The organism is Nitrobacter winogradskyi Nb-255 (assembly GCF_000012725.1).
Classification (GTDB): Bacteria; Pseudomonadota; Alphaproteobacteria; order Rhizobiales; family Xanthobacteraceae; genus Nitrobacter; species Nitrobacter winogradskyi.
Window position 1 is genome coordinate 2,022,491 of sequence record NC_007406.1, and the last position, 115,343, is coordinate 2,137,833.

The 115,343-nt window shown below is 61.7% G+C and carries 104 protein-coding genes, 4 tRNA genes and 1 CRISPR repeat array (2 of these 109 running past the window's edge); of the genes, 25 read left to right on the forward strand and 83 right to left on the reverse strand.

Features of this window, described 5'->3' with window-relative positions; all coding sequences use genetic code 11:
• Both gltX and gltA read left to right on the forward strand, forming a co-directional pair.
• Nucleotides 1-64 carry the 3' portion of a glutamate--tRNA ligase gene (gene gltX, locus NWI_RS09620; RefSeq protein WP_041344971.1) on the forward strand. 1,361 nt of this gene lie to the left of the window's left edge, so 64 of the gene's 1,425 nt are visible here — the last part of the coding sequence; its start codon lies off the left edge, out of view; its stop codon occupies nt 62-64.
• A 142-nt stretch (nt 65-206) separates the two neighbouring features.
• On the forward strand, nt 207-1,508 hold the full coding sequence (gene gltA / locus NWI_RS09625; RefSeq protein WP_011315101.1) for a citrate synthase: 1,302 nt from the start codon (nt 207-209) through the stop codon (nt 1,506-1,508).
• A 23-nt stretch (nt 1,509-1,531) separates the two neighbouring features.
• Here gltA and lpxB read toward each other — a convergent pair whose 3' ends face one another.
• The 16 genes from lpxB to pyrF all read right to left on the reverse strand — a co-directional run bounded on the left by lpxB (nt 1,532) and on the right by pyrF (nt 21,844).
• Nucleotides 1,532-2,722 (reverse strand): lipid-A-disaccharide synthase, encoded by a 1,191-nt coding sequence (gene lpxB / locus NWI_RS09630; protein WP_011315102.1) that lies wholly within the window; start codon nt 2,720-2,722, stop codon nt 1,532-1,534.
• Complete coding sequence (locus NWI_RS09635; RefSeq protein WP_041344973.1) at nt 2,722-3,579, reverse strand: LpxI family protein; 858 nt, start codon at nt 3,577-3,579, stop codon at nt 2,722-2,724. Before NWI_RS09635 ends, lpxB begins: the two co-directional genes overlap by 1 nt.
• A gap of 19 nt (nt 3,580-3,598) precedes the next feature.
• Nucleotides 3,599-4,405: an acyl-ACP--UDP-N-acetylglucosamine O-acyltransferase gene (gene lpxA, locus NWI_RS09640; RefSeq protein ID WP_011315104.1), complete on the reverse strand. Its 807-nt coding sequence runs from the start codon at nt 4,403-4,405 to the stop codon at nt 3,599-3,601.
• On the reverse strand, nt 4,405-4,860 hold the full coding sequence (gene fabZ / locus NWI_RS09645) for a 3-hydroxyacyl-ACP dehydratase FabZ (protein ID WP_011315105.1): 456 nt from the start codon (nt 4,858-4,860) through the stop codon (nt 4,405-4,407). The genes lpxA and fabZ overlap by 1 nt, the downstream gene beginning before the upstream one ends.
• Before the next feature lie 19 nt (nt 4,861-4,879).
• Nucleotides 4,880-5,968 (reverse strand): UDP-3-O-(3-hydroxymyristoyl)glucosamine N-acyltransferase, encoded by a 1,089-nt coding sequence (gene lpxD, locus NWI_RS09650; RefSeq protein WP_011315106.1) that lies wholly within the window; start codon nt 5,966-5,968, stop codon nt 4,880-4,882.
• A 32-nt stretch (nt 5,969-6,000) separates the two neighbouring features.
• Complete coding sequence (gene bamA / locus NWI_RS09655; RefSeq protein WP_011315107.1) at nt 6,001-8,532, reverse strand: outer membrane protein assembly factor BamA; 2,532 nt, start codon at nt 8,530-8,532, stop codon at nt 6,001-6,003.
• Nucleotides 8,533-8,813: 281 nt separating this feature from the next.
• A complete protein-coding gene (locus tag NWI_RS09660; RefSeq protein ID WP_011315108.1) occupies nt 8,814-9,965 on the reverse strand; it encodes a M50 family metallopeptidase in 1,152 nt (383 codons plus the stop codon).
• A gap of 124 nt (nt 9,966-10,089) precedes the next feature.
• Entirely contained in the window at nt 10,090-11,313 is a 1,224-nt protein-coding gene (gene dxr / locus NWI_RS09665; protein ID WP_011315109.1) for a 1-deoxy-D-xylulose-5-phosphate reductoisomerase, read from the reverse strand.
• A 3-nt stretch (nt 11,314-11,316) separates the two neighbouring features.
• Nucleotides 11,317-12,159: a phosphatidate cytidylyltransferase gene (locus NWI_RS09670; protein ID WP_011315110.1), complete on the reverse strand. Its 843-nt coding sequence runs from the start codon at nt 12,157-12,159 to the stop codon at nt 11,317-11,319.
• A 158-nt stretch (nt 12,160-12,317) separates the two neighbouring features.
• On the reverse strand, nt 12,318-13,076 hold the full coding sequence (locus NWI_RS09675; protein WP_011315111.1) for an isoprenyl transferase: 759 nt from the start codon (nt 13,074-13,076) through the stop codon (nt 12,318-12,320).
• Nucleotides 13,077-13,094: 18 nt separating this feature from the next.
• Nucleotides 13,095-13,658 carry a ribosome recycling factor gene (gene frr, locus NWI_RS09680; protein WP_011315112.1) on the reverse strand — a complete coding sequence of 188 codons (564 nt, stop codon included), beginning with the start codon at nt 13,656-13,658 and terminating at the stop codon, nt 13,095-13,097.
• A 51-nt stretch (nt 13,659-13,709) separates the two neighbouring features.
• Nucleotides 13,710-14,426 (reverse strand): UMP kinase, encoded by a 717-nt coding sequence (gene pyrH, locus NWI_RS09685; RefSeq protein WP_011315113.1) that lies wholly within the window; start codon nt 14,424-14,426, stop codon nt 13,710-13,712.
• A 49-nt stretch (nt 14,427-14,475) separates the two neighbouring features.
• Complete coding sequence (gene tsf, locus NWI_RS09690; RefSeq protein WP_011315114.1) at nt 14,476-15,399, reverse strand: translation elongation factor Ts; 924 nt, start codon at nt 15,397-15,399, stop codon at nt 14,476-14,478.
• Nucleotides 15,400-15,524: 125 nt separating this feature from the next.
• Complete coding sequence (locus tag NWI_RS09695; protein ID WP_011315115.1) at nt 15,525-16,523, reverse strand: 30S ribosomal protein S2; 999 nt, start codon at nt 16,521-16,523, stop codon at nt 15,525-15,527.
• A gap of 191 nt (nt 16,524-16,714) precedes the next feature.
• Nucleotides 16,715-20,221: a DNA polymerase III subunit alpha gene (gene dnaE, locus NWI_RS09700; RefSeq protein ID WP_011315116.1), complete on the reverse strand. Its 3,507-nt coding sequence runs from the start codon at nt 20,219-20,221 to the stop codon at nt 16,715-16,717.
• A gap of 900 nt (nt 20,222-21,121) precedes the next feature.
• Nucleotides 21,122-21,844 (reverse strand): orotidine-5'-phosphate decarboxylase, encoded by a 723-nt coding sequence (pyrF, locus tag NWI_RS09705; protein ID WP_011315118.1) that lies wholly within the window; start codon nt 21,842-21,844, stop codon nt 21,122-21,124.
• 224 nt (nt 21,845-22,068) lie between these two features.
• Between pyrF and NWI_RS18595 the strand changes: the two genes are divergently transcribed.
• Complete coding sequence (locus tag NWI_RS18595; protein WP_049750576.1) at nt 22,069-22,311, forward strand: DUF3551 domain-containing protein; 243 nt, start codon at nt 22,069-22,071, stop codon at nt 22,309-22,311.
• A gap of 61 nt (nt 22,312-22,372) precedes the next feature.
• On the opposite strand, the gene NWI_RS09715 is transcribed toward NWI_RS18595, so the two are convergent.
• From NWI_RS09715 to NWI_RS09840, 26 genes are all read right to left on the reverse strand, one after another.
• Nucleotides 22,373-23,071 (reverse strand): ABC transporter ATP-binding protein, encoded by a 699-nt coding sequence (locus NWI_RS09715; protein ID WP_011315119.1) that lies wholly within the window; start codon nt 23,069-23,071, stop codon nt 22,373-22,375.
• Between the two features lie 8 nt (nt 23,072-23,079).
• A complete protein-coding gene (locus NWI_RS09720; RefSeq protein ID WP_011315120.1) occupies nt 23,080-24,360 on the reverse strand; it encodes a lipoprotein-releasing ABC transporter permease subunit in 1,281 nt (426 codons plus the stop codon).
• 72 nt (nt 24,361-24,432) lie between these two features.
• A complete protein-coding gene (gene proS / locus NWI_RS09725; RefSeq protein ID WP_011315121.1) occupies nt 24,433-25,752 on the reverse strand; it encodes a proline--tRNA ligase in 1,320 nt (439 codons plus the stop codon).
• 404 nt (nt 25,753-26,156) lie between these two features.
• A complete protein-coding gene (locus NWI_RS09730) occupies nt 26,157-26,687 on the reverse strand; it encodes a YcnI family copper-binding membrane protein (protein ID WP_011315122.1) in 531 nt (176 codons plus the stop codon).
• Nucleotides 26,684-27,220, reverse strand: a complete 537-nt coding sequence (locus NWI_RS09735) for a copper chaperone PCu(A)C (RefSeq protein WP_011315123.1) — start codon at nt 27,218-27,220, stop codon at nt 26,684-26,686. The genes NWI_RS09730 and NWI_RS09735 overlap by 4 nt, the downstream gene beginning before the upstream one ends.
• A 28-nt stretch (nt 27,221-27,248) precedes the next feature.
• A complete protein-coding gene (locus NWI_RS09740; protein WP_011315124.1) occupies nt 27,249-29,453 on the reverse strand; it encodes a TonB-dependent receptor domain-containing protein in 2,205 nt (734 codons plus the stop codon).
• 96 nt (nt 29,454-29,549) lie between these two features.
• Complete coding sequence (locus NWI_RS09745; protein ID WP_011315125.1) at nt 29,550-29,915, reverse strand: DUF2946 domain-containing protein; 366 nt, start codon at nt 29,913-29,915, stop codon at nt 29,550-29,552.
• Nucleotides 29,916-30,133: 218 nt separating this feature from the next.
• On the reverse strand, nt 30,134-30,409 hold the full coding sequence (locus tag NWI_RS09750; RefSeq protein WP_011315126.1) for a DUF1467 family protein: 276 nt from the start codon (nt 30,407-30,409) through the stop codon (nt 30,134-30,136).
• Nucleotides 30,409-30,813 (reverse strand): methylmalonyl-CoA epimerase, encoded by a 405-nt coding sequence (mce, locus tag NWI_RS09755; protein ID WP_011315127.1) that lies wholly within the window; start codon nt 30,811-30,813, stop codon nt 30,409-30,411. The genes NWI_RS09750 and mce overlap by 1 nt, the downstream gene beginning before the upstream one ends.
• A gap of 166 nt (nt 30,814-30,979) precedes the next feature.
• Entirely contained in the window at nt 30,980-32,650 is a 1,671-nt protein-coding gene (locus NWI_RS09760; protein ID WP_041345566.1) for a ribonuclease J, read from the reverse strand.
• Complete coding sequence (locus NWI_RS09765; RefSeq protein WP_011315129.1) at nt 32,650-33,462, reverse strand: biotin--[acetyl-CoA-carboxylase] ligase; 813 nt, start codon at nt 33,460-33,462, stop codon at nt 32,650-32,652. The genes NWI_RS09760 and NWI_RS09765 overlap by 1 nt, the downstream gene beginning before the upstream one ends.
• 13 nt (nt 33,463-33,475) lie before the next feature.
• Nucleotides 33,476-34,912, reverse strand: coding sequence for an NADH-quinone oxidoreductase subunit NuoN (nuoN, locus tag NWI_RS09770; RefSeq protein WP_011315130.1), 1,437 nt, complete (start codon nt 34,910-34,912; stop codon nt 33,476-33,478).
• Nucleotides 34,913-34,934: 22 nt separating this feature from the next.
• Complete coding sequence (locus NWI_RS09775) at nt 34,935-36,443, reverse strand: NADH-quinone oxidoreductase subunit M (RefSeq protein ID WP_011315131.1); 1,509 nt, start codon at nt 36,441-36,443, stop codon at nt 34,935-34,937.
• 2 nt (nt 36,444-36,445) lie between these two features.
• Nucleotides 36,446-38,512 carry an NADH-quinone oxidoreductase subunit L gene (gene nuoL, locus NWI_RS09780; RefSeq protein ID WP_011315132.1) on the reverse strand — a complete coding sequence of 689 codons (2,067 nt, stop codon included), beginning with the start codon at nt 38,510-38,512 and terminating at the stop codon, nt 36,446-36,448.
• An 83-nt stretch (nt 38,513-38,595) separates the two neighbouring features.
• Nucleotides 38,596-38,904 (reverse strand): NADH-quinone oxidoreductase subunit NuoK, encoded by a 309-nt coding sequence (nuoK, locus tag NWI_RS09785; RefSeq protein ID WP_011315133.1) that lies wholly within the window; start codon nt 38,902-38,904, stop codon nt 38,596-38,598.
• The gene (locus NWI_RS09790; protein WP_011315134.1) at nt 38,901-39,539 is read right to left on the reverse strand and encodes an NADH-quinone oxidoreductase subunit J; all 639 of its coding nucleotides are present in this window, start codon (nt 39,537-39,539) and stop codon (nt 38,901-38,903) included. The genes nuoK and NWI_RS09790 overlap by 4 nt, the downstream gene beginning before the upstream one ends.
• Nucleotides 39,540-39,548: 9 nt before the next feature.
• Nucleotides 39,549-40,037, reverse strand: a complete 489-nt coding sequence (gene nuoI, locus NWI_RS09795; RefSeq protein ID WP_011315135.1) for an NADH-quinone oxidoreductase subunit NuoI — start codon at nt 40,035-40,037, stop codon at nt 39,549-39,551.
• A 15-nt stretch (nt 40,038-40,052) separates the two neighbouring features.
• Nucleotides 40,053-41,123 carry an NADH-quinone oxidoreductase subunit NuoH gene (gene nuoH, locus NWI_RS09800; protein WP_011315136.1) on the reverse strand — a complete coding sequence of 357 codons (1,071 nt, stop codon included), beginning with the start codon at nt 41,121-41,123 and terminating at the stop codon, nt 40,053-40,055.
• Between the two features lie 5 nt (nt 41,124-41,128).
• The gene (gene nuoG, locus NWI_RS09805) at nt 41,129-43,204 is read right to left on the reverse strand and encodes an NADH-quinone oxidoreductase subunit NuoG (protein WP_011315137.1); all 2,076 of its coding nucleotides are present in this window, start codon (nt 43,202-43,204) and stop codon (nt 41,129-41,131) included.
• 4 nt (nt 43,205-43,208) lie between these two features.
• Nucleotides 43,209-44,534 carry an NADH-quinone oxidoreductase subunit NuoF gene (gene nuoF / locus NWI_RS09810; protein ID WP_011315138.1) on the reverse strand — a complete coding sequence of 442 codons (1,326 nt, stop codon included), beginning with the start codon at nt 44,532-44,534 and terminating at the stop codon, nt 43,209-43,211.
• On the reverse strand, nt 44,534-45,286 hold the full coding sequence (gene nuoE / locus NWI_RS09815) for an NADH-quinone oxidoreductase subunit NuoE (protein WP_011315139.1): 753 nt from the start codon (nt 45,284-45,286) through the stop codon (nt 44,534-44,536). The genes nuoF and nuoE overlap by 1 nt, the downstream gene beginning before the upstream one ends.
• Nucleotides 45,287-45,300: 14 nt before the next feature.
• On the reverse strand, nt 45,301-46,263 hold the full coding sequence (locus NWI_RS09820; protein WP_187148045.1) for an FkbM family methyltransferase: 963 nt from the start codon (nt 46,261-46,263) through the stop codon (nt 45,301-45,303).
• Nucleotides 46,263-47,471 carry an NADH-quinone oxidoreductase subunit D gene (locus NWI_RS09825; protein WP_011315141.1) on the reverse strand — a complete coding sequence of 403 codons (1,209 nt, stop codon included), beginning with the start codon at nt 47,469-47,471 and terminating at the stop codon, nt 46,263-46,265. Before NWI_RS09825 ends, NWI_RS09820 begins: the two co-directional genes overlap by 1 nt.
• Entirely contained in the window at nt 47,471-48,091 is a 621-nt protein-coding gene (locus NWI_RS09830) for an NADH-quinone oxidoreductase subunit C (protein WP_011315142.1), read from the reverse strand. Before NWI_RS09830 ends, NWI_RS09825 begins: the two co-directional genes overlap by 1 nt.
• An 11-nt stretch (nt 48,092-48,102) precedes the next feature.
• On the reverse strand, nt 48,103-48,705 hold the full coding sequence (locus NWI_RS09835; protein ID WP_041344976.1) for a NuoB/complex I 20 kDa subunit family protein: 603 nt from the start codon (nt 48,703-48,705) through the stop codon (nt 48,103-48,105).
• On the reverse strand, nt 48,696-49,061 hold the full coding sequence (locus NWI_RS09840; protein WP_011315144.1) for an NADH-quinone oxidoreductase subunit A: 366 nt from the start codon (nt 49,059-49,061) through the stop codon (nt 48,696-48,698). The genes NWI_RS09835 and NWI_RS09840 overlap by 10 nt, the downstream gene beginning before the upstream one ends.
• 318 nt (nt 49,062-49,379) lie before the next feature.
• Between NWI_RS09840 and NWI_RS09845 the strand changes: the two genes are divergently transcribed.
• Nucleotides 49,380-49,574: a hypothetical protein gene (locus NWI_RS09845; protein ID WP_041345568.1), complete on the forward strand. Its 195-nt coding sequence runs from the start codon at nt 49,380-49,382 to the stop codon at nt 49,572-49,574.
• Nucleotides 49,575-49,806: 232 nt separating this feature from the next.
• Entirely contained in the window at nt 49,807-50,049 is a 243-nt protein-coding gene (locus NWI_RS18600) for a GCG_CRPN prefix-to-repeats domain-containing protein (protein WP_430691790.1), read from the forward strand.
• 134 nt (nt 50,050-50,183) lie between these two features.
• Here NWI_RS18600 and NWI_RS09850 read toward each other — a convergent pair whose 3' ends face one another.
• The 3 genes from NWI_RS09850 to NWI_RS09860 form a co-directional block, all read right to left on the reverse strand.
• Nucleotides 50,184-50,381 carry a hypothetical protein gene (locus NWI_RS09850; RefSeq protein ID WP_011315146.1) on the reverse strand — a complete coding sequence of 66 codons (198 nt, stop codon included), beginning with the start codon at nt 50,379-50,381 and terminating at the stop codon, nt 50,184-50,186.
• On the reverse strand, nt 50,382-50,621 hold the full coding sequence (locus NWI_RS09855) for a DUF2798 domain-containing protein (RefSeq protein ID WP_011315147.1): 240 nt from the start codon (nt 50,619-50,621) through the stop codon (nt 50,382-50,384).
• A 224-nt stretch (nt 50,622-50,845) separates the two neighbouring features.
• Nucleotides 50,846-50,922: transfer RNA gene (locus NWI_RS09860), tRNA-Asp, on the reverse strand.
• Between the two features lie 218 nt (nt 50,923-51,140).
• Between NWI_RS09860 and NWI_RS09865 the strand changes: the two genes are divergently transcribed.
• Nucleotides 51,141-51,440: an HU family DNA-binding protein gene (locus NWI_RS09865; protein ID WP_011315148.1), complete on the forward strand. Its 300-nt coding sequence runs from the start codon at nt 51,141-51,143 to the stop codon at nt 51,438-51,440.
• Nucleotides 51,441-51,592: 152 nt separating this feature from the next.
• On the forward strand, nt 51,593-52,846 hold the full coding sequence (gene pepT, locus NWI_RS09870; RefSeq protein ID WP_011315149.1) for a peptidase T: 1,254 nt from the start codon (nt 51,593-51,595) through the stop codon (nt 52,844-52,846).
• 187 nt (nt 52,847-53,033) lie between these two features.
• Here the strand turns inward: pepT and NWI_RS09875 are convergent, their stop codons facing one another.
• Nucleotides 53,034-53,840, reverse strand: a complete 807-nt coding sequence (locus tag NWI_RS09875; protein ID WP_011315150.1) for an FkbM family methyltransferase — start codon at nt 53,838-53,840, stop codon at nt 53,034-53,036.
• Nucleotides 53,841-53,897: 57 nt separating this feature from the next.
• Between NWI_RS09875 and NWI_RS09880 the strand changes: the two genes are divergently transcribed.
• Nucleotides 53,898-54,209, forward strand: a complete 312-nt coding sequence (locus NWI_RS09880; RefSeq protein ID WP_011315151.1) for a hypothetical protein — start codon at nt 53,898-53,900, stop codon at nt 54,207-54,209.
• A 51-nt stretch (nt 54,210-54,260) separates the two neighbouring features.
• On the opposite strand, the gene NWI_RS09885 is transcribed toward NWI_RS09880, so the two are convergent.
• Nucleotides 54,261-55,118 (reverse strand): class I SAM-dependent methyltransferase, encoded by an 858-nt coding sequence (locus NWI_RS09885; protein WP_011315152.1) that lies wholly within the window; start codon nt 55,116-55,118, stop codon nt 54,261-54,263.
• 311 nt (nt 55,119-55,429) lie between these two features.
• Here NWI_RS09885 and NWI_RS09890 point away from each other — a divergent pair, with 311 nt between their 5' ends.
• Together NWI_RS09890 and NWI_RS09895 are read left to right on the forward strand one after the other, a co-directional pair.
• Entirely contained in the window at nt 55,430-55,648 is a 219-nt protein-coding gene (locus NWI_RS09890) for a hypothetical protein (protein WP_041344977.1), read from the forward strand.
• A gap of 127 nt (nt 55,649-55,775) precedes the next feature.
• Nucleotides 55,776-55,852, forward strand: a tRNA-Val gene (locus NWI_RS09895).
• A gap of 189 nt (nt 55,853-56,041) precedes the next feature.
• Here NWI_RS09895 and lon read toward each other — a convergent pair.
• The 5 genes from lon to NWI_RS09920 form a co-directional block, all read right to left on the reverse strand.
• Nucleotides 56,042-58,468, reverse strand: a complete 2,427-nt coding sequence (gene lon / locus NWI_RS09900; protein WP_011315153.1) for an endopeptidase La — start codon at nt 58,466-58,468, stop codon at nt 56,042-56,044.
• Nucleotides 58,469-58,775: 307 nt separating this feature from the next.
• A complete protein-coding gene (gene clpX / locus NWI_RS09905; RefSeq protein WP_011315154.1) occupies nt 58,776-60,050 on the reverse strand; it encodes an ATP-dependent Clp protease ATP-binding subunit ClpX in 1,275 nt (424 codons plus the stop codon).
• Nucleotides 60,051-60,475: 425 nt separating this feature from the next.
• Nucleotides 60,476-61,114, reverse strand: a complete 639-nt coding sequence (locus tag NWI_RS09910; protein WP_011315155.1) for an ATP-dependent Clp protease proteolytic subunit — start codon at nt 61,112-61,114, stop codon at nt 60,476-60,478.
• A 419-nt stretch (nt 61,115-61,533) separates the two neighbouring features.
• The gene (gene tig / locus NWI_RS09915) at nt 61,534-62,895 is read right to left on the reverse strand and encodes a trigger factor (protein WP_011315156.1); all 1,362 of its coding nucleotides are present in this window, start codon (nt 62,893-62,895) and stop codon (nt 61,534-61,536) included.
• Nucleotides 62,896-63,046: 151 nt separating this feature from the next.
• Nucleotides 63,047-63,131, reverse strand: a tRNA-Leu gene (locus tag NWI_RS09920).
• Nucleotides 63,132-63,392: 261 nt separating this feature from the next.
• Between NWI_RS09920 and NWI_RS09925 the strand changes: the two genes are divergently transcribed.
• Complete coding sequence (locus NWI_RS09925) at nt 63,393-64,733, forward strand: multicopper oxidase family protein (RefSeq protein ID WP_041344979.1); 1,341 nt, start codon at nt 63,393-63,395, stop codon at nt 64,731-64,733.
• Between the two features lie 17 nt (nt 64,734-64,750).
• On the opposite strand, the gene NWI_RS09930 is transcribed toward NWI_RS09925, so the two are convergent.
• Complete coding sequence (locus NWI_RS09930) at nt 64,751-66,250, reverse strand: bifunctional ADP-dependent NAD(P)H-hydrate dehydratase/NAD(P)H-hydrate epimerase (RefSeq protein WP_011315158.1); 1,500 nt, start codon at nt 66,248-66,250, stop codon at nt 64,751-64,753.
• A gap of 345 nt (nt 66,251-66,595) precedes the next feature.
• Between NWI_RS09930 and NWI_RS09935 the strand changes: the two genes are divergently transcribed.
• From NWI_RS09935 to NWI_RS09945, 3 genes are all read left to right on the forward strand, one after another.
• Nucleotides 66,596-66,934, forward strand: a complete 339-nt coding sequence (locus NWI_RS09935) for a P-II family nitrogen regulator (protein WP_011315159.1) — start codon at nt 66,596-66,598, stop codon at nt 66,932-66,934.
• A gap of 90 nt (nt 66,935-67,024) precedes the next feature.
• On the forward strand, nt 67,025-68,434 hold the full coding sequence (gene glnA, locus NWI_RS09940) for a type I glutamate--ammonia ligase (RefSeq protein WP_011315160.1): 1,410 nt from the start codon (nt 67,025-67,027) through the stop codon (nt 68,432-68,434).
• 151 nt (nt 68,435-68,585) lie between these two features.
• The gene (locus NWI_RS09945) at nt 68,586-69,725 is read left to right on the forward strand and encodes an AI-2E family transporter (protein ID WP_011315161.1); all 1,140 of its coding nucleotides are present in this window, start codon (nt 68,586-68,588) and stop codon (nt 69,723-69,725) included.
• On the opposite strand, the gene NWI_RS09950 is transcribed toward NWI_RS09945, so the two are convergent.
• The 3 genes from NWI_RS09950 to NWI_RS09960 all read right to left on the reverse strand — a co-directional run bounded on the left by NWI_RS09950 (nt 69,722) and on the right by NWI_RS09960 (nt 71,726).
• Nucleotides 69,722-70,024, reverse strand: a complete 303-nt coding sequence (locus NWI_RS09950) for an antibiotic biosynthesis monooxygenase family protein (RefSeq protein WP_011315162.1) — start codon at nt 70,022-70,024, stop codon at nt 69,722-69,724. The two genes, NWI_RS09945 and NWI_RS09950, sit on opposite strands and share 4 nt — an antisense overlap.
• Nucleotides 70,025-70,339: 315 nt before the next feature.
• The gene (ldtR, locus tag NWI_RS09955) at nt 70,340-70,855 is read right to left on the reverse strand and encodes a transcriptional regulator LdtR (protein ID WP_041344982.1); all 516 of its coding nucleotides are present in this window, start codon (nt 70,853-70,855) and stop codon (nt 70,340-70,342) included.
• A 406-nt stretch (nt 70,856-71,261) separates the two neighbouring features.
• A complete protein-coding gene (locus NWI_RS09960) occupies nt 71,262-71,726 on the reverse strand; it encodes a DUF6163 family protein (RefSeq protein ID WP_081431768.1) in 465 nt (154 codons plus the stop codon).
• Nucleotides 71,727-71,893: 167 nt separating this feature from the next.
• On the opposite strand from NWI_RS09960, the gene hemB reads away from it, so the two are divergent.
• The 3 genes from hemB to NWI_RS09975 all read left to right on the forward strand — a co-directional run bounded on the left by hemB (nt 71,894) and on the right by NWI_RS09975 (nt 74,493).
• On the forward strand, nt 71,894-72,952 hold the full coding sequence (gene hemB / locus NWI_RS09965) for a porphobilinogen synthase (RefSeq protein ID WP_011315165.1): 1,059 nt from the start codon (nt 71,894-71,896) through the stop codon (nt 72,950-72,952).
• A 146-nt stretch (nt 72,953-73,098) separates the two neighbouring features.
• Nucleotides 73,099-73,638: an RDD family protein gene (locus tag NWI_RS09970; protein ID WP_011315166.1), complete on the forward strand. Its 540-nt coding sequence runs from the start codon at nt 73,099-73,101 to the stop codon at nt 73,636-73,638.
• A gap of 81 nt (nt 73,639-73,719) precedes the next feature.
• Nucleotides 73,720-74,493 (forward strand): arginyltransferase, encoded by a 774-nt coding sequence (locus NWI_RS09975; RefSeq protein WP_011315167.1) that lies wholly within the window; start codon nt 73,720-73,722, stop codon nt 74,491-74,493.
• A 30-nt stretch (nt 74,494-74,523) separates the two neighbouring features.
• Here the strand turns inward: NWI_RS09975 and NWI_RS09980 are convergent, their stop codons facing one another.
• From NWI_RS09980 to rpoZ, 12 genes are all read right to left on the reverse strand, one after another.
• Nucleotides 74,524-75,912 carry an Nramp family divalent metal transporter gene (locus NWI_RS09980; protein WP_041344984.1) on the reverse strand — a complete coding sequence of 463 codons (1,389 nt, stop codon included), beginning with the start codon at nt 75,910-75,912 and terminating at the stop codon, nt 74,524-74,526.
• Between the two features lie 167 nt (nt 75,913-76,079).
• Complete coding sequence (gene arsC / locus NWI_RS09985) at nt 76,080-76,469, reverse strand: arsenate reductase (glutaredoxin) (RefSeq protein WP_041344986.1); 390 nt, start codon at nt 76,467-76,469, stop codon at nt 76,080-76,082.
• A gap of 125 nt (nt 76,470-76,594) precedes the next feature.
• Nucleotides 76,595-78,844 (reverse strand): DNA topoisomerase IV subunit A, encoded by a 2,250-nt coding sequence (gene parC, locus NWI_RS09990; RefSeq protein ID WP_011315170.1) that lies wholly within the window; start codon nt 78,842-78,844, stop codon nt 76,595-76,597.
• A 50-nt stretch (nt 78,845-78,894) separates the two neighbouring features.
• Nucleotides 78,895-79,683, reverse strand: coding sequence for a DNA repair protein RecO (recO, locus tag NWI_RS09995; RefSeq protein ID WP_011315171.1), 789 nt, complete (start codon nt 79,681-79,683; stop codon nt 78,895-78,897).
• A gap of 73 nt (nt 79,684-79,756) precedes the next feature.
• Nucleotides 79,757-80,128: a hypothetical protein gene (locus NWI_RS10000; RefSeq protein ID WP_011315172.1), complete on the reverse strand. Its 372-nt coding sequence runs from the start codon at nt 80,126-80,128 to the stop codon at nt 79,757-79,759.
• Between the two features lie 14 nt (nt 80,129-80,142).
• Nucleotides 80,143-81,054, reverse strand: a complete 912-nt coding sequence (era, locus tag NWI_RS10005) for a GTPase Era (RefSeq protein WP_011315173.1) — start codon at nt 81,052-81,054, stop codon at nt 80,143-80,145.
• Nucleotides 81,051-81,851, reverse strand: coding sequence for a ribonuclease III (gene rnc / locus NWI_RS10010; RefSeq protein WP_011315174.1), 801 nt, complete (start codon nt 81,849-81,851; stop codon nt 81,051-81,053). The genes era and rnc overlap by 4 nt, the downstream gene beginning before the upstream one ends.
• A complete protein-coding gene (lepB, locus tag NWI_RS10015) occupies nt 81,848-82,606 on the reverse strand; it encodes a signal peptidase I (protein WP_011315175.1) in 759 nt (252 codons plus the stop codon). The genes rnc and lepB overlap by 4 nt, the downstream gene beginning before the upstream one ends.
• Nucleotides 82,607-82,870: 264 nt before the next feature.
• Nucleotides 82,871-83,290 carry a holo-ACP synthase gene (gene acpS, locus NWI_RS10020; RefSeq protein ID WP_011315176.1) on the reverse strand — a complete coding sequence of 140 codons (420 nt, stop codon included), beginning with the start codon at nt 83,288-83,290 and terminating at the stop codon, nt 82,871-82,873.
• Nucleotides 83,287-84,057, reverse strand: a complete 771-nt coding sequence (locus NWI_RS10025) for a pyridoxine 5'-phosphate synthase (RefSeq protein ID WP_041345572.1) — start codon at nt 84,055-84,057, stop codon at nt 83,287-83,289. Before NWI_RS10025 ends, acpS begins: the two co-directional genes overlap by 4 nt.
• A 239-nt stretch (nt 84,058-84,296) precedes the next feature.
• Entirely contained in the window at nt 84,297-86,552 is a 2,256-nt protein-coding gene (locus NWI_RS10030; protein WP_041345573.1) for a RelA/SpoT family protein, read from the reverse strand.
• Nucleotides 86,553-87,021: 469 nt separating this feature from the next.
• Nucleotides 87,022-87,414, reverse strand: a complete 393-nt coding sequence (gene rpoZ / locus NWI_RS10035; protein ID WP_011315179.1) for a DNA-directed RNA polymerase subunit omega — start codon at nt 87,412-87,414, stop codon at nt 87,022-87,024.
• A 344-nt stretch (nt 87,415-87,758) separates the two neighbouring features.
• On the opposite strand from rpoZ, the gene NWI_RS10040 reads away from it, so the two are divergent.
• Together NWI_RS10040 and NWI_RS10045 are read left to right on the forward strand one after the other, a co-directional pair.
• Complete coding sequence (locus tag NWI_RS10040) at nt 87,759-88,376, forward strand: NYN domain-containing protein (RefSeq protein WP_011315180.1); 618 nt, start codon at nt 87,759-87,761, stop codon at nt 88,374-88,376.
• Complete coding sequence (locus tag NWI_RS10045; protein ID WP_011315181.1) at nt 88,354-89,031, forward strand: uracil-DNA glycosylase; 678 nt, start codon at nt 88,354-88,356, stop codon at nt 89,029-89,031. Before NWI_RS10040 ends, NWI_RS10045 begins: the two co-directional genes overlap by 23 nt.
• A gap of 92 nt (nt 89,032-89,123) precedes the next feature.
• Here the strand turns inward: NWI_RS10045 and NWI_RS18250 are convergent, their stop codons facing one another.
• The 4 genes from NWI_RS18250 to dapA form a co-directional block, all read right to left on the reverse strand.
• Nucleotides 89,124-89,285 (reverse strand): hypothetical protein, encoded by a 162-nt coding sequence (locus tag NWI_RS18250; protein ID WP_244374892.1) that lies wholly within the window; start codon nt 89,283-89,285, stop codon nt 89,124-89,126.
• Nucleotides 89,286-89,483: 198 nt separating this feature from the next.
• Nucleotides 89,484-89,957 carry an SsrA-binding protein SmpB gene (smpB, locus tag NWI_RS10055; protein ID WP_011315183.1) on the reverse strand — a complete coding sequence of 158 codons (474 nt, stop codon included), beginning with the start codon at nt 89,955-89,957 and terminating at the stop codon, nt 89,484-89,486.
• A gap of 64 nt (nt 89,958-90,021) precedes the next feature.
• Nucleotides 90,022-90,441, reverse strand: coding sequence for a large conductance mechanosensitive channel protein MscL (gene mscL / locus NWI_RS10060; protein WP_011315184.1), 420 nt, complete (start codon nt 90,439-90,441; stop codon nt 90,022-90,024).
• Between the two features lie 179 nt (nt 90,442-90,620).
• The gene (gene dapA, locus NWI_RS10065) at nt 90,621-91,511 is read right to left on the reverse strand and encodes a 4-hydroxy-tetrahydrodipicolinate synthase (protein WP_011315185.1); all 891 of its coding nucleotides are present in this window, start codon (nt 91,509-91,511) and stop codon (nt 90,621-90,623) included.
• Between the two features lie 360 nt (nt 91,512-91,871).
• On the opposite strand from dapA, the gene NWI_RS10070 reads away from it, so the two are divergent.
• Both NWI_RS10070 and NWI_RS10080 read left to right on the forward strand, forming a co-directional pair.
• Nucleotides 91,872-94,079, forward strand: coding sequence for a lytic transglycosylase domain-containing protein (locus NWI_RS10070; RefSeq protein ID WP_011315186.1), 2,208 nt, complete (start codon nt 91,872-91,874; stop codon nt 94,077-94,079).
• A gap of 374 nt (nt 94,080-94,453) precedes the next feature.
• A protein-coding gene (locus NWI_RS10080) for an IS3 family transposase (protein ID WP_148203761.1) occupies nt 94,454-95,805 on the forward strand; the annotation gives its coding sequence in 2 pieces (ribosomal slippage) (nt 94,454-94,790 and nt 94,790-95,805; 1,353 coding nt in all).
• A 536-nt stretch (nt 95,806-96,341) separates the two neighbouring features.
• On the opposite strand, the gene NWI_RS10085 is transcribed toward NWI_RS10080, so the two are convergent.
• Nucleotides 96,342-97,910 (reverse strand): porin, encoded by a 1,569-nt coding sequence (locus tag NWI_RS10085; protein WP_011315187.1) that lies wholly within the window; start codon nt 97,908-97,910, stop codon nt 96,342-96,344.
• 634 nt (nt 97,911-98,544) lie between these two features.
• Between NWI_RS10085 and NWI_RS10090 the strand changes: the two genes are divergently transcribed.
• Nucleotides 98,545-98,638 (forward strand) — tRNA-Ser (locus NWI_RS10090).
• A gap of 377 nt (nt 98,639-99,015) precedes the next feature.
• Nucleotides 99,016-100,170: a CRISPR direct-repeat array (repeat unit 32 nt; unit sequence GTTTCGACCCACGCCCCCGCGAAGGGGGCGAC).
• 223 nt (nt 100,171-100,393) lie between these two features.
• On the opposite strand, the gene NWI_RS16985 is transcribed toward NWI_RS10090, so the two are convergent.
• The 10 genes from NWI_RS16985 to NWI_RS10145 form a co-directional block, all read right to left on the reverse strand.
• Nucleotides 100,394-101,145 (reverse strand): IS5 family transposase gene (locus NWI_RS16985; RefSeq protein WP_430691784.1). Its coding sequence is split into 2 segments (ribosomal slippage): nt 100,394-100,815 and nt 100,815-101,145, totalling 753 coding nucleotides; the frame shifts between segments, so codons are not numbered across the junction.
• 108 nt (nt 101,146-101,253) lie between these two features.
• On the reverse strand, nt 101,254-101,544 hold the full coding sequence (gene cas2 / locus NWI_RS10105) for a CRISPR-associated endonuclease Cas2 (protein ID WP_011315188.1): 291 nt from the start codon (nt 101,542-101,544) through the stop codon (nt 101,254-101,256).
• 6 nt (nt 101,545-101,550) lie between these two features.
• Nucleotides 101,551-102,585 carry a type I-C CRISPR-associated endonuclease Cas1c gene (cas1c, locus tag NWI_RS10110; RefSeq protein WP_011315189.1) on the reverse strand — a complete coding sequence of 345 codons (1,035 nt, stop codon included), beginning with the start codon at nt 102,583-102,585 and terminating at the stop codon, nt 101,551-101,553.
• A complete protein-coding gene (cas4, locus tag NWI_RS10115; protein ID WP_011315190.1) occupies nt 102,582-103,232 on the reverse strand; it encodes a CRISPR-associated protein Cas4 in 651 nt (216 codons plus the stop codon). Before cas4 ends, cas1c begins: the two co-directional genes overlap by 4 nt.
• Before the next feature lie 4 nt (nt 103,233-103,236).
• Nucleotides 103,237-104,187 carry a type I-C CRISPR-associated protein Cas7/Csd2 gene (gene cas7c / locus NWI_RS10120; protein ID WP_011315191.1) on the reverse strand — a complete coding sequence of 317 codons (951 nt, stop codon included), beginning with the start codon at nt 104,185-104,187 and terminating at the stop codon, nt 103,237-103,239.
• Entirely contained in the window at nt 104,187-105,968 is a 1,782-nt protein-coding gene (gene cas8c / locus NWI_RS10125; protein ID WP_011315192.1) for a type I-C CRISPR-associated protein Cas8c/Csd1, read from the reverse strand. Before cas8c ends, cas7c begins: the two co-directional genes overlap by 1 nt.
• The gene (cas5c, locus tag NWI_RS10130) at nt 105,965-106,657 is read right to left on the reverse strand and encodes a type I-C CRISPR-associated protein Cas5c (protein WP_011315193.1); all 693 of its coding nucleotides are present in this window, start codon (nt 106,655-106,657) and stop codon (nt 105,965-105,967) included. The genes cas8c and cas5c overlap by 4 nt, the downstream gene beginning before the upstream one ends.
• Nucleotides 106,658-106,720: 63 nt before the next feature.
• On the reverse strand, nt 106,721-108,955 hold the full coding sequence (locus NWI_RS10135) for a CRISPR-associated helicase/endonuclease Cas3 (RefSeq protein WP_011315194.1): 2,235 nt from the start codon (nt 108,953-108,955) through the stop codon (nt 106,721-106,723).
• A gap of 90 nt (nt 108,956-109,045) precedes the next feature.
• Nucleotides 109,046-109,456, reverse strand: coding sequence for a hypothetical protein (locus tag NWI_RS10140; protein ID WP_011315195.1), 411 nt, complete (start codon nt 109,454-109,456; stop codon nt 109,046-109,048).
• 2 nt (nt 109,457-109,458) lie between these two features.
• Nucleotides 109,459-110,790: a recombinase family protein gene (locus NWI_RS10145; protein WP_011315196.1), complete on the reverse strand. Its 1,332-nt coding sequence runs from the start codon at nt 110,788-110,790 to the stop codon at nt 109,459-109,461.
• A 111-nt stretch (nt 110,791-110,901) separates the two neighbouring features.
• Here NWI_RS10145 and NWI_RS10155 point away from each other — a divergent pair.
• The 3 genes from NWI_RS10155 to NWI_RS10165 form a co-directional block, all read left to right on the forward strand.
• Nucleotides 110,902-112,253, forward strand: a protein-coding gene (locus NWI_RS10155) for an IS3 family transposase (protein WP_148203761.1) whose coding sequence is annotated in 2 segments (ribosomal slippage) — nt 110,902-111,238 and nt 111,238-112,253 — 1,353 coding nt in all. Because the reading frame shifts where the segments join, the coding sequence is not laid out codon by codon here.
• Between the two features lie 106 nt (nt 112,254-112,359).
• Nucleotides 112,360-112,647 (forward strand): DUF6127 family protein, encoded by a 288-nt coding sequence (locus NWI_RS10160; RefSeq protein ID WP_011315197.1) that lies wholly within the window; start codon nt 112,360-112,362, stop codon nt 112,645-112,647.
• Nucleotides 112,648-112,978: 331 nt separating this feature from the next.
• Nucleotides 112,979-115,343: the 5' portion of a phosphoketolase family protein gene (locus tag NWI_RS10165; RefSeq protein WP_011315198.1), read on the forward strand. Its footprint extends 23 nt past the window's final position; only the first 2,365 of its 2,388 coding nucleotides appear in the window; the start codon lies at nt 112,979-112,981; its stop codon lies beyond the right edge, outside the window.

Consider the following 115,343-nt stretch of genomic DNA (forward strand, 5'->3'; position numbering starts at 1 on the left):
CGTTCTTGCCGCGCTCGGAAAAGAGACGTGCCTGGCCCGGCTCGGCGATCAAGGCTCACGATAGCGACCGCCATCCAGATTTGGGCGATCTTGCGGTGCAAACACCAATACGATACCCCTTTGCGCGGCGCTTTTGAATGACCGGCTGGTTTCTCTCGTCGAGAGAGACCGGGTGATCCGCAACGATCTCATCGGGGGGCTTCACGATGAACGCAACGAGCACAAAAAACGCAACGTTGACGGTCGATGACAAGAGTTACGAGTTTCCCGTATTGAGCGGCACGGTCGGGCCTGATGTCGTCGACATCGGCAAGCTCTATGCGCAGACAGGCATGTTCACTTACGATCCTGCCTTCACATCCACCGCCAGTTGCCAATCCAAGATCACCTATATCGACGGCGACGAAGGCGTGCTCGAATATCGCGGCTACCCGATCGAGCAGCTCGCGGAGAAAGGCGACTTCATCGAGACCTGCTATCTGCTGCTCTACGGTGAACTGCCCACGAAGTCGCAGAAGCACGATTTCGAGGAGCGTGTCACGCACCACACCATGGTTCATGAGCAGATGACGCGGTTCTTCCAGAGCTTCCGCCGCGATGCCCATCCCATGGCGGTCATGGTGGCGGCGGTCGGCGCGCTCGCCGCCTTCTATCACGACTCAACCGACATCAACGATCCCAAGCAGCGCATGATCGCGTCGATGCGCATGGTCGCGAAAATGCCGACGCTGGCTGCGATGGCTTACAAGTATACGATCGGCCAGCCGTTCATATATCCGAAGAACTCCCTGAACTTTGCCGAGAACTTCCTTCATATGTGCTTCGCCGTGCCGTGCGAGGACTATGACATCAATCCGGTTCTGGCGGACGCGCTCGACAAGATCTTCATTCTGCACGCCGACCACGAACAGAACGCATCGACATCGACCGTGCGCATCGCCGGTTCCTCAGGCGCCAATCCTTTCGCGTGCATTGCGGCCGGCATCGCCTGCCTGTGGGGACCCGCGCACGGCGGCGCCAACGAGGCGGCGCTGAACATGCTTTACGAGATCGGGACGGTAGACAGAATTCCAGAATTCATCGACAAGGTGAAGGACAAGAACAGCGATGTCCGGCTGATGGGTTTCGGACATCGGGTCTACAAGAACTACGATCCGCGCGCGAAGATCATGCAGAACATGTGTCACGCGGTGCTCAACGAGACGGGCCACGGCAATGATCCGATGCTCAAGGTGGCGCTGGAACTGGAAAAGATCGCTCTGAACGACGAGTATTTCATCAATCGCAAGCTGTATCCCAACGTCGATTTCTATTCGGGCCTCACCCTGAAAGCGATGGGCTTTCCGACCTCGATGTTCACCGTGCTGTTCGCGGTCGCGCGCACTGTGGGCTGGATCAGCCAGTGGAGCGAGATGATCGAGGACCCGCAGCAGAAGATCGGCCGTCCCCGGCAGCTTTACACAGGCAAGACCCGGCGCGATTACGTCGACATGGCTCAGCGGGCGTAGTTTATTCTTGCGAAGCTGGTCGCCTACATTCGCGCCCGCGACTCTCGCATGGCTTCGATCACGATATCGGCTGCCAGCTCGCTCGGCGAGCGCTGCCCTGTGGCCATGATGGTATTGAGCCCGTCAAACGCTTTGAGCTGACGCCGCCGCATCGGTGAATCCGTCAGAATTTCCTGTAGCGCCGGCGCGAGCTTGCCGGGCACGCAGTCCTCCTGAAGGAATTCCGGAATCACATTCTCGCGGATCACGAGGTTGGCCAGAATGACCGATGAGACGCGAATAACGCGTCGCGCGATCCAGGCCTCCACGCTGCCCGCTTTGTATGCGGCAACCATCGGAACGCCCGCCAGGGCGAGTTCGAGCGTCACGGTGCCTGACTTGGCGAGCGCCGCGCGGGCCACGCGAAACGCGGCGCGCTTGTCATCCTCGCCGATCACAACCCTTGGCCGACGCGGCCACGTTGCGACCGCCGGCGTGATCTCATCGACAAGATGCGGCGTCGTGGGCAAGACCACCTCGATCTCTGGGATGCTCTGTTGCAACATCCCGATGGTCTCGCCGAAGACGGACAGGTGATGGCGAATTTCACTACGCCGGCTTCCGGGCAATACCAGAAGCGTCGGGGGGTCCGCATCGCGCCGCTGACGTTCCTGCGCGTCCGGCCGCAGCACTCCAATCTGCTCCAATAGCGGATGGCCGACATAGGTGCAGGGCGGGCCTCCAAGCCTGCGATAAGCTTCGGGTTCGAACGGCAGCAACGCCAGGACGTGATCGACATAGCTGCGCATGGCCCGCGCCCGGCCGGACCTCCACGCCCACACCGAGGGGGAGACGTAATCCACGATCGGCAAGCCGCGGCACCGGGCGCGCACCCGTCGCGCCACGCGGTGGGTGAAGTCCGGACTGTCGATGATGACGAGCACGTCCGGCGCGGCCGCGATAACGGCATCCGCCGTCCCGCGAATCCGCCGCACGATCATGGGAAGCTGCTTCACGACGGCTGTGAAACCCATGATCGATAGTTCCTCGATCGGGAACAACGACACAAGGCCTTCCCGCGCCATCGTCTGACCGCCGACGCCTTCGAACCGCACGGAGCAGCCAAGCCGCCGACGCAGAGCTTTCATCAGGCTGGAGCCCAGGCGATCTCCGGACTCCTCCGTTGCGATGAGGAATATTTTTCGGGATGGATTTGCGGATGCCTCGTCCGGCATTATTCAGGCAGCCCGACAACGAACAAGTTTGATGCGTCCGCCTCGCCAACCAGCGCCTGCGGTTCCGCGACGAGCGTATTGCCGGCGACAACGGCCAGCCCGGCCAGACCGGCGGCGGCCGCGTTCGCGATGGTCCGCGGACCCAGCGTCGGCAGATCGTAGCGCAAATCCTGCCCGTGCTTCGGCGCCTTCACGAGCACGCCACGCGGAGCCTTGGCGCGGATTCGCCCCGCGGCGCGCAACTGGGCGATGCGAGCCAGAAGCGCGTCCGTCCCTTCGATGCCTTCCACGCCGACCACATGAGCGTCAATCACGACCACGGCCTGCCCCACATCGAAGGGACTGAGGGCGCGCAGCACGTCCAGCCCCTTGGCGATGTCAGCGGCCGCGGATTGGTCCGGCGCTTTCCGGGTCAGGCATCCGGCCGGCATCAGCAGATCCGGCGCGATATCCTTGATCCCCACCATTCGAAAACCGTCGCGCTCAAGAATGCGACCGACCCCCGACAGCAGATGATCGTCGCCGCCGCGAAACGCCGCCAGGACCTGTCCCATGGCCCGAATGGTCCCCCAGTCCAGGCGTATCTCCGACAGCGCCGGGCGAACCAGCGTCCCGATGAAAACTAGATCGCGACAGTTTTCAGCGCGCAACAGCCGCATGACCTTCCCGATCTGGCCGACCGCGATCCAGTGATGCGGAAAGCGCGACACTCTTTCCGGGTCGCACACGCCCTTCAACGCAAAAAAGACGGGCTTGAGACCTCGCGCGGTCAGCGAATCGGCGACTGCGAACGGCAACACGCCGCCGCCGGCGATCAAGCCGATCGGCGAAGACATACCCGAAACACGATCAGTCATGACTGGCACGCCGGCTCCGCTATGCGGATTTGTTTGCGCCACCCTCAGGCAAGCAGAGAGGACGATGCTTATCAGCGCCAATGAACGTCAGGATCTCCGCGATGGCGGGATCGTCCGACGCACGTGACTGGACGCGCTGGAGACGGTCCGCAAAGAGACCCGGCCCGTAAAACAGTTCCTGATAGAACGTCCTGACCCTGGCGAGACGCTCACGGGTGAACTTGCGGCGTCTCATCCCGACGACGTTGAGGCCCTCAAGATGCCCATGCTGGCCATTGACGAAGCCGTACGGAATGACATCGCCGCGGATGCCCGTGAGGCCCCCGATCATCGCCTGCCTGCCGATCCGCGCGAACTGATGCACGGCGGAAAGGCCGCCGATATAGACGAAATCTCCGATCTTGCAGTGTCCGCCCAGCGTCGCCGAATTGGCGAAGACCACGTCATCGCCGACCTGGCAGTCGTGGCCGACATGGCTGTAGCTCATGAAGAATCCACGCGCGCCGATGCGCGTCACGCCGACATCCTTGGGCGAGCCGACGTTCATCGTCACGCTTTCACGGATGGTGCAGCCCTCGCCGATCTCCAGGCGCGTCGGCTCGTTGCCGTAACCCATATCCTGCGGCGCGCCACCCAGCGCGGCGAAAGGATAGATCGTGCAACCCGCGCCGATGGTCGTGTGTCCGGCGACGGATACGTGCGAGATGAGGCGGCAGTTCGGGCCGAGGACGACATGAGGACCGACCGTGCAGAACGGTCCGATCTCAACCGACTCGCCGATCACGGCGCCATCTTCAATCCGGGCAGTGGGATCGATTCTGCTCATCAGTCGGTCAGCATCGCGCCGACGTCGGCTTCGGCGACGATCGTGCCGTTCACCTTGGCATCGCCGTGGAACCACCACATCGTCTTGCGACGCCCGATGCTGCGCATGTGATACTCGACAATATCGCCGGGCATGACGGGCTTGCGGAACTTGCACTTGTCGATCGTCAGAAAATAGACCGCGCGCGGCTTCTCCGTGCCTTCCACCGACATGATGCCGATAACGCCCGCCGTCTGCGCCATCCCCTCGATCATAAGCACTCCCGGATAAACCGGCCGCTCCGGAAAGTGCCCCTGAAACGCGGGCTCATTGAACGTGACGTTCTTGACGCCGATCCCGCTATGGTCGGCCCGAATATTGAGGACGCGATCGATCAGCAGAAACGGATAACGATGAGGAAGGGTTTTGAGAATGGTGGCAATGTCCACGTGCTCGAACCTGACCGGCGACTCCATCACTCAGCACCTCGATCCTTCATTCGATAACCCGATCCTTCGGGGCGGCTTTGGGCGATCCGGCATCGGGAGCGCCGTCGCGCACGAGCCGTTCCACCGCGAGGAGCTCGCGAAACCACTGCCTGGTCGGCTTCGCGAAGTACCCGCCCCAGCGGCCGTTCGCAGGAATATCGTCCTTGACCCCGCTCATCGCCGTGACCTGCGCGCCATCGCCGATGTGGAGATGATTGTTGATCCCGACCTTGGCGCCCAGCGCGACGTTGTCACCGATCGTCAGGCTGCCCGCCAGGCCGATCTGCGCCGCCAGCAGACAGCGCCGGCCGATCGTCACGTTGTGTCCGATCTGAACCTGATTGTCGATCTTTGTGCCTTCTCCGATAACCGTGTCGCGCAGGCTGCCGCGATCGATGGTCGTGCCGGCGCCGATCTCGACATCGTTCTGGATCAGCACCCGCCCGGTCTGCGGGACCTTCACATGGCCTTCCGAGCCGAAGAAAATGAACCCGTAACCATCCTGCCCGATATGGCAGCCGGGGTGGATGAGGACGTTGTTTCCGATGAGAGTCGCTTGAATCGTCGTTCCGGCGCCGACGTTGCAGTCTCTGCCGATCCGGACGCCCGGCCCGATCACGGCGCCGGACCCGATAACCGAACCACGTCCGATCTGGACGTCAGGGCCGATCACCGCCAGCGGATCGATCACGACCTCGTCCTCGAGATAGGCCGATGGATGGATAACGGCGGACGCAGCGACGGCCGTATTGTCGAACCAGGACTGCGGCCGCAACGCATCGCCATGGAAATCCCGGGCGATGCTGACGAACGCGCGAAACGGAGCCTTTGAACGCAGGACCGCCACATGGGCCGGCACGTCGGCTTCGAAACGCGGGCTGACCAGACAGGCGCCCGCCTTCGTCGCCGCAAGTTGCCCGGCATATTTATGGTTGTCAAAGAACGCGAGATGCATGGGCCCGGCCTGATCGAGCGAGGCCAGGCCGATAATCCGAATGCCGCCCCGGGAGGCATCCACCAACTGCGCGCCCGTCGATGCGGCGATCTCCGCCAAAGTCGACGGCAGCGGGCGCTTAAAGAATGCCGGTTGCGTCATTCCATCCGTCGCAGTTGGCGCCGTGGTCACGTTCAGAACGTGGTTCCACCGCCAAACCTGAACTCCTGCACCCGGTCGAACCTGCCCTTCGTGATCGGCACCGCATAGTCGAAGCGAAGCGGTCCGAACGGCGACTGCCAGATCAGGCCGACGCCGACCGAGCTTCGGATCACATTGGTGTCGTCGTACTGAAGGCCGGCGCAGGTGCCCGGATTGGCGTTCGACGTACTTGGCGAACATCCCGGCGCATTGAATTCATTGGTCAGCGCGTACGACGTCGGCCCCTGATAACCCCAGAGCGAACCGGCATCCGCATAAACGGCGCCCTTCAAGCCCACTTCCTTGGGCATGAACCAGAACGGCATCTGCAACTCGACCGACGCCCCCCAGTACTTGGTGCCGCCCAGGGCATCCATCGTGCTCAGATAATTGACATCGCGCGGACCGATGCCGTACGGCGCGAAGCCGCGCACCAGATTCGGCCCCATCTGGAAGTTATCCAGCATGCGGATTCCGTTCTGTCCGGCATAGGCGCCGACATTGTTCAGGATACCGCCTTGCAGATGGATCAGGCCGACGATGTCGGAGACCAGCGGCTGATAATACTTCGCGTCGAGCGCCGTCTTCAGGTATTTGACGTCGCCGCCGATACCGGCGAAATCCTGCCTGAAGTCGATCAGCAGGCCAGCGGTGGGGTTCTTGTTGTTATCGAGGGTATTGTAGGTCAGGGTATAGCCGAGCATCGACGTCAGCGTCCGCCCGCGCTCCAGCTCCTGACGGATCGGCAGCGACGCCTCGCCATCGGAATAGCAGCCCATATTGACTCCATCCCATACGCCCATGGCATTCATGAACGCCGGTGAGGGATTGTACGGCAAGCCATTGGTGAGACTGTTGTTACAATTCCGCAGAGCGCTTGGCAGACCGATCTCCTGCTGGAAGATCGAATAACGCAGTTGCAACGTCAGATCCTCACGCAGGCCGAGACCGAGCCGCGGACTGAATCCGAGCGTCTTCATGTTGTAGGAAATCCACTGATTGGAGAGCTGTTCGCGCTGGTAAAGATCGAGCCCGAGCGCGACGCGGTAATCCAGCAGGAACGGCTCGACAAACGACAGCGAGTAACCCCTCGACCATTGCCCGTACTGAACCGAAGCCTTCGCATACAGACCACGGCCGAGCAGGTTGCGCTCGGAGACACTGACTTCCGCAAGTGCGCCCTGGGTGGTGGAGAAACCGCCGGACACCGAGAAATCGCCGGTCGACTTGTCTTCGACCTCGACGTCGAGAATCACGCGATCGCTGGATGAGCCGGGTTCGGTCGTGATCTTGACCGTCTTGAAGAAATCGAGGTTCTTCAGGCGGCGCTCCGCACGATCCACCAGCGACCGGTTGTAGGCATCGCCTTCCGAAAGGTCGAACTCGCGCCGGATCACATAGTCCCGCGTCCGTGTGTTACCTCTGATGTTGATGCGCTCGATATAGGTCCTCGGCCCCTCGTCGATCGCGAACACGATCGAGACGGTGTGCGCATCGAAGTTGCGATCACCGCGCGGACGCACGACAGCAAAAGCATATCCGCGACGCGACGCCTCGACCTGCATTTCCTCGACGGACTTCTCGAGCGCTTCAGCGTTGTAGAGCGACCCGACGTGGACATGCGAAAAGCTGCGCAGTGAGTTTCCATCGAACGTCGGAATCGACGACTCGATCGCCACAGATCCAACGCGGTACTGCTGACCTTCCTCGATCTTGAAGGTCACAAGAAATCCGTGGCGTCCCGGATCGTACTCGGTCAGAGCGGCAATGATCTGAACATCGGCATAGCCGTTCTTCAGGTAAAAGCGACGCAGCAAATCACGATCAGCCTCGACGCGGTCGGGATCATACACATCCCCTCCACCGAGAAAGCTGAGGAAATTCGATTCGTGGGTCTTGATGACGTCCTTCAGACGGTAGGACGAAAAGGCCTGGTTGCCGATAAACTCGATCGAAGCGACGCCGGTCTTGTCCCCCTCGACGATCGAAAAAATGAGATCGACGCGGTTGTTCGGCTGTTCGATGAACTCGGGGGTGACGCGCACGTCGTAGCGGCCGGATCGGCGATAGATCTCGACGATTCGCTGGACGTCGGACTGGACCATCGGCCGGGAAAACGTGCCGCGCGGCTTGGACTGGATCTCCGTCTTCAACTGATCGTCCTTGACCTTTTTGTTGCCCTCGAAGGCAACCCGGCCGATCACCGGATTCTCGATGACCGAGACCACCAGTCCACTTCCCGCCCGGTCGATTCTGACGTCCTGAAACAGGCCGGTCTCGATCAGCGCCTTCAAGGCGTCGTCAATGCTGGCCTGGTCAAGGCGCCCGCTGGCGTCCGGCTTGAAATAGGAGCGGATCGTCTCCAGCTCGACGCGGCGGTTCCCCTGAACGGAGATCGACGACAGCGTCTGCGCGGCGGCGGGGGACGATATCAGGGGAACGGTCACAGCAACGGCGGCCGGCACGGCAATGGCGATCAGGGCGGAGAGCAATATCCCCCTTAAAACCCGCATTCCAACATTCATGCGCAACGCGCCCTTATCAATTCTGACGCCGCCTGTTCCCCACAGACGGCAGATTCTCATTACGCGCTGCTTGTAGCCAATTTTCTCGCAGTCGCAAACGGCCTTTAGCAGTATAATTCTAATTTAATTCCAAGACGTTGCCCATTAGACACGCTCATCACGACGACTCTCGGTTCACGGTCCGGTGGAAATCGAATGTGATCGGTTCCAGGAAATTCCCGCCAGCCCGCGAGCCAAAGCCGCCAGCGATTCTTCCTGATTCCGGTCCGCAGGCATACGACTCACGATCGAGCCAGATGCAGAATATCGTTGTAGGTGGCGAAAACCATCAACATCAGCACCAGACCCAGCCCGATTCGGAACCCCACTTCCTGAGCACGCTCGGATATCGGACGGCCTCGCACAGCTTCCGCCGCATAGAACAAAAGGTGGCCACCATCCAGCAACGGAACCGGAAACAGGTTCAACAGTCCGATCGACACGGACAGAACGGCGGCAAGATGGATTAAGGCGGCAGGGCCGATCGTGGCCACCTGCCCGGAGATCTGGGCGATTCGAAGCGGCCCGCCGACCTGGTCGGCCGCCTCGCGCCCGGAGAAGATCCCGCCGATATAAGCCATCGTGCGATCGATAACGAACCAGGTTTCCTCGACTCCCATCCAGAGCGCCGTCACAGGGTTCACGTATTCCGTGGTGACGTCTCCTGGCGAGGTCGCGCGCGTAATCCCGAGAACGCCGATCCGGTGCGTGTTTCCGAACCGGTCCTTGATCTCCTTGAGTTCCGGCACGCCTTTCAGATCAACGATCGAATCGCCACGCTTCACGGCGAATGTCAGCGTCTCGCCGGCCTTGGTGCCGACGATCCGCTGCATGTCGGAAAAGCTGTCGATCCTGCCGCCGTTAATAGCGGTCACGATATCGCCAGCCTTGAAACCAGCCGCTTCGGCGGCGCTGCCGGCCTGCACCCCGTCAACCCGCGCCGTCGTGCTGGGCTTGCCGAGAAACATGAACAAGCTGGCGAAAATAACGATCGCAAGGATGAAGTTGGCGATGGGTCCAGCGGCAACGATCGCGGCGCGCCGGCCAACAGACTTATGATGAAAGCTGCTCCCACGCTCTTCCGCCGTCATGGAGGCAAGGGTTGAGCTCGATGGCGTGCTGGCCTCGGAGTCATCGCCAAAAAACTTGACGTATCCGCCGAGGGGAATGGCGGAGAGCTTCCAGCGCGTCCCGTGCCTGTCGTTGAAGCCCGCCAGTTCGGGGCCAAAGCCCACGGAGAACGTCAGCACCTTCACGCCCGCCCAGCGCGCGACGAGGAAGTGGCCAAGCTCGTGAAAGAAAACGACGATGGTGAGGACAAACAGGAACGGAAGGATATAGCCGATCAAGCCGGAGCTTAGCGTACTGAAACTGTTAAGAAAAAAATCGGCCATTCCGCTTCCTTGTGCAGGGCCGAAGGCCCTGTTCCCAACCACGCCTAAAGCATTCTCCGGCTAAGTGGAATCCGGATAGCGTGGAAACGCTCAAACTCAAATCAATAACTTGCGCGTATACGCGCTAGGATGCCTTTGCGGCAATTTGAGGCAAGAGCGATGCGGCCATATTTCGCGCGTTATGGTCAACGGCGATGGCGTCGTCAGCCGATGCCAGCGGCGCGAGATTTCCGGCCCGAACCCAGCCGTTCAGGGTAGCTTCGACCAGGCGGGCGATGGCGCCGAACCTGATCTTCTCGGCGATGAACGCCGCGACGGCAATCTCGTTCGCGGCATTATAGACCGTGGTTGCGCCCTGCCCCGTCCTCAGCGCATCGTAGGCGAGCCGCAAGGCGGGAAACCGCGCGAAATCCGGCGCCTCGAAGGTCAACTGTCCAATACTGACGAGATCGAGCTTCGCCGCCGGCCCCGCGATGCGTTCGGGCCAGCCGAGGCAATGCGCGATCGGCGTCCGCATGTCGGGGGCGCCAAGCTGGGCGACGACGGACCGATCGGAGAACTCGACCATGCCGTGGACGATGGATTGCGGATGCACCAGGACGTCGATCTCCTCGGGCTCAAGCGCAAACAGACAGGCGGCCTCGATAACCTCCAGCCCCTTGTTCATCATCGACGCCGAATCGATGGTGATCTTCCGTCCCATGCTCCAGTTGGGATGCTTCAGCGCCTGCGCCAGCGTCGCATTCTCGATGTCAGCCGCCGCCCAGGTACGAAACGGCCCCCCCGACGCGGTGATGATGACGCGGGTGAGTTCATCGCGATTTCCTGAACTCAGGGCCTGAAACAGGGCATTGTGTTCGGAGTCCGCCGGCAGGACGCAAGCTCCCGCCCTGGCGGCGCGCTGCATGAAAAAATCGCCCGCGCAGACCAGGCACTCCTTGTTCGCAAGCGCGATCGTCGCGCCGCGATCCACCGCCGCAAGCGCGGGCTTCAGTCCGGCGGCGCCGCTCACCGCGGCCATCAGCCAGTCGGCCGGCCGCGAAGCGGCCTCGATGATCGCGCTTTCGCCGACGCCATACTCGATGCCGGTGCCGGCAAGCGCATTTTTCAACTCATCAAAGTACGAAGTATCCGCGAGCGCCACAAATCGCGCGTCAAACTCGCGCGCCAGTTTAACGAGACCCTCAACATTGGAGTTCGCGGTCAGCGCCTCGACCCGGTAGCGGCCGCGCGCCCCGCGCAACAAATCCATCGTGCTGTCGCCGATCGATCCGGTCGCTCCCAGAACCGTCACGGTCCTGACGCCAGCCTCGACCGGCTTGTCGTTCTTCAACGGAACAGCACTCATATTTCACCAAACCATCAAAGCGTGGCCGATGCCATCGGCATCGCCACGGAGAAATCCGAAAAGCGCGGCGAAAACGATCGCCGCGACAAAGCCGTCGAGACGGTCGAGCAAGCCGCCGTGCCCTGGAATGATCTGACTGGAATCCTTGACCCCGAAACGCCTCTTGACCGCCGATTCAAACAGGTCGCCCGATTGCGACACGATGGACAGCAAAGCAGCGAGCAGCATTAATGGAGCCAATCTTCCGAGATCGAAAGCGGCAAAACCCGCGGCGACCGCGAGGCCGCCGGCAAAGCCGCCGACAGCACCTGCCCAGGTTTTCTTGGGACTGACGCGAGGCCACAATTTTGGTCCACCAATTCCACGACCCGCGAAGTATCCCCCGATATCGGCAGCCCACACCACGAACAGCACAAACATCAGCGCGACAAATCCATAGTCGCCATCGAGGCGGACCTGCGCCGATGCAAATGCGGCCGCCGCCGCATAACAGAATCCGGCCACCGACCAAAGGCGCAACCGGCGCGACACCGCAGCCACCGCCACGGCACCGGTCAGAAGCGCGGCCAACGAAAGCGCGCCGTATCCGAACGCCAGGCACAGGCCGGACACGACGAGCGCCGCAATCCCCGCGGCGACCGTCTGCTTTTCCTGCGCGGCGCCGACGATCGTCAGCCATTCGACGTACATGCCAATCCCAGCCAGCATGACGAGCGCGATCCATAACGGTCCGCCGGTCCAGGCGATCGCGATCGCGGCCGGCGCGAGAACCAGCGCCGCCATGATACGCGTCCTGAGATTTTGTGATCCGCTTGCGGCCGCCGGCGCGCGTTGATCCTGATCCAAGCTAATATCCCGAGTCCAAAGTTCGAACGTTCTTAGCTAAAGCGTTTTCGAGCGAAGTGGCATCCGGTTCGCTCGAAAACGCTGTGATTTTGGCCAATGATCTTGATCGGCGCGTTTCATCACGCGACCGGCAACCGCCTTCGTTCGAAAATTGACAGTCATGATCCGGCTTTCGCGGCCAGCCCGCCGAAGCGGCGTTCGCGTCTTGCATATTCGGCGATCGCTCCTTCGAGCGCCGTCCTGTCGAAATCCGGCCAGTGGATCGGGACGAACACAAACTCGCTGTAAGCCGCCTGCCACATCAGGAAATTCGACAGCCGCTGCTCCCCGCTCGTGCGAATGATCAGGTCAGGATCGGGAATGTCCGGGGCGTCGAGATATCGACCCAGCGTATCGGCGTCGATCGTGGCCGGATCGCGCTTACCCTCGGCGACTTCGCGCGCAAGCCGCCGGGCGGCTTTCGCGATTTCTTGTCGCGAACCATAGTTGAACGCAACGACAAGATTAAGCCGGTTGTTGTTCTTCGTCAGTTCCTCGGCCTCGGTCAACAGCGCAGAGATATCCGGCTCCAGCCCGTCGCGCTCGCCGATAACCCGCACGCGCACCCCGTCGCGATGCAGCGTCGCCAGATCATTGCGGACGAACCTCCGCAGCAAGCCGAAGAGATCGCTGATCTCGCTCGGAGGCCGCGACCAGTTCTCGGAACTGAAGGAAAAAATGGTCAGATAAAGGATGTTCAACTCGCCCGCGGCACGGACCACGCGCCTCAACGCCTCGACACCGCGGCGATGGCCTTCCGCGCGCGGCAGTCCTCGAGCGGCCGCCCATCGGCCGTTGCCATCCATGATGATCGCAACATGCAGCGGCGCATCGGCTTGGTCCGATCCCTCGATTGCAGGCGCAACGGCATTCGACATCAGGCCAGTCCAATCCGGCTAAACGGTGAGGATTTCCTTTTCCTTGCCCGCCAGCAACTGATCGATTTCGGAGATGACGCTGTCCGTAGCCTTCTGAACATCGTTCGCCAGGCGCTTCTCGTCGTCCTCGGAAATCTCGTGATTTTTTTCGAGCTTCTTCAGCGTATCCAGTCCATCACGGCGCACATGACGAACCGCCACCTTCGCCGCCTCCGCATATTTGTGTGCGACCTTTACCAATTCCTTGCGCCGCTCTTCGTTAAGTTCGGGAATGCGCAACCGCAATACCTGTCCCTCGGTGGCCGGGCTCAGTCCGAGATTCGAATCGACGATCGCCTTCTCCACCGCCTTGACCATCGACTTATCCCAAACCTGCACCGACAAAAGACGCGGCTCCGGAACGCTGATCGTCGCCACCTGATTCAGTGGCATGTGGCTGCCATAGGCATCGACCTGCACCGGGTCAAGCATCGACGAGGACGCCCGGCCGGTTCGCAATCCCCCCAGTTCATGCTTGAGGGACTGTGTCGCTCCCTGCATTCGTCGCTTCAAGTCGCCAATATCGAAACTTCCCGACACCATGCGCCCTCCATATGGAACTTGCCTGAACTACATCCGATCCGCCGCGACGGATCAACTTGCGACAATCGTCCCGCGGCCGGTCCCCTTCAGGATAGCGCCGATCGAACCCGGTTCGGCGATCGAGAACACAATGATAGGCAGCGCCGTCTCGCGGGCAAGCGCGAAAGCCGTCGCGTCCATGACCTTATAGCCGCCTTCGAGCGCCTGCGAATGACTTAACCGTTCGAACCTTTTCGCTGACGGATCCTTCTTCGGATCGGAACTATAAACGCCATCCACGTTCGTTGCCTTGAGAACGGCCTGCGCGCCGATCTCGGCGGCGCGAAGAACCGCCGTCGTGTCGGTCGTGAAGTAAGGATTACCGGTTCCGCCCGCGAGCAGGACAATGCGGTCCTCTGCGAGATACTTGTGCGCGGCACGGCGGGTGAAAAGCTCACAGACCTCAGGCATTACAAACGAAGAGAGGGCACGCGCCGATTGCCCGCGGCGTTCCAGGGCAGCCTCAAGGGCCAGGCAGTTCATGACGGTGGCAAGCATGCCCATCGTATCGCCGGTCGGACGCGAGACGCCGCGGGATGATACCTCGACACCGCGGAATATGTTTCCGCCGCCGACGACGACCGCGATTTCCACTCCCAGCGCGCGAGCCTCCGCCAGATCGCCGGCGATCCGATCGATCGTCGGCTGATCGATGCCAAAAGGCTGCGAACCCGCCAGATACTCTCCCGACAGCTTGACGACAACACGACGGTAGGCCGGCCGATCCATGATGCGTTCGCTCCGTCGCGAGTCAGATTGTCCCGCCTCAGATCCGGGGTTACCCTTGTCCGGCCGCCGCAGCGACCTCGGCCGCGAAATCGGACTCGGCCTTCTCAATTCCTTCTCCAAGAGCATAGCGCACGAAGCCCGCAATCCTCACGGGCGCGCCAACCCGGCCCTCGGCTTCCTTGAGCGCCTGGCCAACACTTCTCTTGTCGTCGAAAATGAACGGCTGTTCCAGCAGCGTCTGCTCCTTGAAAAAGGTCTTCAGGCCGGACTCGGTGATCTTCTCGATCATCGCCTCCGGCTTGCCCTGCTGCCGGAATTTGTCCGCGAGGACGTCCTTCTCGCGCTTGACGACCTCCGGGTCGACGCCCGAAGGATCGACCGCCACCGGATTAGCGGACGCAATATGCATGGCGACCTGACGGCCAAGCGCCGCGAGCTCGTCGGCATTGCCGGCAGACTCCAGCGCGACGATCACACCCAGCTTGCCCGCACCGTCGATCACGGCATTGTGGACATAGCCCGCGACGATTCCCTTGGGGACCTCCAGCGAATTCGCGCGACGCAACGTCATGTTCTCGCCGATGGTCGCGATCGCATCCGAGATCGTCGTCGCCACAGTGGCGTTGCCAACCTCGGCGGCCTTGATTACCTCGACGTCGGCGCCGACGCTGAGAGCGACCTGAGCCACCATCTTGACCAGTCCCTGAAACTGCTCGTTGCGCGCAACAAAGTCGGTTTCCGAATTGACTTCGACGACGACGCCCTTGTTGCCGCTGGTGACGACGCCGATCAGGCCCTCGGCCGCGACACGCCCCGCCTTCTTGGCGGCTTTGGAAAGTCCCTTCTTGCGCAGCCAGTCAATCGCGGCTTGCATGTCACCGTTGTTTTCGGTCAGCGCCTGCTTGCAATCCATCATGCCGACGCCGGTGATTTCGCGCAGCTCCTTGACCATCGCCGCGGTGATTGTCGCCATTGCTGTATGTCCTTTGCCTGCCGGGAGATGACGGTACGGATTCCCCGGCCGCCGTCACCTCTACCCAGGGATCAATCAGAAAATCGGGCATGACGCGGCCGGCTGCAACACCGCCGCGCCTCACGTTACTCGGCTTCGGCTGTCATCGCCTTGGCCTGAGCGACCCAGCCGTCGGCCCGGCTCGGAAGGCCAACCTCCTCGCCGATCCTGTGCGCGGTATCGTGATCGAGCTCGGCCAACTGCCAATAGTGGAAGATACCGAGATCGTTGAATTTCTTCTCGATCGCCCCGGAGACGCCGGTGAGCTTCTTGAGATCGTCGGCAACGCCTCGCGGACCGGCGAGACCCTGGAAGCCGGCAGGCTGCGCGGCGGCTGGAATCTCTTCCTGCACCGGCTGGACCGAAGCACCCACATCGATGCCGGATTCGCCCTGAGCCCGTGAAATGCCGTCGATCGCCGCGCGGGCAATGAGGTCGCAATACAGGCTGATGGCGCGGCCCGCATCGTCGTTACCGGGCACGATATAGGTGATGCCTTTCGGATCGCAGTTGGTGTCCACGATCGCCGCGACCGGAATGTTCAGCCGCTGGGCTTCCTGGATCGCGATGTCTTCCTTGTTGGTGTCGATCACGAACATCAGATCGGGAAGACCGCCCATGTCCTTGATGCCGCCGAGCGAACGATCAAGCTTGTCGCGCTCGCGTTGAAGCGTCAGCCGCTCCTTCTTGGTGTAGGCATTGGCGTCGCCGGAATTGAGCACCTCGTCGAGATGGCGCAACCGCTTGATCGAACCTGAAATCGTTTTCCAGTTGGTCAGCGTACCGCCCAGCCAGCGCGAATTGACGAAGTACTGCGCCGAGCGCTTCGCGGCATCGGCGACACCATCCTGCGCCTGCCGCTTGGTGCCGACGAACAGGATGCGGCCGCCCCTGGCGACGGTATCGCTGACGGCCTGCAACGCATGGTGCAGCAGCGGCACGGTCTGCGCGAGGTCGATGATGTGGATGTTGTTGCGGGCGCCGAAGATGTACTCCGCCATCTTCGGATTCCAGCGGTGCGATTGGTGGCCGAAATGAACGCCAGCCTCAAGCAGCTGACGCATGGTGAATTCAGGTATCGCCATGGTTCGATTCTCCGGTTGGTTCCTCCGGAAACGTGTGAGCAGGCGAACCGTCAAACCAAAAGGATTGCGGTCCGGCAGCCACCGGACGGCTTTTCAGGCCATGTTTCCGTGTGAGATGGCGGCCTGTATAGCGAGGGTACCCGCCATACGCAAGGCAATCCGATCCCGCCGGGCTGCCCCTCCCGGGCCGGTCAGATAGCCTGAACATCCACGACCCCCGTGACCGCCTTGATCGCGCCGGCAATCTGAGGCGAAACCCGAAAGCGGCCAGGAAGCTTTATTTCCACCTCGGTCTCAAGGTCCAGCATCATCACCAGCGAGACCTCGCCCTCGCCAGCCTGCCTCGATGCGGGAACTTTCGCGGCGCCAGCCGGATCCCCGTTGTCGTTCGCCTGAAGACGCTTTTCGATCGACTCGAGCGGCCTGGAATCGCGCAGGAAAATCCGCAGTCCCTTCTGCGTCTTGGCCGCCGCATCGTCGAGCGGTTCGGCACGGGACACCCGCGCCCGCACCTCCTCTCCCTGCAATTCCGCATCGAGTTGCAACAGCACCGCTGCCCCCGGTTCAAGGACCTCCCGAAACTGCGCGAGACCTTCCGAGAACAGCACCGCCTCGAAATGGCCGCTCGGATCGGACAGGCCGATGATGCCCATCTTGTTACCCGTCTTGGTTCGCCGCTCCATCCGCGAAACCACCGTCGCAGCCACCTTGCCGGCGGTCGCACCTGACTTCACCGCGCGGGAAAATTCGACCCACGACTGGACGCGGAGCCGCTTGAGCGCTGTCGCATAATCGTCGAGCGGATGTCCCGACAGGAAAAATCCGACCGCCTCATATTCGCGCCTCAGCCGATCGGCGGGCAGCCAGGGCTCCGCCCGAGGCAGCATGATGTCTGGCGCGTCCGCCAGACCGCCGAACATGTCATTCTGGCCGATCATCGTCGCCTCGTGGCTGCGCTGGCACGCAGCAAGGATCGCCTCGGCGCCGGCGAACACACGGGCGCGGTTCGGCTCGAGCGCCTCAAACGCTCCGGCGGCCGCGAGACTTTCGATGACGCGCTTGTTGATGGCGCGCGGCGGCACCCTGGCGGCGAAATCCGCCAGCGAAGTGAACATGCCGGCCTTGCGAGCTTCGACGATCTGCTCGACCGCGTGCGCGCCGACCCCTTTCAGCGCGGCCAGCGCATAACAGATGACGCCTTCCTTCACCTCGAAGGTCGCACCGGAGCGATTGATCGACGGCGCTTCGACCTTGATGCCCAGGCGCTGGGCCTCCGCGCGAAACTCCGAAAGCTTGTCGGTGTTGCTCATATCGAGCGTCATCGATGCCGCCAGAAACTCGACGGGAAAGTGCGCTTTCATGTACGCGGTCTGATAGGAGACCAGCGCATAGGCCGCGGCGTGGCTTTTGTTGAAACCGTAATCAGCGAACTTCGCCAGCAGCTCAAAGATCGTTTCCGCCTGGCCTCGGGGAACGCCGTTGTTGACGGAGCCCGCCACGAAGATCGCGCGCTGCTTCTCCATCTCCGAGCGAATCTTCTTACCCATCGCCCGCCGCAGCAGGTCGGCGTCTCCGAGCGAGTAGCCGGCCATGACCTGGGCGATCTGCATCACCTGTTCCTGATAGATGATAACGCCGAAGGTCTCCTTCAGGATCGGCTCGAGCATCGGATGAAGATATTCCGCTTCCTCCTCGCCATGCTTGCGCGCGCAATAGGTCGGAATATTCGCCATCGGCCCCGGTCGATACAGCGCGACCAGCGCGATGATGTCCTCGAATCGGTCCGGACGCATGTCCACCAGCGCCCGTCGCATGCCCTGGCTTTCAACCTGAAACACGCCGACCACGTCGCCCTGGGTCAGCATCTGGTAGCTGGCCGCGTCGTCAAGCGGCAGCGTGGCAAGATCGACGTCGATCCCCCGCTGCTTCAGCAACTTCACCGCGACGTCAAGAACGGTCAGCGTCTTCAGGCCGAGGAAGTCGAACTTCACGAGGCCCGCCGGCTCCACCCACTTCATGTTGAACTGGGTCACCGGCATGTCGGACTTCGGATCGCGATACAGCGGCACGAGTTCGCTCAAGGGCCGATCGCCGATCACGATGCCCGCCGCATGGGTCGAGGCGTGACGCGTCAGGCCTTCGAGGCGCTGGGCGATATCGAACGCGCGCGCCACCACCGGGTCCTCATCACGAAACGCCTGTAGTTTCGGCTCTCCCTCGATGGCCTGCTTCAGCGAGACCGGCGCCGCGGGATTTTGCGGCACCAGCTTGGTCAGCTTGTCCACCTGACCGTAAGGCATCTGCAGGACGCGGCCGACGTCGCGCAGCACGCCCCGCGCCTGCAACGTGCCAAAGGTGATGATCTGCGCGACCTGGTCGCGGCCGTAGCGCTTCTGCACGTAGTCGATGACCTCCCCGCGCCGCTCCTGGCAGAAGTCGATATCGAAGTCCGGCATCGATATCCGTTCGGGATTGAGGAAGCGCTCGAACAGCAGGCCGAAGCGGATCGGATCGAGATCGGTGATCGTGAGCGCATAGGCCACCAATGAGCCGGCGCCGGAGCCCCGCCCCGGCCCAACCGGAATTCCCTTGGACTTGGCGTGCTTGATGAAGTCCGCGACGATGAGGAAGTAGCCCGCGTAATTCATGCGCGTGATGACATCGAGTTCGAAGTCAAGGCGCGCGCTGTAGTCCTGCTCCGTCATTCCGGTCGAGACGCCATGCACCGCCAGCCGCTTCGCAAGTCCCTCCTGCGCCTGTCGCCGCAATTCGGCGGCTTCATCGTTTTTCCCGTCCGCCGCGGCGGCGTCCGAGGCCACCGTAAAGTGCGGAAGGATCGGCTTGCGCGTCCGCGGCCGGAACGCGCAACGTTCCGCGATTTCCATCGTGGACGACAACGCTTCCGGGATGTCAGCAAACAGGACAGCCATTTCCGCGCGGGTCTTGAAGCGGTGATCCGGCGTCAATTGCTCGCGATCGGTCTCCGCAACCAGGCGACCGCCGGCGATGCATAGCAAGGCGTCATGGGCTTCATAATCATCGGAGGTCGCAAAATACGGCTCGTTGGTCGCAACCAGCGGAAGGCCCTTCGCATAGGCGAGGTCGATCAATGCACCTTCGACCCGCCGCTCCTTGTCGAGCCCATGGCGCTGCAACTCCACGTAAAGCCGGTCGCCGAAAATCCCGGCGAGCCGGTCGCAGCGGGCCGTCGCAAGCGCGGGCTGATCGGCGTTGAACGCCTGCGCCACGGGACCCTCGGGCCCTCCGGTCAAGGCGATCAGACCTTCGTTTTCATCCCGTAGCCACTCCCAATTGACGTGAGGGCTGCAATGCTCCGGTGTTTCGAGGAAGGCGCGGGAGTTCAACCGCATCAAGTTACGATAGCCGGCTTCGCGCGTCGCCAGCAGGACGATTCGGGCAGGCGGTAGCGCGTTTCGGGCATTGGCATCCTGATCTGTGAAGTCCACCGCCAGTTCACAGCCGACGATCGGCTGGATGCCAAGGCCTGCGACTTTGTCGGAGAATTCCAGCGCTCCGAACATGTTGTCGGTGTCAGTGAGCGCCAGGGCCGGCTGGTGGTCCGCCCTGGCCAGTTCCGCCAGCTTCTGGATCTTGATCGAGCCCTTCAACAAGGAATAGGCCGAATGGACATGCAGGTGAACGAAACCTGCGGGAGCCGCGAGGGTCTTCTGGGTCATGGTTTAAGGCAATCATCAGCCAGCGTCGGCCAAGGCCGACTCACAAAAGAAGGGTGGGGACTTGCGCCGGGCGAGTCCACGCGAAATCCCCCCACCTACGCGGCTGTTCTCGTTTTCCCCAGCCGCCCGGGTCGCCCGTTTACGAAAGCTGGGGAATAAGCTGCGCCCAGACAGCGACCATTCCGACGAACAGCACGATCGACGCCAGCGCCGACGCCTCCTCGACAAACATTCTCAACATGGCTTCCGCTCCTTCGACTAAAACATAACGAGAATATTGTTCCCTATTTGTTCTTAAGTCAAGGCAAGATGGAGCTGGAAATAATCCCCTTGGTTAATCGCCCTACGAAAGGCCAGTTGGAAAGGCCGAAACGAGATGTTTTCGGGTTTTTCGCAAACACACGGCTGCGGCAGCCGGGACTCACAGGTTTTCTGGTGACCCCTCACCGCAAGAAATGCGACGCGACCTTTCCAAGCATAATCCAATCAGCTTGATCGAATCATGCTTCTAGCGGAGGACGAAGTCGCGTCGGGACATCGCCGGTTCGGCGATCACTTGCGCGGCCGCTTGATCAACTTGTACGACCACCAGGCCGTTGCGTGGTTCCAGCTTTTGATAGGCTGGTTGCAGACCTTACAATCCGCCTGACCCGTATCCTTGAACGGACTGGTATAGACGGTCACGCTGTAGACAGCGCCGCAACCAGGACAGGTATATTCACCGCCGTCGCGGGCTCGTACGCCAGGTTTCAGTTTTTGGGCCATAACGGCCCGATAGCGCCCCCCGGTCCATTCCGCAAGTTGTTTTGTTCGCTTGTCCGAAGGGATCAGGACCAACGGCTCACAAGCGGCGCGCTTGAAAAGAAATGACCCGGCAGAATCCCGCGCAGGCAGCTTGATTCAATCCGGGCGCAGCGCATCCGCCATTTCCCGGATGATCGCTTGCGCGGCAGCTTTTGGATTGTCCGCGGCGTAGATGGGCCTGCCCAACACCAGATAATCCGCTCCGGCGCGCATGGCCTCAAACGGCGTGGCCACCCTTTTCTGGTCATGCCGGGCGCCGCCGCTCGGGCGAATTCCGGGCGACACGATCATCAGTTTGTTGTTCGTGTGCTTGCGAAGCTCGGCGGCTTCCAACGCCGATGCGACGACGCCGTCGACCCCGACCTCGAGCGCCCGCCTGGCGCGTGCAACGACGAGGTCTTCCACGCTGCATTCGAATCCCATCTCCTTGATATCCTCGGCATCCATGCTCGTGAGCACGGTGACGCCAAGTATCTTCATGTCGGAATTCCCGCGACCGGCGACGGCGGCTTTCATGATGCTCGTGACGCCATGCACCGTCAGGAAGGCGATCTTCAATTCCGCCGCCTGGGCGACCGCGCGCTGAACGGTCTCTTCAATGTCGTAATACTTGTAGTCCAGGAATACCCGCTTGCCTTCGGCGATCAGCTCCCTGGCAAACTCGTTTCCGCCGACGAGCTGCAACCCCAAGCCGACCTTGTAGAAAGAGACTCCATCGCCCAGATCCCTGACAAGCTTTCTTGCATCCTCGATATTCCAGTAATCGAGGGCCACGATCAGCTTCTCGCGAGCAAGATCGGAATCATGTGAGCCTGTCATGCGGGCCTTCTCACCACTTGTCACGGAGGTCTTCACGGAATTGTAACTCTCGGCATGAACCTTCTAAAATTAGTATATTTTGCTACAGCAATATGCTCCGTTCAATGATATATTGAACACCAATATGCTACGCGTACCCGCCTTCCTTTACGGCTCTGTGATTTGTGATGCCGACAAACAAAGGCCGAGCGCGTAATCATTACTCGTTTATAAGGAGTGATTTGATGCGTACAACCCTCATCGCTCTCGCTCTAATCTCCTCCTGCGCCGCGGCCAACGCCTCGGACTGGGACCGGCGGCATCCGTTCTGCATGATGCTTTACACACCGGTCGTGCACAATGACTGCAGCTTTGCAACGCTGGAGCAGTGCGTCGCGCGAACAAAAGGCTTGCCCGCCCAATGCGCGAGAAACCCGTACTTCGCCGGCGCAAATGATCGAAAGCGGCTTCATCAGCACAATCTCTAACGTCAAGCGAAAGGCTTTCTAACGTCAAACGAAAGACTTGCGTCGTGGCGTCAGCTTCGTGTCAGTCGAGTTCGACGACGTGACCGTTCTCAAGTGATACTCGCCGATCCATCCGGTCTGCGAGCTCCATGTTATGCGTCGCGATCAGCATTGACACCCGCGTCGCCTTCACAAGCTGCATCAGCGCATTGAACACATGATCCGCCGTTTGGGGATCCAGGTTGCCGGTCGGTTCGTCGGCAAGCAGCACCCGCGGTGCATTGGCGACGGCTCGCGCGATCGCAACCCGCTGCTGCTCACCGCCGGACAGTTCGGCCGGACGATGTGTGACCCGATCCTCAAGGCCGAGATAGGCTAGAATTTCTTGTGCGCGCTTGACCGTCTCCGCGCGCTTAAGTCCACGGATCATCTGCGGCAGCATGACGTTTTCGAGCGCTGTGAATTCCGGAAGAAGGCGGTGCGACTGGTAGACGAACCCGATATCGGTGCGCCTTATCTGCGTGCGCTCCACATCCGAAAGACCGGACGTCGCGATTCCTCCGATGTAGACCTCTCCCGCATCGGGGCTTTCAAGCAGCCCGGCAATATGCAGCAGGGTTGACTTACCCGATCCCGAGGGAGCCACCAGTGCGACGGACTGCCCCGCCCACAAGGCAAGCTTGGTGCTGTCCAGAATCGTCAGCCGTGTTTCACCCTGCGTATACTCCCGCTTGATGTCGTGAAGATAGACAGTCGGCGTTTCCTTCTTCCCCTGCTCCATGTCCATGCTCACTCGTACCGCAAGGCTTCGACGGGATCGAGGCGGGCCGCGCGCCATGACGGATAAAGAGTAGCGAGGAACGACAGCGTCAGCGCCATGATCACGACGGCGCTTGTCTCCCGCGCATCGATCTCGGCGGGCAGCTTGGACAGGAAATAAAGCTCCGGCGAGAACAGTTCGGTGCTGGTGAGCCACGAGAGGAACGCCCGGATCGACTCGATATTGAGGCAGACCACGAGCCCCACGACAAAGCCGGTGAGCGTGCCGACAACGCCGATCGCGGCCCCCGTGATCAGGAAGATACGCATGATCGCCCCCTGCGAAGCTCCCATGGTCCGCAGGATGGCGATATCGCTCCCCTTGTCCTTGACCAGCATGATCAGCCCCGACACGATATTCAGCGCCGCGACGAGGACGATCAGCGTCAGGATCAGGAACATCACATTGCGTTCAACCTGGAGCGCATTGAAGAACGTGGAATTGCGCTGCCGCCAGTCAACCAGAAACACTGGCCGGCCGGCGGCCTCCGTCACCGATTTGCGGAAGTCATCGATCTTGTCAGGATTGTCCGTGTAGACCTCGATCGAGGTGACATCGTTGGCGCGATTGAAATAGGCCTGCGCCTCGGCCAGCGGCATGAATACGAAGGTGGAGTCGTATTCGGACATCCCGATCTCGAACACCGCCGCGATCTTGTACGGCTTGATGCGTGGAGTCGTGCCCATCGGAGTCACGGCCCCGCGCGGCGCGACCAGCGTCACGCTGTCGCCCGCGTGCAGCGAGAGTTGATCGGCCAGGCGCCGGCCGATGGCCACGCCCTGCCCCTCGTCGAAGCCGTCGAGCGTCCCCTGTTTGATGTTCCTGGCGATGGAGGTGAGATTGTTGAGGTCATCGGCCCTGATGCCCCGGACAAAAACACCAGCGGCATTATAGGGCGAAGAGCCGAGCGCCTGACCGTCGACGACAGGCGCGGCAAGCCGTATCCCCTTCACCTGGCTGACGCGTTCCGCGACCTCCTTCCAGTCGGTGAGCGGCGACTCCAGCGGCTGAACCAGGAGATGCCCGTTCAGGCCAAGGATCTTGCTGAGCAGTTCGGTACGAAACCCATTCATGACGGCCATCACGATGATCAGCGTGGCCACGCCGAGCATGATGCCGAGGAACGAGAATCCGGCAATGACGGAGATGAACCCTTCCTTCCGCCGTGCTCGCAGATAGCGTCCGGACAGCATCCACTCGAAGGCAGCGAAAGGCTTGGTCCGGAGCGGCTCGTTCATGGTCTCATCCATCGTTCGATAATCCCATGATTCGGACCAATTGTGGCCGGAATGGCATTGAGAAACGCGCGCGGTGGATAATCGCTACGCCATCAGCCGCGCAACAGCATCCTCCAGCGCGACATTCTCACGTGATCCGTCGCCGCGCCGCTTGATCTCGACCTTGCCTTCGGCGAGTCCTTTCGGGCCCACCATTACCTGCCAGGGACTCCCGATCAAGTCGGCGGTTGCGAACTTCGCGCCGGCCCGCTGGTCGGTGTCATCGTAAAGCACATCGACGCCCCTGGCGGACAGTTCGCGGTAAATCCGCTCACATGCCTCATCGGTATCACTGGCGCCTTGTTTCAGATTCAGGATCGCGACCGTGAATGGCGCCACCGCCTCCGGCCATTTGATGCCCGCCTCATCATGGCACGCCTCGATGATCGCGCCGACCAGTCGAGAGACCCCTACGCCGTAGGAGCCGCCGTGGATCGGCTGCTCGACGCCGTCGGTGCCGGTCACCAGCGCCTTCATCGACTCGGAATACTTGGTGCCGAAATAAAAGATCTGGCCGACCTCGATGCCGCGCGTATGAACGCGCCTTTCTTCCGGAACCTCGCGCTCATAGCGCGGCCCGTCATGCACGTCCTCCGTCGCGGCATAGGCTGTAGTCCATTGCCTGACGATCGGCGTCAGATCGCCGTCGTAATCCACTTCCGTGCCGGGTATGGGAAGATCAAGAACATCCTTGTCGATATAGACGCCCGACTCGCCCGTCTCGGCGAGGACGATGAATTCATGGCTGAGATCGCCGCCGATCGGGCCGGTTTCCGCCCGCATCGGAATCGCCTTTAAGCCCATGCGCGCGAACGTGCGCAGGTAGGCGACGAACATCCTGTTGTAGGAGCGCCGAGCGCCGGCTTCATCGATATCGAAGGAATAAGCATCCTTCATGAGGAATTCGCGACCGCGCATGACGCCGAAACGGGGGCGCTGCTCGTCGCGGAACTTCCACTGGATATGATAGAGGTTGAGCGGCAGGCTCTTGTAGGAGCGGATATAGCCGCGGAAGATTTCAGTGATCATCTCCTCGTTGGTCGGCCCATACAGCAGTTCGCGCTTGTGGCGATCCTGAATCCGCAACATCTCCGGCCCATAGGCATCGTAACGCCCGCTCTCGCGCCAGAGGTCCGCGAGTTGCAGCGTCGGCATCAGCAGTTCGATGGCGCCGGCGCGGTTCTGCTCCTCGCGCACGATGGCCTCGATCTTCTTCAGCACCCGAAGACCCAGTGGAAGCCAGGCATAGATGCCGGCCGCCTCCTGACGTATCATGCCCGCCCGCAGCATCAGCCGGTGCGAGACGATCTCGGCCTCCTTCGGAGTCTCTTTCAGAATCGGCAAGAAAAACCGCGACAGTCGCATGAGCAGGCCTGGAATCGCTTGGGGATCGGATGCCGGCAGTGAAACCGGATCGGCCGGCAAAATACAAGGTCCGCGGGACGACAAGCCACGCGAAAACAGCCGAATTTCACGCGCCTGAAACATTTCAGGCACGTGAAGCGCGGTAGCACCTATAGCATTTTCGAGCGAAGCCTCGAGCCTGACCCGAGAATGAAATCCGGTTCGCTCGAAAACGCTTTGGAGCATGATCCGATCAAGTTGAATCGGACCATGCTCTAGAAATGATTATCTGGTCGCATTTTCTTGCGGCGAACCGGTATCCACTTCGCCGGAAAATGCTCTGACCGCCCAAGTTTAACTATCGACCTGAATCTCCGCCCCGGCGTCAAACCGGGCAGAATCGGGAGCGATATATCGGCGGAGTCTCAGGGTTTGGCCTTCAGCCGGACCACCGGCGCAGGCGCGCGCGGTTTGTCAGCCTGCCCCGCTTGCGGGATTTCGGTCCAGCGTTGACTCCCCTGCTCGCACTCCTGTTCGGCGGGGAAATAAAGGCTCTGTCCCGCCTTGTCCGGAAGTCGAACCACCAGGCCGAACGTATCATAGAGGTTGTCCGGCAACGGACCACCTCGCCAGATAACCTCCTCCACGACATCCGTGACGGTTTTTCCGTGCGGCCCCTGCACCGGCGCCTCGAGTTTCCTGCTCTTGATATCGACATTCCAGCCCGGCTTCATCTGCGGCTTCACCGACAGGATGCCTTCCGGCAGCCTGATCCGCAGCACCGTGGTCGCGCTGCCATTGCAGCCGTGCGGCACGGTGAAGGTGAGACGCGCGTAGCTGTCCGCGGGCGCATCCGCGGGCTGGACCGTGACATGCGCCAGCGCCGCCTCCCATGAGGCCACCACGGCAGCCGCCGCGATGGCCGAACCGATCCACGATCCCGAGACGCGCATCATTTCCGGCTTCCATCATGTGAGTGATCCGGCGGGTTCTTCATCGCTCCGCCTGACGCGCCGGGCGCTCGCGTACCCATGCCTTCCACATCGAGCGTGACCGCGACGTCACCGGCCTTTTCGAACTTAAGCGTGATCGGCACCTTCTCGCCCTTTTTGAAGGGATGCTTGAGATCGAGTAGCATCAGGTGATAGCCGCCCGGCTCCAGCTTGACCGTCTTGCCCGGCTCGACGGCGAGACCACCCTCGACCTGATTCATTTTCATAACGCCGTTGTTCATGCTCATTTCATGAACCTCGAGCCTACCGGCGGCATCGGTCGATCCGCCGACAAGCTTATCAGCGACCCCGCCTTTATTCTCGATGGTGACGTATCCGACAGCGACCTTGGCGCCGCCCGCCGTGGCGCGGGTCCAGGGCAGGGAAACGACCAGATCGCCCGCGCTGACGGATTCGGCGTGAACCGGCGTCACCAGACCAAGCGTCGCAACGGCCACCGCGCCGATCATGCCGCGGGATGTCAACCATGATTTCATGACATGCTCCTTTTGGTTCTGTCTGCCCTCACCATCGCACCTTGAATCCAGCATAGACCGCACGTCCGAATCCGGGTTCAAACAATGGTGAATTGGCGTTGGCGCGGTCAAGGATCGAGGCGGAAGCGATGTAAGCCTTGTTGCCGATATTGCGAGCCTCAATGTAGCCGGAATATCTGCCGCCGTCGTCAAAACCGGCCTTCATTCCATAGATCGCGTAGGCGTCCGTGCTCAGCGTATTGGCGCTGTCCGCATAATAGCCCTGCGGCACCCACTCGATATTCGGGCCGGCATAGAACCCGTTGGGATGCTTGTAGAGCAGTTCGCCCCGGACGTAGTGGCGCGGCGCCCCGGGCAGCAGATTGTTGCCGAACACCGGATCATTGACGAAGCGGAAATCGTTGAAAGTATAGGCAACGTTGAGCCAGAGCCGGTCTGGCCGATCGCCGCGCTCGAACAAATTACGAAAGATCGCGGCGCCCGCGCCGGCCTCGATGCCCTGATGCATCGTGCGATCGGCGTTGGTGACGTTGCAGTTACCAAACGCGCTGAACAGGCACAGCAGTTCGTTTTCGATCTGCGCCCGATAGTATGTCAGTTCCCAGGTGGCGTCAGGCCGCCGGGCGCGCGTGCCGATCTCATAGGTCGTCGCGCGCTGCGGCCGAATGCTGGTGAAAGGGATATTGGGAATGCCGGGGCCATTGGCGCTCTCACCGTAGCTCGGCACCTCCGCGCTTCGTGACACGTTGGCGAAAGCCTGCCAGGTCGGATCGATCTGCCACAACAATCCGCCCTTTGGACTCCACAGACTGAACTCCGTCCGGCCCGACTGATCGCCGTCGCTCAGGAAGCGATCCTGCCTGTCGCGCGTCGCGTACAGAAATTGCGTGCCGGCGATCGCGGCGACGTTCGGCAGGAAATAGAACGAATCCTCGATGTAAACCGAGGTGTTCCTCGAACGGTCAATCGACGACGACAGCAGCGCGCCCTTCTGCCCGGCGAGATTGGCGAATTGCTGATTGTCGATCCGTCCATTGAGCACATTGACGCCTGCCACCAGCCGATTGCGGTAGCCGCCGATCACGCGGTCATCGACCGCCCGCACAAACGCGCCGTAATCCTTGTAGTGATAGTCAAGCCATTGGAAGATCGGATGCATCAGATGGCGATCGGTTCCGAAGAGGCCGAATTCCACCGTCGTGTCATCGAACCGCATCGTGGTCTTGTTGCCTATGCGCACGGTGTCGATATTGCGCTGCCAGTCGCCAGCTACATTGTTCACGTAAGCAGTTTGAGGAGACGTCAGCGCGGAGAATTTGCTGACGGCGCCCGGGATCCGTTGCCGGACATGATTGGCGTTGAGATAGAACCGCGTCTCGAAGTCCGGCGAAAACTGATAGCCGATGTTACCGCTCAGGCGGGTCGACTGGCCGGAACTGTGGTCGCGAAACCCGTCGCTGCGCTGCGTCGATGCGGTGACGAAACCGTCCCACGGGCCGTTGCTGCCTCCGGTATTGGCCTGTAGCCGCCGGAAGCCGAACGCACCGGCATCGACGCTGACGCCGTTGATGAAGGGATCGCGGCCGGACGGCGTCACGAAATTGATGGCGCCGCCGAGCGAATTGGCCCCGAGGCGGAGCGCATTGCCGCCCTTGAAGACCTCGACATACTTGTAGGCGGTCGGATCGATCTCCTGAAAATCACCGTAGCCGTCGGCCGTGCTGATCGGGATCCCGTCCATATAGAGTTGCACGCCGCGCAGGTGGAAATTGCGCGACAGGCCCGAGCCGCGGATCGACAGCCGGGTATCGTCGCCCCATTTCGGCTGTGCGAACACGCCAGGCACATAATCCAGCACATCCTTGATGGTGTTTGAGACCGTCGAATTCCTGTAGGCGTCGGCCGTCACCAGCGCGACGCCTCCTGGCGTCTGCTGGATCTCCTGCAACGCCTGCTGCGCGGTGGCGACCGTCAACGATCCGGGGACGGCCGCCGGAGCAGCGGCCTGCGATGGCACGCGTGCCTGGCGCGCGACCGGAACCGGCCGCGGCGCGCTTCGTACCGCCTGCCTCGACTGAAGCCGATGCGGTGTCGGCGCCGTTATCATCACTGGTGGCAGCGCGGTTCCGGGCACCGACTGCGCGAAAACGTCATAAGGTAATAGAACCGCAACTGTAGCCGCGAGCGCACCATAAAGCGCGCTACCGCCACCGCGGGTGAGGTGATTAAACATGATGGTTGCACTATCCTGATGCCGGACAATCGCCCGGAGCGTTCGAACGGATTCGGATCGCTGCGAAATCTCAGCGATCGCTCAAAATCTGCTGAATCAGGAAATGCCGGGAGGACCGCGCGCCTGCGCGTTGGAGCCGACCGCTAGTGGCGGCAGGATGAAGGTGAGATCACGCCAGCGGACCGCTTTGGTATCCCGCTCGACGTCGACAATGGAGGCTTGCGGATCAGCCGTCGGGGTCGCGCTAGCGCCGACACAGCATAAAGTACAGCAGGCTCGACTTGCCTCCTGATGGTCTGCCTGCTGCGAAACACTGTCATCGGCGGCGTGGGTGCATATGACGCCCGCCGCGGGATCACCAACGGTGTCGCTCAGCGCGCGGCAAGCAGCGATTGGCGCAAAGATCTGCACCAGCATCGCAAGCATGACGATCGGAAGAAGCCTTCCCAGCCGCCGACGCATTTCCCCCAGCCTTTCGCGCTGAGAGCTATCATGGCGGAAGTGGGGTGTCGAGCCGTCATTCCCGGCGGTTTGCCTAGCCTTCGAGCGAACCAGAGCCCTTCCGCTTCTGATAGAAGCAGAAGCGGGCTCTATGATTTTGATTTAACGCGTTTTCTTCACGCGAACCGGATTCTATCCTTAGGGCTCAAGCCCGAGGACATGCTTCGCTTGAAAACGCTTTAGCCCGAAGCGCCCATCAACCGCGACAGCCGCTCCACATTCAGCAGGCCTGAATAATACGCCAAGGCCGCGACGCCATAGATCACCGACGAAACAATCGTTGTCCAGATCACCTTGCGGCGCATCAAGGCCTTCACCGGAGCTCCCGGATCAGTGCCCGCGATGAGTTCGCCATCTTCATGCTGGCTTCGCACGCCGAACGGCAGCATCAGAAACAGCGTGATCCACCAGAAGATAAAATAGACGGCAAGACCGGAGAAAATTTTTGAAGCCATCAGGATTGCTCGATCTCGACAAGCGCGCCGGAAAAGTCTTTCGGATGGAAGAAAAGCACCGGCTTGCCGTGCGCGCCAATCTTCGGCTCGCCGTCACCAAGAACGCGCGCACCCTCTGCAATCAGAATATCACGAGTCGCGACGATGTCAGGAACCTCATAGCAGACATGGTGAATACCGCCATCGGCATTGCGCTCGACAAACTTCGCGATCGGAGATGTCTCGCCGAGCGGCTGAATAAACTCGATCTTCGTATTCGGCAGAATCGCAAACACGGTGATCACCCCATGTTCGGGCAACGGCAGGGGGGCTGAAATCTCCGCGCCGAAGGCGGCGCCGTAGATCTTCGCCGCCTTTTCGGCATCCCTGACGGCGATAGCCACATGATTGAGTCGACCCAGCATGTCATCCCGCAACGCAATGAGCGGGTTCGGTTCTGCCGCGCCCGCACCCAATCCAAGTCCGGAACAAAGCCCGGCATCGCCGTGAAGGGACGGCGTTGATCCATGATACTATAGCGCTTTCGATCGAAGAGGGCCTGACTTCTGATTCAATCGGAAGCGAAATTCTTCAGATCACCAGAACGTGAACATAGCAGAGTGGCTTCTTGCCCCACTGTTCCGCGACGGCAGCCCGCACAGCGCGGCGCAATGATTCAGCCATCGCATCGGGATCGCGCCGCAGCGTCCGCGAGAACCCTTTCGCCGTCGAGACCACCGTGTCGAAAACGATGTCGTCGAGCACCTCGCCGGCCATGTTCTTTTCCGGAATGCCGACGAGATCGACTTCGGGATCCTCGATCAGTTCACCCTTGGCCGTGACGGCGATCGCGACGAAAACGCAGCCGGCAAACGCCATGCGCCGACGCTCGACGACCGCGCGCGACTTCGAATCCTCCAGGATGGCGCCATCCTTATAAAGCCGTCCTGACGGCAATTCATCGATGATGCCTGGTTCTCCGGGCCCGAGCCGGACCAGATCGCCGTTCTTGCAGATCAGGACTTTCGGCACGCCGGAAGCGCGCGCCAGCCGCGCGTGTTCGGAAAGATGCAACGCCTCGCCATGCACCGGGATCAGCAGACCTGGACGAACCCAGGAGATCATGTCCCGCAGTTCGTCGCAGCGTGGATGGCCGGAGACATGAACCAGTTGGGTGCGATCGGTGATGACCTCGATGCCCTGGGCCACAAGACCGTTGATGATCGCGCCGACGGCTTTCTCGTTACCCGGAATGGTGCGTGAGGAAAAGATCACGGTGTCGCCACGGTTCAGAGTGACCTCCGGATGATCATCCCTCGCGATGCGGGCGAGCGCCGCCCTTGGCTCACCCTGGCTGCCCGTGCACAGCGCCAGAACCTTGTCGTGCGGAAGATGGCCATAGACATCGGCACTGCGAAAATCCTGCATCCCGTTCAGATGTCCGGTCTCGCGCGCCACCTGCACCACGCGCGCCATCGCGCGGCCGACCACCACGACCTCGCGCCCCGCTTCACGCGCGGCGTCAGCCACGGCGCGCAGCCGCCCGACATTGGACGCGAAGGTCGTCACCGCGACCCGGCCCTTCGCCGCCTTCACCAGATCCGCGATGGTTCGCGCAACCTCGGCTTCGGACGGCGAGCGCCCGTCCCGCACCGCGTTGGTGGAATCTCCGATCAGCGCCAGCACGCCCTCGTCGCCGAGTTCACGCAAGCGCCGTTCGTCGGTCGGCGGCCCGATGATGGGCGTCGGATCGATCTTCCAGTCGCCGGTATGCACGACGATTCCAGCCGCCGTATGGATCGCAAGGGCATGGGACTCCGGAATCGAATGCGCCACCGGGATGAATTCGACGCCAAAGGGACCAACCTCAATGCGTCCCCCCGAGGGCACGACAGTCACCGGGATGTCCGGCGGATTGCGTTCGGCCGCGCATTTGGCCTCGAATAAAGCCGCGCTGAACTTCGTCGCGTAGATCGGGCATTTCAGGCGCGGCCACAAATCGATGATGGCGCCGAAGTGATCCTCATGCGCGTGCGTCAGCACGAGGCCGACGAGATTTTTTCGTTCCTGTTCGAGAAACCGGATATCCGGCATGATCAGATCGATGCCCGGCAGATGTTCCTCGTCGCCGAAGGAGACGCCGAGATCGACCGCCAGCCAGCTTCGCTGGTGACGGTTGCCGAGCCCGTAGATCGACAGGTTCATGCCGATCTCGCCTACACCGCCGAGCGGGGCAAACATCAACTCATCAGGCCGCGCTATCATGTTGCTCCGACCGAGGCAGCCGCGCCGAAATATACGTCACCGGCGGAGACAGCCACTCGCCTGCCGTCGGAGGTCACGACGATCAAACAACCGTCCTTGTCGATGGTATCAAACAGGCCGGATATCGTCGATGAATCAGACCGGATCGAAACGTGCTGACCGACCCCGGCCGCCCGCTCGAGCCACAGGCGCCTGATCTCGCCAAAGCCACGGCCCTTGTCCCAGACGATCCGGAATTCAGCCCAGGCATCAGTCAGCGCGCCAAACAGATCCTCCGCACCGATATCGATCCCGATGTCGCGCAGCGAGGCCGCCGGATACGGCATTCCCTCAGGCGCGGCGGCGACATTGGCGCCTGTGCCGACGACAACGGCCAACCGGTCGGGCGCGACGGTCTCCGCCTCCAGCAGGACGCCCGCGAGCTTCCCCCCGCCCGCCAGCACGTCATTGGGCCATTTCAGATGAAACGTCACGTTCTCCGATCCCGGAGATCTCATGCGCGCTTCAAGGCTGACGGTTCGCAGCGCGGCTTCGAGCGCCAACCCCGCCGCGAAGCTCAGGGTCGCGGCGACGGCGGGCGAGGTATCGATCACCTCAAGCACGCTGCATGCCAGATTGCCGCGGGGAGATATCCAGCTTCGCTGCCGGCGACCGTGTCCCGCCGTCTGCTCCGCCGCAACCAGCCAGATCGGACCGGTCTCGCCCGCGCGTGCGCGCGCCAGCGCCTCGGCGTTGGTCGAGCCGATGCGATCGAAGACCGCCAGTCGGTAACCAGCCGATGCAGCTCGCGGACCGAGCGAAAATGCCATTCGAACAATGCCGTCAGAACAGTGACTTCGCAGCCGCCGTGGCGGCGCTGACCAGAGGTCCGGGATACGCGAAGAACAGCATGTTGAAAAGCGCGGTCGCGGCCACGATCGAACGCAATTCGAGATGAACAGCGTCCGTCGCCTCGGCCCGCTCGTCGAAATACATCACCTTGATCACGTTGAGATAGTAGAATGCGCCGACCACGCTGGTGATGACGCCGATCACAGACAGCGCGAACAGCCCCGCCTTGATGGCGGCGCTGAACACATAAAACTTGGCGAAGAACCCGGCCAGCGGCGGTATTCCGGCCAGTGAGAACAGCAGCATGGCGAAGCAAAACGCCAGCAGCGGATTTGTCCGCGACAATCCCGCGAAGTCGCTGATCTGTTCGAGCGGCTGACCGTTACGGCTCATGGCGAGGATGACCGTGAAGGCCCCGAACGTCATCACGGTATAGATGACGAGATACAGCACGACGCCCTGCGCGCCTTCAACCGTTCCGGCGGCGAGACCGACCAGAGCGAAACCCATGTGGCCGATCGAGGAATAAGCCATCAGGCGCTTGATGTTGCGCTGTCCGATCGCGCCGAACGAGCCCAGCGCCATGGACGCGATCGCCACGAAAACCACGATCTGCTGCCACTCGGCGACGACCCCGGAGAATGCCGTCAGCACCACGCGGGTGAACACCGCCATCGCCGCGATCTTCGGCGCCGAGGCGAAGAAGGCCGTGACCGGCGTCGGCGCTCCCTCGTAAACATCCGGCGTCCACATATGGAACGGCACCACCGACACCTTGAAACAAAGGCCGGCCAGCAGAAAGACGATGCCGAAGACGACGCCGATGCTGCCGCTCTTCGCGGCGGCGGCAATACCGGCGAAGCTGACGGTTCCCGTGAAACCGTAGATGAGTGACGCGCCGTAGAGCAACATCCCCGACGCTAGCGCGCCGAGAACGAAGTATTTCAAGCCCGCCTCGGTCGACTTCACATTGTCGCGGTTGCTCGCCGCCACCACGTAAAGCGCAAGGCTCATTAATTCGAGCCCGAGATACAGCATGATCAGGTCGGCCGCCGAAATCAGCACCATCATGCCGACCGTCGAAAGCATCACGAGGATCGCGAACTCGAACATCCGGCGCGACTGGTCCTGAAGAAACTCCCGCGACAGAACGAGCGTCGCCGCGGAGCCGAGCAAGGCGAGTATCTTCAAGAATCGAGCGAAGTCATCGACGATGAAGCTGCCGCCGAACGTAACCAGCTTGCCGCTCGGCAACAGATACTCGATCACGCCGGCCCCGATCAGGAGACAGATCGCAAGGCCGGTCACGAGACCGGCCGCGCGCTGGCCGCACCACGCCCCGATCAGCAGCAAAACCATCGCGCCGACCGCCAGAGCGACCTCCGGTAGGACGGGAAGAAGTTGATATCCGGCAGCCTCAAACATCATAGCTGGCGTCCCTGCCCTGCCGTCACTGCAGCGCCGCGGCCTTGATGGCGGCGGTCGCGCTTGCATAATTGTTGACGAGATTTTGTACGGAAGCTGCCGAGAAATCGAGCACCGGCTTCGGATAAACGCCGAACAGGATCGTCAGCACCACAAGCGGCGCAAGCGTCAAGCCCTCACGGAAAGTCAGATCCTTGATGCTCGCAAGCGACGGTTTGACCAGCGCACCGAACACGATCTTGCGATAGAGCCACAGGGCGTATGCCGCTGACAGGATCACGCCGAGCGTCGCCGCCACCGCCGTGGGAATGCTGACCTTGAAGGTTCCGATCAGCGCCAGGAACTCGCCGACAAATCCGGACGTTCCGGGCAGCCCGACATTAGCCATCGTAAAAATGAGGAACACCAGCGCATAAAGCGGCATCCGATTGACAAGCCCGCCATAGGCCGCGATTTCGCGCGTGTGCATTCGGTCGTAAACGACGCCGACACACAGAAAAAGCGCGCCCGAGACGATGCCGTGCGAAACCATCTGGAACACACCGCCGTGAATGCCTTGCATGGTGCCGGCAAAGATTCCCATGGTCACGAAGCCCATGTGCGCCACCGACGAATAGGCGATCAGCTTCTTCATGTCCTCCTGCATCAGCGCGACCAGCGAGGTATAAACGATCGCGACGGCGGAGAGCACGAAGACCAGCGGCGCAAAGTCATGCGACGCAAGCGGAAACATCGGCAGCGAGAACCGCAGGAAGCCGTAGCCTCCCATCTTCAGCATAATCGCAGCGAGGATCACCGATCCCGCCGTGGGCGCCTCCACATGCGCATCCGGAAGCCAGGTATGCACCGGCCACATCGGCATCTTGACCGCGAACGATGCAAAGAAGGCCAGCCACGCCCACTTCTGCAAATTGTACGGGACGGAGGTCTGCATCAGCGTCGGGATGTCGGTGGTCCCGGCATTCCAGTAGAGCGCCATGATGGCAAGCAGCATCAGCACCGAGCCGAGCAGCGTATAGAGGAAGAACTTGAAGGTCGCATAGACGCGGCGCGGACCGCCCCAGATCCCGATGATCAGGAACATCGGGATCAGACCGCCTTCAAAGAACACGTAGAACAGCAGCAGATCGAGCGCCGAGAACGTGCCGATCATCAGCGTTTCCAGAACTAGAAACGCCATCATGTAAGCCGGCACGCGACGGGTAATCGATTTCCAGCTCGCGATGATGCACAGCGGCATCAACGCCGTGGTGAGAATGACGAACGGCAGCGAAATACCGTCCACTCCCATGTGATACCGAATGCCGGTGGCGAGCCATGTCGCCTGCTCGACGAACTGGAATCCCGTATTGGTCGGATCGAAGCGCGTCACCAGGAGCAGCGACACCGCGAAGGTGACGATCGTGGTCCACAGCGCGATCCAGCGCGCGGTTCGGTTGGCGGCTTCGTCGCTGCCACGAGCCATGACGTAAATCAGGATCGCGCCGACCGCCGGCAGAAAGGTCGTGACGGACAGAATGGGCCAGGTCGTCATTCTTACTGGCCTCCCGAGAACATGAACCAGGTGATCAGACCGGCAACGCCGATCAGCATCGCGAACGCATAGTGATACAGGTATCCCGTCTGCAATCTGACGACATTACGGGTGACGTCGAGCACCCCGGACGAAACGCCATCGGGACCAAAGCCGTCAATGACCAAACCGTCGCCCTTCTTCCACAGGAAGCGGCCGAGCCACTTCGCCGGACGCACGAAGATCACCTCATAGAGTTCGTCGAAGTACCATTTATTGAGCAGAAACTTGTAGAGCATCTGATGCTCGCGCGCGAGCTGGACCGGGATATCGGGCCGGCGGATATAGAAGAGCCACGCCACCGCAAATCCCATAATCATCATCACGGTCGGCAGGAAGGCGATCGTCTTCGGAATGTGATGCATTTCCTCAAGGATGTGCGGATGCATCTTCACGGATTCCCGGAAGAACTCCTCGACCCCGTGCCCGGTGAACAATTCCTTGAAGGGAAAGCCCGCGAGGATCGAGCCGGCCGCAAGAACGCCGATCGGAATAAGCATCCAGATCGGGCTTTCATGCGCGGCCTTATAATGCGCCTGATCGTGTGGCTTGCCGTGGAAGGTCTTGAAGATCAGCCGCCACGAATAGAAGGACGTGAGGCCGGCCGCCGCCACGGTCATGAGGAAGCCGTAGTAGGCGAACGGATTGTGAGACACGTAAGCGGATTCGATGATCGCGTCCTTCGAAAAATATCCGGCGGTCAGGGGGAAACCGGTCAGCGCCAGCGTTCCGATCACCATGACGAAGTATGTATACGGAATGCGATCCTTCAGGCCGCCCATGTTGCGGATGTCCTGCTCGTGATGCATCGCATAGATCACCGATCCCGAGCCCAGGAACAGCAGCGCCTTGAAGAAGGCATGAGTGAACAGGTGGAACATGCCGACGGTATAGGCCCCTGCTCCCATCGCCACGAACATGTAGCCGAGCTGCGAGCAGGTCGAATACGCCACGATCCGCTTGATGTCGTTCTGCACGAGGCCGACCGTCGCCGCGAAGATCGCCGTCGTCGCGCCGATGAACATCACGAACGCCTGCGCGTCCGGCGACAGTTCGAACAACGGCGACAGCCGCGCCACCATGAACACGCCCGCGGTCACCATGGTTGCCGCATGAATCAGCGCCGACACCGGCGTCGGGCCCTCCATCGCGTCGGGCAGCCAGGTGTGCAGCAGCAACTGCGCCGACTTGCCCATCGCCCCCATGAACAACAGCAGGCAGATCAACGTGAGTGCGTTGACGTCCCAGGCCAGGAAGTGAATCGTCTTCCCGGTCAGCCCCGGCGCCGCGCTGAAAATGGTATCGAAGTCGGTCGAGCCGACCAGCATGAACACAGCAAAAATGCCGAGCGAGAAGCCGAAGTCGCCGACACGGTTGACCACGAACGCCTTGATCGCCGCCGCATTCGCCGACGGCTTCTGATACCAGAATCCGATCAGCAGATAGCTTGCAAGGCCGACGCCTTCCCAGCCGAAGAAAAGCTGGACCAGGTTGTCCGACGTCACCAGCATCAGCATCGCGAAGGTGAACAGCGACAGATACCCAAAGAAGCGCGGACGGTGGGGATCCTCGTCCATGTAGCCTATGGAATAGAAATGCACGAGCGACGATACCGTGGTGACGACCACCAGCATGACCGCCGTCAGCGTATCGACCCTTAACGACCAGCCGATCTGGAGATCGCCGGAGGAAATCCACGAGAACAGCGCGATCCGCGCGTCGTGATGCATGAAGCCCACGTCGACCAGCGTGATCCATGACAGGACCGCCGACGCGATCAGCAAAGTGGTCGTGATCAGTTCGGCGGCGCGCGATCCCGCCGCCGGCGGTTCGCTGACGTGATGATCGTCGTGGCCGCGGGAGTCACCATGCCCGTGATCATCATGCGCCGCCGCCGCGTGAGCATGACCGTGGCCGTCATGATGATCGACCGTATCGCCGCTGGGATTGCGCCAATGCGCGCCGAGCAGCGCGATCAGCCCGGCGAGGATCGCGCCGATCAGCGGCAGAAAGACGATTGCCTCGATCATTCACCCACCCCATGGAGCATGATCCCGCAGCCAATGCATCCATTGGCCGGAGAAAGCCGGTCCCCAGTTTTCCGGATCATGCTTCAGCCCTTCATCAGATTGACGTCCTCAACCGCGATCGAGCCGCGGTTGCGGAAATACACGACGAGAATAGCAAGGCCGATCGCCGCCTCGGCCGCGGCGACCGTCAGCACCAGCAGCGTGAACACCTGTCCGACGATGTCGCCCAGGAACGTCGAGAACGCCACCAGGTTGATGTTGACCGCCAGCAGGATCAACTCCACCGACATCAGGATGATGATGATGTTCTTGCGGTTCAGAAATATGCCGAGCGTCCCCAGCGTGAACAGGATCGCGCCAACCGCCAGGTAGTGTCCGAGGCCGATTGTCATTTCACCCACTCCGCCTGGTCGGCGTCCTGCAATCCCTGCCCCGAGGCGACCTGGCGCACGCTCATGGCCATCTCGGGCGTCCGGGCGTTCTGGACGTTGATATCCTGACGCTTGACGCCGGCCCTGTGGCGCAGCGTCAGCACGATGGCGCCGATCATGGCCACCAGCAGCACCATGCCGGCGAGCTGGAAGTAATGAATGTACTTCGTGTAGAGCACGAGGCCGAGCGCCTCGGTATTGCTGACGTCGCCCGGAATGGCCGCCGTGATCGATTTCGTGACGGCCGGATTGAGGGTCCAGCCGCCGACGACGAGCAGCAGTTCCAGCAGGAAGATCGCCGCGATCACCAGGCCGAACGGCAGGTATTCGAGAAAGCCCTCGCGTAGTTCAGCGAAGTCCACGTCCAGCATCATGATCACGAAGAGGAACAGCACCGCGACCGCGCCGACATAGACCACGATGAGGATCATCGCGAGGAATTCCGCCCCCATCAGGATGAACAGACCGGCCGCGTTGACGAATGCGAGAATGAGAAACAGCACCGAGTGCACCGGATTGCGCGACGAGATGACCATCGCGGCCGATGCAACGCACACGCCGGCGAACAGATAGAAGAACAGCGCGGGAAGGATCATGCCCCTACCTCACCGATACGGCGCGTCGAGTTCGATCGCCTTCGCGATCTCGCGTTCCCAACGGTCGCCGTTGGCGAGCAGCTTGGCCTTGTCATAATAAAGCTCCTCGCGGGTCTCGGTCGCGAATTCGAAGTTCGGCCCCTCGACGATGGCGTCGACCGGACAGGCCTCCTGGCACAATCCGCAATAGATGCATTTCACCATGTCGATGTCATAGCGCACCGTGCGGCGGGTGCCGTCGTTGCGGCGCGGCCCGGCCTCGATGGTGATGGCCTGCGCCGGACAGACCGCCTCGCACAGCTTGCACGCGATGCAGCGCTCCTCGCCGTTCGGGTAACGGCGTAGCGCGTGCTCGCCGCGGAAGCGCGGCGAAATCGGATTCTTCTCGAATGGGTAGTTGATCGTCGGCTTCGGCTTGAAAAAATACCTCATGGTGAGGAAGAACGCCGAGATGAACTCGGTCAGCAGGAGCGAACGGGCTGTTGCGTTGATACTCATGACAACCTCAATTCCTCACTTCGGCGCGATGCCGGCGAACTGCAATACGGCCGCCACGATCACCACCATCGCCAGCGACAGCGGCAGGAACACCTTCCAGCCGAGCCGCATCAGTTGATCATAGCGGTAGCGCGGGACGATCGCCTTCGCCATCGCGATCAGGAAGAACATGAAGAACAGTTTCAGCGAGAACCAGATGACGCCGGGCACCCAGTTGAACGGCGGCAGGTCCACCGGCGGCAGCCAGCCGCCCATGAAAAGGATCGCGCCCATCGCGCACATGGTGGTGATCGCGACATACTCGCCGAGCATGAACAACAGGTACGGCGTCGACCCGTACTCGACCATGAAGCCCGCGACGAGTTCGGATTCCGCCTCGACGAGGTCGAACGGCGGGCGATTGGTCTCAGCCAGGGCCGAAACGTAAAACACCACGAACATCGGCAGAAGCGGCAGCCAGTACCAGTTCAGGAAGGTCAGCCACGGCAGGCCGATCAGGGTGGCCAGCCCGCTGGTATGCTGCGCCTCGACGATGGCGGAGAGGTTCAGTGAACCTGCGCAGAGCAATACCGTGATGATGACGAAACCGATCGACACCTCGTAGGAGACCATCTGCGCCGCCGAACGCAAGGCAGCAAGAAAAGGATACTTCGAGTTGGACGCCCAGCCGCCCATGATGATGCCGTAGATCGACAGCGACGAGATCGCGAAGATGTAGAGAATCCCGACATTGATGTCGGCAATGACCCAGTTCAGATTGACGGGGATCACCGCCCACGCCGCCAGCGCCAGCACGCAGGAGACCAGCGGCGCCAGAAGGAACACGCCCTTGTTGGCGCCGGAGGGGATGATCGGCTCCTTCAGCACGAACTTCAGAAGATCGGCGAACGACTGAAACAGCCCCCACGGTCCGACCACGTTTGGACCGCGCCGGATCTGCACCGCGGCCCAGATTTTCCGGTCGGCGAGGAGGATGTAGGCGATCGCGATCAGCAGAACGACGAGCAGCAGCACGCTCTGCGCCACCATCACGATCAGAGGCCATAGAAAGTCCGTCCACAACGGCATTGCGAAGAAATCGGCCATCACGCTTACTCCGCTGCCGTCAGCATGCGACCCGACGCAAGACGCGAGCATTCGGCCATCACGGCCGAGGCCCTCGCGATCGGGTTGGTCAGATAATAGTCGTCAATCGCGGCCTTGAACGGTGACTTCTCGATGCCGCCGCCGCTGCCCGCCAGTTCCCTGATCGCGCGGCTATCACCGGCCTCAATCTGGTCGATCCGCATCAAATGCGGCGCCGTCCTGAACATCGCCTGACGCAAGGCAGGCAGCGAGTCGTAACCCAGGGTCTTGCCCAACACTTCGGACAGCGCGCGAATGATCGCCCAGTCCTCCCGCGCCTCTCCGGGCGGGAAGCCGGCCCGGTTCGCCATCTGGACCCGGCCTTCCGTGTTGACATAGAGGCCGGTCTTTTCGGTGTAGGCGGCTCCCGGCAAAATGACGTCGGCGCGGTGAGCGCCGGCATCGCCATGGGTGCCGATATAAACGAGGAAAATGCCGTCCGGCGCCTTGATCTCGTCCGCGCCGAGCGAAAACAGAACATCGAGCCCGCCCGGCGCGGTCATTCGCGCTGCGTTCAGGCCACCCTTCCCCGGCGCGAAGCCGAGGTCCAGCGCGCCGACCCGCGACGCCGCGTCGTGAAGCACGGCAAATCCGTTCCAGCCGTCTTTCAGCCCGCCGATATCCATCGCGAGCTTGGCCGCGGCCGCAAGAATGGCCGCGCCGTCGGGACGGGACGTCGCGGCCGCGCCGACCAGCACGATCGGATTGCTGGCATTCTTCAGCACGTCGCGGAAGTTGTTCCTGCCCGCCGCGAGATCCGCAAGCGACTCTCCGCCAGCGCCGAGATAGTCATACTCGTAGGTCAGATCGGCGTTCTCTCCGATCACGCCGATCCTGAGCTGTCCTGTCCGCCAGCGCTTGCGGATGCGCGCATTGAGGATCGCCGCTTCCTTGCGCGGGTTCGACCCCACGATCAGCAGCGCGTCGGCCTGCTCGATGCCGGCGATGGTCGGGTTGAAGATGTAGGAGGCCCGCCCCCGCGCCGGATTGAAGGCGTCGCCGCCCTGCACCGCCATGTTGACCGAGCCGAGTTTCGACAGCAGGTCCTTGAGCGCGAACAATTCCTCGACCGCGGCAAGGTCGCCCGCGATCGCGCCGATCCGCTTGCCGTCGGCCTGCTTCACCTTCGCCGTGATCGCCGCGAAAGCGTCCCGCCACGAGGCCGGGCGCAACGCGCCGTCCTGGCGAATGTAGGGGCGATCGAGCCGCTGAGTGCGGAGCCCGTCGACGATGTGGCGGGTCTTGTCCGAGATCCACTCCTCGTTCACGGCCTCGTTGACGCGCGGCAGGATGCGCATCACCTCGCGTCCGCGCGTATCGACGCGGATGGCCGATCCGACCGCATCCATCACGTCGATGGATTGAGTTTTTCCAAGCTCCCACGGCCGCGCGGCGAATGCGTAGGGCTTCGACGTCAACGCGCCCACCGGACAGATATCGACGAGGTTGCCCTGCAACTCCGACGTGAGCGCGCTTTCGAGGTAGGTGGTGATCTCCATGTCCTCGCCGCGGCCGGTCGCGCCCATTTCCGGCGCGCCGCAGATCTCGGCGGAGAAGCGCACGCAGCGCGTGCACTGAATGCAGCGGTTCATGGAAGTCTTGACCAGCGCGCCGAGATACTTGTCCTCGACCGCGCGCTTGTTCTCGGCGAAACGCGACGTATCGACGCCGTAACCCATCGCCTGATCCTGCAAATCGCACTCGCCGCCCTGATCGCAGATCGGGCAATCGAGCGGATGGTTGATCAGCAGAAACTCCATCACGCCTTCGCGCGCCTTCTTCACCATCGGCGACCGCGTGGAGATTTGCGGCGGCTCTCCGTTGGGACCCGGACGGCAATCGCGCACGCCCCAGGCGCAACTCGCGACCGGCTTCGGACCGCCCTTCACCTCGACAAGGCACATCCGGCAGTTGCCGGCGATCGAGAGCCGCTCATGGTAGCAGAAGCGCGGAATCTCGGCGCCCGCGGCCTCGCACGCCTGCAGCAGCGTATACTCGGCGGGCACCTCGATCTCTTTGCCGTCGATGATGAGTTTCGTCATGGCCCTACTCCGCCGCCACCATGTGCGCGGGATCGAGGATGCCCTGATCGTCGCGGTCGGCCTTATGCGAATACTGGTCGATGCGCTCCTCGATCTCGTGCCGGAAATGCGCGATCAAGCCCTGGATAGGCCAGGCCGCGGCATCGCCGAGCGCGCAGATGGTGTGGCCCTCGACCTGCTTGGTGACTTCCAAAAGCATATCGATCTCGCGCTTATGGGCGCGGCCTTCGGCCATCCGGGTGAGCACCCGCCACATCCAGCCGGTCCCCTCGCGGCACGGCGTACACTGGCCGCAACTCTCGTGCTTGTAGAAATAGGAAATGCGCGCAATCGCCCGGATCAGGTCGGTCGATTTATCCATGACGATCACGGCCGCGGTGCCGAGGCCGGAGCGCAGCTTGCTCAGGCTGTCGAAATCCATCGGCGTATCGATGATCTGCTCGGCCGGCACCATGCGCACCGACGAGCCGCCCGGAATGACCGCCTTGAGATTGCCCCAGCCGCCGCGGATCCCGCCGCAATGGGTGTCGATCAATTCACGGAACGTGATCCCCATCGCCTCTTCGACATTGCAGGGACGCTCGACGTGACCCGAAACGCAAAACAGCTTGGTGCCGACATTGTTGGGACGGCCGATCCCCGCGAACCACGCCGCGCCGCGCCGCAGAATGTCCGGCGCGACCGCAATCGACTCGACGTTGTTCACGGTCGTCGGGCAGCCATAAAGACCGACATTGGCCGGGAACGGCGGCTTCAGCCGCGGCTGGCCCTTCTTGCCTTCCAGGCTTTCCAGCAGCGCCGTCTCCTCGCCGCAGATATACGCTCCCGCGCCATGGGCGACGTATAGATCGAAAGGGAAGCCGTGGATGTTGTCCTTGCCGATCAGCCTGGCCTCATAGGCCTCGTCGATGGCGGCCTGCAAACGCTCGCGCTCGCGGATGAATTCGCCGCGTATGTAGATGTAGCCGGCGTGGGCGCCCATGCCGACGCCGGCCAGCAGGCACCCCTCGATCAGCAGATGCGGATCGTGCCGCATGATCTCGCGATCCTTGCAGGTGCCCGGCTCGGACTCGTCGGCGTTGACGACGAGGTAGCTCGGACGGCCGTCGGCGTTGTCCTTAGGCATGAAGGACCATTTCATGCCGGTCGGAAATCCTGCCCCGCCCCGGCCGCGCAGTCCCGACGCCTTCATCTCGCTGACGATCCAGTCGCGGCCCTTGCCGACGATCGCCTTGGTGCCGTCCCACGCGCCACGCCGGCGCGCGCCGGCGAGCCGCCAGTCATCGAGACCGTAGAGATTTCGGAAGATGCGATCCTTGTCGTCGAGCATCAGGTCTTGCCCTTCCTGGTCGCGTCATCGGCGGGCGGCTTCGGCATGGGGCTTTCCCGCCGGCTTGCGGTATCGGTCGGTTTCTTGGCGTCCGCATCCGTCAAGGCCGGCTGAGCGGCGGAACGCCGTCCCCCGTCGCCTTTCGCCGCCGTATTCAATGTGGTCGGGCCGCCGACCGGCGCGGAAAACTGGCGGTCGATCTGGGGACCGGGCTTCGGCGGCTGGCCCGAGGCAAACCCGTCAAGCACCTTGCCGAAGTTCTCCTTCGTCAAGTCCTCATAGGTGTCTTTCCAGATCAGCACCATCGGCGCGTTGACGCAGGAGCCGAGGCACTCGACTTCCTCCCACGAGAAGTCGCCGTCTTTTGAGAGATGAAACGGCTCATGATGAATACGGCTCTTGCAGACGGCGAGAATGTCCTCCGCGCCCCGCAGCCGGCAAGGCGTGGTGCCGCAGACCTGGATGTGCGCCTTCCTGCCGACCGGCTGAAGCTGGAACATGGTGTAGAAGGTCGCGATCTCCAGCATCCTGATGTAGGGCATGTCGAGCATGTCGGCCACGGTGCGGATCGCGGCCTCGGAGATCCAGCCGCCGTTCTGTTCCTGCGCGCGCCACAAGATTGCGATCGCGGCCGACGCTTGCCGGCCTGCTGGATATTGCGCGATCTGCTTCTTGGCCCAAGCGAGGTTCTCCTCGCTGAACGCGAAACTCTCGGGCTGCTGTTCTTTCGGTGCCAGGCGGCGAACGGACATCGTACTCTAGTCTCTCAATGAACACGTTGCGACGCGGTCGCGTTCATGCGGTGAAAACGATCCTGCCAGAATGCGCTCGAGGTTCCGAACACGTTGTATCCAACGTGAGAGGCGACCTTGATGCGGTCCAGAATGGAGAGTTCGGTCAACGTCTCGAAGCGGCCGCTGGCCGGATCGTGCACGATCAGCGTCAGCGGCGTCTGTTCGAGAATGTAGCGCGATACGGTGTGGTTGCGGTCATTACCGTGTTCCTCGCAAAGGATCACGGCATCACCCTGAAGCACGCGAGCGCCACCCTTGATGGCTTCGATCTCGACGCCTTCGACGTCGAGCTTGATGAGGTGCTTGCCGTTCGGGGAAATCCGGCCGTCGTCGAGCAGATCGTCGAGCGAAAGCACGGGCACGCTTTCACCGCCCGCACCGGCGGCGCCCGCGATGCTGAACGCCTCGTGCTTGGTGCCGGACAGGCGTGCGACGCCACGCGTCGCACCGATCGCGCTCTGCATCACCTCGAAGCGATTGCCGTTGATGACCGCGTTGTGAGCGAGTCTGGCGAAATTCTTCGACGACGGCTCGATCGCGATCGCCTTGCGCGACCCGAACGGCCTGCTGGTGACCAGAACCGACCAATAGCCATAATTGGCGCCGCAATCGAGCAACGTATAGTCGACGTCGGCCGACGCGCGAAACAGCAGCTCAAGCTCCTCTTCGTACCTGAACGAACGATTCAGCAGCTTGCTCCAGTAGCCATCGCCATAGGGAAACGCGAACGTCGCATCGGGATTGAGCCGGACGGCGATATCCCGCTCCGGCAACGTCTTGCGCAGCAGGTTGGCGCACCAGTTGTAGCCACGATGCGCAAACAGCGACGACACCTTGGAACCCGCCACCAGCGCCAGCGACGCCGCGCGTTCCCAGGCGTTCGCCCCCTCAAGGACGCCGGAGGTCCGGTCGAACTGTATCGGCGGCTGTGCAATCACCGGTCGACCTCTCCAAACACGATGTCGAGCGAGCCGAGAATGGCAGAGACGTCAGCCAGCAGGTGCCCCCGACAGATGAAGTCCATCGCTTGCAGATGCGCGAAGCCCGGCGCGCGGATCTTGCACTTATAGGGCTTGTTGCTGCCGTCGGAGACCAGATAGACGCCGAATTCCCCCTTCGGCGCTTCCACGGCCGCGTAGATCTCACCCGCCGGAACGTGAAAGCCCTCGGTGTAGAGCTTGAAGTGATGGATCAAAGCCTCCATCGAGCGCTTCATCTCGCCGCGGCGGGGTGGAAAAATCTTGTTGTCCTCGACCGCCACCGGCCCCTGCCCGTCCGGCGCGCGCAGCTTGGCGATGCACTGTTTCATGATGCGAACCGACTGTCGCATCTCTTCCATGCGGATGAGATAGCGGTCGTAGCAGTCGCCGTTCTTGCCGATCGGAATATCGAAGTCCATCTCTGCGTAGCATTCGTAAGGTTGCGCCTTGCGCAAATCCCATGCCGCGCCCGAGCCCCGGACCATGACGCCGGAGAAACCCCATTCCCACGCCTGCTCCAGCGTGACCACGCCGATATCGACGTTGCGTTGCTTGAAGATGCGATTGGCGGTCAGCAGCCTGTCAAGGTCGGCGACGACCTGAAGGAACGGATCGCACCAGGCCTCGATGTCATCGATCAGCCTGGGCGGAAGATCCTGATGCACGCCGCCGATGCGGAAATACGCCGCGTGCATCCGCGAACCGGAGGCGCGCTCGTAAAACATCATCAGCTTCTCGCGTTCCTCGAAACCCCACAGCGGCGGCGTGAGCGCGCCGACATCCATGGCCTGCGTGGTGACATTGAGAAGGTGAGAAAGGATGCGTCCGATCTCGCAATAGAGCACCCGGATCAACTGGCCGCGCCGCGGCACGGCGATCCCAAGCAGCCTTTCGGCGGCGAGGCAGAAGGCGTGCTCCTGATTCATCGGCGCGACGTAATCGAGCCGATCGAAATACGGGATCGCTTGAAGATAGGTCTTTTGCTCGATCAGCTTCTCGGTGCCGCGGTGAAGCAGGCCGATGTGCGGATCGACGCGCTCGACCACCTCGCCGTCCAGTTCCAGCACCAGGCGCAACACGCCGTGCGCCGCCGGATGCTGCGGGCCGAAATTGATGGTGAAGTTCCGCATACCGGGAGTTACGGTGCCAAGTGCTTCGGTCATCAGCTACCCGCCTTGCCGCCGGTCGCCTTCTCGTCACCCGGCAGCGGATAATCGGCGCCCTCCCACGGTGACATGAAGTCGAACTTGCGAAATTCCTGGTTGAGACGCACCGGTTCGTACACCACCCGCTTCTCGGCGTCGTCGTAACGCACCTCGACGAAACCCGTGAGCGGAAAATCCTTCCGCAGCGGATGCCCGTCGAATCCATAGTCGGTCAACAAACGCCGCATGTCGGGGTGCCCGGTGAAGATCACGCCATAGAGGTCATAGGCCTCCCGTTCGAACCAGTCCGCGCCGGGAAACACGTCGATCAACGATGGCACCTGCGTGGTCTCCGACGCGTGAGCACGCAGGCGGATGCGCGCGTTCAGCGTCGGCGACAGAAAATGATACACCACATCGAAACGCTTCTCGCGGCCGGGATAATCGACCGCGGTCGCGTCGATGAAGTTGACGAAGCGGCAGCGCCGGTCGTCGCGGAGGAAGCGGGCGACCTCGACAATCTTCGCGGCCTCGACCGTCACGGTCAGTTGACCGAACGACACCGAATGCCCCGTGGCCGCGCCCGGAAGCGTGGCGACGATCATCTGGCCCAAGGCATCGAGCCTGCTCTCGTCCATCCTCATCAACCTCAGCGTTCGATGGTCCCAACTCGCCGGATCTTCTTCTGCAGAAGCAGAATTCCGTAGAGCAGCGCTTCCGCCGTCGGCGGACAGCCCGGCACGTAGATATCGACCGGCACGATTCGATCGCAACCTCGTACAACCGAATATGAGTAATGATAGTAGCCGCCGCCGTTGGCGCACGATCCCATCGAGATCACGTAACGCGGTTCCGGCATCTGGTCGTAGACCTTGCGCAGCGCGGGGGCCATCTTGTTGGTCAGCGTTCCGGCGACGATCATCACATCCGACTGGCGCGGCGATGCCCGCGGCGCAAAGCCAAAACGCTCGACGTCATAACGCGGCATCGAAACCTGCATCATCTCGACCGCGCAGCAGGCGAGGCCGAAGGTCATCCACATCAGCGAACCGGTGCGCGCCCAGGTGATGAGATCGTCGGCGGCGGCGACGAAGAAACCCTTGTCGGACAGTTCGTGATTGACCTCGAGAAAGTACGGATCGCTAGCGCCGACCGGCCGGCCGGTGGCGGGATCCAGAATCGAGGTTCCCGCCGCGCCCGTGACGGTGCCGCCGGCGTAAGCGACCTTTGACGTGGGAGAGTTCAATCCCATTCGAGAGCGCCTTTCTTCCATTCGTAGGCGAAACCGACCGTCAGCACCCCTAGAAACACCATCATCGACCAGAAGCCTGCCACACCGAGCTTGCCGAACGTGACCGCCCAAGGAAAGAGGAACGCAACTTCAAGGTCAAAAATGATGAAAAGAATCGCGACCAGATAAAATCTGACGTCGAATTTCATCCTCGCATCGTCGAATGCGTTGAACCCGCATTCGTAAGCCGAAAGCTTCTCCGGATCCGGCTGCTTGTATGCGACGATGAAGGGAGCGACCAGCAGCGCAACGCCAATCGCAGCCGCTATGCCGATAAACACCACAAGCGGAAGATAGTTCTGCAAAATGCCGCTCATCGGCGCGCTTCCCCTCGCTGCGATTCTTTGCTCGCAGATTTTTGGATATTGGAACTTTTGAGAGGCTTTAGCCTAGCAAAACAGGGGTGGCAAGATAGCCTATTTTGACGCACCCGAAACGGAGACTTTGCGGCTTGACATCGAAGCCTGGAACAGCGCCGGGCGGGCCGCCTCGCTGCCCCTCGTCCATTGACCCACAAGCCTGAAAAATCCGGTCCGATGAAACCATTTCAGAAGTCCCGCGAAGCCGTGCTGAAACAAACCGGCTGTATTGCTCTTGCCTGCAAACCAAGAAACGCCGCGAAGCGGAGGCAAACAATGAACCATTCGATCCAAAGCGCAGACCGCGCCACCCATGTGAAGATCGTGATTGTCGCGCTTGTCGCAGGCGCCGTGCTGACAGCTTTCGGGACTTCCCTTCGCCCGAGCACCGACTTCGTCCAGACCGTTCAGGTGGTCAAGGCCGGGCAGCCGACGATGGTCTCCAGCTCGGGAGCGTCGGTCGTGAGATGATCCGGCGTCTGGCGGGATCATCCATCATAAGCGTTTGATTTGGTTAAGCTTCCAAAGCGTTTTCGAGTGACGTCGACGACATGCTCGCTCGAGAACGTTCTCGCCGCATCTCATTGCGCGCGGCTCCCGCTGTCTTGCGTTCAGCGCCCGCGCTTCTAAATCGTCCCCTATCCGAAAAGGAAAGGAGGACGACATGAAGCTCTTTGCATCAATCCTTCTTGCCGCGGGTACGATGACGTCTGCGGCAAGCGCGCTGCCAGTTCCACCAGCGCCGAAAGTTCCAGGCGCCATCACGCAGGTCGGTTGGGCCTGCGGCCCGGGATGGCATCTCACCCCATGGGGCAATTGCGCCCCGAACCGGCCATTCTATCGGCCATGGGGCTATTGGGGAGGTTACTGGGGCCCACCCCGCTTCTTTGCGCCACGACCTTATTGGCGACCGTGGCCTCCCCCTCGGTATTGGCGACGCTGGTAGGTTATGGAGCCCGGCCTTTGGCCGGGCTTTTCTCAGCGCACGGTTCGAGAAGTCGCCGCTCCCCATCAATGCCACGCCACAGCCGGCAGGACGGCCTTCCTGGCCGCCCGAGGACCATTCCCCGCCCGGCCTCTCTACGCGCGCACCAGCCAGAACTCGACCGCCGTCGCAACGGCGATCGCAAACGCGACGCCTCCCGCCAGGACCCAGTAGACTGGATATTTTTGCTTGAAGGCCGTCACGCCGCGCCGCCATGCAACGCCCATCAGGATGAAAGCGGAAATCAGCAGCAACGGCAGCGAGGATGTGGGGACAAAGGATAGATCGAGCATTCAGCCAGCGCAATCATCACGCGTAAGATGGACAGCGATAAATTGAATCACCGGCGCGGCGAACAAAACCGCGGGTAGCATAATCGCCCAGGACACGACCCAGGAAATCAGCCAGTTGTACAGGAACCGCCCGCTTCCCCAGAGGGAAATGCTTGCGATAGCGGCAGCGATAAAGCTCGTGAGTCCGGCCTGAATAACCCCAAAGACGAAATGGCAATATCGCCGCGGGATTCCCAGCATTTTCAGCCTCCAAGCACGGACTGTTCAGAATCGCGCCAATTCCAGCAGGCGAGGCTGCTCGCTATCGAACGCTTCGCGCGCCTAGAGCATTTTCCGGCGAAGTGGATACCGGTTCGCCGCAAGAAAATGCGACCAGACAACCATTTCCTCGAACTGCTCCGAAACCAAAGAGTCGGACCGGGAACTGAAGGGAGACGATAAGCCTAAGAAACCGGCCCGGAAACTGGCGCGAGAGACGGGACTCGAACCCGCGGCCTCCGCCGTGACAGGGCGGCGCTCTAACCAACTGAGCTACTCCCGCGGACGCCGTGTATCCGCAATAGTGGAGAGGGCTTAAAGGCGAGACCTTTCCAAGTCAAGGCGGTTGCGGATCTCCTTCACTGGCAGGTCTTTCTGAGAGGACGATGTAAGAAACAGCTTGTTTACAGGCAAAATGGCGGGGTCGGCACCTCCCCGAATCAAACAAGGGCTGATACGCCTTGCTTTCCGTAAAACGGCAACGACGAGGAGAGCCATATCATGGCGAAGAAGGCAGCGACCCCGAGCACCGTGACGCTCAAGCATCTCGCGGCGGCCCTGGCCGAGGACCATGAATTGTCGAAGAAGGCCGCCGAGGCGATCCTGAGCGACATGGTCACGCGCATCACCAAGCATCTCAAGAAGGGTGATCGTATCCGCATTGTCGGCCTCGGCATTCTCCAGGTCCGCAAGCGCGCCGCCCGCAAGGGGCGTAATCCGGCCACTGGCGAGGAAATCCAGATCAAGGCTTCCAAGAAGGTCGCGTTCCGCGCCGCCAAAGAACTCAAGGAAGCCATCTGACCAGAATGCCGGGTCTAAAACACTCCGTTCAATCGCTGGAGGATTGGCCCGCATTCAACCGATAGCCCACGCAAGGCCGGGATCACTCACCTGGCGAGGTTGATTCCATTGCCGATGTTGATTCCCTGCTTTACGGTCCCCCTGGATTCCCGATGACCGCTCCCATGACGTTCCATCACACGGTAACGGAGCGCTTCCTTCGCTATGTCGTCATTGATACCCAGTCCGATCCGGCGTCTTCGAGTTATCCCTCCACCGAGAAGCAGAAGGATCTCGGGCGTCTGCTGGTGAGCGAGTTACAGGAACTCGGCATCGCGGATGCTCATCTCGACTCGCACGGCTACGTGTATGCGACGCTTCCGGCGAACAGCTCGAAGCAGGTTCCGGTTATCTGCTTCTGTTCGCATATGGACACCTCGCCGGATTGTTCAGGAGCAAACGTCAAACCGCAGATCGTCCGGAACTATCGAGGCGGCGACATCCATCTCCGCGGCGATCCGTCGCAGATCATCCGCGCGGCGGATCATCCGGCGCTGGCTGATCAGGTCGGCAACGATATCATCACGTCGGACGGCACCACGCTGCTCGGCGCCGACAACAAAGCCGGCGTTGCCGAAATCATGGATGCGGTTCAGGTCCTGCTCGCCAATCCGGAGGTCAGGCATGGCACGATCAAAATCCTGTTCACGCCCGATGAGGAAATCGGACGCGGTGTCGATAAGGTCGACCTGAAAAAACTCGGCGCGGACTTCGCCTACACGGTCGACGGCGAGACCGCGGGTTATATCGAGGACGAGACGTTCTCGGCCGATGCCGCGCTTATTACCATCAAGGGAGTCAGCGCCCATCCCGGCTTCGCCAAGGGAAAGATGGAACATGCGATCAAGATCGCGTCCCGCATCGTGGAACGGCTCCCCAGGAATGCCTGCTCGCCCGAGACGACCGACGGCCGCGAAGGCTTTCTGCACCCGACCGACATCAGCGGCACGCTCGAAAGCGCGACGCTGAGCCTCATCGTGCGCGATTTCACGGAAACGGGCCTGACTGAGAAGAAGATGCTGCTGGAGGACATCATCCGCGACATCATGGCGGACTTCCCACACTCGACCTGTCGGCTGGAAATTCAGCCGCAGTATCGCAACATGAAAGAGGTTGTGGATCGTCACCCCGAGGTTGTCGATAACGCGATGGAGGCGATCCGCCGCGCCGGTCTCGAACCGGTCAAAGGCAGCGTTCGCGGCGGCACGGACGGCTCGCGACTGTCATTCATGGGACTTCCCTGTCCCAACATCTTCGCCGGCGAACACGCCTTCCACTCGCGCACCGAGTGGGTCAGCGTGCAAGACATGGAAGCTGCCGTGCGAACCATCGTGCACCTCGCCGCGATCTGGGAAGAACGCGCCTAGATCGTTTTCGAACGAAGCATGTCCTCGGGCTTGACCCGAGGATGGAATCCGGTTCGCGTGAAGAAAACGCGTCAGGTAAATATCATAGAGCATCGCTTCTGATTCCCTCAGAAGCGATGCTCTATGGTGCGGTTGTCGCACGTAACGGCAGACGCCGACGACGCAGGCTTGCTTCTGCCCGAAAATGCTACAACGTGAGCATCGTATTGCTCCTCGTCGTCCCGGCGACCACGTACCCGCACTCCAGCATCAATGCGATGCAATCCGTCGACCATTCCGAGCGCGACAAGTGCTCGATAACAATGGCCTGAGGCCACATCGATCGCGGCGCGTCCTTGAAAAACCCGACAAGAACCCGGTCTTCGTAACCCTCGACGTCGATCTTCAGCGCATGGACATGCCCGATGCCTGCACTCTCCAGAGCCTGCCGCAACCGAACCGAGCGCACCGTGATCGCATCCCTCGACGCGCCGGCGCTGACAACGTGGCTGGCCCCGAGATTGTTGCCATCCGTCGCGATCAGCAGATCACCTTCGCTCTCTCCTGCCGCCGCCTGCATCAGGTGGACGTTACGGGACCCGGATGCTTCGCGGTTGAACGACAGTCTCTCATAGGCGACCGGATGAGGCTCAATGGCGAGAACAATCCCTTCAGCGCCAACGTGCCGCGCCATCGCCAGTGCATATGTCCCGACATTGGCTCCGATATCGACGAAGCATCCGCCAACCGGCGTGTGTTTACGCAAGAAACGCAGTTCCTCGAGGTTGTAATCGGGATTCAGCAGAGCGCCGCGCTCCGTGCCGCTGTACTGATGATAGAACCTGAAAGACGCTCCCTGATAGGTATCGTCGATCGGGCCGGGCCGGAGCAGATTGAGAAGCCGCGACATCGCAGGACGAAATGCGCCCCGCCTGAGGCGCGACCGTCTCACGGCATGGAGAAGTTTTTTCTGCGCCCAACTGGGTGCGAATGAGCCGAACGGCGGCGCGATCATCGTTAATCTTTCCTAAATGCCGGGTGATATGATCCTCGAATCATCGAGGATTCAAGAATGCTACGCGCCATTTCGCTTGCGGCTATCGGAGTCGCCATGATGGGAGCGACGGGATCAGCCGCCGACCTGCCGGCGCATAGCCGCATCGGAAAAATCTTCGCGGAGCCGACGCCTCCCCCAGCACGCGTCGCGCAGGAGAAAGATTATCCCGAAAGCGTACTCTACCGTTTTCGGGTTCCGCCGCCGGTGCCGGGCTATTACGGAAGGCCGAACGATTTCTACTATCGCCCGTATTATGAGGGCCGGCCGGTGATCTCGCTCTATTTCGACCGATTGCCCTACGCTTGCGGTCTGTACGGATATTGTTAGAGCCGCCACCCGAAAGCCGGAACCGGTTTTCAGTCAAACAAGGCGCCGCGATTACAGGTTGCGCGCGGTCACGATCCAGATCGAGGCGGGAAGCACCACTGTCTGCTTCTGGGCGAACGGAGCAAGAGCTTCCCGGATCGAGTTCTCCGCAGCGGCGATGACTTCAGCAGGCTGTCCATCAAGCGCGCGGCTGGCGGGACCGATCTGAAGCGCAGACCTGACCGCGGCATCCAGTCCGCCGCCGACCGAAATGTCCAGCGCAAGCTCACAAGCTTCCATCGCTATTTCGGAAAAGCCGGCTTGGCCGAGAATGCGATGAACACGCTCTTCTGAGGCGAACGAGAAGGGTCCGGGATCTTCCGGCCCGAGATCCGGCAGCTTCGGGACATGCTTGTAGGCAGCCTGGAGCGGAGCCATCAGCCAGGGATTGAAGCGAGGCTCCCGCCAGCAAATGAACGCCAGGCGGCCGAGGGGTCGCAACGCCTTGCGCAGGTTCGCAAACGCTGAGGCTGGTTCGGCGAAGAACATCACGCCAAACCGCGAAGCGATCAAATCGAACCGCGCCGGCCGGAATGGGTGCTCGGCAGCATCGGCCAGCCGGAACTCCACCCGGCCCGCTTGCGGCGCGATCTGCCCGGCCCGCTCCAGCATCGGCGCCGACACATCGATTCCCAGGACGTAGCCGGAAACGCCGACCTGCTCCGCGAAGGCACGGGTGGTCGCACCACAGCCGCAGCCGACGTCTATGATGCGTTCGCCGGGCATGGCTCTGGCCCGGTCCAGCAGAATGGTGGAAACCGGCTCCAGCAATTCATCCTGCACACGCTGACGATCGGCCCAGCGCTGACCGCCCGGTCCATTCCAGTAAGCGATCTGGTCCGCGTTCTGTGTCTCAGGAACCCCTGCCATCGCCGCTCCCACGAAATTCGGGCGGTCGCCCTTCACAAAATCCGTGACTTAAGCCCGATTATGAAGGTAACCACGTCATCCATAGCGTTTTCAAGCGCGGCATGTCCGCCGGACCAGCCCGGAGCAAAACCAGAACACAACCTATCATACCCAGGCAGTCGGGGATATTCCGCGATGTGGCCGCGTGAAGTCCGGCGCAGGCGGGTAAGCAAAGGCTGGACCGAGAATTCGGATCGCGTAAAAAGCACGCATCTCGCATACGCGACAGAAGCGAGGCTGCCCGCAGTTCGCACCCGAATGGAGGAGACGAGATGGCTGATGAGGAAGACAAGACGATCGTCGAGCAAGGCCCTTCCATTGGCGAGTACCGCCGGGAGTCAATTCCGGAATACATTATCGATTCGAGCGGCGCCCGTTTTGATTTTGATCGCATCGCCCTTGAAGGCGATGGCGGCCTCGAACCATCACAACTGGCCCGTAACGAATGCCTTATCGCACCCGGTCTGATCTATCGCAGAGCCTCGTCATGATCGACGCGCGTGTGGGCGACGCGTCTGTGGCTTCTGGTTTGCACCGGGATCGACAGGCGAGCCGTATCCGATAGGCTGCGGCAGCAGCTTGCATGCAGGGATGCGTCGGGGCTAAACAAGGAGCCGAGGGCGGCTAGCTCAGCTGGTTAGAGCATCTCGTTTACACCGAGAGGGTCGGGAGTTCGAATCTCTCGCCGCCTACCAATATTCAGCTGTTTTGGCCCGGCTTGATAGTTCCCTGAGTTTTTCTGCCTGTGGCGCTTCAATAAAGCACCGCCATCCACCGCTTTCCATATTCATGACCATCGACGGGCGGACACGGTCGCACCATAGCATAACGCAAAAACGGCGCCCTCAAAGGGGCGCCGTTTCATCAATCATGGTCCATGGCGTTCAGTGAGCGGTCAGGCCACCGGCCGCCTCGTCGGCTGCATCGGGATTGACCGGGAGCTTGGTATCCTCCTCCCAGACGATCGGCTTGGGCTGCCGCACCAACGCCTTGGCGATCACCTCGTCCATCCGGGCGACCGGAATAATCTCCAGCCCGCCTTTGATAGCTTCGGAAATCTCCGTGAGGTCCTTGGCATTCTCGTCCGGGATGAGCACCGTCTTGATGCCGCCTCGCGCCGCCGCCAGCAACTTCTCCTTGAGGCCGCCGATCGGCAACACCCTGCCCCGCAGCGTGATCTCGCCCGTCATCGCGATGTCGCGCCGGATCGGAATTCCGGTCAGCACCGACACGATGGTCGTCGCCATCGCAACACCGGCCGACGGACCATCCTTCGGGGTCGCACCCTCGGGAACGTGAACGTGGATATCGCGCCGCTCGAACAACGGCGGCTCGATCCCGAAGGTGATCGCGCGCGAACGGACGTAGGAAGCAGCCGCCGAGATCGATTCCTTCATCACGTCGCGAAGATTGCCGGTCACCGTCATGCGTCCCTTGCCGGGCATCATCACGCTTTCGATCGTCAGCAACTCGCCGCCGACGTCAGTCCATGCCAGACCGGTCACGACGCCGACCTGATCGTCGGTTTCGATCTCACCGAAGCGATACTTCGGCACTCCGAGGAAGTCCTCGACGACCTTCTCAGTGACTTCGACCGACTTCTTCTTCGAGAGCATCAGCTCCTTCACCGCCTTGCGGGCGAGTGTGGACAGCTCACGCTCCAGATTGCGCACGCCCGCCTCGCGGGTGTAGCGGCGAATGATCAGCAGAAGCGCCTCGTCATTGATCGACCACTCCTTCGAATCCAGACCGTGCTTGCTGAGCGCGTTCGGAATGAGATGCTTGCGAGCAATCTCGACCTTCTCGTTCTCGGTGTAGCCGGCGATCCGGATGATCTCCATGCGGTCCATCAACGGACCGGGAATATTCAGCGTATTCGCCGTCGTGAGGAACATCACGTTGGAGAGATCGTAATCGACCTCCAGATAGTGGTCGTTGAACGTCGAGTTCTGCTCGGGGTCGAGGACCTCAAGCAGGGCCGACGACGGATCGCCGCGGAAATCCGCGCCCATCTTGTCGATCTCGTCCAGCAGGAACAGCGGGTTCGAGGTCTTGGCCTTGCGCATCGACTGGATGATCTTGCCGGGCATCGAGCCGATATAGGTCCGGCGGTGACCACGGATCTCCGCTTCGTCGCGCACGCCGCCAAGCGAGACGCGCACGAATTCGCGGCCCGTCGCCCGCGCGATCGACTTCCCGAGCGATGTCTTGCCGACGCCGGGCGGACCGACAAGGCACAGGATCGGCCCGGTCAGCTTGTTGGCGCGCGACTGCACCGCAAGGTACTCGACGATGCGATCCTTGACCTTCTCAAGCCCGTAGTGATCGGCGTCCAGCACCTCCTGGGCGGCGTTGAGATCCTTCTTCACCTTGGACTTCTTCGCCCACGGAATCGACAGCAGCCAATCGAGATAGTTGCGCACCACCGTGGCTTCGGCGGACATCGGAGACATCTGCCGCAGCTTCTTCAGTTCGTGCTGCGCCTTCTCGCGAGCCTCCTTCGAGAGCTTGGTCTTGGCGATCTTCTCTTCGAGGTCGGCGAGTTCATCACGGCCCTCGTCGTCGCCGAGTTCCTTCTGGATCGCCTTCATCTGCTCGTTGAGGTAGTACTCGCGCTGGGTCTTCTCCATCTGGCGCTTGACCCGCGAGCGAATGCGCTTCTCGACCTGCAGGACGGAGATCTCGCTCTCCATCAGACCGAGCACCTTTTCCAGACGCGCGGTGACCGACAGCGTCTCAAGGATGCCCTGACGATCCGCGATCTTGGCGGCGAGATGCGACGCGACGGTATCACCGAGCTTGGCGAAATCCGTGATCGCCTGCACGACGCCCACCACTTCGGGCGAGATCTTCTTGTTCAGCTTCACATAGCTTTCGAAATCCGACACGACCGAACGCGACAGCGCTTCGGCTTCGACGCTGTTGGTGTCGGTATCAGCCAGCGCAACCGCTGTCGCCTCATAATAGTCGGTGCGGTCGGAATAGGCCTCCACGCGCGCGCGCTCAAGACCTTCCACCAGCACCTTCACCGTGCCGTCGGGGAGTTTCAGCAGTTGCAGCACGCTGGCGAGCGTTCCGATCTTATAAATTGAATCTGGCGCAGGATCATCATCCGACGCATTCTTCTGCGTCGCGAGCATGATGAGCCCATCGTTCTTCATCACCTCTTCCAGCGCCCTGATCGATTTCTCGCGGCCTACGAACAGCGGCACGATCATGTGCGGGAAGACAACGATGTCGCGAAGCGGAAGCACGGGATAGGCATGGATTTCGCCGTGGACTATAGCTGGCCGGGGTTTTGAGGCGGTCATAGCCTTGTTCCTTTTGTTGCGCCCCCCTGTTCGCAGCCGCATATCATGCGCAACCGCCACAAGGTGCCTAGTTTCCTGAGACGAATGGGCCCTTGCGAACCGAGGCCTCACCTGCCCGAGGTCGTGAGCAGCAAACGCACTGCGTCGCCGCCGACAGCATTAGGTGGCCATCCACCACCGACGTGTCAAGTGAAGGAAATCAGCGGCTTGCAGGCCGGGAGAGACCGCCCGCCGACAAAGCACAACGAACTCGCGGTTAAACCGCCCGCGAGTCGATCTGGCGACGGACTGCGCCAATATGTCCTGATCAGGCGCTGGCGCTGGTTTCGCTCGCGCGATCGGCGCGGTCCGCGTAAATGTACAGCGGCCGCGCGGTTCCTTCGACCACTTCGCGCGAGATCACGACCTCCTCGACCCCTTCCAGGCCCGGAAGATCGAACATGGTCTCCAGCAGGATGCTTTCGAGAATCGAACGCAGGCCCCGCGCGCCGGTCTTGCGCTCGATCGCCTTGCGCGCCACCGCGCCCAGCGCCTCGTCGGCGAACGTCAGTTCGATGTTCTCCATCTCGAACAGCCGCTGATATTGTTTCACCAGCGCATTCTTGGGATCGGTCAGGATCTTTTTCAGCGACGCCTCGTCGAGATCCTCCAGCGTGGCCACGACAGGCAGACGCCCGACGAATTCCGGAATCAGGCCGTACTTGAGCAGATCCTCCGGCTCGACATGCCTGAAGATTTCGCCGGTGCGGCGGTCTTCCGGCGCAAGCACCTGCGCCGCGAAACCGATCGACGTGGTGCGTCCTCGCGCGGAGATGATCTTCTCCAGGCCGGAGAACGCGCCGCCGCAGATGAACAGGATATTCGTCGTATCGACCTGCAGGAACTCCTGCTGCGGATGCTTCCGGCCGCCCTGCGGCGGAACGGACGCGACCGTGCCTTCCATGATCTTCAACAAGGCCTGCTGCACGCCCTCACCCGATACGTCGCGCGTGATCGAGGGATTGTCGGACTTGCGCGAGATCTTGTCGATCTCGTCGATGTAGACGATGCCGCGCTGAGCACGCTCGACATTGTAGTCCGCGGACTGCAACAGCTTCAGGATGATGTTCTCGACATCCTCGCCGACATAACCGGCCTCGGTCAGGGTCGTTGCATCCGCCATGGTAAAGGGAACGTCGAGGATGCGCGCGAGCGTCTGCGCAAGCAGCGTCTTGCCCGATCCGGTCGGACCGATCAGTAGGATGTTCGACTTCGCGAGTTCGACGTCGTTGTGCTTGGTCTGATGATTTAGCCGCTTGTAGTGATTGTGGACGGCGACCGAAAGCACCTTCTTGGCGTGGCCCTGCCCGATGACGTAATCGTCCAGGACCTTGCAGATCTCCTTCGGCGTCGGAATGCCGTCGCGCGACTTCACCAGCGAGGACTTGTTCTCCTCGCGAATGATGTCCATGCAGAGTTCGACGCATTCGTCACAAATGAATACGGTCGGGCCCGCGATCAGTTTGCGAACCTCGTGCTGACTCTTGCCGCAGAACGAACAATACAGCGTATTCTTGGAGTCGCCCGTACCGACCTTACTCATTCCTGTCTCCGTCCGACGTTCGATCCCGCCTGCTCACCCGCTCCGATCCGGCACATCCGGCTCAATGAGATTACATATGACCAGAGTCCGTACCAGAAAAGACCCTGCGCCCTCAACCCCGCGCGTGGATCGCAGGCTTACCCGTTTCTCCCGTGCGTACCACCAGTTGAAACTCGGCAACCGCACCATGGTGCCCCGACTCTCAAGAATTCGCTAACCGGCCAGCCATCCTCCACCCGCCGATAGCCTGATCTCACTCAAGAAAGCAAACTCCCTCCCGGATTTTATCCGGCATCGCGCCATTATCACGCGAATACGCCGCGACAGAGAGAAACCTTCCGGAAACCAACGCCGCGCATCGCGATGGCCTGGACCGGATCGAATCAACCGGCCCTTCCGTTGTCGCTGGACCCTACCTTGAGACGTTACGACGAAGCTTTCGGTGCGGCCGGATCTTCAGCGCGCTTGTCGATCACCTTATCGACGATGCCAAAGTCGCGAGCCATGTCAGCCGTAAGGAACTTGTCGCGCTCCAGCGCATCCTCGATCGCCTGATAGGTTTGTCCCGTGTGCTTGACGTAGATCTCGTTGAGCCGCTTCTTGAGGCTCAGGATCTCCTGCGCGTGAAGCATGATATCCGTCGCCTGCCCCTGGAAACCGCCGGAGGGCTGGTGAACCATGATGCGCGCGTTCGGCAGCGCGTGCCGCATATCCTTCTCGCCCGCCGCCAGCAGCAACGAACCCATTGAGGCGGCTTGTCCAGTGCACAGCGTTGCGACCGGCGGACGAATGAACTGCATCGTGTCGTAGATCGCCAGACCCGAAGTCACCACGCCACCCGGCGAATTGATGTACATCGAGATTTCCTTCTTCGGATTCTCCGCCTCCAGAAACAAAAGCTGCGCGACGACCAGCATCGACATATTGTCTTCGACCCCGCCGGTCACGAAAATGATGCGCTCCTTCAGCAGCCGGGAAAAGATGTCGTAAGCCCTCTCGCCGCGGTTGGTCTGCTCGACCACCATCGGCACGAGGTTCATGTAGGTTTCCACTGGATCGCGCATTGATCACCCAAAAGTTTGTGTCAGCGGTTGGCGACGAACATCCGGAACGAAACCGGGAGACTTCAATTCCTCCCGGTGCGGATGAATGTCCATGATGCAGGATTCGGCAAGCACCGCCCACAGATATAAGCTCATCGCTCAGGCGACAAGACTGAACCGGGAGCCTTTCGCTTCTGACAGGATTCAGAAGCGGACATCTATGATTTTGATTTGATACGCTTTTCTTCGGGCTGACCAGTACCCATCCTTGGGTCAGGAGTCCCGAGGACATGCCTAGCTCGAAAATGATACAGGCCGTGCTTTGATCGCACGTTCGTTCACCGGCAGCCTTTCGATTCGGATTCGCTCCGAAGCTCGCCCGGCGCTGGCGGCCCCGGTTGCGATGCGACGCCAATCAGAGTCATCGGACCCGGCGCCGCTCACATCTCGGCGCTATGCGCCTCGTGCTCCTTGAAAAGGTCCTCGCGCGTCACGCTCTTTTCCGTGATCGTGGCGAGCTCAAGGATGAAATCCACGACCTTGTTCTCGAACAGGGGCGCGCGAATCTGAGCCAGCGCTTGCGGGTTTCGCTGATAGTAATCCCAGATCTCCTTTTCGCGGCCCGGCGTCTGGCGGGCGCGACTGATCAACGCACGGTTGATTTCATCGTCCGCGACCGTGATTCCGTTCTTTTCGCCGATCTCCGAGAGCACCAGGCTAAGCCGTACCCGGCGGTCGGCAATTCGGCGGTACTCGGCCCTGGCCTCTTCTTCGGTGGTGTTCTCGTCGGCGAAGGTCTTTTTCTCTTTTTCCATCTCCGCCATGATCGTTTTCCAAACCTGCTCGAACTCCTCCTCGACCAGGGTCGGGGGCGCATCGAACTTGTGGGTCTCGTCGAGTCGATCGAACAAGGCCCGCTTGACGTGCTGCCTCATCGCGCGGGCAAATTCGGCGCTGAGCTGCTCGCGGACGACCTGCCTCAACTGATCGAGTTCCTCCAGGCCGAGCAGCTTGGCGAATTCATCGTCGATCTTGAGTTCCTCCGGCGCCTCGATCAGGCTCACCGTGGTCTCGAACTCGGCATCCTTCCCGGCAAGCTCCGAGTCAGCGTAGTTACCGGGGAACGATGCCTTCACCGTGCGCGTCTCCCCGACCCCGGCTCCGACCAGCTGCTCCTCGAACCCCGGAATGAGGGCATTCGATCCCAGCACGACCAGGATATCCTCGCTGCTTCCGCCCTCGAACAGCTCGCCGTCGATGGTGCCCTTGAACGAAATGGTGATGCGATCGCCATTCTCGGCTTTCGCACCTTCCGCCCTGGTGGTGTAGGTGCGGTTCTGTTCGGCGATCCGTTCGACGGCTTCATCGACATCGGCGTCGCTTACGTCGACCACCGGCTTCTCGATGGTGAAGGACTTGAAGTCAGCCAGTTCGATCGGCGGCACGACCTCGATCGCCACGCTGTAGCTGAGATCGGAATTGCCCGCGAGGATGTCCTCGATTTCCTTCGGTTCCGAAGGCATCGTGACCTTGGGATTGCCTGCAAGCTTGAGGCCGCGGTCGTTGACGATCTGCATGTTCGTGTCGCGGATCGTGTCTTCGATGGTCTCGACCATCACGGAGCGGCCATAAAGCTTCTTGAGATGACTGACCGGCACCTTCCCCGGGCGAAAGCCGTTGATCTTCACCTTGTCCTTGAGGTCGTCGAGCCGCTCATCCGCCTTGGCCGCGATCTCGGCGGCGGGGATGCTGACCTGGAACTCGTGCCTCAGTCCCTCGGCGAGGGTTTCGTTCACCTGCATGGCGTCAATCTTCTTCCGCTCGATCCGGCGGAAACGGCCGGATCATTGTCAATCGGTCGATGCGCGGCGAAACGCCTGCATCGGTGTACGGCCGGCATATATCCGATCTGGATAGCTGCCTGAATGGTTACTGCTCAAACGCTTTAGCGCTTGGTGCGGGCGGAGGGACTCGAACCCCCACAACTTTCGTCACTGGAACCTAAATCCAGCGCGTCTACCAATTCCGCCACGCCCGCCAGTGAAACGAGGCGCATCAATCCGGCCTGCGATGCCGAGCATGATGCCGAAAAATGCGAAGCGGCTTTCGGTAGACGTCATGCTCCAACGAGTTGAAATCTGGCGTGCCGACGGAGCCGGGCTTTCATCACCCGCCGTCATCGACGCGCTCGATGCGGCGGGCTTATAACATGAGGAGACTGGTTCGCAGCAAAAAAATGGCTGTTCGGCCCACCGCCGCCCGCTGGACATAGTCCGAAGAACATGGTCCGCATTGGCTTATGATGCTTCGTCCTGTTCGATTAACCCGGCGGCATCTTCTGGCCGGTTTCGGGGCGACCGCCGTGGCAGGCCCCGCGGCTCCGATTTATGCCCGATCGCAAGACCCGCAAAGGCTCGCCATCGACGCGACGCCCGCCCCCCTTTCACTCGGGCCGGATCATCACGAAACCACGGTCTGGTCCCTGAGGACCGGCGGCTCCTCCCGGATTCCGCGCTTTCGTCAAGGCGAGAGCATGGACGCTGTCGTGACCAACGGCCTGCCGGCGCCATTGGTTTTAAACTGGCGCGGAGTAGACGGCGCAGCCGCCATCGAGCCCTTGACCGACCGCTCCCCCATCCCGCCGGGCGGGACCGACCGCTACGCATTCCCGTTACGGCAAGCCGGGACCTTCATGTGCGACGCCCGCCTGCTGGGAGACGGTCTGGCCCAGCCCTCGCCCGCGCAGGCTCTGATCGTCGAGGAACGGGAGCCGATCGAGGCCGACCGTGACGAGGTCATGCTGATCGAGGACTGGCGGTTCGATGCCGAAGGACGGCCTGTCGCGCCCGGCCCAACCGAAAATCAAAGAAAGGCCGGACCGCCTCTCTACCTGGTGAACGGCAAGCCGTCGCTCGACCTCAACCTTCACGTCAACGAGCGGCTCAGGCTGAGGGTCATCAATGGCTGTCAACGCAATGCGATTGCAATTGCAATCCAAAATCTGGATGTGCGGATCATGGCGATCGACAGCCAGCCCGCGGAGCCGTTTCTGGCGCGCAACGGGAGGCTGGTGCTTGCTCCGGGAACCCGGATCGACGCCATCATAGACGCCACGCTCCCGGCGGGGACGGCATCTGCCATCACCCTGCATGACGGCGGCGGCACCCCGCGTCAGATCGCCCGCCTGAAGGTTTCCGATGGGCCGGCGCGATCCGCTCCGCTGCCCGCGCCGCCGGCGTTGCCGTCCGCCAACCTGCCGGCGCGGCTCGATCTCAGGAACGCATTGCGTACCGACGTGCCGCTGATCTCCCTTGCAGGAACTTCGTCATGGGATCGACCGGCGCTTTTCAGCAAGCGCAGGGCACCTGCCTTCCGCGTCAAACGTGGCCGGACCGCCGTGCTCGCGCTGAAGAACACGACAACAACGCCCATGGTGTTTCATCTGCATGGTCATCACGCCCGCCTGCTGGACCGGCTCGACGACGGGTGGAAACCGTTCTGGCTGGATACGGTACTGGTCGATGCAGGGCAGACCCAGCGTATCGCCTTTGTCGCCGACGTAGCCGGAGCCTGGCTGATCGAGACCATGGCGGTGGAGTGGAGCGCGCCGCGGCAGGTCGGCTGGTTCGCGGTGGAATAACCAGAATTATCATAATCTTAATAGTCAATCCCGAACCGATCATAGAGCCGCCGCAGGACCGCGGGCAGAACCTCCGGCAAATCCTCGGCGATCAGTCCCGGCCCCGCCTCGCGTCCGGTCTCGCCGTGCATCCAGACCCCCATGCAAGCCGCCTCGAAGGCCGGAACGCTTTGCGCCAGCAGGCCGCCGATGATGCCGGACAGCACGTCGCCCGAGCCTGCCGTCGCGAGCCATGGCGGGGCGTTGGCCGCGATGGTCGCGCGCCCGTCCGGCGAGGCCACCACCGTGTCAGCCCCCTTGAGCAGGACAACACATCCCGAACGCCGCGCCGCGTCCCGCACCCGTTCAAGTTTTGATCGAAATGGATGTTTGTTACTCATCTCACTGAAAAGACGATGGAACTCGCCTTCGTGCGGCGTCAGGATAATGTCGGAGCCTCCGGACTGCCTGACGGTCTCGAACAGACGATCCGGGGTATCGGCGAAGCTTGTCAACGCGTCGGCGTCGAGCACCAGCGCCCGCCCCGCTGCGAGGGCCGTGGAGACAAGGGCGCGTGTTTCCTCGCCGATCCCGGCGCCGGGTCCGATGACGCAGGCATTGAGACGCCGATCCGCCAGAACTTCCGCGAAGCCGGCCGCGCCGTTCATGCGGCGCACCATCACGGCGGTCAGCGCCGCGGCGTTCGCGCCCAGCGCATCGTCGGGTGAGAGCACGGTGACGAGACCGGCTCCAGCCCGCAACGCGCCCCGCGCGGACAGTCGTGCCGCGCCCGTTGATGTCAGATGACCGGACACGACAACGGCATGGCCGCGCTTATACTTGTGTCCGTCGATATGCGGCGCGGGAAACGCACCGTTCCAATAATCCGGGGTATTCTCGAAGGTTACGGGACGAATCTCGTCCAGCACGGCATCGGCGATACCGATATCGGCCACGCGCACCCGGCCGCAATGAATGCGGCCCGGCAGCAGCAGATGCGCGGGCTTCTTGCGAAAGAACGTGACCGTCTCGGTCGCGCGGATCGCAGCGCCCATGACCGCGCCGGTGGTGCCGTTGATGCCGCTCGGCAGATCGATGCTGAGCACCGGCGCGCCGTTGGCCATGATGGCCTCGATCGTCGCGAGAGCGTCGCCCTTGACCGGCCGGTTGAGGCCCGCGCCGAACAGCGCGTCGATGATCAGCGCGGGCGAACCGAGCGCGGAGAGGTCGCAAGGCAGCACAGGCGCTTTCCAGCCCTTGGCCGCGAGCGCGGCGTCACCCTTGAGACTGTCTCGCTCGCCCAGCAGGATGACCGAAACCTCGTGGCCGCGCGCCGCCAGTTCCGTCGCCGCAACGAACCCGTCGCCACCGTTGTTGCCGCATCCGACGACGACCAGGATCGGTCCTTTCTCCGCGAGGTCGGCGGCCGCGTTCGCGACCGCCTGCCCGGCGCGCAGCATCAAGGCGAAGCCCGACACGCCTCCCGCGATCGAGAGCCGGTCGGCCTGCTCCATTTCGCCCGTCGTCAGAATCTCCATGGCCTTGAACCCGATCGGGCAAGCTGCCCGTCTGGCAGTCTCACCGCCGCACAAAAATTGAACAGATTGCCTATTTTACAGTCGAACGGGCGCGCGGACGCCCAACTCCCTGTCTGCCAGGATCCTCTTGATCGTATGATACCATGCATATTCTTGTAGATTTTCGTGTTGGCACGAACCCTGCTTTGAGAGAGTAAATTCGACCAGTGTGTCCACTGGCAGGCAATGAAGCGTGTCCCGCGACTTTGTGTTCGTCCGAAATCCAGTGCATGACCGCTGCTGCAGGCGGCAGTGTGAGCGCGCATCAGCCACTGGCTGGACATTGGAAGCGCCAGGAGACGTTCAATGAAGAAGATCGAAGCCATCATCAAACCGTTCAAGCTCGACGAAGTAAAGGAAGCTCTTCAGGAGATCGGATTGCAAGGCATCACCGTGATCGAGGCAAAAGGCTTCGGCCGGCAGAAGGGGCACGCCGAGCTTTATCGCGGCGCGGAGTACGTGGTGGACTTCCTGCCCAAGGTCAAAATCGAGATTGTGATCGGCGATGATCTGGTCGAAAAAGCCATCGAAGCCATCAGGCGCGCCGCCCAGACGGGCCGCATCGGCGACGGCAAGATCTTCGTATCCAATATCGAAGAGGCCATTCGGATCCGAACGGGAGAATCCGGCCTCGACGCCATCTAAATCCTTTGAGAACGGACATCACTCATTAAGCCATCCCGACGGCCGCTTCGCGCCGGCGATTACGACGACCAGCAGAGACAAGGGGTGTTTATGAAGACCGCCAATGACGTCCTGAAATCGATCAAGGACAACGACGTAAAATACGTCGATCTGCGTTTCACCGATCCGCGCGGCAAGTGGCAGCATGTCACCTTCGACATCAGCATGATCGACGAAGAGTTTTTCGCCGAGGGTACGATGTTCGACGGCTCATCGATTGCCGGCTGGAAGGTGATCAACGAGTCCGACATGACGCTGATGCCCGATCCGGCGACGGCGACAATCGATCCGTTCTTCGCGGAAACCACCATGGTGCTCACCTGCGACATCCTGGAGCCGTCCACGGGCGAGCCCTATAACCGTGACCCTCGCGGGATCGCCAAGAAGGCCGAGGCGATGGTGAAGTCGATGGGCATCGGCGATACGGTCTATGTCGGCCCGGAAGCCGAATTCTTCGTGTTCGACGACGTGCGCTTTCAGACCACGCCTTACAACACCGGCTTCAAGCTCGATTCCTCCGAGCTGCCGACCAACTCCGATACCGAGTATGAGGGCGGCAATCTCGGTCATCGCATCCGCACCAAGGGCGGCTACTTCCCGGTTCCACCACAGGACTCGATCCAGGACATGCGTTCCGAGATGCTCGGCGCCATGGCCCGCATGGGCGTGAAGGTCGAGAAGCATCATCACGAGGTGGCGTCCGCCCAGCACGAACTCGGCATGAAGTTCGATACGCTGACCTACATGGCCGACCAGATGCAGGTATACAAATACTGCATTCACCAGGTCGCGCACATCTACGGCAAGACCGCCACCTTCATGCCGAAGCCGGTCTACGGCGACAACGGCTCGGGCATGCACGTTCACCAATCGATCTGGAAGGACGGCAAGCCGACCTTCGCCGGCAGCAAATACGCCGACCTGTCGGAAACCTGCCTGTACTACATCGGCGGCATCATCAAGCACGCCAAGGCCATCAACGCCTTCACCAACCCGTCCACCAACTCCTACAAGCGGCTGGTGCCGGGATACGAGGCGCCGGTGCTGCTCGCCTATTCGGCGCGCAACCGCTCCGCCTCCTGCCGCATCCCCTACACCACCTCGCCGAAGGCCAAGCGCGTCGAGGTTCGCTTCCCCGACCCGATGGCCAATCCGTATCTCGCCTTCGCGGCGATGCTGATGGCGGGCCTGGACGGGATCAAGAACAAGATCGATCCCGGCCCCGCCATGGACAAGGACCTCTATGACCTGCCGAAGGAAGAACTGAAGCAGATTCCCACGGTCTGCGGTTCATTGCGCGAGGCGCTGGAAAGCCTCGATAAGGATCGCGCCTTCCTCAAGGCCGGCGGCGTGTTCGACGACGACTTCATCAACGCCTTCATCGAATTGAAGATGATCGAGGTGGAGCGCTTCGAGATGACGCCGCACCCGGTCGAATTCGATATGTATTACTCGCTGTAGGCTGCGACCCGCGCTGCCTCTCCACAGCTTTCGAGAATCTGAAGGGCGCCCATTACAAGGCGCCCTTTTTGTTGATGGTCGTGGTCCGCAAGGGTCGCGGCCCGCTTGATCCTCGCCGCGTTTGCGGAAAGAGTGCCTGACTTGGGAATCGGTGAGGTTCAGCGTGGACGGTTTGCCTGAAAGTCAGGGCTTCGAACGGCAGTCACTTGCCCGCTCCATCGCGGCCGGCGGGATCGGCATTATCGCCTTCGGCGCGGCCCTCGCATTGGCCTGGTATTCGTCGGCGACGCTGTTGATGCTGTTCGCTGGCGTCCTGTTCGGCGTGTTCCTTACGGCCATGGCCGATCTGCTGCGCCGGGTGTTCGGCGGCAATCAAACCCTCCGGCTGGTGATCGTCTGTATCCTGTTCACCGGCCTGTTGTCCGGAGTGGTTGTCCTCGGCGGCGCGACCATCGCTCAACAGGCCACGGCCTTGAGTTCGACGCTTCGCGCGCAGTTGGGCAACGCCAGGGATTTTCTGGAGAAGCAAGGGGTCGACACCAGCTTCCTCAACGTAGGCGCCAGGACGCCGTCAACCGACAACGGCGTCACGCCGATCCCCGCCCCATCAGCATCGCCATCGCGCGGCCCGAAACTTCCCGATGCCAGCACCATCGCTTCCGGAACCGGCGCGATCGTCAGCCAGACCATCAAAATTCTGGCGCGTGTTTTTGAGGGCGTCGGCAACTTCTTCATCGTCATATTCCTTGGGCTGCTGCTGGCGGCACAGCCCAAGGTCTATCGAGACGGCATCCTGCGTTTCGTGCCGCGACAACGGCTCCCCGAAGCAGCAAGTCTCATCGACGACGTCAGCGAAACGCTGCGCCGATGGTTACTGGGCCAGATGGCCACGATGGCGTCGCTGTTCCTTCTGACATGGATCGGGTTGACCCTGATCGGCATTCCCGGCGCCCTCGTGCTGGGCTTCATTACCGGCCTCCTGACTTTCATCCCCAATATCGGAGCCATTCTCGCGGGTGCGCTCATCGTGCTGGCGAGCCTCGGCTCCGGACTCACCGCGATCATCAGCGCCTTCATGCTCTATCTCGCCGTGCAGTTTCTGGAAGGCAACGTGCTGACGCCGCTGATCCAGCGCCACGCCATCAGCATTCCGCCGGCGACGTTGTTCGCGGCGCAGATTTTCCTTGGCGTGCTGTTCGGAGTGTGGGGTCTGGCGCTGGCGCTGCCGTTGATCGCGGTCATCAAGGTGGTGCTGAACCACGTCTGGCCGGATCAAACCGCGGCCGTCTAAACGCTGAAAGCCGTCACCGTTTCAGTATGCTCGACCTCGGGGGACGACGCGAAGAATGGCCCGACCAACTCGCGCCATTCGGTAAAATCCGAGGATTCGCGAAAATCGACGACGTGGTTCTCAAGCGTTTCCCATTTGATCAGCAGTCTATAGCGTGACGGCCTCTCGACAGACCTGTGCAGTTCACAGCTTCTCCAGCCCTTGCAGCGCTTGAAGATTGTCTGGGCCTGCGACACAGCCGCCTCGAAATCTTCCTCGCTGCCCGGCTTGATCTCGATTTGCGCGATTTCGGTGATCATGTGGGCGGACCCTTCATATGCCTTCCGTCTGTACCGCAACGGACCGTAACCGTGAAGCGAAACAGCAATAACCTCAGGCCGCCCCCATAGCGTTTTCGAGCGAAGCATGTCCTCGGGCTTGATCCGAGGATTGGACGACCTGTTCGCGTAAAGAGAACGCGTCAGACCAAAAGCCAGAGTCTTTCATCGTTTCCATGAAACGTTGAAAGACTCGCGCCGGGCCGATGGTGCGGATGCGGAAGGAATGTCGCGTCAGGAGGTTCCGGAAACGGGCGGCCGATCTTGCCGCCAGCTTCGCCCTGTTCCGGAAGAAACTCAGAGCCGATACAGAATCTGGTCGGTCCAGAAGCGCTCGAGGCGATGCAACGACTTGTTCAGCGTTGCGAACTCCTCGTTCGAAATGCCGCCGACCTGCTCGACGGTCTTGACGTGCTTCTGATAGAGCGCATCGACGATACGTCGGATCTCCTGCCCCTGCGCGGTCAGGCGAATTCTCACCGAGCGGCGGTCCACGCGCGAACGCTGATGATCGAGAAATCCAAGCTCGACGAGCTTCTTCAGATTGTAGGAAACGTTGGAGCCGAGATAGTAGCCGCGGGTCCGCAGCTCGCCGGCCGTCAGCTCCTTGTCGCCGATGTTGTAGAGAAGAAGCGCCTGCACCGAATTGATGTCGGCCCGACCGCGACGATCGAATTCATCCTTGATGACATCGAGCAGTCTGCGGTGCAGCCGCTCGACCAAGGTCAACGCCTCGAGATAGAGCGACTGCACCGGCGCCTGACCGGCGACCTGTTCCGCGGGCTCGTGAGCCTTCGCAACGGCTTTCATGATGACATCCCCTGTTGTCGTTTTTTTCGACTTGTTCGACGAAACTTGTGTCCCGCCTGATAGCCATGACCTTAGGGGAGGCGTTTGAAGATCAGCTTAAATAAGACAATAAAGACATCATGAATTTAAGAGAGTGAATCGCCGATTAAGCTGTCATATCAAGGCATTTAGCAACCTTTCATTGACGCTTCCGCGGCCCTGTTCATGCTTCGTGTGCCGCTCCTGTCGCATTCAGAAACAGCGTCGTTCAAATTAGAAACATTCGGTCAATACAGATAACCGGGCCGTTAGGGTCACCGAACTCTTACCGTGAAAAATTCTCGGAAAACTTTAGGGGGCCGCTATCAGGAAACACGACGTCCGTTGCCGTACCCTCAGATGCTCATCGCCCTTCTCATTTATAGGCGCGCTATGGCGGCCGTTCCCGCGCCGCCATCCATGCCAGCCCCAGATAGGCCATGAGCATTGCCGTTTCCAACGCGACGATGACCAGATTGCCGCCGTAGATCACCGGAAACATGAGTTCGACGACGGCCATCGAGACCACCGTGGTCAGCCACACGACAGCGCCCCACGGCGTGGCCAGCCAAAGACCCACGGCGGCCACGAGTTCGATCACGGCGAAGTAGACCGTCGCCGCCTGCCAGGCCACCGTCTGGTTTTCGAAGGCGTCATCCTCGCCGCCGATGAATCCGGTCACCTGAGCCCAATGATAGAGCCCGACGGCCAGCGACAGCATCGCCATGACCCGCAGAAACACCACCAGTCGCCCGGTCCAGAGATTGTCATCGGTCTCCGTCCGGGCCGTCGGACTTCCCGCCACCAGCATGGCTTGATCTCGCGAGACCTGCTCGCGCGATGAGGTTTTAGACATCAGGATGCTCATAACCGGAACCCACACAGCCGTGCGAACTCGCTTCATGGCGTTCCGGAACCATAAAATCAATTGCATTGCGTCGAGGGGCATGAGCGCGGTGACGAAGCCGGTTCCTGGTGCTACATAAAACCGGTTCGGTTCTGGCCTTCAGGAGTGTCGGCAACATGGCGATAAAATACGGGCGTCCCATTGAAATGCGGGATGGACCCCGCCGCGATGCCGCAACAGCCGCTCCGCTCGATCTCGTCGCCCGCCTCCGCCGTAACCGCAAGGCGGAATGGGCGCGCCGCCTGGTCCGCGAAAGCGTTCTGACCACCGACGATCTCATCTGGCCGCTGTTCGTCGCCGATGGCGCCGACAGGCGGACGCCCGTCCCCTCCATGCCCGGTGTCGACCGTCTCAGCGTGGACGAATGCGTGCGGGACGCGGAACGGGCGCTCGAGCTGAACATCCCTTGCATCGCGCTTTTCCCCTATACCGATCCCGCCTTGCGGGACCTCTCCGGCAGCGAAGCCCTCAACGCCAAGAATCTGGTCTGCAAGTCGGTCAGGGCCATCAAGCGGGAGTTTCCGGACCTCGGCGTACTTTGCGATGTGGCGCTCGATCCCTTCACCAGTCATGGCCATGACGGTCTGGTCGAGGACGGCAGGATCCTCAACGACGAGACCGTCGCGGTGCTGGTCCAGCAGGCGCTGGTGCAGGCGGAAGCCGGTTGCGACATCGTCGCGCCGTCCGACATGATGGACGGCCGCGTCGGTGCAATTCGAAGAGCCCTGGACGAGGCCGGGTTCGTCGATGTGCAGATCATGGCCTATGCCGCGAAGTATGCATCCGCGTTTTACGGCCCGTTCCGCGACGCCATCGGCTCGGCCAAGGCGCTCACGGGAGATAAACGCACATACCAGATGGACAGCGCCAACTCCGATGAAGCTCTGCGCGAAGTCGAACTCGATATCGCGGAGGGCGCCGACATGGTGCTGGTGAAGCCGGGAATGCCCTATCTCGACATCGTGCGGCGCGTAAAGGACACGTTCGGAATGCCGACCTTCGCCTACCAGGTGTCGGGCGAGTACGCGATGATCGCGGCCGCCGCCGGCAACGGCTGGATCGATCGCGACCGGGCGATGATGGAAAGCCTCGTCGCCTTCAAGCGCGCCGGCGCCGATGGCGTGCTCACCTATTTTGCGGCGGAGGCGGCGGAGAAGCTGAAACAGAACCGCTGACGTCCCCTCCTCCCCGGCGATCTCCGTCCGCTCCTCTGAGCCTGCCTGGGGGTTGCAACCCCGACAGCACGTCGCCATCTCGAAGGGCGCTTCATACTTTATCAGAAGCGGAAGGTCTCTTGGCTGAGCGCCGTGGAGGATGGGACATGCCCGATGGTGACTTCGACAACGCCCCCGGCGGCGACTCCGCCGGGTTCCAGCGTGGCTCGTTTGACCCCTGGATGCAGCCCGAGCTGTTTCGCGGTGTTCTGGTCCGACGTTTTTTTGCGTTCCTGATCGATCTGCTGGTGCTTTCGATACCCGTGATCATCGGCGTGATCTTCATCGCGATGCTTGGGATCATCACGCTCGGCTTCGGATGGGCGCTGTTCTGGCTGGTCTCGCCCGCCTCCCTGATCTGGGCCGTCTTCTATTACGGCGCATCACTCGGCGGCCGGCATTCGGCGACGATCGGGATGCGGGCCATGGGTCTGGAAATGCGAACCTGGTCCGGGGAGCGGAGTTACTTTGTGCTCGGCGCCATGCACGCGATCCTGTTCTGGATCTCGGTGTCGATATTTACGCCGCTGATTCTGCTGGTCGGCCTGTTCAACAACCGGCGCCGCATGCTGCATGACATGTTGCTGGGAACCGTCATCATCAATTCAGATCTTGCGACCGCCGCGCAACCATCTGGAAGCTATTGATATGGCGGCAACCCGGATTGACGGTCAGCCTCGGGAGCGCGATGCTGGAACTCAATCTGTTTCGGAGACTGACAAGGCGCCGTGACCCAGCACTCGCGTGACACACCGCAATTCTATCTGACGGCGCCTTCGCCGTGTCCGTATCTGCCCGATCGCAGCGAACGCAAGGTATTTACCCATCTGGTCGGCGAAAAGGCGGGCGAACTCAACGATCTGCTCACCCATGGCGGTTTTCGCCGCAGCCAGTCGATCGCCTACCGTCCGGCGTGCGACCAGTGCCGCGCCTGCGTTTCCGTACGGGTCATCGCTGATGAGTTTCAGTTGTCGCGCGGGGCTCGCAGGGTGCTGGCGCGCAACGCCGACATCACCGGCAGCCTGCGTGCCGCAACGCCGACGTCAGAGCAATATTCGATATTCCGCGCCTATCTGGACCAGAGACATCGCCACGGCGGCATGGCCGATATGACGGTGCTGGATTACGCGATGATGGTGGAAGACAGCCACGTCGAGACCCGCATCATCGAATATCGCCGGCGCGGCGCGGATCGCGTCGATAACAAACGCGGCGATCTTGTGGGAGTGGCGCTCACCGATGTGTTGAGCGACGGACTCTCCATGGTCTATTCGTTCTTCGATCCTTCAGAGCAGAACCGTTCGTTCGGCACCTTCATGATCCTCGATCACATATCCCGCGCGCGGCAACTGGGCCTGCCCTATGTGTATCTTGGCTACTGGATCGAGGGATCGCGGAAGATGGATTACAAGGGCCGCTTCCTGCCACAGCAGCGCCTTGCGCCCACGGGCTGGCTGCGTGTCGATGCTGACGGCGAAACGAAGCACGAGACGACAGAATAGAGCAGATCAGCCTGCGTCCAATGCTGCGGTCTATCCGGCGAACGTGTCCGCCAGCAGCTTCACATTCAGGATCACGATCAGGCCGGCAACGATCCATGCTGTGGCGGCAGTTCCGGTTGAAATCGCGAACTGACCCATCTTGCGCCGGTCCGAGACGAAGCGGACCAGCGGGATCACCGCGAACGGCAACTGCATCGACAGCACGACCTGGCTGAGAACCAGAAGCTGCGCGGTGCCGCTGTCGCCATAGATGGCCGTGACGACGATAACGGGCACAATGGCTATGCCGCGCGTGACGAGCCGCCGCGCCCACATCGGCATCCGCAAATGCAGAAAGCCTTCCATCACGATCTGGCCCGCGAGCGTCGCCGTCACCGTGGAGTTGATGCCGGAGGCGAGAAGAGCGACTGCGAACAATGTCGAGGCAATGCCGAGACCGAGCAGCGGCGACAGCAGCTTGAACGCGTCGCCGATTTCGGCCACCTCGGTGTGGCCGCTGCCGTGAAACACCGCTGCGGCCACGATCAGGATGGCGGCGTTGACGAACAGGGCCAGCATCAACGCTATCGTACTGTCGGCGGTCGCCCATCGGATCGCGGTCCGCCGGCCCTCGTTGGTGCGCGGATAAGCCCTGGTCTGCACGATCGACGAATGCAGATAGAGATTATGCGGCATGACCGTCGCGCCGATGATGCCGATGGCGATGTAGAGCATCTCAGGATTGGTGACGATCTCGCGCGACGGCGCGAAGCCGCGCAAAATCTCGGCGACCGGCGGCGCGGCGGCGACAATCTGGATCGCAAAGCAAACCGCGATCACGATCAACAGCGCGACCACGAAAGCCTCGAGGAAGCGGAAGCCTCGGTTCATCAATAGCAACAGCAAAAAAGCATCCAGCGCGGCGATCAGCGCGCCGCCGATCAGCGGAATGCCGAACAGCAGCTGCAAAGCAATCGCCGTGCCGATCACCTCGGCCAGATCGCAGGCGATGATTGCGGCCTCACAGGCCAGCCAGAGCATGAAGTTGACGGGCCGCGAGTAGCTGGCGCGGCATGCCTGCGCGAGATCAAGGCCGACGGCGATCCCGAGCCGCGCCGCCAGCGCCTGCAACAGGATCGCCATGAGGTTCGACAACAGGATGACGGATAACAGCGTGTAGCCGAATTGCGAGCCGCCAGCGATGTCCGTGGCCCAGTTGCCGGGGTCCATGTACCCCACCGAGACCATATACCCCGGCCCCGCAAAGGCAAAAAGGCGGCGCAGCCAGTGCCCGTCCGCGGGAACCAGCACCGTCGCATGGACCTCCTCAAGACTTGGGCGGGCTGACGCTTCCGAATGCCAGCCAGCCTTCGTCGAAAGGGGTCCCTGCGACGGCTCCGGTACCGGTTCGGGCGTCAATGCAGGTGTTTTCACATCCATTGACCCCGTATGGACCAACTATAACTTTATTGCAACTCATTTGCAAATGCATTTAGCGCCAAGGCGCGGGCGGATTCGCGACTACCTATTCAGCGCGACGCGCCGGTCGCGCTCAACTTGTCGTCTGGTCATGGCTTCTGCGCTCGCGAAGCGTGCACGCCCCGCAACTAACGCTGGGTGTTCTCGCCGCCTTCCCCGGCGGCGGGAGAAGTCAGCAGATCGAGCACCCTTTCGGGAGGACGGCAAATCCGCACGCCCTTCGGCGTTTCCACGATGGGACGCTGAAGCAGGATCGGATGGGCCAGGATGAAATCGAGAAGCTGGTCATCGGTCCATTTGGGATTGCCGAGATCAAGTTCCTCGTAGGGTGAGCCGTTCTCCCGCAGCAGCCCGCGTATGGGCAGTCCCATGGCGTCAGCCAGCGCGCGAAGCCGTGAGCGGTCCGGCGGATGCTTGAGATACTCGATAATCACCGGCTCTTCGCCGCCTTGCCGGATCATCGCCAGCGTATCGCGGGACTTGCTGCAGGACGGATTGTGATAGATCGTCACGGTCATCGTCGGCATCCGCTCAGATGTCCAGTATTCTGATTTGACGCGTTTTCTTCATGCGAACCGGTATCCATCCTCGGGTCAAGCCCGAGGATATGCTTCGCTCGAAAACGCTATATCTGTTAACGAGATCAAATCGCCCGGCCGAACTTGTTCGACTTCGGCAGGCCGTGCGCGAGGCGTCCGGCGTCGGCGCGGTTGCCGCGCCAGTCGGACAGATCCTTCCAGCTCAAGCTCTGCTCGCGGCCCGCGGAGTCCTTCCACGTCAGGCCGATCTTCGAATTGAACACCGCGACGTCGGACAGGCCCGCATCCTTGTATTTCTGCAGCCGCACGCCGCGGCCGCGCGCCATCTCCGGCACCTGATCGAGCGGGAAGACCACCATCTTGTGGTTGGTGCCGATGACCGCGACCTGATCGCCCGCGACCGTCGTGATCGCTTTCGCTTCGTTCGGCATCTCGACGTTGAGCACCTGCTTGCCCTTGCGCGTCGTGCTGACGCAATCGTCCTCATTGACGACGAACCCCTGCCCTTCATGGCTCGCGATCAGGAACTTGCGCCCGCCGGTGTGGACGAACAGCGACACGATCGCCGCGTCCTGTTCCAGATCGATGAACAGGCGGATCGGTTCGCCATGGCCGCGTCCGCCCGGCAGCTTCGCGACGTCAAGCGAATAGAATTTTCCGTTGGTGGCGAACAGCAACAGCTTCGACGTGGTTTCAGCAAAGAACGCGAAGCCCAGCTTGTCGTCGGTCTTGAAGGACAGGTTCGAAAGATCCTCGACGTGGCCTTTCAGCGTCCGCACCCATCCCTTGTCGGATACGACGACCGTGACCGGCTCACGCTCGACCAGCGATTCTTCAAGCGCGGCGAGGTCATGCTCGGGCGCGTCCGCAAAAACGGTGCGGCGCTTGCCGAGCGGCGTCCTGGGGCCGAACATGTCGCGCACGTTGCGCACCTGTTCGCCGACCTTCTCCCACTGCCTGGCTTCGGAGCCAAGCACGGCGTTGATGCCCTTGAGTTCCGCCCGAAGGTCCTTGTCCTCGGTGCGTATCTCCATTTCCTCGAGCTTGCGCAGGCTGCGCAGGCGCATATTGAGGATAGCCTCCGCCTGGACTTCCGTCAGCTTGAACGCCTTTATCAAGGCCGGCTTCGGCTCGTCCTCGGTGCGGATGATCCTGATGACCTCGTCGATGTTCAGATAGGCGATCAGGTAGCCGCCAAGCACTTCGAGCCGATGCTCGATCTGCGCCTTGCGATGGGCCGAACGGCGCAACAGCACGTCGCGCAGATGGTCGAGCCATTCGCGAAGGCATTCCGCGAGGCCGACGACCTTCGGAATCTTGCCCTTGATCAGAACGTTGAGGTTCAATGAAATGCGGCTCTCAAGCTCGGTGAGCCTGAACAGCGATTCCATTACCAGTTCAGGATCGACGTTGCGCGACTTCGGCTCGATGACGACGCGGATGTCTTCGGCCGACTCGTCCCTGATGTCGCCGACCAGCGGCAGCTTCTTCTCGTTGAGCAGTTCGGCGATCTTCTCGATCAGCCGCGACTTCTGCACCAGCCACGGAATCTCGGTGACGACGATCACCCATGTGCCGCGCGCGCCCTCCTCGCGATGCCACTTGGCGCGGGTACGGAAAGCGCCCCTTCCGGTCGCGTAGGCCTCGGCGATGCTCTCCTTGGAATCGATGATGATGCCGCCGGTCGGAAAGTCCGGCCCCTTGACCCATTTCAGCAGCGACGTCGACTTCGCGTCCGGCTTGTCGATCAGGTGCAGCGCGGCGTCGCAAAGCTCGGCTGCATTGTGCGGCGGGATCGCGGTGGCCATCCCGACGGCGATACCCTGCGCGCCATTGGCGAGCAGGTTCGGAAACCCGCCGGGCAGCACCACCGGCTCGCGGCTCTGGCCGTCATAATTGGGGCGGAACTCGACGGCGTCCTCGTCGATGCCGTCGAGCAGCAGCCGCGCCACGTCGGTCATGCGCGCTTCGGTGTAACGATAGGCCGCGGGATTATCGCCGTCGATGTTGCCGAAGTTGCCCTGGCCGTCGACCAGCGGATATCGCGAGGCGAAATCCTGCGCCAGCCGCACCATGGCGTCGTAGATCGCCTGATCGCCATGAGGATGGAATGAGCCCATCACATCGCCGACGATCTTGGCGGACTTCTTGAAGGCCGAGCCTGGATCGAGCCGCAGCAGCCGCATCCCGTAGAGGATACGCCGATGCACGGGCTTCAAGCCGTCCCGCGCATCCGGCAAAGCGCGGTGCATGATGGTGGACAGCGCGTAGGCGAGATAGCGCTCTTCCAGCGCCTCCCGAAGCTGCACCTCGGCAATTTCGGCCGGCTCGGCCGGAATCAATCTTTTTCCCATGGGGACGGGTTAACGCCTGCCGAGTCCGGCGACAAGGCGTGAATGACCTCTCATGTCGAGGGAGGGTTCAACTCAGCCATGACGCGCGCGCCGTCCGCAATTGCCGCTGTCCGCTTTCGCACCACCGCGTTGATGAACCCGGCGCGCGCGTCGGAATGCCCCTGCCCGCGCGGCTCCAGCACATGGCGCAGCAGGAAGCGCCCGGTCAGTTCGAAGCCGTCCAGCAGGTCTTGTTCCGACCAGCCGTCTTGCTCGTCATGGGTGACGCGCAGAAACGGCGGCAGCGGCAAGAGCCGGTCACGCCAGGGCTCGCCGGCCTGCCGAGACACCGCCCCACCCGATTTCGGGGAAACGTAGATAAGGTCACCGGTGGCGCCGGTGGCCGCGCAGGCCGAGAGATCGAGGCCGAAACCAAGTTCGCTCAGCATCGCCAGTTCAAACCGGATCAGATGGATCGCCGCCCCGCCCGCGCGATCAAAATCGTCCAGCGTCCGTTCCAGCATCGCAAAGATGACTTCATGCGGATCGCGCTCGGGCAACAGGCGCGCCAACGCCGCCAGGTGGGTCACGCCATAGGTTGCATGTGACGAGGCGAGCAGGCTCGCCGCGCGCATCCGCGTTCCTTCCAGCGCGTAGGTACCGAGATGCTCGTCGAGCCGCGCCCGCCACAGCGCGCTGACCGAGTTTCCGGGTTGCAGTAGCGGACGCATCCGTGATCCGGCCCCGCCACGCACAAGGCCGAGATGACGCCCATGGGTGCGGGTCAACAACTCGACGATGGCCGAGGACTCGCCATGCCGCCGCACTCCAAGCACGATGCCATCGTCAGTCCATTCCATGGCGCTCAGTCTACGGTATCGTTCGCTTTCGCAGCAATCCGATTGCACCGGATTACCGCGTCACTCGAAGCAGTCATTCGAACCAGTCTTCCGCGTCGTCGGAGAATGAAAAATACAGGCCGGCCCCCGCCAGACCGGTTGAAAAGAAATCGATCACAAACGCCGGAGTCAGCCCGCTGTTCAATGAACCGAGCAGCGAAAGCACCGAAAGCGCCAGCGCAACGACCAGCGCCCACCGCGCCCAGTTCTTCCGTTGCCTTGCTGCGAGCCACACCAGCAGCAGAAAGAAGATGAACACCATGACGACGAACGTATCGGCGCTCGCCGCAGCTGCCCGATCGACACGGGCGGACGGGCGCGCGATGAACGCAGCCGACAACGTATCGATCAAGAGCGAAAGATATAGCAGAACTTCAAACCGCAGCACGTTTCTCGGGATCGTCATGCCGTAGCCCCCGCTTATTCCTTGGGAAACTCCAGTCCCATTTCCCGATAACGGTTTGGATCGTCGCCCCACTTCTCACGCACCTTCACGAACAGAAACAGGTGCACCGGCTGGCCGATGATCTCGCCGATCTCCTTGCGGGAGGAGGCGCCGATCGACTTTATCGTCGCGCCGTTCTTTCCCAGGACGATCTTACGCTGACTGTCGCGTTCGACAAAGATGGTCTGCTCGATGCGAACCGACTTGTCGTTGCGCTCGGTCCAGGTGTCGGTCTCGACCGTCGATTGATACGGCAGTTCCTGATGCAGATGCCGGTAGATTTTCTCGCGGGTGATTTCGGCGGCGAGATGACGCAGCGGGGCGTCCGACATCTGGTCTTCCGGATAGTGAAACGGCCCTTCCGGCACGCGCCCGGCCAGCGCGAGGCGGAGATCATCGACGCCATCGCCCGACAGCGCCGACACCATGAACGTTTCCTCGAACCCAAGACGCTCATTGGCCGAGCCGGCAAGCGCCAGCAGCTTTTCGCGGCGGACGAGGTCGATCTTGTTCAGCACCAGAATCTTCGGATGCGCCACTCCGGCGAGCTTCGTCAGGATGGCGTCGGCTTCTTCGTCAATGCCCGCGCGCGCGTCGAGAAGCACGCAGACGAGATCGGCGTCGTGGGCCCCGCTCCATGCGGTCGAAACCATGGCGCGATCGAGCCGCCGCTTCGGGACGAAGATACCGGGGGTGTCGACGAGAATGATCTGGGCGTTGTTCTCGATAACGATGCCGCGGATCAGCGCGCGCGTGGTCTGCACCTTGCGCGAGACGATCGTAACCTTTGAGCCGACCAGCGCGTTCACCAGCGTCGACTTGCCGACATTCGGCGCCCCGATCAAGGCAACGAAACCGCATCGCGAGGTCGGGCCGGTCTCGCTCACTTGACACCTTCGCGAACGATCATGGCGGATGCGGCGGCCTTCTCGGCCGCGCGCTTGCTGCCGCCGATACCTTCCGAGGACTCCAGCCCCGGCAATTCGACCGCAACGCGGAAGCGCGGGTCGTGATGCGGCCCGGTACGCTCCACTTCGCGGTAAACCGGCGTCGGCAGCCCCTTGCCCTGCGCCCACTCCTGCAGCACGGTCTTGGGGTCGCGCAGCGGCCGCACCGGCTTGCGCATCCGCTCGAGCCAGTTGCGCTCGACGAAGGCGGCGGCCGCCGCATAGCCGCCATCGAGATAGACCGCGCCAATGACCGCCTCGCAGATATCGCCGAGCACGGACCGGCGCAGCCGCGCTCCCGCGCCGGCGCCGACCGCGCCGAGCTTGACGCCCTCTTGTAGATCGAGCGACTTGGCGACATCGATACATGTCTCCTTGCGCACGAGATCGGCCAGGCGCTTCGACAACTCGCCCTCGTCCGCCTTGGGAAAGGCGCGGTAGAGCATGTCGGAGACCACGAGACCAAGCACATGATCGCCGAGAAATTCGAGGCGCTGATAGCTATCGCAGCGTCCGCGCGACGACTTCAGCGCCGAGACATGGGTGAAAGCCGTCGTCAGCAGCGAGATATCAGCGAACGTATGGCCGAGCCGCTGTTCGATCGCGGCCATGATCGCCTTGGTGCTGGTCCGGGCGCGCTTCTTCTTCGGGGCAGGCGCCACCGGCTCCGTGCCCGACGGCGCGGCTACGTCTTCGGAGGTCGGAACGGGCTTAATGTCAGCCGATTCATCCATCATCGTACGATGGAGAACATGCGATTCCAGCGGACGGCGGCCGGCCAGCGCCAGACCTGCCAGGCATGCTCTCCCTCCGCGATCGAAAAGAAGATCATTTGCGCGCGACCGACCAGATTCTCCAGCGGCACATAGCCGACCGCGGAAAGCACGCGGCTGTCGGTCGAGTTGTCGCGGTTGTCGCCCATCATGAAGAAATGACCGGGCGGAACGACGTAGACATTGGTGTTGTCGTAGAATCCGTTGTCGACGCAATCGAGCGTTTTGTAGGTGACGCCGTTCGGCAGCGTTTCCTGCCATTGCTTGACGCGCGCCGTCGCATCAGAGCCGCAAGGATCCTCACCGACGAAATCCGGCAGCCTTTCACGCTGCACCGGGGCGTCGTTGATGTAGAGCAGGCCCTCTTTCATCTGGATGCGGTCACCGGGCAGTCCGATCACCCGCTTGATGTAGTCGGTGGCGTTGTCCTTCGGCAGACGAAACACCACGACATCGCCCCTGCTCGGCTCGGAGCCGAACACCCGCCCCGAAAACAGCGGCGGCGAGAACGGGATGGAATAATGACTGTAGCCGTATGAGTACTTCGAAACGAACAGATAGTCGCCGACCAGCAGGGTCGCCTTCATCGATCCCGAAGGGATGTTGAACGGCTGAAACAGGAAGGTCCGGATCACGAGCGCGATGATAAGAGCGTGGATTACGACACGGATGGTCTCGCCGACGCCGTTTTCAGTTTTGGTTCCGGATGTCACGCTCATCTCTTCCCTATGTCGGTGGCCGCCGCCTGGAAGCGATGGCAAAGCGCCTCTACGCGAAACGCGCCCGCTCCGCACACAACGCAGTGAATTCTGGTAGTGGACGAATCCGCAGGCAATTCGTCACGATTTGAGCTGATTCATCCTGATCTAGATAGCCTGCGGCGTTTTAGACGGTTGTTGGCGGCCACGCAATCAACCGCGTCGCGAAAATCAGATAACCAACTGATAAATAACATATTTTAGTTTAAGCTGTCTGGAACCGGTTCAAAGTTTCCCCGCTGCGGCGGCCGAAATTATGACGAAAGCCTGCGCCAGCGGCCAGTCATCTGTAAGGCTCACGTCAATGCGGACCTCAAGGCCGGGGGGCGTGAGCAGTTGCAGCCGCTTCAGCGCGCCGCCCGTAAGCATCATGGAGGGTTGCCCCGCCTGAAGATTGACGACGCCCATGTCCCGCCACCATACGCCCTGACGGATTCCGGTCCCGAGCGCCTTGGCGCACGCCTCCTTCGCGGCGAACCGCTTCGCATAGGTGGAAACCACCATTTTCTCATTAGTGGCGCGACGCTCCGCCTTCGCCCGCTCGATCTCCGTGAAGACCCGGTTGAGAAACCGATCGCCGTGACGCTCGATGACTTTCGCCACCCGACGGATATCGATCAGATCGGAGCCGATGCCAATGATCATGCCGTCCGCGTCTTCAGTGTCGCGCGTCCACGATCCATGGCCGCTCGCATGGTGCGAACGGTCTCGGCGATGCCGACGAGCAGCGCCTCGCCCATCATGAAGTATCCGATGTTCAGTTCGGTGATCTCGGGCAGCGCCGCGATCGTCTCCGCCGTCGCGTAATCGAGGCCATGACCGGCATGAACCTCAAGACCCACCGACCTGGCCAATGCGGCGCCTTCGACAATCCGACGCCACTCCGCATCCGCCTTCCCGCTGTCACCCTCGACGACAGCATCGCACCAGCCGCCGGTGTGAATCTCGATCACCGGCGCGCGCAGTTTCGCCGCCGCCTCGATCTGCCTGGGATCGGCGGCGATGAACAGCGAGACCCGGATGCCGGCGTCGTTCAGCTTCGCGATGAAAGGCGCCAGCGCGTTGTATTGGCCGGCCGCGTCGAGACCGCCTTCAGTGGTCAGTTCCTCCCGCCGCTCGGGGACCAGACAGACGGCGTGCGGTTGGGTGGCCAGCGCGATCCCCTGCATCTCCGCCGTCGCCGCCATCTCGAAATTCAGAGGCTTCTCAATCTCGGCCTTGAGCCGCGCCATGTCGGAATCGCGAATATGACGGCGATCCTCGCGCAAATGCGCGGTGATGCCGTCGGCGCCGGCCGCGATCGCAGCAAGCGCTATTCGCACCACATCCGGCCGATCGCCACCGCGCGCATTGCGGATGGTGGCGACGTGATCGACATTAACTCCAAGGCGCAGGGATTGAGAACTGGACATCGAATGACTCTTGATCTGCTCCGCATCGCGGGAACTCGGCATCGCGACGTTAAGAACGTGCTCTTTCGAATGAAGGATTGGATGTAGTGTCAAGGACGATCGATTGCGACGCCCTTCATAGCATCTAGTGGTCCGATTCTAACATTCGCATCCGCGATGCGCGGCCGAATGGGTCGCGAATGTCAAATTTACTCCACTAGAGCCTTTCTGCGTCTGATTGAATCGGCAGCGAACTCCAGTTAGCCGTTGACCCGCTCGATCCGCGCCACGACGTCCTTGGCGCGCAACTGGGCGATGATGGCGCTGAGATGCTTGAGGTCATACACTTCGAGATCGATGGTCATTTCGGTGAAGTCGGGCGAACGCCTGGTCATGCTGATATTGTCGATATTGCCGTCGTGCTCGGCGATCACGGTCGCGACCTGTGCGAGGCTGCCGGGCTCGTTGAGGCTATCCAGCACGATGCGCGCGGGGAATCGCTGCGGCGTCGTGTCATCGACATCCCAACGAACGTCGAGCCAGCGCTCGGGCTCTTCCTCGAAATCCGTCAACGCCGGCGATTGAATCGGATAGATCGTGATGCCTTCACCGGGAGTGACGATGCCGACGATACGGTCGCCGGGCACCGCGCCGCCATTGGGCGCGAATTTGATCGGCAGGTCCGAATTGATGCCGCCTATCGGAATCACCGACGGGCTGCGAGCGGGATCCAGCGGCGTTTTCAGTTTGAGTTTCGCCGTCAGGCTCTTCTTGACGCCCGGGCCGCCAACCCGCTCCTCCTTGTAGTCCGGGTACATCGCGCGCGCGACATCGGCGGCGCGCATCTCGCCCCGCCCCACCGAAGCCATGACGTCCTCGATCGTGGCCCGCGCCAGCCGGGGCAACGCGCCGGTAAGCTTGTCGTCGGCGTATTCGATCTTAGCGCGGATGAACAGGCGCTCAACGATCCGCCGGCCAAGGCTGACATACTGACCGCGCACGGCGGCTCGCGTGGCGCGCCGGATCGCCGCCCGCGCCTTGCCGGTGACGGCGAGCGATTCCCAGGCGGAGGGCGGCGCTGACTGGGCGGCCGACGTCAGAACCTCGACCTCGTCTCCATTCTGCAATCGTGACGACAGCGGCGCAAACTTGCCGTTGATCTTGCAACCCACCGTGCTGTTGCCGACGTCGGTATGCACGGCATAAGCGAAGTCGATGACATTGGCGTGCCGCGGCAGCGCGATCAGCTTCCCCTTCGGCGTGAAGCAGAAGACCTGATCGTGAAACAGTTCGAGCTTGGTGTGTTCGAGGAACTCCTCCGGATTGGCGCTTTCCGACAGCACTTCGATGGTATGACGCAGCCAGGCGAACGCATTGGATTCCCGATTGAGCAATTCCGTCGGCGAGCCCGCCCCGTCCTTGTAAAAGGCATGGGCGGCGATGCCGTGCTCCGCGATGCGATCCATCTCCTCGGTCCGGAGTTGCAATTCCACGCGCTGATTGCCCGGTCCGATCACCGTGGTGTGGATCGAGCGATAGTCATTCTGCTTCGGCGTCGAGATATAGTCCTTGAAACGGCCCGGCACGACCGGCCACGTCATGTGGACCACCCCGAGGGCGCGATAACAGGCTTCGACATCGGGCACCACGACGCGAAATCCGAAAATATCGGAAAGCTGCTCGAAACCGACCGATTTTCGTTCCATCTTGGTCCAGATCGAAAACGGCTGTTTGCGGCGGCCGGCTACGCGCGCGGCGATACCCTTGTTGGCGAGACTGGTCGTGAGCTGGCTTTCGATCTCACCGATCAGGTTGCGGTTACGCTCGGCCAGCGCGTCGAGCCGCTGCGCCACCACCCCGTGGGCTTCCGGATCGAGGGTCTGGAACGCCAGATCCTCAAGCTCCTCGCGCATTTCCTGCATGCCCATGCGGCCCGCGAGCGGCGCGTAGATGTCGAGGGTTTCCTCGGCGATGCGCTGACGCGACGCCGGCGGCACGAACTCCAGCGTGCGCATGTTGTGCAGCCGATCCGCCAGCTTGACCAGCAGCACGCGGACATCATCGGCAATCGCCAGCAGCAGCTTGCGCAGATTTTCGGCCTGCTTGGCCTCGCGCGAGACCAGTTCCAGCCGCTTCAGCTTGGTCAGGCCCTCGACCAGCGCGCCGATCTCCGGCCCGAACATGTTGTCGATCTCGGCGCGGGTGGCCTCGGTGTCCTCAATGGTGTCGTGCAGCAGCGCCGCGACGATGGTGGCGTCGTCGAGCTTGAGACCGGTCAGGATGGCCGCCACTTCAAGCGGATGAGAGAAATAGGGATCGCCCGACGCCCGTATCTGTTCGCCATGAGCTTTCATGGCATAGACGTACGCCCGGTTGAGCATATCCTCGTTGGTGTCGGGGTTGTAGGAGCGCACGCGTTCGACCAGGTCGTATTGACGCATCATACGCGGGCGCGTCGGCTTGACAGGAGCAGCCGGCGGCGGCGCCGTCACGACCGGATCGGTCGCGGCCTCCATCTGCCGCCTTTTGCCAGGCCAGCCTGTCATCGAACCGAGTGTCTTCATCGCGCGGAAACCGCCCTTCACCCCCAGTATCTACACCTATAGCGTTTTCCAGCGAAGGGGATACCGATTCGCGCGAAGAAAACGCGTCAAATCAAAATCATAGCCCCGGTTCTGATTTCGTCGGAAACGGAAAGGCTCCGGGTTGCCCCGGCCGAAGGTCGAATCCGACGTTCAGGCGCGCCAGTTTCGTTTCGAAGCCGGATGCACACACCCGCACAGCCGGTGCGGCGATCAACTCCGTGGGCCGCACGCAAAAGCCCGGACCAGGGTCCGGGCTTAGAGTTTTTTCGCTTCTGACGGAATCAGATCTGACGGAATCAGAAGCGAGGCTCCATAATCCTGATTTGACGCGTTTTCTTCACGCGAATCGGTAGCCGCTTCGCTCGAAAACGCTATAGACCTTCCGTCGGCAAGAAGCCGATCATTCATCCTCTTCGGGCTGTTCCTCGGGAGGCGCCAGCCCCTCCAGGCCCTTCAACAGTTCTTCCTCGGTCATGCGCTCGACCGCGACCTCGGTATCGTCCGCATCGACGCTTGCCCCGGCCGAACCGATCAAGGGCACGGTGTCGGACTCGGGCTCGTCGACCTCGACAAACTTCTGCAAGGAATGAACCAGCTCTTCGCGCATATCCTCCGGGGAGATGGTCTGCTCGGCGATCTCGCGAAGCGCAACGACGGGATTCTTGTCGTTATCGCGGTCGATCGTCAGCTGCGAACCCGACGAAATCATCCGGGCGCGATGTGCGGCCAAAAGAACCAGGTCAAACCGGTTGTCGACCTTATCAATGCAATCTTCTACGGTGACGCGCGCCATCGCCTGTCGCTCCGTTGAGGCTGAAACTGGTGAATATACGCGCTAGGTATAGAGCGTCTGAGGGTTTCGCAACAGGGAATTTAACATTTGGCGTGAAGGCCGGTCTCTGATACCCGTTACTGGAGCCAGAAGGCCGGCGTCCGGAGAAGCGGAACAGAGTCCCCGATCGGACAAGAATTCGCTTCATTGCTTCTCCATTGTATCCTTAACGCTGCCCTTGCCTCAACCTCATTGCGCCTGTTGTCCTCTTCAGTCTGATTCGCGAAACGCGATTTGCATCATTGAACCGTGGGGCTGGGCTTCAGCCGCACCAATAGCGCGCACAACGATCACGAGAACGCTCGATGCCATCTGCCTCCAACAAGATCGCGCTTTTCATCGATGGCGCCAATCTTTACGCAACCGCCAAGACGCTCGGCTTTGACATCGACTACAAGCGCCTCCTGAAGGAATTTCAGTCCAGAGGCACCCTTGTCCGCGCCTTCTATTACACGGCGATCATCGAGGATCAGGAATACTCCTCGATAAGGCCGCTGATCGACTGGCTCGACTACAACGGCTACACGGTGGTCACCAAAGCCACCAAGGAGTTCATCGACGCCAGCGGCCGCCGCAAGGTCAAGGGAAACATGGATATCGAACTTGCGGTCGATGCGATGGAGTTGGCAGAGCACGTCGACCAGATCGTGCTGTTTTCGGGCGACGGCGATTTCCGCTCCCTCGTCGAAGCGGTGCAGCGCCGCGGCGTTCGCGTGACCGTTGTTTCCACCATCGCAAGCCAGCCGCCGATGATCGCGGACGAGTTGCGCCGCCAGGCCGACGTTTTCACCGATCTCGTCGAATTGCAGCCGAAGCTCGGCCGCGACCCGTCGGAACGCCAGTCCCGCCACCACGCACCGCAGTTCCTGCAGCGCGCCACCGCCGTGGCGCCCCGGAGCGATGACGACGACTTTGAGGACTGAAACGCGCCGATCCGGCGCGACTCCCCCCGAGCCAGGCCGCGATTGCCCGCTGTGCCCACGGCTGGTCGACTATCGCCTTGCGGTTCGGACGCGCGAGCCGGAATGGTTCAACGCACCCGTGCCTTCTTTCGGCGAACCCGACTCGGCGGTTCTGATCGTCGGCCTGGCGCCGGGCGTGCAAGGCGCCAACCGCACCGGGCGACCCTTCACCGGCGACTACGCCGGCGACCTGCTTTACGCGACGCTTCTCAAATACGGATTCGCCGCCGGACGCTATCAGGCCCGACCCGACGACGGACTCAAACTGATCGATTGCCGCATCAGCAACGCGGTGCGTTGCGTGCCACCGCAGAACAAGCCTCTGCCGGCCGAGATCAACACCTGCCGCGCGTTCCTTAGCGCCACGCTCGCGGCCATGCCCCGATTACAAGCGGTTGTCGCACTCGGCCGTGTCGCGCACGATTCCGCGGTGAAAGCGCTCGGCGTTCGCGCCGCTGCCGCCCCCTTCGCTCACGGCGCGGTGCATCATATCGGCGCGGTCACGCTCTATGACAGCTACCACTGCTCCCGCTACAACACCAACACGCGTGTCCTGACGCCCGAAATGTTCGAGAGCGTCTTCGCAAAAGTGCGCGCCGATCTGACCTGTCGCTGAAGCGCGGGCTATGGCGAACCGGTACCCACTTCGCTCGAAAGCGCTATAGAACTCCGCTCCTGATCCCATCGGAAGCGAAAGGGCTTTCTCGGCTATCCCTGCTCCGTGAAGCGGATTCCCATCATCTCGCCGTTGCGCCAGACACGCTCGCATTCCTTCGGCGTCGCGTTCGGCACCAGCGCGACCCCGAAACGCTTCGGCACGCTCAGGCTGGAGGCGATCACCAGGCGCGCGCCGTCGCTGGAGATGTCCATCACCTCGCATTCCGACCTGGATCGGCCATCGACCTGGTCGAGGACAAGCCACGCTCGCTGATGCCGGCGACGCATCCGCCGTATGGCACGTTTCTGTTTGACGCGCATGCCGGGAGCAGATCACTTCAACCCTGAAATTGCGTTAAACTGATCGTTCAAAGTTTAACGACCGGACCCGCGGCGGTCAGGTCTTGCGGCTTATCCCCTCGCCCGCAGCAACCGGCCTTTTTCGCGGCCCCAGTCTCGCTTCTTCTCGCTCTCGCGCTTGTCGTGCAGTTTCTTGCCCTTCGCGATCGCCAGCAACAACTTGGCCCGGCCGCGCTCGTTGAAATAGAGTTTCAGCGGAATCAGCGTCATCCCTTCACGATCGACCGCGCCCATCAGCTTGTTGATCTGCTTTCTGTGCAGCAACAGCTTGCGCGGCCGCTTGGGCTCGTGATTGAAGCGGTTGGCTTGCAGATATTCTGGGATGTTGGAATTAATAAGCCAGATTTCACCGTTCTTTGAATCGGCATAGGACTCGGCGATCGTGGTCTTGCCGTTGCGGATCGACTTGACCTCCGTGCCGGTCAGCGCGATGCCGGCCTCGACGGTATCCTCGATCGCATAGTTGAACCGCGCCTTGCGATTTTCCGCGACGACCTTGATGGCGCGCTCACCTTTGTCGGCCATATCCCTGAAACCTCCGGGCGTTATCTTTCGAGGGCGGCCACGCCGATCCTACGGCGTCGCCGTCCTAGACCTTCGCTTTCAGGAGATCGCGAATCTCGGTCAGCAACTCTTCCTCGCGCGTGGGCTTCGGCGGCTCCGCGGATGCCGCCTCGTCCTTGCGCTTCAGCCTGTTCATGCCCTTGATGACCATGAATAGCACAAAGGCGACGATCAGGAAGTTCAACGTCAGCGTCAGGAAGTTTCCCCATGCCAGCACCGCGCCCTGCTTCTTGGCGTCGGAGAGATTCGAGGCGTTGACGGATTCAGAAAGCGGCAGGAAGTAATTCGAGAAATCGAGACCGCCGGTAACAGCGCCGACGATCGGCATGATGATGTCGGCCACCATCGAGGAAACGATGCCTCCGAAGGCCGCACCGATGATGACGCCGACAGCGAGGTCGACGACATTCCCCTTCATCGCGAACTCACGAAACTCCTTCCACATCGCCAATCTCCGACATCATTTCACCGACGCGCGCGCGGCGGCAGTTATAGTTTTCGAGCGGAACATGTTTCCCGGCCGGAGCCGGTGGATGAATTACCCGGTTCGTGAAGAAAACGCGTCACATGAAAATCCGGGAGCCCCGCTTCCGTTTCATCAGGCGGAAAGGCTCCGGCCTCAAGTCAGTTTATCAAACCGGCATGGACCATGGCCTCACGGATGAGCTTTCCGGTCGGCGGGGTCACCGGTATCAGCGGCAGCCGCACGACTTCGTCGATCCGGCCGAGCAGCTTGAGCGCATGCTTTGCTCCGGCGAGGCCAGGTTCCTTGAAAATAGCGTCATGCAGCGGCACCAGGCGATCCTGAATTTCGAGCCCGGCGGCATAATCGCCCTTCAGGACAGCCGACATCAGGCTCGCGCATAATTTCGGCGCGACATTCGCGACGACGGAGATGCAGCCGCGTCCGCCCGCCGCCATGAAGGCGAGCGCCGTCATGTCCTCGCCGGACAGTTGGATGAAGTCGGGGCCCATCGCCCGGCGCTGCAATGAGACCCGAGCCAGATTGCCGGTGGCGTCCTTGACGCCGGCGATGTTCTTCAGTTCGAACAGCCTCGCCATCGTCTCCACGGAGAGATCGACGACCGAGCGCGACGGAATGTTGTAGATGATGATGGGAATTCCGACCGCGTCGTTCACCGTCTTGAAGTGCTGGTACAAGCCTTCCTGGGTCGGCTTGTTGTAATACGGCGTCACCACCAGCACCGCGTCAGCGCCGGCCTTCTCGGCGTGCAAGGCCAGATCGACCGCCTCGCGGGTCGAATTCGAGCCCGCGCCCGCGATCACCGGCACCCGGCCCCCGGCCTCCTCGATGCACCATTCCACGACCTTGCGGTGTTCATCGTGGCTGAGCGTCGGACTCTCGCCCGTTGTGCCGACCGGCACCAGCCCGTGAACTCCTTCGCCGATCTGCCAACTCACCAGACTGCGAAAAGCGGCCTCGTCGACGGAGCCGTTTTTGAATGGCGTCACCAGGGCTGTGTATGATCCCTGGAACTTCGCCCTGCTTACCATAGTCCGCTCCAACACGTTGCGCGGCTTCGCCGTTTGCCGATTCGAGCATTCGCTTCTGATTGAATCAGAAGCGAAGCTCTGGTTTACTGTTTTGACGCGTTTTCTTCTCGTGAACCGGATTCCATCCTCGGGTCAAAGCCCAAGGACATGCTTCGCTCGAAAACGCTATAGTTGTTACATCAGTCATATCGAGTCTGACGCTGCTCCGAAAGGTCCGCGTCCTGAAGCAACGGCCGCGATTTCGCCGTTGTCGCGACATAAGAGCCCGATGTCGGCGGTTTTAGTATTTTGTCCACACATTCAATGAAATAGTTATCAGATTTTAGGGGTCCGCTTAGTTCACTGATAAAGGGATTTGCCGTGACATTGCCTGCCCGCGCATCAAAGCTACGAACGGCGGCTTTAGGGGCGAGCCTGGTGGCGGCCGCGCTATGGGCCGGAAGCGCCCAGGCGGAAAAAACCGCCAAAGTTCCCGCGCCTAAGTCCCGCCCCTCCGGCAACGCCGTTCCCAAGCCCGCTCCCGGCCATGGCAAAACCGCCGCGCCTCGCAAGGACAAAGCCACCGCGGCTCCGATCATCCAGCCCGCCACCCGCAGACACGCCACCCTTCCCGCGCCATCGGCTCGCATGCCCGTTCCGAAAGCGGCTATGGCTGCGACATCATCAACCCCGCGCGCCGATCTCGCCGCGCTCGACACGATCATTGACCTGACCCGCAGGCAGCGATCGTCCGAGGCGACGCAGGTCCAGGCCGGCATGACGGATCCTGTGGCGCGCAAGCTCGCCGAGTGGCTTATCCTGCGCAGCAACGACAACGGCGCGCCGACCGAGCGCTATCGCGCCTTCATCGACGCCAATCCGAGTTGGCCCTCACAGTCATTCCTGCGCCGTCGCGCGGAAGCTGCGCTGTGGGACGACCATCGCGACGCCGCCGCGGTGCTGGCCTGGTTCGAAAACGAGCGGCCGCAATCGGCCAAGGGACGGTTCGCTCTGGCAAGCGCGCTGCTCGCGCGCGGAGACCGCGCCCGCGCCGAACAGTTGGTCCGAGAGGCCTGGCGGACCGATACGATGTCGGCGGCGGTCGAGAGGAAAGCGCTGGAGATGTTCGGGGCGCTGATCACGCCGAGCGACCACAAAGCGCGCATGGATTACATGCTTTACGGCGAGGACCGTGATGCCGGAATGCGCGCGGCCCAGCGGCTGGGAAGATCGCACGAGGCCCTTGCCAAGGCGCGGATCGCAGCCGACCGCAGATCGTCCAGCCTGCGCGCGCTGCTCGAAAGAGTGCCGAGCGAGCTTCACCGCGATCCCGGCTATATGCTGGCCTACATCCAGCTCCTGCGTCGCGAAGAGAAGTTCGCGGAAGCCGCGCGGCTGATGCAGAGCGCGCCCCGCGATCCCAACCGGCTTTATAATGTCGATCAATGGTGGATCGAGCGGCGGCTGCTCGCGCGCAAGATGATCGACGTCGGACAATACCGCACCGCCTATCTCATCGCCCGCGACGCGGCACTCCCCGCGCGCGATATCTACAAGACCGAACAGGAGTTCACCGCCGGCTGGATCGCTCTTCGCTTTTTGAACGATCCCAACACGGCCGCCCGGCATTTTGCACGCATCGGAGTCGGCAGCGTCAATCCGACGGCGCTCGCGCGGGCTGGCTACTGGCAGGGCCGCGCGGCCGAAGCGGCAGGCCGGACCCAGGAGGCTCGTCGCGCCTATGCCGCCGCCGCGGAGCAGTCCACCAGCTACTATGGCCAGCTCGCACGCGCCAAGCTCGGGCTGCCGCAAATCGAACTGCGCAACGTTCCAGGCAGCCGGTCACGCGGAATCGAGCGGCTCGAGATCGTACGCGCCACACAGCTACTCTACGCTCTCGGCAAAGGCGACATCGCGATTCCGATCCTTGCCGATATGGGCGCGAACGGCGACCCCGACGCCGTGTTGGGGCTTGGCGAACTCGCCGCACGTCATGGCGACGCGAGGGGAATGCTGCTCGCCGGCAAGGCCGCGTTGAACCGCGGACTGCCATTCGACTTCTATGCCTATCCGGTCAGCGGCATTCCGCCATTCAGATCAATCGGACCTGATGTGGAACGCAGCATCATTTACGCGATCGCCCGACAGGAAAGCGCGTTCAATCCGTCGGTGGTGTCGCCGGCCAACGCCTACGGGCTGATGCAGGTGACGCCGGATGCCGGACGATACGTCTGCAAGAAATACGGCGCCAGTTTCGACCTTCGCCGCCTGAAGACCGAGCCCGCCTATAACGCCGCCCTCGGCGCGGCGGAACTCGGCGGACTGCTCGACGACTATCGCGGCTCCTATATCCTGACCTTCGCCGCCTACAATGCCGGGCGCGGCAGCGTCAGGAAATGGATCGCGCGTTACGGTGACCCGCGAGATCCGGGAGTCGATGCGGTGGATTGGGTCGAACTGATCCCGTTCTCGGAAACCCGCAACTACGTGCAGCGCATCATGGAGAACCTGCAGGTCTACCGCGCCCGCTTCGGCGGCGGCTCGAAGCTGCAGATCGAGGCCGACCTGCATCGAGGCGCGATCCAGTAACGTGGGAAGCGGCGGATAACGCCTCGCGCGGTCCGCACCTCAAAGCATGTTGGCTTCTGTTGCGTCAGAAGCGAAGCTTGAGATTCTTGTGCTGACGCGTTCTCTTCACGCGAACAGGTTCATCCATTCCGCTCGAAAGCGATAGAGCATTTTCCGGCGAAGTGGATACCGGTTCGCCGCAAGAAAACGCGACCAGACAACCATTTCCAGAGCATGGTCCGATTCAACTTGATCGGATCATGCTATAGTGGAGGAAACGGTCCTGGTTATTCTTTCCGCTTGTCCGGCCTGTCCGCCGTCAGGGCTCTTGAGACAGTTTAGGGGTTTTCGGGAAGGGAGGATTTCTGGATCATCGCAGCCAATTTGGAGCGCAGATGAGACAGAAATCCGGGCCGGAGAAAGCACCGGCAGAGCAGGTCGTGAAGGACATCCGCCGGGCAACGCGCCGGCAGTTCTCGGCTGAAGAGAAGATCCGCATCGTGCTGGAAGGCGTGCGCGGCGAGGAGAGCATCGCCGAGCTGTGTCGGCGCGAGGGGATCGCCTCGTCGATGTATTACGGCTGGTCGAAGGAGTTCCTCGACGCCGGCAAGCGCCGTCTCGCTGGTGACACGGCCCGCGCCGCGACGTCGGACGAGGTGAAAGAGCTGCGCCGTGAGGCGCAGGCCCTGAAGGAGGCCGTGGCCGATCTCACCCTGGAAAACCGCCTGCTGAAAAAAAGCATGCTCGCGGATGGGGAGGACGACACATGAGGTATCCTGCATCCGAAAAGGCCGAGATCATTCGCCTGGTCGAGGCCTCGCATCTGCCGGCACGGCGAACCCTGGACAAGCTCGGCATCCCGCGCGCCACGTTCTATCGCTGGTACGATCGCTATCTCACCGGTGGGATCGAGGCTCTGGCCGATCATCGCTCGCGGCCGGATCGTGTCTGGAACCGGATTCCTGACCCAATCCGGGCCGAGATCGTCGAGCTGGCGCTGCGCGAAACGGAGCTGAGCCCGCGCGAGCTGGCGGTGCGCTTCACCGACGAGAAGCGCTACTTTGTCTCGGAGGCGTCGGTATATCGGCTGCTGAAGGCTCATGATCTCATCACCAGCCCAGCCTATATCGTCATCAAGGCGGCGTCTGAGTTCAAGGACAAGACGACAGCGCCCAACCAGCTCTGGCAAACCGACTTCACCTACCTGAAGATCACGGGTTGGGGCTGGTATTATCTCTCGACCGTGCTCGACGACTTCTCCCGCTTCATCGTCGCCTGGAAGCTCTGCGCCACGATGCGGGCGGATGACGTCACCGCCACGCTCGATCTGGCTCTGGCGGCATCGGGGCTCGACCAGATCACGGTCGCGCATCGGCCGAGGCTGTTGAGCGACAACGGCGCCTCATACATCTCGGCCGAACTCGCTACCTGGCTCGACGGCAAGGGCATGAAACACGTTCGCGGCGCGCCGTATCATCCCCAGACGCAGGGCAAGATCGAGCGCTGGCATCAGACCCTGAAGAACCGCATCCTGCTGGAAAACTACTATCTGCCCGGCGACCTTGAACGGCAGGTCGCGGCCTTCGTCGAGCACTACAATCACGGCCGCTATCACGAGAGCATCGATAATCTCACGCCCGCTGACGTCTACTTCGGCCGCGGGCAGACCATCCTCACCGAACGCGAAAGGATCAAACGCCAGACCATCCACCAAAGACGCTTGCAGCATCACCTGCAGGCCGCCTAACCTCAAACCCAGATGAGCCAGAACCTCCGTTCCCGTGACCCCGGAACAGTCTCAATTCATCTGACGACGGACAGTCCGGCCAAGCTTAAACTTCGTTCTGGGATCAAGCTTGAAGCAACGCCGTAGAGTAGAAGACGCGTGGAGTAGAAAACGGGATCTGCGCGCAGCCACGTTCAATCGATCCGCGTTATCTTTCCATAGCTTTTCGGCCGAATGATCCCTGAACTTGACCCAAGGATGAAATTGCGGGTTCGCTTAATCCGAAAGAGATCGACGGAACGTCTCTCTTCTTCTACGAAAGAAACAAGTCCCCGCCTGCCCTGCACGGCGCCAAACGCGGCGCCTACGCGCTAGAGTCTTTCACCGCTTCATGGAAATGGTGTAAAGATTCTATCATTATGTTTTGACGCGTTTTCTTTACGCGAACCGGATTCCACTTCGCTCGAAAACGCTATAAGCGCAGACGTCGCTCACCGCCATCTGTGCCTCCGGCAGGAAACCGCCGGAGGCACCAGAGTGACGTCAGACGATGTGCCTTACCAGGTGCGCTGAGCGCGGAACATGACGGACCACATATCCTGATCCTTCACCGTATAATTGCCTTCCGGCTTGCCGACAGCCCAGTTGTTAGGAACATTCGCGACGCCGGCGAACTTCTGGTCCAACATGCTGTAAGCCGCTTCCGTCGTGAACGTCAGGTTCTTGACCGGCGTCCAGCGAACGTTCGCACCGACCTGCGCGATGTTGTAATCCGGGTTGCAGGTGGTGAGCCCCCCGAGAAGGGCAAAGGGAATTGATACGCCGCACATATAGGCCTTGGCCCCGTCGGTATACCTGATCGATGCGTAGGCGCCGAATATCGAGCTGCTCCAGTGCGGACTCCAGTTATGGACATAGCCGCCGCGCATGCCCCAGGTCGTGACCAGTTGAAGATCGCCGTTGGGCGCATACACGGAATCGGGCGCAAAGCCGAAGCCGATGCTGTCCGTGCCGGAATAGATCGTGCTGCCACCCGCCTGAGCGGTCATGTCCTGGATGTTGTAGCGGGTCGCGCCGTGGGTATAGACGCCCGAGATGTTGATCACGTCACCCGGACCCGTCGGAAGGTTCCTGATCGTCAGAGCGAGCTGACCGGCCCAACCCCACTTGTTTGCGGGACCGCCGGTGGTTTCAACGCCCCCGTAGTAGGCGGGGTTGTTATGATGCGCCGCGACTGACGCCTGGACCAGGCCCCAGGCCTGATCGACGCGGACTTGGCCGACGAAATCCGGCATGGTGGTTCCGCCATAGGCGCTGAGGCCGTAGCCGAGCATGACCGGGGGGAGGAAGACAGGACCGAAGAACGGCGGGACGCCAGTCCATATGGGTGTTCTGCCCGGCGACGCGACCCCGAGATTGAAAATGCCGGCCTGATAATACGCGCTCGGATCCTGCGCGCTGATCGCGGCTGATACGCCGTTGCCGAATTCCGCGGTGTAGGTGAGCTGGTTCACGCCGGAGAACGCGCCGCCGCCGCCCACAAGCGCGTCGGAGATGTTCATGCCGGGGTAGTTCCCCCAGGGAGCGGTGAACTGAGAAACCGCTTTACCGACCGTGAAGCCGGCGAACTGGATGAAGGAGAAGTACACGCCAAGCTGGCCGCCGACGACGGCGCCATTGCCGCTCGCCCCGGCCGGAGACGCGTCATACGCCGTTCCGCCGACGCGCACGCCGCCGTAGCCGCCCGAAGTCCAGGTGAAGCCTCCATCGAAGTAGGTGCGAACCACGCCGTAATCCGTCGCGGTCCGGGTGTCGATGGTCAGATCCGCGCGCGAGCGCCAGGTGAAAGCGTTGGAATAACGGTTCTGCGCACCGGCCTGGGTGGCGGTGTTGCCGAAGAAGAGCGGAGCGTTCGTGTTGACGCCAAAGTCGACGCGCGCATAGCCGCCAAGCTTGATGCAGGTGTCGGTGCCCGGAATATAATAGAAGCCTGCGCCATACATGGAGCAAACCCTCACGTACTCGACCGCCTTTGCCTTCAACGGAAGATCAGCAGCCTGCGCCCCACTTATGACGACCAACCCCGCCGCCGAGCCGAGGAAAAGGCCCTTCATCAAATTATTCATCGTCAAACCTCCAAGTTGCTCTGTCAGAGCGGGTTCGGATCCGCTGAGCGCAACACTCGAAGAAACGTTCCCTCGGTCCCGGACCAACCGCCAGCGTGCTTTCTTTAAAACCCCCGCTCAATGGAAGCGGATGCGAACGGGCGAGCTTTCTAAAACGGAACGACTTTGGGATGCCCCCCTCCGTCGCACGGTCAGAATTACCGAACCGACTTGCACACGCAATGAAGGAAGCTGCCGAGAAGCTGCCAAATGGAATACGTCTAACGATTTTCGCTGCATGTTGCACAAATGGCACGCGCAAATGGTCGCAGCAGAGCAAATTCTCCTACTACGCGCGCATCAAACGCCCCCGAGCGGTCCCGAAGGGTAGAACCATGGGCGAGCGGTCCGTCTCCGCTCTTCAAACACGCGCGAATCATCACGCCTGAAGCAGCCGTCGGATTCAGATACCGAAGAGCCGGCGCTGCAATGCGGAAGATCTATTCCGCAGCGCCTGCGAAGGCGGAATGGGCCGAGCTTGCCGCTATCGGCATCACCGATCCGGGTCACAGACCCCCGGATTCCATATGCGACCCCTTATTTAGAGATCCGGCGCTTGCGGCTGGCGACCGTGTCAGGCATATCGGTCATCAACGGAGCTGTGGCCGAGTGGCTGAAGGCGGCGGTTTGCTAAACCGTTATAGGGTTGTAAAGCCCTATCGAGGGTTCGAATCCCTCCGGCTCCGCCAGTCAAATTATTGGAATCATTCTCCGTTTCCACTTTCGAAGCCGGAACGGCGCGGAATTGCGGGTTTTCGGGCCAAAGCTGTTGACTGCGCTATCGGGCCGGAACGCCAGTTTCGTTCTCTCCTGGCCAATATTCTCCAAACCTCCTGACTGCGTGGATTTTGGTACGGAGTTGCAAGTTGCTGTAAATACCGCATTATTTTCCTCGTCCGATCCGTACTTTTGTTAAGCACAGCGGCGGGAGAAGGAATTACAGATCGAACTTTCCCGCCGCCGTTACGTATCCTGAGCAACCTCTCCCAGCATGAATTCGTCCTGAGCCCACCGATCTTGGCTTCTGACCATTGCTCGGAGTGAAGCACGTCACGTTCGACTTCCTGTTTCGACCCACGCCCCCGCGAAGGGGGCGACTTGTCAGCCTCACGTAAGGCCCGCCCGACGGCGTGTTTCGACCCACGCCCCCGCGAAGGGGGCGACGCAGGGCATCGTGTGGAGTGGCCAGCTTGTGCTGGTTTCGACCCACGCCCCCGCGAAGGGGGCGACTCTTTGGCGTGTCCCTTTAGTCGCCATGATTGAGTTTCGACCCACGCCCCCGCGAAGGGGGCGACGGGTTGATGCTTTTTGCGATCTCGTCAAGAAGTGGTTTCGACCCACGCCCCCGCGAAGGGGGCGACAACCGGGATGGTGCGGGTATCTGACACTGGAATTGTTTCGACCCACGCCCCCGCGAAGGGGGCGACCGCCGATCGGGATGGGTGGCGTCCCGTATTTGTAGTTTCGACCCACGCCCCCGCGAAGGGGGCGACCCAGCGCCCCACACAAATGAAGGCATCATGTCGGGTTTCGACCCACGCCCCCGCGAAGGGGGCGACTTAGTGGGCTGCGGAAACGGTATGCGCCATACCTGTTTCGACCCACGCCCCCGCGAAGGGGGCGACGATGACCCGCGCGATCAGCGCGGCCATGGTGATGTTTCGACCCACGCCCCCGCGAAGGGGGCGACAATACGATCGCGACCGCATGAAGCTAGCCGATGTGTTTCGACCCACGCCCCCGCGAAGGGGGCGACGCCTTGATCTTGTCGCGAGTGTCTTGATTGTGCCGGTTTCGACCCACGCCCCCGCGAAGGGGGCGACCAGACTCGCTGGCACGAGTCGGACCTCGCCGGATGGGTTTCGACCCACGCCCCCGCGAAGGGGGCGACACCTATCTGGCGTATGATTTCTATCATTATAATTGTTTCGACCCACGCCCCCGCGAAGGGGGCGACCATATCTGCAACCGAAGGCGCGCACCCGTAGCTGTTTCGACCCACGCCCCCGCGAAGGGGGCGACTCCGAATGCGTCGCTACCAAACAGCAACTGGATGTTTCGACCCACGCCCCCGCGAAGGGGGCGACTGCCGAGTCTGGCTCTACGTTGCCCCAATGACAGGTTTCGACCCACGCCCCCGCGAAGGGGGCGACCCAACTCGACGCCCAAAAGCACACGGCGGAAACGGCGTTTCGACCCACGCCCCCGCGAAGGGGGCGACTTACCCTCAATAACCGATTGGTTCCCCAGGCGGAATGGAAGGCCGTGCGCGAGGGATAGAAAAAACGCGTCGGCCATGCGCTCGCGCGCGGCTGCCGCAGAAAGATTTCTTCACGATTTCAAAGAACAAGGCTCAGTGCGAACCTCCCGGGCTTTGCCGGCACGCTCCAGGTTCGCGCCGGCGGCGGCCGCACCCGCCGGCCTAGTCTAGGCCGGATCGACATTCACGGCAGCCAGATCAGGGCTGCGGCCAGGTGAACGAAGCCCGTGAAGTGAACGGTGCGCCTGTCGTAGCGTGTGGCGAAACGGCGGAAGTGCTTGAGACGGTTGAAGCAGCGCTCGATGCGGTTGCGGTGCTTGTAGAGACCGGCGTCATGCGGGATGATGATTTTGCGCGTCCTGTTTGAGGGGATCACCGCTTCGGCGCCCATGCCGGCGATGAGTGCACGCAAGGCGTTGCTGTCATAAGCCTTGTCGGCCATCACGGCGTCCCCGGCCTGGGCTTCGAGCAGCGCGGGGGCTTGTGTGATGTCTCCGACCTGCCCGGCGGTGACGATGAAACGCAAGGGTCGGCCCAGCGCATCGGCGAGCATGTGGACCTTGGTGGTCAGTCCACCTCGGGAACGCCCCAGCGCCTGATCCTTGGCCCCCCTTTTCCGGTAGCCGCCTGCTGATGGGCTCGAACGATGGTTGAGTCGAGCATCAGATACTGGTTGTCGCGATCGGCTGTCAGGGTGGAGAACACCCGTTCCCACACACCGGCATGGCACCACCTGCTGAACCGCCGATGCACCGTCTTCCAGCGACCATAGCGCTCCGGCAGGTCACACCCGTGCGCGCCGGATCGCAGCACCCACAGGCAGCCGTTCACAAACAACCGATTATCCGATCCCGTCCGTCCCGGATCAGAGGCCTTGCCTGGCAGCAACGGTGCAATCTTCGCCCACTGATGATCGCTCAGCTCATACCGCTTGATCCCCATCGTGCAGCTCCGTGTCAGAATCACGGAACCCTATGAATCAGCGATCAGACCGCCTGGGAATCCTGAATGTCGATCCGACCTAGGCGTAGAGTAGCGCGCAATTCACACGATCAGCGGGCCGCCGAGGTCGGCGGCCGGCTTGGCTCCGACATGCTCCACCTTCCGCTGCCAGTTCGCGCCAAGATAATAGTAGCGCAGGCTGTCGAATTCCGGCTTGATGATGGCTTCCAGCCGCGCCTTCAGCCGGGTCCATTGCGCCGGGTCGACCTCGATCTCGAACACCGAATACTGCACCCGCTGGCCGTAGTCGCGGCAGGCTTTGGCGACGGCACGCAGGCGCGCTGCTCCTTTCTCCTCGCGCGTCGCAACGTCGTAGGTCACCAGCACAAGCATAGCACTCTACTTCCAGAACCAGGGCGGATAGGCGTCGAGGTCGCCCCGCAAATGCCGCGCCAGCATCTGCGCCTGCAGGTAGGGGACGAGGCCAAGCGGCGCCTTCTCTTGCAGGAAGGGGTGAAGCCGCTCCTCCTTCTTGCGTTCCTGCCAGGCGGTGAGGACGGTGCGGCGCGCGTCGTCGCTCATGACCACGGCGCCGCCGTCGCGCTTCTCGAAGTCGCCTGCTCGGAGCTGGCGGCGGTTGATCAGTGACAGGGCCAGCCGGTCGGTGAGCACGGGACGCAACTCCTCCATCAGATCCAGCGCGAGGCTCGGCCGCCCCGGCCGGTCGCGGTGCAGGAAGCCGACGGCGGGATCAAGGCCAACGCTTTCGCAGGCGCTGCGGCAGTCATGGGTGAGCAGCGTGTAGAGAAAGGAGAGCAGCGCGTTGATGGGATCGAGCGGCGGCCGACGCGAGCGCCCCTTCCAGCGCAAGTCCGGGTCGGGCACGCGCAGGAGATTGTCGAAGACCGAGAAATAGAGGTTCGCCGCCTCTCCCTCCGCGCCGCGTAGCACATCGAGACCGCCATCGGAGCGCTCCACCCGGCGCAGGATGAAGGCAAGGCGCTCCGTCACGGCGGTTATCGCGTCGCGATCGCCGGGCTCGAGCTCCTCGCGGTGATCACGCAAGGCGCGCATCAAGACGGAGCGCTGGTTGGCCACCTTGCCGACGAGGATCGACCGCACGACGGGCTCCGGAGCCTCCGAGACCCGGTATTGTGCCCGCCTCAACAACACATTGCCAGTCACCGGTCCTTCGACGCGGGCCCGAAAGCGGCCGTTGCGGTCGAGCAGCGCGATCGCGATGCCGGCGCCGGCGCAGGCCGCCATCAATGCAGGCGAAATGTGGATCGGTCCGAAAACAACCAACGAGGCAAGCATGTGGAGCGGCACGCGGGCCCGCTCCTCGCCTTCCACCTCCGCCACGAGGTTCTCTCCGTCCTTGCGCAGCGCCACTCCCTCAGTCGTGACATAGACCGTGTTGAGGAGCTTCTTCACGCGCCCGGGCCCTCGGCAAGGAGACACGAGACCATCCGGCTTCGCCAGGCGAGCACCGGTTTCGTCACCGCCTCCGGCCGGCACAGCTCGCGCAGCGAGCAGGCGCGGCAGCGCTCGCGCTTGTGCGTTGGCGGCGGCGTCGCCCCGGAGGAGAAGACGACGGCAAGCTCGGCCGCAGTCGTCTCGGTCAGGTTCCGCAGACCGTGATCGAATGGAACAGCGACGCGGCGCCGGGTCTCGGCATAGAAAAGCGCCCCTTCAGGCACGGCAGTTCCCGTCATCTCCTCAAGGCAGAGTGCCTGGGCGCAGAGCTGCACCTCGTCGGCGCGATGCAGCTTCGGCTTGCCGCCCTTGTATTCCACCGGGTAGGCCACCTCAGTGCCGTTCCCTGCGGGATGGAACTCGACCATGTCGACGACACCGGCAATGTTGAGCCGAACGCAGGCGACCGGCAGCGCCATGACACGGCGCAGCCCCCGTGCCTTCCGCCCGCCGCCCTTGTCGGCGACGGCGTGCAGCACCTGCCCCTCCGCCGTGAAGCGGTTCTCGGCCCAGACACGCTCAAGATGGATCAGCGCTGCCTGCCGCATGCAGTAGACGGCGTGCTGGAGCGCAGAGAGCGGGATGGGTTCGCCCCCATCCGGCACGGGATCAGATCCTTTCAATGATTTCCACGCCGTCTGGCGGATTGTCGCGGTCGATCTCCACGGCGTAATCCGAAAAGGCACGTGCCGGCGGATAGTTGTCCGACCGGTCGATCCTTCGGAACTGCCCGTCGATGTTGCGGCCGATTCTGACGCGCTCGAACAGCGCATGCGCTGGCGCACTGCCAAGCGCGTTGCCGTGCTTGAAGACGACGAGCTTGCGCGTCGTCATCTCGCCGCGCGCGGCGGAGCGATCGTGCTCGAACATACTGGTCAGCGCCTCGAACGTCAGTTCGAGGTCGGCCTCGGAGAAACCGGTGCGCTCGGCGAGCTTAGCCGAGACGAAACCATGCGCGCGGTAGAGCCCATAGGGCACAATGTACTTGCGTCCCATCGTCCTATTGTCGACCCGGTCGTTGCCTTCCTCACCGCCTTCGGCCCGTTGCTTCTTCTCCGCCTCGTTGGTGGCGGCCATGCGGGTAATCGAAATTTCCTGCGGCACGATGGGCTCGACCGAGTTGGCGAAGGTCATCTGCACGGGGCCTCTGACCTGACCGGCATTGATGCCGGTCGACATGACTGCGCCAAAGGTACGCACGTCGAAGAAGTTCTTGCACATGAACTCCCGCAGCTTCTTCGCCTCGACATCATCCCTCGGGTTGAGCTTGGCTTCTTTATCAACCTTCGGATCGTCCGGCCGTAGTGCCTTGTAGGCTTGGCGGTGCTTGTCGTTGAGGATCGCGGCCTCCTCGACATAGATGTGGTGGCCATCGGTTCCGGATCGGACGAGATCGACGTAGTTACGCACCTTGCGTTTCAGGCTGACGTCCGACACCAGCCCGTGGTTGGTTTCGGGATCGAGCCTCGGCAGGTTTCCGGCGTCAGGATCGCCATTCGGATTGCCTTTGGTTACGTCGAAGAGCAGGACGAAATCGTAGCGGTTCGTGAGCATGGTCATTAAGCGGCCTCCTCCGCGGCTACCGTTTCGCGCTTGCGGAAAAACTCTCCGCGCTGGTGATAATAGCCGAGACCGAACAGGGCCTGTTCGGCCGCGCTGAGCGACGCGGGGAACGGGTCCTCCCCCGGCATCATCATGTCCATGATGGCGCCGATGGTCTTCTCGATGTTTACGCGCTGGCCGGGTCTCTCCTTACCAACCTTGGACAGATGGTTGGCCGAGTTCCGATCGAGCAGCGAGAAGACGCGCCTGGGAGTGGCCGAGGCCGAACCGTAGAATTTGTCCTTGATGGTCGCGTTTACGTTGCGGCCGAGTGCCGCTGTTTGAGCCTGCTCGTAAACGGCGAAAAGCCGCCCGAGCAGATAGCCCTTGTTCCTGTTCTCCGGGTCGAGCGCCACAGGTGCCTCCCTCCTCTTATTCCTATTTTCCGGCTTCATGCGGTAGTTGCGCACGAGAAGCGCGCGCAGCATGCCGACGCGCAGCGCATTGATCTCGCCGTCGGCGCGGATGCGCGACAGGACGGCGGCGAGCAGAGTCAGTGGATAGTTCGTGCCGCTCAGAATCGAGCGCATCCATTCGCCTGCAAGATTCGGCGGCACGTTCTCCCCTTTGCCGAGCACCGCTGTTTCGCGCAGATAGCGCCACAGGGGCGGATAGGGCTGGCGCCAGGCGGGTTCGATGCGCATGTCTTCCACAAAGCGCTGATAGTTTCGCCCGAGCACCGAAAAATCGTCTTCGAAATAGAAGCGAATCGAGATGCGGGCGGCGTTCGGCGCAAGACCGAGCACATAAAAGCGGACGTCTTTAGCGAGGCCAGCGTCGATCTTCTCGATCTGCTCGCCCTTGCGGATACGCTCCAGCAGGATTGCAATCTTCCTGGTTTCAGCCGCGTCGCCGGCAGCCGCATCGTCAGCCGGATCGAAGAACTGGCTGAAGGCGGACTCGGCGATTTTCGCCGCCTCCGCATCGGCCGAGTCGGCCCAGAACACCGTCGATGCGTCGCCGATCTGGATGCGGTGGCCGCTGCCGCGTTCGAGGAAACGGTTGAGGGCGGTGGTATATTTCGCCGCAGCCAGTTCGGAGACAGGCGCGTTGTCACCCTGTTCATGGCCGTAAGAGGTGAAGGCGTCGAGATTGAAGGAGACAATGGATGCACCGGCGGTCTGCCCGCCCCACACCCCCTTGATCGACGGGTGCAGCCGCGCAACCGGATTGGCTTCCCCGGTGACGAGGCATATCTGCGCGCCGCCGCTCGCCTCCTGCGAAATCCGCTCCCACAGCGCCTTCGCAGCGTCGCGCTGGTGAAGCCAGAGATTCTCACGTCGGTCCGACTCGAGAACAAATCCGACGTTCTGGTCTCGCATCTCGTCGGGCCAGACCGGCGCAAGGAACTGGTCCGGCGTCCACTGCCGTAGGAACTTGAGCAAGGCGTTCAGCCCTGCATCGTCCGACCCCGCGAGTTCCCTCTCGTGACGTTCCTTGAACGCAGCGTGCTCATCGGCCGTGCGCCTGCCATCACCGGAGGTCACTCCGAGCACATACGAGGTCTTGTCCCAGAGGAAGTTCGGAGCGATGCCGGCCGTCCGCTTTACGGGCTGAGGTACGAGCATCGGGCGGGGCTTCTTCCTCTTTCCCTCGCCATCCCGCCAGTCGATGACATTTGCAACCGAGCCGTCCTCGTTCAGGCTGACAATTACACCGATGTTCTGCATCGAATACCCGAACGGCGGCGCGTCCGGTAGGTGATCGTAGGCGCGGACCAGCGAAGCGAGAATGCTCATCGGCGGATCTCCGGCGACCCCGGCTGCGGCACCTTCATCACACCGTCGCGAAGCTCGGCGCGGAAGAACATGGACGGCTTGCCCCCGGCCTCGTGGTCGATGTCCCACAGCATGAAGCCGAGATCGCGCGGGTTGCCGAAGCCGAGATCGCCCACCTGCTCACGCGGCTCCGGCGTCGGCTCTCCGGCATCGAGAAGCGTGAAGCTGGCGGCGAATTCCCGCGTGCCGAGACAGGGCTGATGGAAGCACTGCCCGCGCCGTGCGCGGCGGTTGAAGATGTCGAGGTGCTTGCCTTCGTTGTCGCCTTCCTCGCCCCTGCCGGTCAGTTCGAAACGGGCGACGATGACATAGGCGGGCTTCACCAGAACGGTCGAGGCGCGCTGCTGCCGACCCTCGTCGACCAGGAGCTGCAGCCCTTCGAGGTCGCCACGTTTCATGGCGCTCTTGATCTTGCCCGCCGGCGCCTTGCTACCCACCTCGTTGCGGCGAATCGACTGGAATCGCGGTCTCTCCAGAACATGGATGGCGTCGATCACCCAGCGGATCGCCGGCTTCCAGTGGATCGCTTCGAGGATGCCGCGGGCCGCAGACGGGGTAATCACGTCATAGGAGACGCGCTCGACCTTCATCTCGGGTCTCGTAAAACAGGCATAGTCGCCCCAGACCTTCAGTCTGATGCCGTAGGTCAAGCTCCCCCTCCCTTTCTGACGCCTGCGCTCTCCCGACGCAGATCACCGCAGTCAATCAGTTCATCAAATCTGCCAACTCTCGGCCGCAAGGTACGCCGCGTCCTCCCACATCAGGCCAACCTCCTGGCGATAGAGTGATGCGTTCTTGAGCACCGCGAACTGATCCCCCCTTATATCCGGCCGTACGAAAGCCACGTGGCCATTGTCGATCAGCAATCGACGTGCCTTGGGCGGCACCTGCACAATGTATGATTGCAGCTTTCGCGCAAGCACGCCAGAAGATATCCGCTCGAATTCCAGCTCCGTTACGGTTTCCTCGGCGTCGTTATCGAACTCCACGATGACCGGCTCCATGCCGCTCTCGATCATCCGGAACTTTTCCGCCACGCAGCGGAAAGCGAAATCGGTGCCGTCGCGGTTGATCTTGAAGCCCTCCAATATCTTCTTCGCATCCAGTTCGGGGCCTGCCCGCCAATAGACCTCGCCGAAATAATCGGCGATCGCCCCGAGCGACAGCAGGTCCTCATGCTTGGGGATCACCCGGCCCATGTCGCCGATCAGGCCGGCAATCTCGCGCGGTGGCGGGTAGTCGGGCGCCGAGAAGACGCTGACGATGCTGTCCTCCACCGGATGCCTGCCCTCACGGTTGCATCGGCCGGCCGCCTGGACGATCTGATCGAGCCCTGCCTCGGCCCGCCAGACTCCTGGAAAATCCACGTCGACGCCAGCTTCGATGAGGCTGGTCGCGACCAGCCGGCACGTCTCCCCGTTCTTCAGCCGCGCCTTGACGTCGCCGAGGATCAGACGCCGGTGAGCGGCGCACTGGCGGGTGGTGAGATGGACAAGTCCGTCAACTCCGGCGTTCTTCCCTTCCTTGTAGAGGTCCAGCGCATGCTTGCGGCTATTGACGATGAACAGCGCCTGCGGCTCGGCGCGGATCGCCTCAATTAGCTCCGGATTGTTCATCGCTCCGACGCGCACGATCCGCGCTCGCTTCAGCCTGGCTGAAAGCTTCCCAGGATCGGGCGCCAGCTCGCGGCCGTCAAGTTTCAGCCCATCGGGGAAGTTCGAGGCGTCGAGGGCCGGCTGCGTGGCCGTGCACAGCACGATGGTGCAGCCGAACAGCCTCGCCAGCGCATCGAGCATCCGTACGCACGGCTTCAGCAGCGGCCGCGGGATGGTCTGCGCCTCGTCCAGGATGATGATCGAGCCGGCGATGTTGTGCAGCTTGCGCGCCCGCGAAGTTCTCGCAGCGAACAGGCTTTCGAAGAACTGGACATTGGTGGTCACGACCACTGGCGCGGCCCAGTCCTGCATGGCGAGCTTCAGCTTGTCACGGCCCCACCGCTCCTCGATGTGTTCTTCGTCGATCGCGGAATGGTGCTCGAGCACGTTATCCTCGCCGAGAATGTCCCGGAATATTGCGGCCGTCTGGTCGACGATCGAAGTAAACGGAATCGCATAGATGATGCGGCGGTGATCCCACTTCCTAGCGTGAGCCAAAGCAAAGCCGAGCGAGGCCAGCGTCTTGCCACCGCCGGTCGGAACGTTGAGCGTGAACAGTCCCGGCTCGTTCAATGCTCCCGCCCGCACATGCGCCAGGATGTCGCCTCGCAACCGGTTGACCTCGCCATCCTTCGACTTCGCCGCCATGTGAGCATCGAATGCGGCGAGGAAGGCCGGCAGGACGTCCTGCAGTAGCGGCCATTCCCGGTTCGACTGCCGACCTTCGAGCGCGTCGTAGAACGCTTCCGTGTCCTTGAAATCGGCATCCACCAGGCAGGAGAAGAGCATGCGCGTCACGACCGAAAGCTCAAACTCGGCGATCCTCTTCTCCGGCGACAACTTGCCCATCAACTCGCGCATCTGCAGGTCGCCGAGATCGAACGACAGCTGGTCCTTCCACACCGGGTCGAGGCGGTCCTCGAACTCCCTAACCCGACGCAGGAAGCAATGGCCGAACTCGTTGAACTTGTCGGGCAGGCCGGCGTGATGTCCCAGTATCGTGTAGGCAACAAGTTCCGCGATTTCCCGAACCGGCCTCGGCACCATCTTCATCAGCACGGCGGCGCCTGCCGTCGAATGATCGACCCGCAAATTTATGCCGTGCAGCCGTCTTTGGAAGTCCGCTGTGTACTTACCCAAGTCGTGAAAAAGGCCGGCGATCTTCGCCAGCCCTTCCAAGCCTATGGGGGAGCCGTAAATACCAGCGCGAGCCGCAACCCGTGTTAAGTGATGCGACAGGATCTGCCAGTCGCTCTCATCCGTCAGCTTGCCCGAATGAGCGTGATAAGTCATTTCAGGTTCCCGTCCGTCGCGTCAACAACATAGAACTTAGGAGGCAATAACCTGCTGCTAAGTATTGTCCAACTCGCGCGAATCGCTCGGCTAGCCGATTGGAGCAGCAAACAGTGATCGTTGTCTTTCCCACTCCACCGGAAACGGCTTCATCAATGCCGCGAGCGTGACCTCCGGCCCTTGGCGCCCGTTGAGGATCGCCTCGATGATATCGGGAGCAAGCAAGGTCAGACGCAACACTCGGCTGGCGTAGGAGTCATTGATCTTCTCGGCCATCGCGATGTCTGCAATGGTGGCATGAACACCAGTCTCCAGCATGTTGCGCCAGCGGAAGGCCCGGGCGATCGCTTTGACGGCGGTATTGTCGATGCGGGCGCGTGGTGGCTCCCATGAAGATGTGCCGTCGGGCAAAACAACCTGCTTGCGGCCGCCGCGCTTCGCGAAGGTCAGCGGAACATGCACGGTAATAGCGTCCTGAACCTTGGCGGCGCTGCTATCCATGATCACGCAGCCTTCTTCTGGTCCGAGCCGATGGCGCCGAGTTCAGATGCAAGGCTCGTCAATCCGTTCGTGCGCAGGCGGATGGATAGACCGTTGACCGCAACATCGACCCGCTCGACCAGCAACTGAACAATGCGGGCCTGCTCGGCCGGAAACAGCTCGTCCCAGATCGGGTCGAGCCGCTCCAGCGCATCACGGACGTCCGCTTCCGGCAGGCCTTCGATTTCGGACCGGGCCGCACGCCAGGTGCCGATGATGATTTCGGGCGCATGCAACAATCCCCGAAGCTGGTCGATGACGGCCATCTCCACCTCGGCGGCCGGCACGCGGGCGATGGGACAGGCATCGGCACCACGTTTCAGCACCGACTGGCTGACATAATAGCGATAAAGCCTGTCACCCTTTTTCGTATGGGTCGGCGAGAACGCGGCGCCGTCAGGACCGAAGATCAGGCCTTTCAGCAGAGCCGGTGTCTGCGCCCGCGTATTGCTGGCGCGCTTGCGCGGGCTCTCTTGCAGGATGGCATGCACCTTGTCCCAAAGTGCTCGGTCAATGATCGGCTGGTGCTCACCAGGGTAGCTTTCGCCCTTGTGCACGGCTTCGCCGACATACACCCGATTGTTCAAGAGCTTGTAGAGATAGCCCTTGTCGACCAGTTTTCCGCGACGGGTGCGCACGCTCGCTGCTGCAAGGGACTTCGCCAGCACGGTGGCCGAGCCAATGGTGACGAAGCGTTCAAAGATCATGCGCACCGTGGCGGCCTCGGACTTCTCGATCACCAGCTTGCGGTTTTCGACCCGGTAACCGAGCGGCACGATGCCGCCCATCCACATGCCCTTTTGCCGGGATGCACGAATCTTGTCGCGGATGCGCTCGGCGGTGACCTCGCGCTCAAACTGAGCGAACGACAACAGGATGTTCAGCGTCAGCCTGCCCATTGACGTGGTGGTGTTGAAGGACTGCGTCACGGAAACGAAGGTGACGCCGTTCCTGTCGAACACCTCGACCAGCTTGGCAAAATCCATCAGCGAGCGCGACAGACGGTCGATCTTGTAGACCACCACAACGTCGACCAGCCCATCCTCGATGTCGGCGAGCAACTGTTTGAGCGCCGGCCGCTCCAGCGTGCCGCCGGAGATGCCGCCGTCATCATACTGATCGCGCACGAGGACCCAGCCCTCGGACCGCTGGCTGGCAATATAGGCCTCGCAGGCTTCACGCTGCGCATGCAGGCTGTTGAATTCCTGCTCCAGCCCTTCCTCGGAGGATTTGCGGGTGTAGACCGCGCAGCGTAGCTTGCGGACGACCTTCGATTTTTCGGGCGGCTTCGTCATCTCCGCCCCCTGTGGTTCTTCAGCCCTGTCCGCCGTCAGGGCTCTTGAGACAGTTTAGGGGTTTTCGGGAAGGGAGGATTTCTGGATCATCGCAGCCAATTTGGAGCGCAGATGAGACAGAAATCCGGGCCGGAGAAAGCACCGGCAGAGCAGGTCGTGAAGGACATCCGCCGGGCAACGCGCCGGCAGTTCTCGGCTGAAGAGAAGATCCGCATCGTGCTGGAAGGCGTGCGCGGCGAGGAGAGCATCGCCGAGCTGTGTCGGCGCGAGGGGATCGCCTCGTCGATGTATTACGGCTGGTCGAAGGAGTTCCTCGACGCCGGCAAGCGCCGTCTCGCTGGTGACACGGCCCGCGCCGCGACGTCGGACGAGGTGAAAGAGCTGCGCCGTGAGGCGCAGGCCCTGAAGGAGGCCGTGGCCGATCTCACCCTGGAAAACCGCCTGCTGAAAAAAAGCATGCTCGCGGATGGGGAGGACGACACATGAGGTATCCTGCATCCGAAAAGGCCGAGATCATTCGCCTGGTCGAGGCCTCGCATCTGCCGGCACGGCGAACCCTGGACAAGCTCGGCATCCCGCGCGCCACGTTCTATCGCTGGTACGATCGCTATCTCACCGGTGGGATCGAGGCTCTGGCCGATCATCGCTCGCGGCCGGATCGTGTCTGGAACCGGATTCCTGACCCAATCCGGGCCGAGATCGTCGAGCTGGCGCTGCGCGAAACGGAGCTGAGCCCGCGCGAGCTGGCGGTGCGCTTCACCGACGAGAAGCGCTACTTTGTCTCGGAGGCGTCGGTATATCGGCTGCTGAAGGCTCATGATCTCATCACCAGCCCAGCCTATATCGTCATCAAGGCGGCGTCTGAGTTCAAGGACAAGACGACAGCGCCCAACCAGCTCTGGCAAACCGACTTCACCTACCTGAAGATCACGGGTTGGGGCTGGTATTATCTCTCGACCGTGCTCGACGACTTCTCCCGCTTCATCGTCGCCTGGAAGCTCTGCGCCACGATGCGGGCGGATGACGTCACCGCCACGCTCGATCTGGCTCTGGCGGCATCGGGGCTCGACCAGATCACGGTCGCGCATCGGCCGAGGCTGTTGAGCGACAACGGCGCCTCATACATCTCGGCCGAACTCGCTACCTGGCTCGACGGCAAGGGCATGAAACACGTTCGCGGCGCGCCGTATCATCCCCAGACGCAGGGCAAGATCGAGCGCTGGCATCAGACCCTGAAGAACCGCATCCTGCTGGAAAACTACTATCTGCCCGGCGACCTTGAACGGCAGGTCGCGGCCTTCGTCGAGCACTACAATCACGGCCGCTATCACGAGAGCATCGATAATCTCACGCCCGCTGACGTCTACTTCGGCCGCGGGCAGACCATCCTCACCGAACGCGAAAGGATCAAACGCCAGACCATCCACCAAAGACGCTTGCAGCATCACCTGCAGGCCGCCTAACCTCAAACCCAGATGAGCCAGAACCTCCGTTCCCGTGACCCCGGAACAGTCTCAATTCATCTGACGACGGACACAACCGGATGTCAAAATCACCGGGAGAACCGCCATGACGCCGCCGGAAGCGAACGAGCAGTTCTACATGTCAGAAACCGAGTTCGAGGCGCTGCTGGCACGCGCCGCCGAAACTGGTGCGCGTCGTGCCCTGCAGGAAGTCGGTCTCGAGGGCAAGGATGCCGCCGAAGATATCCGCGACCTGCGCTCGCTGCTGGCCGGTTTCCGCTTAGCCAAGCGCACCGCAGTGCAGACAACAGTCCGGATCATCACTACCGGCATACTGATCGCGCTGATGGCTGGCATCGCCATCAAGCTGAAGATCTTCGGCGGTAGCCCGTAGGCCGCACGCCGGCCCAGCCTTGCGATCGGGGTCGTGATCTAATCATTGAGGCTGCTAATATAGTCAAGGATTGCGCCGATCTGGCCGGATGTCGCTACGAACTCTGGCACGTCAGGGTGTCTCGTAGATATGCCTACCTTCGGGAAAGGCTTGATACCATGGAGGGTAGCGCCTCGCGAACAGACGCACACGTTTGATTTCGATAAGCTCTTGGCTGTGCGATACTCGTAAGAGAATTCTGATCTGCGCGCCGAGGCTTAGTGAGCATGACCGGCTGGCGAGACCACCCGCGGCGCCGGTTCGTGGCAGATATCTGGAACCGGAGATCGGGATGGCGGAACTGGACGATACGCAACTGGGCTTGATGAACCTCTACTGGCGCGCGGCTAACTACGTGTCGGTCGGGCAAATCTACCTGATGGATAATCCGCTGCTGCGAAAGCCGTTGAAGGCGGAAGACGTGAAGCCGCGGCTGCTCGGTCACTGGGGTACGACGCCCGGGCTGAATTTCATCTACGTGCATCTGAATCGGGTCATCAGGGAGCGTGGCACAGACGTCCTCTACATCTGCGGTCCCGGTCACGGCGGGCCTGCAATGGTCGCCAACACCTACCTGGAGGGCTCGTACAGCGAGATCTATCCGGGGATCACGCAGGATGAAGCAGGCTTGCAGAAACTTTTCCGGCAGTTTTCATTCCCGGGTGGTGTGCCCAGCCACGTCGCCCCAGAGACGCCCGGCTCCATCCACGAGGGAGGAGAACTCGGCTACGCCCTTGTCCATGCCTTCGGCGCCGCTTTCGACAATCCCGACCTCACGGTCGCCTGTGTCGTTGGGGACGGGGAAGCCGAGACGGGTCCGCTGGCCGCTGCGTGGCATTCCAACAGGTTTCTGAATCCGCAGGTCGATGGCGCGGTCCTGCCGATCCTGCATCTTAACGGCTACAAGATCGCCAATCCCGCCCTGTTGGCGCGCATGTCTGAAGCCGAACTCAGCGATCTCTTCAGGGGCTACGGCTATGAGCCGCTCTTTGTCGAGGGGCACGAGCCGATCCCAATGCACCGCACCATGGCTGAGTCCCTGGACCTGGCCATGGATCGTATTCGTGACATCCAGCGAGAGGCGCGGAAGGAGGGCTGGTCGGGCGAGCGCCCGCGTTGGCCGATGATCATCTTGCGCAGCCCGAAAGGATGGACAGGACCGAAGGAGGTCGACGGGAAGAAGGTGGAGGACTTCTGGCGCTCGCATCAGGTCCCGGTTTCCAACGCCCGCGGTGATGCCACACACCGCAAGATCCTCGAGGAGTGGCTGCGTAGCTATCGGCCGCAGGAGCTGTTCGACGGGAAGGGTCGCTTCCTGCCGGAGATCGCCGCCCTAGCGCCCGAAGGTGCGAAACGCATGGGCGCGCTGCCGCATGCCAATGGCGGTCTGCTGAAGAAGGACCTTATCCTGCCGGACTGGAAGAGCCTCGCGCTCGACATCGGGCAACCGGGAGAAACGATCGCCGAGGCTACCCGCTTGATGGGAGCTTATCTGCGTGAGGTCATCCGCCTTAATGCCGAGGCAAGGAATTTCCGCCTCATGGGTCCGGACGAGACCGCCTCGAACAGGCTCGACGCCGTCTTCGAGGTGACGAACCGCGTCTGGATGGAGAAGATTGAATCCTATGATGTGCACCTCGCGTGCGAGGGCCGGGTAATGGAGGTTCTGTCAGAGCATCTTTGCCAAGGGTGGCTGGAGGGTTACCTGCTGACTGGACGACATGGCGTGTTCTCCTGCTACGAGGCCTTCATCCACATCGTGGATTCTATGGTCAATCAGCATGCCAAGTGGCTGAAGGTCTCGGCCGAACTGCCATGGCGCAAGCCAATCGCCTCACTCAACTATCTCCTGACCTCCCACGTCTGGAGGCAGGACCACAACGGCTTCAGCCACCAGGATCCGGGCTTCGCCGACTTCGTCGCCAACAAGAAGGCCGACATCGTCCGCCTTTATTTTCCGCCGGATGCCAACACGCTGCTCTGGGTCACGGACCACTGCCTGAGAACATGGAATCGCATCAACGTGATCACGGCCGGCAAGCAGCCTCAGCCGCAGTGGCTCACAGCCGAGCAGGCGGAACGCCATTGCGAGGCGGGCGCCGGGATTTGGGAATGGGCGTGCACATGCCCGGCTGACGAGGAGCCTGACGTGGTGATGGCCTGCTGCGGCGACGTGCCGACACTGGAAATTCTCGCCGCCGTCGGCCTGCTGCGCCGCGAGTTGCCTGATCTTCGTATTAGGGTGGTCAATGTCGTCGACCTGATGACGCTGCAATCTCACACGACCCATCCGCACGGGTTCACCGACGATGAATTCGACGCTCTCTTCACGAAGGAGAAGCCCGTGATCTTTGCCTACCACGGCTATCCCTACCTCATTCACCGCCTGACCTATAAGCGAACCAACCACGCCAATTTCCATGTCCATGGTTTCCAGGAAGAAGGTACGACCACCACGCCATTCGATATGGCGGTCATGAACGAACTCGACCGCTTCCATCTGGTCATAGCCGCCGTCAGGCGGCTGCCGAATCTTGGCATGGGCGGCGAACGAGTGATCGGACGGTGCGAGCAAGCGCTGGCCGAGCATGCCTCGTATGCCCGGCAATATGGTGAAGACATGCCTGAAATCCGGGAATGGAGCTGGCCCTACAAGA

Excerpts from the sequence above, each read along its gene's own strand:
- gltA (WP_011315101.1), top strand. The coding sequence starts at position 207 with ATGAACGCAACGAGCACAAAAAACGCAACGTTGACGGTCGATGACAAG.
- lpxB (WP_011315102.1), bottom strand. The coding sequence starts at position 2,722 with ATGCCGGACGAGGCATCCGCAAATCCATCCCGAAAAATATTCCTCATC.
- NWI_RS09635 (WP_041344973.1), bottom strand. The coding sequence starts at position 3,579 with ATGACTGATCGTGTTTCGGGTATGTCTTCGCCGATCGGCTTGATCGCC.
- lpxA (WP_011315104.1), bottom strand. The coding sequence starts at position 4,405 with ATGAGCAGAATCGATCCCACTGCCCGGATTGAAGATGGCGCCGTGATC.
- fabZ (WP_011315105.1), bottom strand. The coding sequence starts at position 4,860 with ATGGAGTCGCCGGTCAGGTTCGAGCACGTGGACATTGCCACCATTCTC.
- lpxD (WP_011315106.1), bottom strand. The coding sequence starts at position 5,968 with ATGACGCAACCGGCATTCTTTAAGCGCCCGCTGCCGTCGACTTTGGCG.
- bamA (WP_011315107.1), bottom strand. The coding sequence starts at position 8,532 with ATGAATGTTGGAATGCGGGTTTTAAGGGGGATATTGCTCTCCGCCCTG.
- NWI_RS09660 (WP_011315108.1), bottom strand. The coding sequence starts at position 9,965 with ATGGCCGATTTTTTTCTTAACAGTTTCAGTACGCTAAGCTCCGGCTTG.
- dxr (WP_011315109.1), bottom strand. The coding sequence starts at position 11,313 with ATGAGTGCTGTTCCGTTGAAGAACGACAAGCCGGTCGAGGCTGGCGTC.
- NWI_RS09675 (WP_011315111.1), bottom strand. The coding sequence starts at position 13,076 with ATGTCGAATGCCGTTGCGCCTGCAATCGAGGGATCGGACCAAGCCGAT.
- frr (WP_011315112.1), bottom strand. The coding sequence starts at position 13,658 with ATGGTGTCGGGAAGTTTCGATATTGGCGACTTGAAGCGACGAATGCAG.
- pyrH (WP_011315113.1), bottom strand. The coding sequence starts at position 14,426 with ATGGATCGGCCGGCCTACCGTCGTGTTGTCGTCAAGCTGTCGGGAGAG.
- tsf (WP_011315114.1), bottom strand. The coding sequence starts at position 15,399 with ATGGCGACAATCACCGCGGCGATGGTCAAGGAGCTGCGCGAAATCACC.
- NWI_RS09695 (WP_011315115.1), bottom strand. The coding sequence starts at position 16,523 with ATGGCGATACCTGAATTCACCATGCGTCAGCTGCTTGAGGCTGGCGTT.
- dnaE (WP_011315116.1), bottom strand. The coding sequence starts at position 20,221 with ATGACCCAGAAGACCCTCGCGGCTCCCGCAGGTTTCGTTCACCTGCAT.
- pyrF (WP_011315118.1), bottom strand. The coding sequence starts at position 21,844 with ATGACAGGCTCACATGATTCCGATCTTGCTCGCGAGAAGCTGATCGTG.
- NWI_RS18595 (WP_049750576.1), top strand. The coding sequence starts at position 22,069 with ATGCGTACAACCCTCATCGCTCTCGCTCTAATCTCCTCCTGCGCCGCG.
- NWI_RS09715 (WP_011315119.1), bottom strand. The coding sequence starts at position 23,071 with ATGGAGCAGGGGAAGAAGGAAACGCCGACTGTCTATCTTCACGACATC.
- NWI_RS09720 (WP_011315120.1), bottom strand. The coding sequence starts at position 24,360 with ATGGATGAGACCATGAACGAGCCGCTCCGGACCAAGCCTTTCGCTGCC.
- proS (WP_011315121.1), bottom strand. The coding sequence starts at position 25,752 with ATGCGACTGTCGCGGTTTTTCTTGCCGATTCTGAAAGAGACTCCGAAG.
- NWI_RS09730 (WP_011315122.1), bottom strand. The coding sequence starts at position 26,687 with ATGATGCGCGTCTCGGGATCGTGGATCGGTTCGGCCATCGCGGCGGCT.
- NWI_RS09735 (WP_011315123.1), bottom strand. The coding sequence starts at position 27,220 with ATGAAATCATGGTTGACATCCCGCGGCATGATCGGCGCGGTGGCCGTT.
- NWI_RS09740 (WP_011315124.1), bottom strand. The coding sequence starts at position 29,453 with ATGTTTAATCACCTCACCCGCGGTGGCGGTAGCGCGCTTTATGGTGCG.
- NWI_RS09745 (WP_011315125.1), bottom strand. The coding sequence starts at position 29,915 with ATGCGTCGGCGGCTGGGAAGGCTTCTTCCGATCGTCATGCTTGCGATG.
- NWI_RS09750 (WP_011315126.1), bottom strand. The coding sequence starts at position 30,409 with ATGGCTTCAAAAATTTTCTCCGGTCTTGCCGTCTATTTTATCTTCTGG.
- mce (WP_011315127.1), bottom strand. The coding sequence starts at position 30,813 with ATGCTGGGTCGACTCAATCATGTGGCTATCGCCGTCAGGGATGCCGAA.
- NWI_RS09765 (WP_011315129.1), bottom strand. The coding sequence starts at position 33,462 with ATGGCATTTTCGCTCGGTCCGCGAGCTGCATCGGCTGGTTACCGACTG.
- nuoN (WP_011315130.1), bottom strand. The coding sequence starts at position 34,912 with ATGATGTTTGAGGCTGCCGGATATCAACTTCTTCCCGTCCTACCGGAG.
- NWI_RS09775 (WP_011315131.1), bottom strand. The coding sequence starts at position 36,443 with ATGACGACCTGGCCCATTCTGTCCGTCACGACCTTTCTGCCGGCGGTC.
- nuoL (WP_011315132.1), bottom strand. The coding sequence starts at position 38,512 with ATGATCGAGGCAATCGTCTTTCTGCCGCTGATCGGCGCGATCCTCGCC.
- nuoK (WP_011315133.1), bottom strand. The coding sequence starts at position 38,904 with ATGACAATCGGCCTCGGACACTACCTGGCGGTTGGCGCGATCCTGTTC.
- NWI_RS09790 (WP_011315134.1), bottom strand. The coding sequence starts at position 39,539 with ATGATCCTTCCCGCGCTGTTCTTCTATCTGTTCGCCGGCGTGTGCGTT.
- nuoI (WP_011315135.1), bottom strand. The coding sequence starts at position 40,037 with ATGAGTATCAACGCAACAGCCCGTTCGCTCCTGCTGACCGAGTTCATC.
- nuoH (WP_011315136.1), bottom strand. The coding sequence starts at position 41,123 with ATGGCCGATTTCTTCGCAATGCCGTTGTGGACGGACTTTCTATGGCCT.
- nuoG (WP_011315137.1), bottom strand. The coding sequence starts at position 43,204 with ATGACGAAACTCATCATCGACGGCAAAGAGATCGAGGTGCCCGCCGAG.
- nuoF (WP_011315138.1), bottom strand. The coding sequence starts at position 44,534 with ATGCTCGACGACAAGGATCGCATCTTCCGAAATCTCTACGGTCTCGAT.
- nuoE (WP_011315139.1), bottom strand. The coding sequence starts at position 45,286 with ATGTCCGTTCGCCGCCTGGCACCGAAAGAACAGCAGCCCGAGAGTTTC.
- NWI_RS09825 (WP_011315141.1), bottom strand. The coding sequence starts at position 47,471 with ATGACCGAAGCACTTGGCACCGTAACTCCCGGTATGCGGAACTTCACC.
- NWI_RS09830 (WP_011315142.1), bottom strand. The coding sequence starts at position 48,091 with ATGGACGAGAGCAGGCTCGATGCCTTGGGCCAGATGATCGTCGCCACG.
- NWI_RS09835 (WP_041344976.1), bottom strand. The coding sequence starts at position 48,705 with ATGGGATTGAACTCTCCCACGTCAAAGGTCGCTTACGCCGGCGGCACC.
- NWI_RS09840 (WP_011315144.1), bottom strand. The coding sequence starts at position 49,061 with ATGAGCGGCATTTTGCAGAACTATCTTCCGCTTGTGGTGTTTATCGGC.
- NWI_RS09845 (WP_041345568.1), top strand. The coding sequence starts at position 49,380 with ATGAACCATTCGATCCAAAGCGCAGACCGCGCCACCCATGTGAAGATC.
- NWI_RS18600 (WP_430691790.1), top strand. The coding sequence starts at position 49,807 with ATGACGTCTGCGGCAAGCGCGCTGCCAGTTCCACCAGCGCCGAAAGTT.
- NWI_RS09850 (WP_011315146.1), bottom strand. The coding sequence starts at position 50,381 with ATGCTCGATCTATCCTTTGTCCCCACATCCTCGCTGCCGTTGCTGCTG.
- NWI_RS09855 (WP_011315147.1), bottom strand. The coding sequence starts at position 50,621 with ATGCTGGGAATCCCGCGGCGATATTGCCATTTCGTCTTTGGGGTTATT.
- NWI_RS09865 (WP_011315148.1), top strand. The coding sequence starts at position 51,141 with ATGGCGAAGAAGGCAGCGACCCCGAGCACCGTGACGCTCAAGCATCTC.
- pepT (WP_011315149.1), top strand. The coding sequence starts at position 51,593 with ATGACCGCTCCCATGACGTTCCATCACACGGTAACGGAGCGCTTCCTT.
- NWI_RS09875 (WP_011315150.1), bottom strand. The coding sequence starts at position 53,840 with ATGATCGCGCCGCCGTTCGGCTCATTCGCACCCAGTTGGGCGCAGAAA.
- NWI_RS09880 (WP_011315151.1), top strand. The coding sequence starts at position 53,898 with ATGCTACGCGCCATTTCGCTTGCGGCTATCGGAGTCGCCATGATGGGA.
- NWI_RS09885 (WP_011315152.1), bottom strand. The coding sequence starts at position 55,118 with ATGGCAGGGGTTCCTGAGACACAGAACGCGGACCAGATCGCTTACTGG.
- NWI_RS09890 (WP_041344977.1), top strand. The coding sequence starts at position 55,430 with ATGGCTGATGAGGAAGACAAGACGATCGTCGAGCAAGGCCCTTCCATT.
- lon (WP_011315153.1), bottom strand. The coding sequence starts at position 58,468 with ATGACCGCCTCAAAACCCCGGCCAGCTATAGTCCACGGCGAAATCCAT.
- clpX (WP_011315154.1), bottom strand. The coding sequence starts at position 60,050 with ATGAGTAAGGTCGGTACGGGCGACTCCAAGAATACGCTGTATTGTTCG.
- NWI_RS09910 (WP_011315155.1), bottom strand. The coding sequence starts at position 61,114 with ATGCGCGATCCAGTGGAAACCTACATGAACCTCGTGCCGATGGTGGTC.
- tig (WP_011315156.1), bottom strand. The coding sequence starts at position 62,895 with ATGCAGGTGAACGAAACCCTCGCCGAGGGACTGAGGCACGAGTTCCAG.
- NWI_RS09925 (WP_041344979.1), top strand. The coding sequence starts at position 63,393 with ATGATGCTTCGTCCTGTTCGATTAACCCGGCGGCATCTTCTGGCCGGT.
- NWI_RS09930 (WP_011315158.1), bottom strand. The coding sequence starts at position 66,250 with ATGGAGATTCTGACGACGGGCGAAATGGAGCAGGCCGACCGGCTCTCG.
- NWI_RS09935 (WP_011315159.1), top strand. The coding sequence starts at position 66,596 with ATGAAGAAGATCGAAGCCATCATCAAACCGTTCAAGCTCGACGAAGTA.
- glnA (WP_011315160.1), top strand. The coding sequence starts at position 67,025 with ATGAAGACCGCCAATGACGTCCTGAAATCGATCAAGGACAACGACGTA.
- NWI_RS09950 (WP_011315162.1), bottom strand. The coding sequence starts at position 70,024 with ATGATCACCGAAATCGCGCAAATCGAGATCAAGCCGGGCAGCGAGGAA.
- NWI_RS09960 (WP_081431768.1), bottom strand. The coding sequence starts at position 71,726 with ATGTCTAAAACCTCATCGCGCGAGCAGGTCTCGCGAGATCAAGCCATG.
- hemB (WP_011315165.1), top strand. The coding sequence starts at position 71,894 with ATGGCGATAAAATACGGGCGTCCCATTGAAATGCGGGATGGACCCCGC.
- NWI_RS09970 (WP_011315166.1), top strand. The coding sequence starts at position 73,099 with ATGCCCGATGGTGACTTCGACAACGCCCCCGGCGGCGACTCCGCCGGG.
- NWI_RS09980 (WP_041344984.1), bottom strand. The coding sequence starts at position 75,912 with ATGGATGTGAAAACACCTGCATTGACGCCCGAACCGGTACCGGAGCCG.
- arsC (WP_041344986.1), bottom strand. The coding sequence starts at position 76,469 with ATGACCGTGACGATCTATCACAATCCGTCCTGCAGCAAGTCCCGCGAT.
- parC (WP_011315170.1), bottom strand. The coding sequence starts at position 78,844 with ATGGGAAAAAGATTGATTCCGGCCGAGCCGGCCGAAATTGCCGAGGTG.
- recO (WP_011315171.1), bottom strand. The coding sequence starts at position 79,683 with ATGGAATGGACTGACGATGGCATCGTGCTTGGAGTGCGGCGGCATGGC.
- NWI_RS10000 (WP_011315172.1), bottom strand. The coding sequence starts at position 80,128 with ATGACGATCCCGAGAAACGTGCTGCGGTTTGAAGTTCTGCTATATCTT.
- rnc (WP_011315174.1), bottom strand. The coding sequence starts at position 81,851 with ATGATGGATGAATCGGCTGACATTAAGCCCGTTCCGACCTCCGAAGAC.
- lepB (WP_011315175.1), bottom strand. The coding sequence starts at position 82,606 with ATGAGCGTGACATCCGGAACCAAAACTGAAAACGGCGTCGGCGAGACC.
- acpS (WP_011315176.1), bottom strand. The coding sequence starts at position 83,290 with ATGATCATTGGCATCGGCTCCGATCTGATCGATATCCGTCGGGTGGCG.
- NWI_RS10025 (WP_041345572.1), bottom strand. The coding sequence starts at position 84,057 with ATGTCCAGTTCTCAATCCCTGCGCCTTGGAGTTAATGTCGATCACGTC.
- NWI_RS10030 (WP_041345573.1), bottom strand. The coding sequence starts at position 86,552 with ATGGAGGCCGCGACCGATCCGGTCGTGACGGCGCCGCCGCCGGCTGCT.
- rpoZ (WP_011315179.1), bottom strand. The coding sequence starts at position 87,414 with ATGGCGCGCGTCACCGTAGAAGATTGCATTGATAAGGTCGACAACCGG.
- NWI_RS10040 (WP_011315180.1), top strand. The coding sequence starts at position 87,759 with ATGCCATCTGCCTCCAACAAGATCGCGCTTTTCATCGATGGCGCCAAT.
- NWI_RS10045 (WP_011315181.1), top strand. The coding sequence starts at position 88,354 with ATGACGACGACTTTGAGGACTGAAACGCGCCGATCCGGCGCGACTCCC.
- NWI_RS18250 (WP_244374892.1), bottom strand. The coding sequence starts at position 89,285 with ATGGACATCTCCAGCGACGGCGCGCGCCTGGTGATCGCCTCCAGCCTG.
- smpB (WP_011315183.1), bottom strand. The coding sequence starts at position 89,957 with ATGGCCGACAAAGGTGAGCGCGCCATCAAGGTCGTCGCGGAAAATCGC.
- mscL (WP_011315184.1), bottom strand. The coding sequence starts at position 90,441 with ATGTGGAAGGAGTTTCGTGAGTTCGCGATGAAGGGGAATGTCGTCGAC.
- dapA (WP_011315185.1), bottom strand. The coding sequence starts at position 91,511 with ATGGTAAGCAGGGCGAAGTTCCAGGGATCATACACAGCCCTGGTGACG.
- NWI_RS10085 (WP_011315187.1), bottom strand. The coding sequence starts at position 97,910 with ATGAATAATTTGATGAAGGGCCTTTTCCTCGGCTCGGCGGCGGGGTTG.
- cas2 (WP_011315188.1), bottom strand. The coding sequence starts at position 101,544 with ATGCTTGTGCTGGTGACCTACGACGTTGCGACGCGCGAGGAGAAAGGA.
- cas7c (WP_011315191.1), bottom strand. The coding sequence starts at position 104,187 with ATGACCATGCTCACGAACCGCTACGATTTCGTCCTGCTCTTCGACGTA.
- cas8c (WP_011315192.1), bottom strand. The coding sequence starts at position 105,968 with ATGAGCATTCTCGCTTCGCTGGTCCGCGCCTACGATCACCTACCGGAC.
- NWI_RS10135 (WP_011315194.1), bottom strand. The coding sequence starts at position 108,955 with ATGACTTATCACGCTCATTCGGGCAAGCTGACGGATGAGAGCGACTGG.
- NWI_RS10140 (WP_011315195.1), bottom strand. The coding sequence starts at position 109,456 with ATGGATAGCAGCGCCGCCAAGGTTCAGGACGCTATTACCGTGCATGTT.
- NWI_RS10145 (WP_011315196.1), bottom strand. The coding sequence starts at position 110,790 with ATGACGAAGCCGCCCGAAAAATCGAAGGTCGTCCGCAAGCTACGCTGC.
- NWI_RS10160 (WP_011315197.1), top strand. The coding sequence starts at position 112,360 with ATGACGCCGCCGGAAGCGAACGAGCAGTTCTACATGTCAGAAACCGAG.